This is a genomic window from Paenibacillus sp. 11B (genome assembly GCF_030487755.1).
GTDB classification, from domain to species: domain Bacteria; phylum Bacillota; class Bacilli; order Paenibacillales; family Paenibacillaceae; genus Paenibacillus; species Paenibacillus vandeheii.
Window position 1 is genome coordinate 691,234 of sequence record NZ_JAUKNS010000004.1, and the last position, 115,343, is coordinate 806,576.

Consider the following 115,343-nt stretch of genomic DNA (forward strand, 5'->3'; position numbering starts at 1 on the left):
CCCTTACCTCTCTCATCGCACATTCTTCCACCGACTCGCCCAGCTCCATCATTCCACCTGGTACTCCCCACGTATCATCTGCATTTCGAACCAACAAAATTTCACCTGATTGATTCAATATTAAAATACTCGGTCTCACCAGAATAACAGGTGCATTGCCAACCATTTCTCGAAGCGATTCAATGTAACCCATGGATAACCCCTCCTATATAAAGTCATGGTCCTTATTATAGAAGTGCAATTAATTTCCATATAGAGAAAGAATATTTAGCTTCATTTCCTATTTTAGAGCCTGTGCTTTGATGAAAACACTTCAAAAAAATAACCCGCTCGCACATCAGTGTGCAAACGGGCATTTCATTGGTGGATTCTCCGCCTTAGGCTGGTGATCCCCCACGAGTTGTTGGCTTTCCCTGTTCTGAAGTTCAGCTTCTGCTTGTTCTGAATCCAGCTTATAGGAATGATCTCCATAGAAAAAGTTTGGCTTCACAATCTCATTGCGGTAGGAGCTGTGGAAAATATGCGTCGTCGCCGGAGACACGGGCGGAATCAGCCAAACCCAATCGCCTGTCAGCTCGCGCCCAGCCTTCTCCTCCCGCTGCTCAAACAAGGCAAATTGCGCTGCCGCCGTGTGGTGATCCACAATGCTCACGCCTGCTTTCTTGAACGAATGCAGTACAGCTACATTCAGCTCTACCAGAGCCCGATCTTTCCATAGCGTCGTTTCACTCGACGTATTCAGGCCAAGGGCTGCCGCTACCGCAGGCAGTTTGTTATACCGAAACGTATCCGCCAGATTACGCGCACCGATCTCAGTACCCATATACCAGCCGTTGAATGGAGCTGCCGGGTAGGATATGCCGCCAATCTCCAGCCGCATATCGGCAATCATCGGCACACCGTACCAGCGCATGCCCAATTCAACAATCTCGGGACGTTCCGGGTGTTCAATCCTCACTTCCACGATGTCTTCCTCGGGCACTGGATACCACTCTGGAGCTTGTCCCTGTGCCTGTATAATCATAGGCAGCACATCATATGGTGTTCCTTCCCCCTTCCAACCAAGCGAAATTGCTGTCTTCGTTAGCTCAACGGATGCAGGGTCGCCTACAATACCATCCGTCGTCTCATATCCTGCATAACGAATCAACTGGTGATTCCAAATCCGTACGGGTGCTCCATTCGGTCCATCAGGTGGAAGGATCGTAATCATTGGAATGATCTTACCTCCGTTGGAGGCCGCTCGGATGTGCGTCAGCACAGCATCCGCTGCTGTTCCAACGGTATCTGCATGCCGTGCATCGATAATGCGCAGTTTATCCCAGAACAGCCGTCCGATGCAGCGGTTGCTGTTCCGCCATGCCATTTTACAGCCATGCTCCAGTTCATCCGCAGTATGCACATATGTGCCTGTGTGCTCAATCTCATTCAGAACTGCAACAAGCCGGGCCTGCGCGTCTTCACGCGAATGGCCCAGCTCCTCATAACATCTATATATAAACCGTTCAGCTTCATCCCGCAATTCTTCCAGGTCTGTCCGCATTATTCATTCCACCAATCTATACATCTTGAATGCCATCATTATACGGCAAGAACACCGGATTTGTAAGCGAACGGGCACTTTGTTCACGGACTCTACATATCGTTGTCAGCGGATGCAGGGGAACTTAGCTTATTTGCCCAGAAATGCGTTTAACATCCAGATCTCTTTATCCAATGAAGCGGTGAATCCAATCAGCATATCTTCAGTTGCGTTATCCTCGGCTTCGCCCACTGCTTGAATACCCTGATTAATTACACCCACCATGGCTCTCAGATCGGAAACTACTGTTTCTACCATGTCTTCAGCCGAGAACTGTCCCTGTGCTTCCTCAACTGGTGACAACCGCAGTTGTTCAGCCATCGTTGCGACCGGGCGTCCACCAATGGCCAATAGGCGTTCTGCGGCTTCGTCCATATTCGCTGTAGCCATGTTATATAACTCTTCGAATTTGGCATGCAGTGTGAAGAAGTGAGGACCTTTGACATACCAGTGGAAGTGGTGCAGTTTGGTGTACAGTACAGACCAGCCTGCGATCTGGCGGTTCAGGACATTGTGAAGTTCAGTGGCTTGATTTGCAAAAGTGTTGTTTCTAGTCTGGATTGTGCTCATGGAATTTATCCCCTCTCGAATACGATATAGTTTTGAATTTAGTAGCATAAGTTAATTTGGTTTATTTAATTTAGACTTAATCTAAATCTTGTTTTAATTATAACATTGACCATATCCTTTGTGAAGGCTTTAGACTACTCTTTCAAATGAAGATTCCATGAAGCTGTGCTTCATCTTTGACTCATGCGGAAAGACTCTTCCAACACCTTTACATAAAGTATCTATACCGCGATTTTCGCCGATATACAATGACAATCCTCACTCCGTATCCAACAACAAAAAAAGCCCTGATCCTCAAGTGAGTAATCAGGACTGCACCAATGCACATAGCGCATGCTTTATTGTTGAACCAACTCGGATGTAAGGATACGGCTTACCTCTTCATAACTACGCGCAACATGATGAGGCTGATGCTCTGATTCTGGCAAAGCATTACGATGGTTGAACCAGATCACTTTCCATCCGGCATCCACTGCACCGACAACATCATTGCGCCAAGAATCGCCGATGTAATAACTGGAGCTGGAATCCGATCCCGTCCTCCTGCTTACATGCTCAAACAATCTGCGATCCGGCTTGGCGTAACCAAGTGTACCCGAAATAAAAATCCGTTCCTCAGGGATAAGGCTGGAAACATCAAGCGCTTCAAGCTTCTTTTGCTGATGCGCTCCTTCTCCATTGGTAATTAACCCTACTGTATGCCCTTCTGCAAGAAGTCTCCGTATAAGTTCATATGCCCCCTCAAAGGGTTGGATCTGAAACTGTCTATTTAAATACTGTGCTTGCAATTCTTCAGCCTGTCCCGATTGCAGGGGTAGTCCAAATTCCGCCATGGTCAGCTCAAATCTGCGATGACGCATCCGTTCCACCGCTTCCGGTTCGGGTACAGCAGACAAGTCTTCTTGGGCAGACAGCCAGTCGCTATAATAACGGAAACGATGGTATGCCTCGCCATACGGGAAATCGTATGGCAGACCAAGAACCTCCTGTAGTGCTCCTTTCAGCGGCTGCAAGTGGTCATACAAGGTGTCGTCTACATCGAAAAAGATAGCTCTCGTTTTATTTGTTTTTTCCATAATTGCTACTTATCCTCCTGGTGTTGGCTCCAAACATTCTCTTCTTACTATATATGCATTGAGTTGGCCAGTCCAAACAAGTATGCGTGCTTAAACATGATTACCCCGTACTTGGAGTAGCATAAAGATCCATTATATATGTTAAAATAAGGATGAATTATCTATTATCTCAGAGGTGATGCTTATGTTCAATCCGAAAGTCTTCTTCTATTAGTTGTGTCTAAGGCCATGGCTCCCGAAGCCAAAATCTAACCCGGCACAACGGGGATGAAGATGTTTGCACAGGAAGAGATTCAATCTTGGGAAAATGAACAATCGCATAATCAGAAAAACAACAAGAAGTTCATTGATCCAAGAAAAGAGAAGCTCAAAGATTTCCGCAAAGGAATCAAGAGCACTCATTTTAACAAAGAAAGTAAACCGGCTCGTAAACAAGATTATCGTCTGTATAGAACCAAAATGAAACGATTGATGTACACCGAGCAATACGATCTCCTTCACAATTATATACGAACGAGTGGTTGGCTTACTTGGTAAACCGAAGTTAGAAAGAGTAGTCCTTACATAACTTTGCCTACTCTATTTTAAGATCGTAGTCGGTGTAGTTATGGAGGACTGCTTTTACTGGAGTAAATGTCGTTTGCGTACATGTCCTAATATAATTAAATATTGCGAGGAGGACTTTATTCATGTGGAGAGAGCATCTTCAGGGAATTTCAAAAGAGTATACGTTCAGTTCTCCTGCATCGGGAGACGAACTTGCAAAGGTTGAGAGCTTGTTCCATGTCGCTCTGCCCCGTGAACTAAAGGAAATATTGTTGGAAACCAATGGGGTAAAAGCCATTTATGATTTAGGTCTAATATGGCCAATAGACCGAATCAAGAATGAAAACAAACACTATCGGGACGGACACTTCCAAGAATTTTATATGCCATTTGATAACTTGGTCTTTTTCGGTGAAAGTGGAATTGGCGATTTATTCGCGTTTCCAGTGACGGGGGATGGAATTTGTAAAGAAGACGTCTTTGTATGGAATCATGAAAATGATAGCCGAAAATGGGTCGCGCCTTCGGTATCCAAATATTTGGAATGGTCGCTAAAAGGAATGATCAAAATCTAGCTCAATGTTCCTCTTGCCAGGCTCAGTACATAGGAATTATGATTTTAAATCCTTGGTCATACAACAATACCCCGTAACGCGACTCATCGTGGCGATACGGGGTATTGGACTTTTCTTTTTATAATTAACACTACTCCACGATCAACAATCTAATTGGAGGTACATCACGAAATGTGTGTATTTAAATTAGATGATCAACGGTACAACCTTGCCTGCATTCACATCAATCAGGCCGTGATCCGTAATTTTCAGAGCTGGACTTACCGCTAGGGAATGGGTACTGATCGACATAATCGGGTTATAGTGCACATAACCAAGAGACAACATCGCTGCACGTAGTTTTTTCACTTGGTGGGATACTACCGCCAGCGGTTCCTCCGTCAGAATGCCACCCACAGGGAGTTCGAGATGAGACAACACTTTACCGTCTTCCACCACACAGAATCCACCCTGGCTCGAAATTACCGTGTTAGCTGCCAATATCATATCTTCACGATTGCGCCCTACGACCAAAAGGTTGTGGTTATCATGGGAATACGTTGTCGCAATGGCCCCACGCTTAATCGTGTCTCCACCAATCAAACCATGTGCCCGGTTACCGTTCACACCATAACGTTCAAAGGTCGCAATCTGTCCATATTCACTCTCTTCCCAGAGCAGTTCACCATTCACAGCCTGAACTTGGGCAATATGCTCTTCCACAAAGGTTGAACCGTCCTTCACAATCATAACCCGGCAATTGTTTATCCCATTTTCAGATAACTGCGCGTCTGAGGCTGATGCTTCACTTTTCCCACTCACCTTCGGATCAGACAAACGAATTGCGAAATCCTCGGCTCCCAGCAGATCCAACTGCACGCTCTTGTAAAAGTGAGGTGGAAACTGTCCACTGATCCGGTCTTGCTTGTACGGTTCGTAGTCGTCATAAGCTTTACGGCCATTTTTGTATACCTGCTCTACTGCAAGTGTATCTAAGTTGGACAGTAGCACATAATCCGCCACTTTGCCTGGGGCAATGCTACCGCGATCAGTCATTTTCATTCGGGATGCAGGGGTCGAGGTTGCTGCATAGATTGCATCTTCAGGGCGCATACCCATCCGAATGGCTTTACGCACGATATGATCCAAATGCCCCCGTTCCACCAGCGAATCAGGCATAACATCGTCCGTTACAAAGCAGAAATGCTGAGCAACATCATGTTGAATCAGGTACTCCATAACTTCTGGCGTCATCGATTTTTCCTGAATTTCTATAAACATGCCTGCCGCAATTCGCGCCTGCAAGCCTTCAATACTCTGATGCGTATGATCGGAATCCACGCCCGCATAGATCAGTCGGTGCAGATCCAGCCCAAGCAGTTTCGGTGTATGACCTTCGATCACAAGATCGGGATAGTTCTGGCGAATATGCTGGAGGATCTGGTTGGTCTTGCATTCCGGGTCCCGGATGACGTCCACATAGTTCATGATCTCACCCAGACAGATGATCTCTCCAGTAGCCAGCAGCACATCCATGTCTTCGATTTCGATTGAACCACCTGTTGTTTCCATGGGTGTCGCCGGAACGGAGCTTGGGATGGCGTAGAACATATCTACGTTTGTCTCGCGACTGGCCGACATCATCTCCTGCACACCTTCCAAACCAAACACATTCGCCATCTCATGCGGTTCCGCCACAATGGACGTTACCCCGCAACGGATTAGGCCATGGGAAAAGGTTGCCGGTGTCACCATCGTACTCTCGATGTGCAGATGAATATCAATGAGGCCTGGAATCATGTAACGTCCCCGTGCATCAATCACTTCATCGGCTTCAATCATTTCCGGTCCGCCTGACCCAACATACATGAATCTGCCGTCCAGTACAGCCACGTTGTTCATTTCGAATCGTTTATAATAACTGTTATACACATGTACATTCTTAATTAGTTGATCTGCACGCATGGGGCATAATCTCCTTCTTCATGAGCATTTTACAGCGATCCAGAGCGGTAGTTTACGATAGCCAGATTGAGTGGAGACAGCTATTTTCGATATGCCACATCTGGATTCAACTAATAAAACGCCTCTTTTACTGCTTCTGCTTCCTGCTGCTATTCCACAAGGACAAGCTTATCCTGCGGGAAAATCAGATTCACCCGCTGTCCGCTGAGATAAGGTGTCTCCATCTCCTGATTGGCTGTGAAGTCGCCAAGTTCTGTCTCAATGACGTATTGATAGCTGCGTCCAAGGTATGTGCTTACTTTGATAATCCCTGGCAAAGCATTAGCCATGTCCCCAGAGGTATCTCCACTAACCATCAGATCATCCGGGCGAATCGCGCCTTTGCGTGCACCGGGACGTGCCGTTCCGGGATGCGCAGTTGCCGTGAACAAGCGACCACCCGCTTTTAGCGTGATCACCTCTCCTGCATCACTGCGCTCTGCGAATTCAATGAAATTGTGAAATCCGATAAATTGGGCTACAAACTCCGTTGCCGGGTATTTAAAAATCGTCTCCGGGCGGTCGAGCTGCTCGACAACGCCTTTGTTCATAATCGCTACCTGATCGGAGATGGAGAAGCACTCCTCCTGATCATGAGAGACATAAAGCGTCGTAATGCCCAGTTCCTGCTGAATGCGGCGAATCTCCACCCGCATATTGAGTCTCAGGTTGGCATCCAGGTTACTGAGTGGTTCATCGAACAATAGCAAATCCGGTTCAATAACCAGTGCGCGGGCAATTGCCACACGCTGACGCTGACCACCAGACAGTTCTGTTGGAAAACGTTTCTCAAACCCGTTCAGGTTAACCACCTCAAGGATGCGCATCACACGTGATGAGATATCCTTGTCTTTCACCTTGCGCATCCGCAGGCCGAAGGCCACGTTGTCATAGACAGACAGATGCGGGAATAGCGCATAACTCTGAAATACAAATCCGAAATTCCGCTTATTTACCGGAACTTTTGTATAATCCTTGCCGCCGAACATAAACTTGCCCTGTGTTGCTTCCAGGAATCCGGCGATGAGGCGCAGCGTAGTTGTTTTGCCGCAACCGCTCGGTCCGAGCAGGGAGAGCAGCTTACCTTTTTCCAGCTCCAATTGAAAATCCTTCAGGATCGTCTGGTTATCGTAAGCCACCGATACGCGATCCAATGTCAGCAATGCCATAGCGTTCTGCGCCTCCAATTAACGTTTAGTAAAGTATGAGAATCCGCCCATGATCCGTTCGATCACGAACATTAAAAGTCTAGTCAATACCATCAACAGTACGGAAATCGCTGCAATGGTTGGGTCAAAATAATTTTCCACATAGGTCAGCATCTGAATGGGCAATGTGCTTACCCCCGGTCCGGTCATAAACACGGAAATGTCCACGTTGTTGAACGACTCCAGAAACGCAATCAGCACCGCCGCGAGAATACCGGAACGAATGTTGGGCAGCACGATCTGGAAGAACGTTCTAACCCGTCCCGCGCCGAGACTCAGGGCCGCTTCTTCCACTGCAAAGTCAAAGCTCGACAGACTCGATGCAATAACGCGAATGATAAATGGCAGCATGATAATGGTGTGACCAATCAGCAGACCCAGATACATCGGCAAATGATAGATCACGATCAGGTACTTCATCAACGTAAAACCAAGCACGATTCCCGGAATGAGTACCGGGGACAGGAACAATGCATTCAGCACCGACTTGCCTTTGAAATCGTAACGACTAAGTGCATACGCAGCCGGAACCCCGAGCAACAGCGCCAGCAAATTTCCCAGCAGGGAAATGATGATGGACGTCTGGAACGTGCGAAGGAAACCGCCTGTGTTAAAAATATTTTCGTACCAGCGGAGAGAGAAGCCCTCCGGCGGAAATTTGAGTACCGTCCCCGGTTCAAACGAAGTCACCGAGATGATCAGAAGCGGGCCCAGCAGAAAGATAAAGACCAGCAGACTGAACAGGCCCAGCCCGATATGTTTCTCCCGCATATGTCTACCCCTTCGGATTTAAAGTTTTGGCCATTTTGTTCATGACACCGACCACGACAAATGTAATGACAATCATAATCGCGGCAACGACCGAGGCCAGATACCAGTCGTTCAGGGTCATAGCGTTCTGATAGAGGAACGTCGCAATGACGCGCTGTTTGCCTCCCAAAAGTGCAGGCGTCGTATAAGCCGTCAGGCTTCCAACAAAAACAAGTACGGCTCCGATCACAAGCCCTGGCACGGCCAGCGGGAATACCACCCGGCGGAATGCCGTGAAGCGTGATGCACCCAGGCTCTGTGCCGCCTTGAGCAGATCACCATCAATGTTCTCAAGCACACCGACCAGGGAAATGATCATGAGTGGCAGGAACAGATGGGTCAAACCGATCATCATGGCAGCCGGCGTATACAGAATATCCAGCGGCTTGTCCACGATCCCCAGTCCAACGAGGGTGTTGTTGATCAGCCCTTTGCGTCCGAGAATAATCATCCAGCTAAACGAGCGCACAACCGGGCTCGTTAGCAGCGGAAAGATGGCCAGCGCAAGCAGAATGCCTTTGCGGCGCGGCGCTTTCCGTGAAATATAATAAGCTGTCGGGAATCCGAGCACCACGCAGACGATAGTGGTGACCACGCTGACTTGCAGCGTCGTAAGCAATATTTTCAAAAAGTAAGGGTCTCTGAAAAAATGCATGTATCCTTCAAACGTGAAGGAGCTTTCCTGAAAAAATGTCGATCCGATCGTCAGGACAATCGGAATGATCATAAATGCCGCCAAAAATATGAATCCTGGCAGCAATAGCCAGTATACTGATTTCTTCATCGCGGTACTCCTGACTTATAAAATGGTTTTATTCACATGTTAAAATCACAACTTTACACTATCTCACTCCGTGCCAGAAGAATCTTTCGATCGCTGTTATCCCCAGATTTTTTTGATCCTTTATTAAAGGGTAAAAATCCGGGGATAAAGGCGAGCGCTTCGCTTCTCCAGCTTTCTTCTGTCACTTCGTTCTTGTGTAAAAAATGAATTTAACGGTCATAGCTACGCATTTAACGCGTTGATAAACAGTTCAAGGAAAGCCTCGGCGTCTACCGTTTCGCAAACGAGGGTATTGGGCTGTTCGCCCAAACGGTTTTGGAAGTCACACACCATCTGACCATCGCACAAGCGGCTTGCTGTCTCGACATCGACGTAATATGATTTGCGTCCAACCAAATCCGGGGCAAGTGCGACACCCACTGCCAGTGGATCATGCAGAGCACAAGCTCGGATGCCGTTCATTTCTTCGTAACGATTGATGTAAATCTCGGTGCTCTGTGCCACATAATCGCGAAGCACGGGATCAGTCAATCGTCTGATGGCTTCTTCATTCAGCAGCGTTTGACGGGTAACATCCAAGCCAACCTGCGTGAGCTTCTCGAAACCTGCATGCAGTACAATGCGTGCGGCTTCGGGATCGGCGTACGTGTTGTACTCCGCAGTAGGTGTAACATTGCCATGTCCACGAACGACGCCACCCATGAAGATGACTTCCTTCAATAATGTAGGCAGTTCAGGACACTTCATCAGAGCCAGCGCGAGATTCGTTAACGGTGCGGTCATAATCAGTGTCAATTCGCCTGGGTATAACTTCGCCTGTTCAATGATAAAGTCCGGGGCAAAGCCTTCATCCGCCTGCTTGGATACGGCCGGATCAGGCAGCGCACCACCCAATCCGTCTTGTCCGTGAACCCGGTGCTCATAATGAGACTTGCGTGTGAGTGGGCCAGCCGCTCCGGCTATGACCGGAATGGAAGGTGCTCCCACCAATTCGAGTATTTTGCATGTGTTATCCGTTGCCTGCTGGAGCGATACGTTCCCACAGACCGTGGTAATTCCGAGAATGTCCAGCTTCCGACTCTTGACGGCCAGCAAGATCGCCAGCGCGTCATCAATACCGGTATCCACATCCAGAATGATGCGATTTCCTGTTTCACTCATGCATTCCCAACTCCTCTGCCGTTAAATGATTGCTTGCTGCAAATGTTATTTGTCGAGCTCAATCGATATCATTACTGCGGATCAACCTTATCGTTCAAACGTTGATTACGCTTATTGTGCAATCTCACGGTTCCAACGATCTGTCCATGCTTTGGCCTGTTGATTCACAAATTCCATATCCAGCTTGTTCAGCTTGCCAACCACGTCTGCGCCATACGTTACGCCCTCAGCTTCTTCGGCACTCAATTCAACCTTGGTATTTACCGGGGAATCCACTTTGGCTTTGGCGGATTTGGCTTGTACATCCTGGCTTAGCTGCCAGTTGATGAATTCTTCAGCGAGTTCTTTGTTCTTGCTGCCTTTCACGACGTTGATCGTATTCATAACTGCATATGCACCTTCGCTAGGTGTAACAAACTTTGCATTCGGCACTGCCGCTTTCAGATCCTTGAAGTACATTTCCATAATCGGTCCGCCAGCAATCTCTTCCTGGGAGAACATGTTCACGAATTCGGAAGTTTGCGTGTAGAATTTAACCACGTTGCCGCTTAATTTTTTCAGTTCTGCAAATGCAGCATCTTCATTAAACGTATCGTTTCCAGCTACACGGGAAGCAGCATCCAATACCATTGGTCCTGCTGTTGCCGTAATGTTTGGAATCGTCAGGTTATTGGCAAACGCCGGGTCCCACAGATCCGCCCATGAAGTGACTTCTTTGGAAACGAGGTCCGGGTTATAAGCGATTCCGAGCTGTCCCACCGTGTAGGCCGGGCCATAATCTTCGCCAAGCGGTGCTTTGGCAATATCATAAATATCGTTCACATTCGGAATTTTGGAGCGGTCAATTTTCTCAAACAAACCTTCGTCAATACCTTGCTGTGCATAGTAATCAGACAAGTAGATTACATCGACGTTGGACGTACCCTGGCGGATTTTATTCAAACGCTCAGCGTTGTTACCCACTTCAAGCACGATGTCTACATTATGTTCTTTTTCAAAAGGACCAAATACTTCTTCATTAAAGAAATCTTCCGAGAACCCCCAAGTGGAGATGACGAGCTTGGTTGACGCCGTGCCTCCGCTTCCTGATCCGCCTGTAGCGTCCTCTGTACTGCTGCCGCAACCTGCTAGTAATACCGATGTCATTGCCACTGCCGCCAAACCGCTAATCCACTTCTTCATCATGATCCTGATTCCCCCTGATATGTGTGATGTGTATTAAAAAAAAACAAAAAGAAAAGCATTCTTGTATAAACAAGAACACTTTTCTTCGTAAACAAAGGAAAGCGACACCCGCTGCCGGTACATCATCGGTTTCTGCTCCAGAATCAATCCGAAGACAGACGCCATCATATGAAATTGTTCGGAATCCGAATCATGGACTAGAACCGTGTGCAACGCATGAATCGAACCTGTCGATCCATCCTATGCTTGTTCCAAAATCACATTCGTAATGGCCCACTGCGTGGACGCATCATAATCCCGTAATACAGCTTCGATTGGCAAACCCATGTGCTGCTCCAACTTCTCCCTGAATTTCTTCTTATACAAGACAGACATACGGAAGTCCACTTCCAGCTTCAAGCCGGGGGCCTCCCCTTCCAGGGCGTCAGAGCGCGGTGAACGGCGGTGCTTCGCGTAGAAGGTCACGATGTTCTGATCAATGGTCACTCTCAGGAGAGTGGTCCCAAAGCCGAACAGTTCCTTCGAAATTTCGTTATAATACTGGCACATCTTCTTCTTACTCTCATTGCTGTCCAGCAGTTCCATGAACTCACCCACATCATTTACTACCGTACGTTCGACGTGTTAACACGATTGATTATACATATATCTACGATTTTAGGCAACCCAAAAGATATAGTTAACATGAAAATAACACATAAAAGCGAACATTGAACACAAAATCATTCATTAATAATAAAGGATTACATATGCATTTAAACAATAATATGTTTGAAATTATGCCTCTGAAGTTCAACTTCTATTCTAAACAATTATGTATCAGGTTTGCATTCAATACAAAAAAGGGAACTCAATAAGTCATAACATGACGAGGTTCCCCTTTTTTTGCGTAGTATGTGTTACTTGTGTTAGTTAGCGTCAGTCCTAACGATCCGATATAACATTATTACGACGAATGCCCACTGATCTGGGGTTTAAAGAATCATAACGATGCTATTTCCTTAGATTGTAGACCCTCTCGCACGTCTGCACCAGAATAACGTCACTGAACTCCTTTACATTTTGCATTCCATGATCATTCGCCGTTTAAAGCGCGGTCGGTTCATTAGCACCTTTACCTCAATGGGAGATTTTTGAAGTTACCACTCTAGCTGAACGTACCTCCGTACGAATCAGGTTGAAGATCATCAAAATCAGCACAACGAATTGTGGGATGAATGTCTCCCATGTCGGATACATGCCAAGCCAGCCAATCGTCGGCAGACTCGGAGCGACATGTGCACCGAGCGTTGCCGAGACTTGAAGAGAATGAATGCTCTCACCAAGGAATCGAAAGACCAGATAATAAATCAGCAGCGTAGCGGTCAGGAAGAACCAACGTACAGGCAGACGTACACTGAACTGAATGATCGCCACAGCCAATATAATCAGGATGAGCAACGCTGCCCCCATACCGATTAACATCTGCGAGGTCTCAATTGCAGGCGCCATACCGATATAAAAGATTGCTGTCTCCGCACCTTCACGCAATATGGCGAGACCCGCCACAGCGAAGAGTGACCACAGACTACCCCGGGCCAGTGCACCGCCTACCTGTCGCTGTACATAGCTATTCCAGGAGCGGGTATTCGATTTGCTATGCATCCATTGTCCAACCGACAACATCAGTACAACCGCTGCAAGCCCTGTATACCCCTCAATCATCTCCCGTGTGCTGCCCGAAGATGCCACAGCCAGGGTCAGCGACAGTACAATGGCCAGCGCCGCGCTGAGCAGCAGACCACTACCCGCTCCAGCCCAGATCCAGCGCCGGGCCGCAGACTCTCCACTCTTCTTGGCATAAGCTAACAATGCAGCCAGTACCAGAATGGCCTCCAATCCCTCGCGAAGCAGGATCAAAGCTGCGTCCCATGCCGTATATGAGGTGCTAGCCGTTAACGGCTCCAGACGATTGATCATTCGGGATACAACCTCGGCTGCCTTCGCCGTGTTTGGCGGGTTCGAGACGACGTATCCGGATGCTTCCGCCATTTCATTCTCAATGGCCGTATATGAGGCCGGAGATGATATCTGTACCTGACCTTCAACCAAAGGCCAGGCCACAATGAACTGCTCCAGCCCCGTTGCAGCAGAAGTGGTGTCCCCCGCCTGAATTTGCTGCTGGATTTGCTCCAACAATTTCAGCAGGTCGGACAATGAAGAAGCACCTGACGATGCCGCCGCATCCTCAACTTCCCCTTCCTTGAGCGTCCCTGCACTGTAGTCTGTAAGCAACGTAACCAGATCCTGCATACGCTCTGTTGCCTGCTCTTCCTTGCGTGGCTCCGCCTGCATGGATATACGAACCAGGCTGATGTCTTTCTCCAACTGGCTGTATACACCAAAATGATCCTGACGGATCGGAGCTTCGGTGCTTTTCCAGGCTGTAACGATCCGTTTATAGGCAAGCTCTGCCTGTGTCCAGTCACCCTGTTCCATTGTACTCAAGCTTTTACGTGCATTCGACAATAGCTTTTCGGCTGCTTTACGGCCTGCGCCACTGCTCTCTTCCGCACCCTGAAACGCCTCAATATACTGATTGGTCGCACGGGCCAGATCGGCCAGCGCTTTCTTGGCTGCATCAGAATCATTGCCAGACAGTGCCTGTTCCGCTTTGGACAAGGCATCGCCTACACTACTTACGGCCGTGTCAACCTGATCTGCGTTCTGCTCCGGCTCCAACGTGCTGGCACTATCCCATAGTTGCCGGAATTCGGCAACGTCCTCCGTGGCTTCTGCCAGCTTGCCTTGTCCCGCTTCAACCAAGGCGCTGCCCACAGGCGGTAATAGACCATCCAGTTGTTTTTGCACAGACAGCTCATGGTTTTGCAACCCCTCGGCAGAAGCGTGTGGGACATCCAGTAAACGAATCACCCCGGACCCCACCATCAGGAACACCAGCAGCATCAGCAAGGAACGCATAAGCCCTCCTTTGTACTGCCGCTTTTGCGCCTTCCGATCTGTGATCCTGCCCATCATTTCATCCTCCCCATTCCTCTGAAACCGTTCATTGCCATCTAACCTTCTATTAAATTAAGGTGTCCCCAATATATCCCCCATTGGAAGTCCCAGGGAAACAGGCAAATACAGCACTACCTGTGTGCACGGTATATTCGTTCAGCTTATCGTTCTTTGCCAGTCGTTCCTGAATCGGAATAAACTGCTTCTCCAGATCCCGTTGATAACTAATGAACAGCAAGCCTGCATCCAGCTGTCCGGTCTTGGCATCGAGTCCACTCGAATACGAGTAGGAGCGGCGTAAAATCTGCTGGCTGCCATCACCCTTCGCTAGACGCAGATGTGACGTTGCCGGAATGACAGGCTGTCCATCTGCGGATTTGGCCTTCAGATCTACCGGATCGAACTCGCCGTGGCTGCCGAGCGGCGCTCCGCTGTCCCGGTGGCGTCCAAAAGTCGCCTCCTGATCTTTCAGTGTGGAGCGGTCCCACACCTCCACACGCATGCGAACCCGGCGGACGGCCATATAGCTGCCGTCGGCCATCCACCCCGGACCGTCAGCCGGCTGCGCCCAGACGGTCTGGTCCATCAGCACCGCATCCGTGGTATCCGGATTGCCGGTGCCATCCTTGAAGCCGAGCAAGTTGCGCGGTGTTCCACCCGCAGGGTCAGCTCGGCCCGTGCGCTGGAAGCCTTCCTGCGTCCAGCGCAATACCGCATGCCCGCGAGCGATGCGCGCGAGATTGCGGATGGCATGGAAGGCGACCTGCATATCGTCTGCGCAGACTTGTACGCACAGGTCGCCACCACACCACTGCGGGTCCAGCGCATCTCCGGTGAATGCCGGGAGATCGCGCAGGCCCTTGGGCTTCCGGCCCTGCAGCCCGAAGCGCCCGTCAAACAAAGAGGGCCCCACACCAAACGTCAACGTAGTTCGTGACGGTGTCAGGCCTGCCGCTTCACCCGTATCGGTGGGCGGCGTATTCAGCGTTGTATTATGTTCGCCGATCATCTCTCCGGCGGCCATGGCAGCGGAAGCCGCCGTCCAGTTCTTGAACAGGCGGCGAAGATCATCCGCACTTCCCGCCGTTACATCAAAGGCGGCAAAGCAGATGAAATCCTGAGCCGGGGTAATAATGCCCGCCTGGTGCTTGCCATAGAAGGGCAGTCCTTTGTCCGGCGTGTTAATGTCCACATCCAATGTCGCCGGACTGCTTTTGCGGCCCAGCGCCATCAGACCGCTGGCACCGCCTCCACCCAAGAGCAGACCCAGCCCGGCCACGCCGGTCAGCTTCAGCATTTCACGCCGTGACAACGGCTTTTTCAGCGAATCCTTTTTCTGCTCAGTCATCGTTCTACACTCCCAGTACCTGTCCCATGTTCGACAGTGGCTCAGCCAATGCATCCAGGTTCTGGCTCAGTTTTTTCACATCCTCATCCTTCAGCTTCTCATAGGAAACATACCCGTCTCCATCCTTGAATGGAGCAAGCTCTTTCTCGAGCGCATCGAATCGGTCCGCAATCTGTTGATTCAGATCTTTGTCCTTGGCAGCCAGATCATCCTTGAGTAGGTTATAAATCTCGCGTGCTCCCTCTACATTCGCCGCAAAATCATACAGATCCGTATGGGAATAACGTTCCTCTTCACCTGTTACCTTGCTGGAGGAAACCTCATTCAGCAGTTCTACCGCACCCGTTACCATCAGGCTTGCATCAATGTCCATCGTCTCAACTTTGGCACGCAGCAGCTTCGCATCACTCAACAAGCTATCCGCAAAGTCAGTCATGCCTTCGGTCGTCTTGTCTTCCCAAAGTGCTTTCTCAATCCGGTGGAATCCGCGCCAATCGGCTGCCTCCACATCTCCGTCACGCGCATCGATATTCGGGTCCAGATCCCCAAGCGCCTCGGCTACCGGTTCAATTCGTTCATAATACATACGAGCTGGTGCATATAATGATTTGGCAGTCTCCAGATCACCGGCTTTCACTGCATCCGTGAACTTCTCCGTTTGCTTCACGAATTCATCAATCTGCTCGATTGCAAATGCGCGATAGCCATCCACTGCGGTTGTATAATCGTTCCCGGACGCTTCCTGATCTGCTGCATCTGCAGTTTCTGTGGACGTTTGATTTCCGCTTTGAGCAACAGGTGTTTCTTCCGAAGCTGTTTCATTGTTGCCGCAAGCGGCGAGTAAAACCGAAGTTGCCAGCACAACAGCTGGCAATGCCAATATTTTTTTCAACACGATACACTCCTTATTGGTTAAACTGATTTGCCTATACGTACACAGCACATATTATGTCGATGAGTACAAAGCTTGGATTAACGTTCATTTTATGATAATGATTATCAATTTCGGTAATGACATCATAATTCCAGCGTATACTTATGTCAATATGAAAATAAGGGACCGGTTTAGCCGCATACTCATGTGGAAAATACAAGATACTATTTCCTTTGGAAACATAGACAAACTTCGTCATCAACCGTTAAAATGAGACAAAATGTCTATATGATCTTAATTAATGAAATTGGAGGCTCATGTCATGAAATGCCCAGTATGTAATCATGAAAATGGAAATGCCAGTTTTTGCGAGAGGTGCGGCTCTAATCTAACCCCTTCCTCCCCTAATACAAATACCGCTCAGGATCAACATTCTGCTGCTGCCGAACCTGAATATACCCGTTGGTCCAGCACACAGGCGACACCGTCCCATACTCCCGTTTCATCCAGCACCCCTTCTCCTCCCAGACCTGTACAGCACGTATCTGACTCTTCCAGCACAGACGGCCATACGTCTTCGGAAGACAACAACACCAATCAGTGGAACAACATCGTACAAAATGAGAAAGTTCAGCAAGCCAAAGAAGTAAGCAAACAGTATCTATCCTATTTCCTTAGCGTTCTCACCCGTCCTTATCAAACCATGAAAACCGTTGGAGAACAGCATTCACTTAATGGTTGGATTACGATGGCTCTGATCGCAGTTCTATCCTCTACATACGTTTTGATCACATTTAGCCGGATGGAAATGGACGGATTGTTCATTGGCGGGTTTATCAGACCGTTGCTGTTCACCGCCATTTCTCTGGTCGTAGCTGTCGCATTGATCTATGCCATATTGAAGATTGAAAAAATAACGTTTCGTCCCAAAATACTGGTTGCCCAGTTCGGTACATTACTCGTACCTGCTATAGCGTCGCTTGTTCTGGCGAACCTGTTTATTGTTATCTCGTATTCCATCGCCATCTTCTTCCTTGTTGTTTCGTATGTAATTATCTTTGTATCTCTTAACGCGGTGCTGTTCCAGTATCCGCTGAATCGTACCAAGGCAGCCATCGACAGCATGTACAGCGTGCTGATTGCCAACGTTGTTTTGTTTTATATGCTTTCTCGCTTGCTCGGCAGTACGATCATTGGATTGATTAGCCTGATGTTTTCTCCATACGGTCGTATGTAGTATCTAGTTCAAAAAGCTTTTACAAAGACTCTCCCTGCTTTTCCAAGGAGGGTCTTTTTTTTGTGTTTACACCGTCGCAGATTGCACTCGTTGTGTTTTATACACTATAATGTGTAGTGTAAAAGGTATGTTCTTTTTTACGTAAGGATCGATGGCAAGAAACACTCCATACTCACACGGACTATTACCTTTACTATTGCCATCAACACTATACTATGTAGTGTTTTATTCATCCAATTTTACTAAGAAAGGCAGAGAAAATCGATATGGATATGAATATGAATATGAATATGAATCATATGCAAATGGAGCACGAAGCAGGCCCATCCTACCTGTGGCTTATCGTCGGTGCAGTCGTTCTATTGCTCTCCATTGCAGCTTATATCTGGTCTTCACGCACCCAGAAGTCTGCACTGGCACATATGAAGAAGAATGAACGAGCTGTGATTAAAAAGAAAACCCGCTCCATCCGCCTGGCTGCACATGCACTGCTTGGGGTGTCGATCATTGCATTTGTTCTTTTCTTCATGCAGGGCGCACTTACCAAGTATGATGTAGCAGATCTGAATGCTGGTGCTGCGATCGACGTGACCAACGATAAATACTACGGGGCAGATCATACGGAAGAACCGATCCAATATGAGATGACCATTCCGACGTCTGGACCTCATAACCCGCATGATATCAAGTTTGGATTTTATACCGATTTCCCCGGATATCCTTACCTAGTACATAATCTGGAGCATGGGGATATCATCATTTATTACCGTGAGAATGCAAGTGATGAGCTGAAAGAGCATCTGAAATACCTTGCCAAGTTCCGCAAAGCTGGATCAGGTATCCTCGCTGTACCGAACAAGGACATCCCCGAGGGCAGTGAGGTCGTTGTGACGGCATGGACCAAAACCATGAAGCTGGACCAATTCGATGATGCCAAAGTAGGTACTTTTATTAATAAATATATTAATCAGGGGCCTGAGAAGATTCCTGCTTCCATTCGTCAGGGCGGTGGAACGATGTAACGAGCACTTCCGCTGATTGCTTCAACATTTGAACACGAGAAATCAGCCATCTCGTTGTAGAGCGGGGCGAGCTAATAGGCACCAGGGTAACATCAACAAAGCCGCATGGCGGAAACCGGGTATCCCGGCTACACTGCCTGCGGCTTTTTAATGTTGTACCTTTAATGGAGGCTGGCCTCGCGGCTGCCTGAATTAGTAGCGCTGCGGAGCAGCTTTTTTGCCCAAATCCGTCATGTACGTAAAGAACGCTTCCGGATCAGTATCATACACGAGCTGTACTGGACGTCCGTCTGCTTGTTCCACTGTACGGCCTTGGCTTGGACCATCCGGGATAACGATACAGTTCACCGTTTTCTTCTTCACGATGTCCTCACGCCCAACCGAAGCTGTAGTCAGCACATCCCACAGGTAGTATGTGGAATTCGTTTCACTGTACACCAGTGGCGGACATCCTGCGTAACAGTTGCCCAGGAAGTCAACGCCTTCGAAGCGACGCTCTGCAGCCCAACGGTTACGCACAGCAGGTGTCAGAGGTACTTTATTCGTACTTTCCAGCGCAACCAGATCAATCTGGATGCCGCTCTGCCATACACGGTAAGCCGCTTCCGGGTCCCAGAATACGTTCCATTCTGCTGTACCATCATGCTCAGGCTCTTCGACGTTCCCTCTTTCGAACGTGCCACCCATCCACACAAGCTTGTCGATTTTCTCTTCAATATCCGGTGCTTCGTCCAGTGCACGCGCGAGGTCCGTCAGCGGTCCTGTGAACAGGAGCAGCGTTTTGCCTTCGGTGCTGCGCACTTTCTCAATCAGATGCTGGTGAGCCGGAACAGCAGACAGAGGAGCGTCCATTTTGCCGGATTCATTCAGTACTGGAAGTGCATCTACATAGAAGGAGTGCAATCTCCACGCCGCAGGAAATGGATTTTTCCCTCTGGAGTTGGATTTGGATACCTCTACGGAATATGTGCCGAAGCGATCGATAATTTTACGGCTGGCATCTGTAGCTGGCTCCAGATATCCGTCTGCCGGAATAACCGATACACCGGTTACATTTACATTGTCCATTTGCAGAAGCATGAACAGCGATACGAGGTCATCCACGCCGCCGTCATGGTTAAAATACACATTAAGTTGGTTCGTCATGCTTGTTTTCATCCTTCCCCCTGGTTGTCCCATTGATGTTCATCCCGTCCGTCTGCTTGTAGCTGACGTTACCACTATTATGTCCCATAACCCTTGGCTACGTAAACCTTCCACACACAAAGAAAGCAGGAAACACGCCTGATTCTACGGATATTTTACATTTTAACCATTCCATCTCAGACCTTGCCGCCCCATCTACACTATTGAAAATGGTAAAAAGACAAGGACAGTGGCTTGTGGCCTCACTGTCCTTGTCTGAATCCATCCATTGATTACATGGATTGATTTTGTTTGTCTTTGGCCTTCTCTGCTACAGGCGCATATTTGCCTGGCCAGAAAGCCCATTTGCCCAGTAAAGCTGTAATTGCAGGCACCATAAATGGTCGAACGAGGAACGTATCGAGCAAAACACCCGCAGCCGTGATGATACCGAATTGCACCAGCACCTGAATCGGCAGTGTTGCCAGTACGGCAAACGTACCTGCAAGAATCAGACCTGCGGAAGTAATAACAGACCCGGTTTCGCCCACACCTTCCTTGATCGCTTGGCGAAGGGGCATCGTTTTGCGTTTTTGCCAGATGCTTGAGATCATGAAGATGTTGTAGTCCTCACCCAGCGCCACGAGGAATACGAAGGAATACAGCGGAATCGCTCCCTGAATGGCGTCTGCTCCCAGTCCATAGTGAATAATGAGCCAACCCAGACCCAGTGCGGAGAAGTAGGACAGGACTACTGTGGCAATCAGATACGCCGTCGCTACAACCGAGCGCAAATATAACAGGAGCAGCAACGTGATCATCCCAATTACGACTGGAATAATGATGCTTGCATCGCGCTCTCCGGTGACTTCGATATCATACTGCTCAGCCGTCTGACCGTCGATCCAGACATGGCTGTCCACACCTGTAATCCCTGCATCTGTTAACGCCTGTTCAGCCGTTGCCCGCAGATCCGGGATATGCTGCATCGCTTCCATGGAGTATGGATTGAGATTGAACTCTACATCGTAAGCAGTGATGTTCGCATTCTCGGCACCCTGCTGCGCTTCACCTACCTTGCTTACATAATCCAGCGACTCCAGACGCTGTTTCAGATCCGTTTCTTTGCCCTCGGTGTCGATCATTACTTTGGCAGGAGCCAATTCACCTTCCGAGAACTGTTCCCCAATGACCTTAAAGCCTTCGCGAGAAGACACATTCTCGGGGAAGGATGATAGCAAGTCATACGTGAATTTGATTTGGCTAGAGAAAGCAGCCAGCCCACCCAACAACACCAGCGTAATCGCAAGAACTGTCCAAGGTTTGGTTACCACCGTACGTCCAATCCAGCTTTCCTTGATTTTGCGCGGTGCAGGAGCCGGTTTGCCTTTTTTCTTGGCACGCTCCACTTCCATGTCGTGTGTACGCGGTACAAACGGATAGAAGGAACCCCGACCGAAGATTGCCAGCAATGCCGGAACCAGGGTCAGGCTCGCAATAAACATGATGAAGATGGATAAACTGAATGGTACGGCAAAACGGTGATATGCACCGTATTCAGCGAACAGCAGCACCAGCAGCGCTGCTACAACTGTAAATCCACTCATGGCGATCGCACCGGACGATCCGGTAATCGCCTGGAAGAGTGCTTTCTTTTTATCCGGCTCATGATAGAGAATTTGACGGAATCTGGAGATCATGAATAGGCAGTAGTCCGTTCCTGCACCGAATAACAATACAGTCATAATAGAAATGGACTGCGCGTCCACTGTAATCCAGCCCTGATCCGCCATAAATCCGAGAATCGGACTGGTGACCATATAGGCGAACCCAACTGCAATAATCGGGATAATCGCCAGTACTGGCGAACGATAGATCAGCAGCAACAGCACAAGTACCAGCACAACGGTTGCAATCAGCAAGGATACATCCGCGGATGAGAACAGTCCGCTCGCATCAATCGATATCCCAACCGGACCCGTGACCCGTGCACTTAGTGCGCTGGCATCATCGATGGCAACGTCAAATGGGTTGGAACCGAAAATATCTTTCGTTTTCTGCTCCAGTGCTTCAATGCCTTCCTTCAACTGTGACGAATCAGCTTCCTTATTAAAAAAGAGCGGCATAACCAAGGTGCTTCCGTCCTCCGAAAGCTGACCTTTCAGAGCCTGTGGCGGCAGCTGATATAGAGGTACCACAGATTGCTGCTGCTCGACCGGATCCTGATCCAGTCGCTCGGTTAACGCTTGAATGTTCTCGATCTGTTCATCCGTCAGCCCGCCGGCTTGACGCCATACGATGAGAGCAGGAACGCCTTCGCCGCCGGGAAATTCTTTCTGGGCAACTGCTGCCGCCTGCACCGATGGCTTGGAATCACTCAGATCCTGCGCGTTATTCGTTTCACGTTCACCTACTGCAGGCCACACCACACCAAGAACAACCGCGATGATGATCCATACCAACAGTGTAATCCATTTGCTTCGTTTGCCGGCAACCCAGCGGCCGTAGCCCGAACCTTCTTGCATTGTCTCTTCATCTCCCTACTCTGGTTCTATGAAGCCGTTTTTATGTGATAAATATAGAAATGAACCACGGGTCATAGTATAATTGATTTAATTATATATACCGGAAGGTTAATATTGCAAATACTAATTTTGTGAACACTTTTAGTACAGCCAACATGAATAAGTGAAGAGGTATGCAGCCATGAGCAATAAAACGAACCCTCCCCGCTCGCCGGGCAGACCCAAAGCCGGTGCCGATCAGGCATCAGCTCAGTCAAAAATTTTGATGACCGCCTCGCGGTTATTTATGGAATACGGATATGAACCCGTCTCCCTTCAGCAAATTGCCTCGCTATGCGGTGTGACCAAGGCATCGATCTATTATCATTTTTCCAGCAAACCACAGTTATTCACCGTCGCCATCACCAGCATGATGGCCATGGGCATGCAGCAAACAGCTCTTCGTATGGATGCACCCGGTACATTGCAAGAGAGGCTGGAGAAAGTCGCGGAAGGACGGATGCAGCAATCCCATGTCGATACCGAGACCATGATGCGTGAAGCCAATATGTATCTGGATGCAGATCAGCTGGCCCAGATCCGGGAAGCCGAGGTCCGCATCTATGAAGTCCTCGCCACCCACTTCAAACGGGAGATGGATAGCGGATATTTACGTTCTGCCAATCCCATGCTGCTTGCTCACGCATTCACGTCCTTGCTGATGCTGGCAAATCGAGAAGGCGTGCGCGACATGCATGAAACGATTGCCGATCTGGCACGTGAGCTGGTCGCTTTATTTCTGGACGGAGCCGCTCACAAGGTGTAAACATCTTTCCAGGCTTTTGCCAATGCGGCGATCCGCTCGATCGTCTCGCGTCTCGGCAGCAATTTGTACTCACAGGAGGAATAACCTATGTCCCAACCCACACCATCCCCACGCATTCCACGTCTAATGGAAACGAAGCGCATCTATCTGCGTCCTTTTGAATCGACAGACGTTGATGGCTATTTCCCCGGATTGTTTGACGCCGAGATGCGCAGACTCACCGGGACACAAAACAGCTTCACCCGTCCTCAAGTAGAACGTTACATTGAAAACGCAGCACAAGATGACTCGCGACTAATGCTGCTAATTGCCTTGCAGGAAAATGACCAGGTCATCGGGGATATTGCCCTAATGGACATGCATACCAAAAATCGGAGTGCGCACATTCGGATCACTATCGATAACACAGAGCACCAAGGCAAAGGCTATGGAAGCGAGGCACTTCTGCTTATGCTGGATTATGGTTTCGGTATCTGCAATCTGCACCGAATCGAGCTTGAAGTGTATGCCTTCAATCCGCGTGCGATTCGTACATATGAGAAGCTCGGATTTCAACGCGAAGGTGTACGGCGAGATGCCTTGTTTTACAATCATCAATATCACGATGCCATTCAGATGAGCATACTGGAGGATGAATTCCGGGAACGGCACGTCAGTATTGCTAGCAATCAGGTAGCGGAGAGCTAACGATTAGTCCATTTACCTGTTCAAAAAGAAAAAACCGCGGATCAACAACCATCCCCGGTTAGAAAAGATGACCCGCCTGCATCAAAGCTCGGCGGGCGGGTGTCTTTATATTCAAGTCCCATTCATATTGTCTGCCCCCGTCCCATCCATCTTATCAAAGAACGATTTGGAAGGAATGCTTCGGGCTGCGCTTAATTCTCCTCAAGCGGGTCCGGGTTGTAAATAGATCCTGCAAATACCCATGCATCTGTAGCCTCATCTACTACAGCGACCATAAATGGACGATTCATATTCATCTTCACCGGATCTGTTGGCGGAGCACTTCCAGCCGCCATTCCCACCATTGTTGAAGCAGCGGCTACGGTACCTTGCTCGTTAACCTCCATCACGGCGCGATGTTGTATCTGACCAATGTATGCCTGCAAGTTCGGCCCGGGAGAAATCATTCCCGTGAAATTAGCAGCATAAGGGTCAAAGGCCATTTCCATACCCAGCTGTTGCAGCGTTTCTCTCAGGTTCACGCCATACTCCGCACGAAAACGCGGCAAGGACAGATCAACTAGGCTGTATTCGGAGCCACGATCAAGCCGTTTCGGGTCTTCCAGCAACTGCTGCTGAACCTGATCCAGCGTACGTCCCTCTCGCGGCAAGACAACGAGCAGATGCATCTGCCCTTCTCCGTAAGGCAGCCTAACCGCCTGCCAGTCCTTATTCTCCGAGTATTGGAACTGCTTCTTCTGATGCATCATCCGCACAGATAGTGCCTTTCCATTTACCAGCTTGAACTCGTCGTCCGTCGTTTACTCCGGGTCAAACTCATCCATCCACTTTCCATCAAATGCAATAGCATTCACCAGAAAGATTAGAGATTCTTTTTCAGGCGGCTCCTGCATCAGGTTTGAAATCATGCCTTCGGTGTGCTGCTTCACCCATTGATTGATCTCTTCTTTTGCTTGTGCTGGTTGTCCATTGAGTGTCCTGAGCTCAGCTTCATAAGTTTGCTGTATGGTAGTTTTGTACGTTTCCTCTACTGGAATTCCGTCCTTCATCCACATAGAGTTGGCGATGCCAATCTCAATTCCATTACCCGGATGGGTCAACAACTGCTGTAAAGCAGCCTGAGAAGCATTCACTCGCTCCATTTCTAGCCCCGACCAACCCATCACCTCCGCCATCTCTTGCCTAGTCTCACCTACGCTACCGTTATAGGCCATGCCAATCGCCGCCGAAATGCTGTAAGGGGAGATCAGCAGATTATTTCCGTCACCCTCCTCTTTTGCGCTCATCTGTTGAAGGATGTGCAGCCCCATGGTGTTCATCGCTTGGATTCTTTCGGGCTCGATCTCTTTCAGAGCAGCATTTCGTTCTGACTCGGATAGCTCCTGATCCGAATTGAATTGCATCTTATTCGGGTCCTCCTTTGCCGAACAGCTTGTAATGATTAGCCCACATATCCAACATACTAACAGTAGCGCTCCTAACCTTGTATGCATCGTAATCCCCCCTCATCCGTAATACTCAAGATACCTGTCATAGCGATATTTATTTCCTTTTTTTACTAGACGTACGGTTGAGAAAAAAGGTTACTTTACATTCATATGCCAAGGTCATCAATTTCTACTGTAGAAAACACCATTCAAAACGACTCAAAACGGTTATATCTATACCATATACGAATGGAGGGATTCCCTATGATTCCGGCAACGTTGGAACAATTGGAGCAAGTTCGCAAGGAATGCCGCACCATGGTCAAAAAGAGAGCCACCGCTTCCGCTGGTACAACACTCGTTCCTCTTCCCGGTACAGACGTACTGGCCGATGTGGGGATGCTCATGCAGCTATTGCCTGCCATAAATAATAAATTCGGATTATCTCAAAAGCAGCTCGATGGTATGGACCCTGAGACCAAATCCATGATTTACGGATTCGTCATGTCGATTGGAAGCAAAATCATCGGACGTATGGTCACCAAGGAATTGGTGGTACAGGTACTGAAAAGAGTCGGGATACGCGTAGCCACCAAATCGGTCGCCAAATTTGTTCCGTTTGCAGGGCAGGGATTGGCTGCCGCGCTCAGCTTCACAGCCATGCGTTATGTCGGCAACAAACATGTTGATGACTGTTATGAGGTCGTGAAACGCATGATCGAGCAGCGTGAACTGATACCGGGTGAGCCGGCACCTTCTGCGCTTGAGGAAGCAGACGAAGATGCGAAGCTGGAAGTAAAGACGTCATCCGGCGACAACGCAGATGCACCTGCGAAAGAGACTGACGATCAGTAAGAAATAAATAAATGATTTGTGATAGCAGTGGATAAGCATCTAACGAATCGAGCACGCTCTATTTCGTCCAATTCCACCATTCCAGTGTTGTAACGAACCTCAGACACTTTATTTCCTCATTCGGTGCGACTTTCGCTGCTTTTTTACTACTCTTCTGCGAATTAGCGTGTCTCCAGTTTGCTTTGACATTCCACGCTTTTCCCCGATATAAGGTGTCCTCGATTCGTTAGCGTCGGGAGACAAGACACCATACCTTGCACCGTGCATTGCATCGCATGATACACTGCCTGCTGCCCACAAATCACACCATTCACAAACAAATAGCCGGGATCACCCAGAGGGTGCCCGGCTTTTTTTTACTATTTCACCATCAACTGCGATCAGATCGCCTGTGGCTGCTGCTCACTAAACTGACTGTTGTACAGATCAGCATAGAAGCCCTGTTTCTCCATCAGTTCCTCATGATTGCCCTGCTCAATTACGTTACCATGATCCATGACAAGAATCAGGTCGGCTCCGCGAATGGTAGACAATCTGTGGGCGATGACAAAGCTGGTGCGATCCTTCATCAGATCATTCATCGCTTTCTGGATGAACACTTCGGTCCGAGTGTCTACACTGCTCGTCGCTTCATCCAGTATCAAAATGGCCGGATTCGCCAGAATCGCTCTCGCAATCGTCAACAATTGCTTCTGACCCTGGGAAATGTTCGATGCTTCTTCATTCAGCACCGTGTCATATCCATCAGGCAAGGTACGAATGAAGTGATCGGCATGGGCCGCATCGGCTGCCTTGATGACTTCCTCTTCCGTTGCGCCTTCTCGGCCGTAGGCAATGTTGTCACGGATCGTTCCGTTGAACAGCCAGGTGTCCTGAAGCACCATCCCAAACAGGCTGCGCAGCTTGCCGCGTTCCATGTCCACGATATTCACACCGTCAATCGTAATTTGACCATCCTGAATTTCGTAGAAACGCATCAGGAGATTGATCAGCGTTGTTTTACCCGCTCCAGTCGGCCCAACAATGGCTACCGTCTGCCCCGGTTTTACATCAATATTCATGTTTTGAATGAGTAACTCATCCGCTTTATATCCAAAATTCACACCATGGAATGCAACCGCACCCTGTGGCTGCTGCAATTGTACCGGTTTCGAAGACTCTGGAACCTCTTCCTCTTCGTCCAGCAATTCAAATACCCGCTCCGCCGAAGCGATCGTGGATTGAATGATATTTGAGATGTTGGCAATTTGGTTAATCGGCTGCGTGAACTGACGGGAGTACTGAGTGAATGCAAGAATATCCCCGATGGAGATGGCACCACGCGTAACAAAAATCCCGCCGACCACACAGATCAGCACGTAACCAATGTTACCTACAAACGTCATCAGTGGCATGATAATACCCGAGATAAACTGGGCTTTCCAACCGGACTCATACAGTTCTTCGTTCACTTTTTCAAACTGCTCTACCGAATGTTCTTCCCGGCCAAAGGCTTTAACCACCTTGTGTCCGGTGTACATTTCCTCAACATGACCATTCAATTCACCAAGTGATTTCTGCTGGCCGGCAAAGTGTTTTTGCGAACGGGATGCCACCAACATCACAACAACTACGCTTAACGGCAGTGTCAAAATGGTAATGAGGGTCATCCATGGACTAATCGTCAGCATCATGATGATAACCCCGACAATGGTGACGACAGATGTAATGAACTGCGCCAAACTTTGCTGGAGCGTATTACTGATATTGTCCACATCGTTTGTTGCCCGGCTCAATGTTTCCCCGTGGGTACGGGAGTCAAAATATTTCAGTGGCAGACGCCCAACCTTGGCACTGATCTGCTCACGCATGTCATACACAACTCGCTGTGCTACACCAGCCATCAGGTACTGCTGAATGTACATGAAAGCTGCACTAAACAGATAGAGCCCCACCAGCAGATACAAGACTTTCATCAACGCAGGAAAATCAATTCCGGCCCCCTGCACACCCCGAAGGATGGCAATAGCGCCTTGACTGAGAATATCCGTTCCTTCCGCCATCACCTTCGGACTGATGATGCTGAACACGGTGCTTAGAATGGCTGCGACCAGCACACCCAGCAAACGATAGCTGTGGGGCTGAAGATACCGCATCAAGCGCCGCAGTGTACCTTTGAAATCCTTCGCTTTTTCCACCGGAGGCCGCATGCCCATTCCGCCTCCCGGATGACCCGGTCCGCCAGGGGGACGAGGTGACTTGCGTTCTGTACGTTCACTCATGCGATCTCCTCCTCTGTCAGCTGGGAGGATACAATCTCGCGATACACTTCATTGTGCTCCAGCAGCTCTTTATGTGTTCCTGAACCGACAATCCGTCCTTCATCCATAACCAGAATGCGATCGGCATTCATAACCGTACTTACGCGCTGTGCCACAATAAGCACTGCTGCTTCCGTCGTTTCGGACTTCAGGGCAGCACGAAGCTTGGCATCCGTTTTGAAATCGAGAGCCGAGAAGCTGTCGTCAAAAATATATACTTCCGGACGGCGTACAAGTGCGCGTGCAATGGACAAACGCTGCTTCTGTCCACCAGATACGTTGTTGCCTCCCTGCGCAATGACGCTGTCGTAACCGTCTTTCATTTCCGTAATGAAGTTCTCTGCCTGGGCCGTTTGAGCGGCATGAACAATTTCCTCCATCGTGGCGTCATCCTTCCCGTGGCGGATATTCTCCGCAATTGTTCCGGTGAAAAGGACCGCCTTTTGCGGTACAAACCCGATTTTGGCCCGCAGATCTTCCTGCCGAAGCTCACGGACATCTGTTCCATTCAACCGTACACTGCCCTCTGTTACATCATAGAAACGTGGGATGAGACTGAGCAATGTAGATTTCCCTGAGCCCGTACCCCCAATAATGGCCGTGGTCTCACCTGGACGTGCTGTAAATGAAATGCCTGACAATGCAGCATTTTCTGCACCCGGGTAACGGAATGTCACGTTATCGAACTCGATCGTACCTTGCAGTGCACTCATGCTGCGAGGCTGCTCAGGGTTACTCAGATCCGGCTGCATATCCAAGACTTCGTTGATCCGCTCTGCCGAAGCTGATGCTCTTGGAATCATGACAAAGATAATGGAGACCATAATGAGAGAGAACATGATCTGCATCGCATACTGAATAAACGCAATCAGTGAACCGATATCCATATGCCCGCTGTCGATACGCTGTCCACCGAAATAAAGGATGGCTATCATCGAAAAGTTCATGACCAGCATCATGACAGGCATTAATGTCGCCATGAGCACATTCACTTTAATGGATACGTCTCGCAGATCCGTATTGGCTCCATTAAAGCGGGCACGTTCATGTTCCCCACGATTAAAGGAACGAACGACACGAATCCCTGTTAATTGCTCACGTAGGACCAGGTTGAGTCGGTCCAGCTTTTTCTGAATTTGTTTGAACAAAGGCAGACCCTTCGCACCAATCAGTGCAATGGCTCCCGCCAGCACAGGCAAAACAACCAGGAAGATGGTCGATAATTTGGCATCCTGGGATACCGCCATGAAGATACCACCGATACACATCATTGGAGCCATAACCATCATGCGCAGCATCATCGTTAATACGTTCTGAACCTGTGTAATATCATTTGTGGTACGGGTAATCAGCGAGGCTGTACCTAATTTATCAAATTCCTGCAGTGAAAAGTTCTCCACATGGCGGAACACTCTGCTGCGCAGTTTTTTGGCAAATCCGCCCGCTGTGCGGGAAGAAAGATAACTGGCTGTTATGGAACAGGCTGTACCTGCAATCGCGATCAACAGCATCCAGCCGCCAATCTGCCAAATATATGGCACATCCCCTTTTACTATACCGTGATTCACGATATCCGCCATCAGGGTCGGCAAGTACAGTTCAGCTAATGACTGTAACAGCACCAGACCCAATATGAAGAAAATGGGGATTCGGTATGGCTTAAGCATGCGAAACAGTTTCATCATGGCTTATCATCTCCTTCTGTAGACGTATCTGTCTGTTGAGAAACTCGTGTATCAAAAAAGGTGTACACCTTGGTTAACAACTCTGCTAATTGAAGACTGTCTTCCTCACCCAGATGCTCAACAAGCTTATTGAAAATCTCCATGCGCTCCTGATGAGCCGCCCGAATAATTTCACGGCCTGCTTCAGTAATCGTAATGCGAACTGCGCGGCGATCCTCCGGGTCCATGGTTCGCTTAACCAATCCCTCGTCCTCAAGCCCACGAATGACAGGAGTAATCGTCGGTGATTTCACGCGCAATAAAGCACTAATTTCCGATACTTTCAATCCTGGATGATTCGATTGGATTGTGTCATTGAAATCAGGCGGATTGTCCTTCCAGTTCAACCGTTCTCCCGGATGCATGCCGTGAAGCAAACTGCCCAGTACCATAATTTCATTATGATTGCGCCCATGAGGTTTATGCTGCCTCCATTTGCCTTTACTAAACTGCATGATGGAGTATAAAACCTTCTGGGCGACCGGATTTATACCAGTCATCGATGTCCCCCCCTTTTTTATTATCATTCCATAGAGACCCAACATCATAGGATATCTATTAAATAGTATTCCAATTAAATAGCCAATCAATTAATTAGGTGCACTAAGTATATTCCTGTGCAAATTGAAAGTCAAACAACAAATTCACACCAAAAAACCGTGACTTGAAAGCCACGGTTTCGAACCCAATATAGACAAATCAGGACTGCGAAGCAGAGACCGTTTTCAATGCAGATGCAAAAGGGAAATACTCCTTCGCATTGTTGTAGGCAATGCCCTGTACGATCTGTCCAAGTAGTTCCATATCATGGGGTACCTCGCCTTGTTCGGCCCATTCACCGATGAGGTTGCAGACCAGACGGCGGAAATACTCATGTCTTGTGTACGAGAGAAAACTGCGGGAATCGGTCAGCATGCCAACAAAGCGGCTGATTAGACCTACATTCGCCAGCGCCTTCATTTGAGCCAGCATGCCGTCCTTCGTATCGTTAAACCACCAGGCCGCACCAAGCTGGATTTTGCCTGGAATGCCGCCGCCCTGGAAGCTGCCCATAATCGCTGCGAGCACTTCATTGTCCCGAGGATTCAGGGAATACAGGATTGTTTTTGGTAACGCCTGCTCCTGATCAAGTGCATCCAACAGGCCGATGACTGCCGAGGAAAGTGGCGTATCATTCACCGCATCATATCCGGTATCCGGGCCAAGCTGGGCGAACATCCGACTGTTATTGTTGCGGGCAGCATTAATATGGAACTGCATCACCCAGCCACGATCTGCATACAGTTTGCCGAGGAAAGTCAACGTTACCGTCTTGTACTTGTCCTCTTCTTCCCGGCTAACCTTCTGCCCCGCGAGAGCCTTGGCAAATATAGCCCCTGCTTCCTCCTGTGTAGCCGCACCGAAAGGTACATAATCCAGTGCATGATCCGATACTCTGCCTCCTACAGAATGGAAGAACTCCACCCGTGATTCAAGGGCAGCAAGGAATGAATCATAATCGGAGATCGCTGTTCCAGCTGCCTGTGATAGCTTGCCCACCCATTCCGAGAAGGTATCCCGGTTCAATTCGAGCCCTTTATCTGGGCGGAATGAAGGCAGTACGGCCGTATCAAATCCTTCAATCTCCTGAATCTTCAGGTGATATTCCAGGGAATCACATGGATCATCGGTTGTGCATACCACGGTGACATTGGATTTGGTAATGAGATCACGTGCACCAAACCCGGCACTGTTCAATTTTGCATTTACTTTTTCCCAGATGGCGGGGGCGCTCGTCTCATTCAACACTTCATAGACACCGAAATAACGCTGTAATTCCAGATGAGACCACGCGTACAGCGGGTTACCAATCATCATGGGTACGGTTTTGGCATACGCCAGAAAACGATCGTAATCCGTTACGCCTTCTCCTCCCGTAATGTATTGCTCCTCAATTCCGTTTGCGCGCATCAGCCGCCACTTGTAGTGATCACCGTATAACCAAGCCTCTGTAATATTGCCAAAGGTCTTATTCTCGTAGATTTCCTGTGGACTGAGATGGCAATGATAGTCAATAATCGGCATGTCTTTCGCATAATCTTCATATAACTTGATCGCCGTTTCATTATGCAGTAAAAATTGTTCATCCAGAAAAGATTTCATTCGCCTCGCACGCTCCCTTTAGGTGAGTTTACGTTCATATGGGTTCACTTCCCGATCTTTACGCTACACTGTTTGCCCACAAAGTTCAATATAAAATGATAGCGTTATCACAAAAGGTTGATTTAGGCATATATCCTGGAACAAGGTATACTGTTTTTAATTGCAATTATGCTGATTTGAAGATTGTGAGAAGGAGATGAATTCAATGAAAATTACATTTCTCGGTACAGGAGACATGTTCAGCGTAGAGCAGCACCACAACAGTATGCTGGCTGAATTCGGCGATACCCATCTGGTGATTGATTTTCCAGAGTCGAATGCGAAAGCATTGAAAGAATACGGGTTTCCAATGACGAATATTCACAATGTGTTTATTACCCATCTGCATGAAGACCATATTAACGGAGTACAGATGCTTGGATATTATTCACAGATTGTGGGCGACCGCAAGCCACGTCTGTTTATCCACGAAGAACTGGTTGATCCGTTATGGAATATTTTATCCCCAGGCATGCGTTATACAACCGATGGAGAGCGTACGATGAACGACTATTACGATATCGTACCTTTACCGGATGGAGGCATATTTGAGCTGGGGGGCTTGACGTTTGAGACTTTTCGAACACAACACGTGCCGGGCATGATCAGCAATGGCCTGCTTGCGAAGCCCTACTTCTACTATAGCGCGGATAGCACACTGGATCAGGAGCGGGTGCAGCAGGCCACCGCAGACGTACAGCTGATTTTCCATGAATGTCATATGCATGATCTGGTGATCAAATCACACACCTCACTAAAAGATCTGCAACAGCTGCCTGCCGAAATAAGACAGAAAACCGTGCTCATGCATTATCATGATGAATACGCCGATGCGGACAAACGGGCACAGTTCAATCAAGAGCATGATCTAAGAATGGCGGGCACGCTGGAGTCATTTGAATTGGGAGTGTAACACGCAACTTGAGCCATATGTAGCTCCAAAATGAAGAGGCAGCATCCATTCAATTTCCTTTGAAAGAGTTGATCGGGTGCTGCCTTTTTATTGATCTTCGCTCCATGACTTCATAAATTCAATAGTTTCAGGAGATGGGTCAGCTTTAACATGAATGTAATCTTCCGTTCGCTGATCATTTGGTCCGTAGGAAATTTTGATATACATATCCTGATAGGTTTTAATGATATTGCTGTGGATCTCCGCCTTTGGCTTCAAAATATAATCTCTGAGTAAACTCAATCCCAACGGTTCTTTTCCAGGCCCCAGTGTAATCTCGTGCGTATTTGCAGTATTGGAGTTAAGGAGCTCTGTGGCATTGATGCTATTCATCAAGGATGGATCAAGTGTAAAAGACTGTATCACATTGACCATTGGTACCCGGGCCTCTTTAACAGAAATCTCATATATAATGCGGTCCAGATCAGATTCATGATTAACTCTAACAGTAGCAGTCAAGCTATAGTCATCTGGCAAACGCTTCTGAAAGGAATCCGGGTTTTTCAGCAAACGCTGGGTCAGATCTCTTCGCTCAGTATTCAGCGTATAATTATCCGTTCGCTTCGGTTCGCCCCTTGGCCCTTTGTTTGTTCCGAAACTGCAAGCCCCCAGACAAATCGATATCAACAGCAGCCACAACCCCAAATGTAGTAATCTATTCACCCGATTTCCCCCTCGGTATTATCTATCTAAGATGGTCAATATTCGATGTTATTAGCATTCGATATATTGGTTTATTATTCCATATAAGGATAACACGAAAAAGATCAGTCCACCTAACATAAAAAACCACCTGTCTGGCAGATGATTGCCAGTTCAGGTGGTATACTAGTCAATATGAAAACTTAATGACCCTTAGCGTTCTATTGAGCGGCAGATTTCTCACCCTGATCCGGGAGAGCCCATACGGAAACACCCCCGCCACATACATGAAAGGTTGCCCAGCCATCTTTCTCAATGGTAATGCTATCTTCACAGCTGTGCGTCAGATCGGTCCAGACTTCGCCAGCGCGGTGTTCGCCAACAAACATCCTTTTCTCACCATCATCACCATTCGAGATAACTACTGCACAACCGGAGCCTTCGATTTCTTCCACCCCACGACGTACCCATCCAATCGTGTTAGCGTGGTCGAAGTAATCCTCCTGCTCTCCATACGCTTTGTCGTAACGGGCGGACATCAGAATGTCCAGAATGTCCTTCTTGCCTTCAACAGGTTCGGGACCCCCAATGCCGTAGTAATCACCGTAAAAGACTACAGGGTAGCCGTCGCGACGCAGCAGCGTCAGCGCATATGCACTCGGCTTGAACCAATCGCCCACCCAGGATTCCAGCGCTTCATGCGGCTGGGAATCATGGTTATCAACAAACGTTACGGCATGTGTTGGATGCGTCTGCACCAAGGTATCATCAAAAATCTTGGAAAGATCGAAGTCCCGGCCAGCCAGAGAGGCTTCATGAAGTTTATAATGCAGGGACACATCGAACAGATCAATCTGATAGTCCACCGTATCCAGAAATTCACGGCATGCATCGAGATTGGAGTTCCAGAACTCACCTACAATGTAGAAATCCTGCCCCCGTTTGCGGAGCATCTCAGCAGCGAATTCCTTAATGAATTCGTGGTTGATATGCTTGATCGCATCCAGACGAAAACCGCTGCATTGCAGCGTATCGATGAGCCATTTTCCCCATTGGAGCATTTCCTGCCGGACATCCGGGTGATTGTAATCAATATTGGCGAACATCAGGTAATCATAGTTGCCGAACTCATCGTCGACATTTTGATTCCAGTTCTTGTTCTCCCCTGCAATGCGGAACACACCACTCCGTTCTTCCTTGGCATCATAGTCAGTGCCGTTGAAGTGTTCAGCGTTCCATTTGAAAGAGGAATATTGATCCCCACGGCCCGGAAAAGTGAATTTCGTCCAGCCCTCAATCTCGAACGGTTTGGAGATTTCCTTCAATCGATCATTGGGATCGACCTCAATCACCTTGAAGACTTCCGTCTCATCCGCACCCGCCTTATGGTTCATTACCAGATCCACATAAACGGCAACACCATTCTTCTGGCACTCGGCAATCGCCTCGACCAGTTCCTGCTTGGTGCCATATTTGGTGCGTACGCTGCCTTTCTGGTCAAATTCACCTAGATCGTACAGGTCATAGACGCCATAACCAGTATCCTCGGCAGATACGGCTTTGGTCACCGGAGGCACCCACACGGAGTCGAAGCCTTTGGCTTTCAGCTCTGGCGCCATTTCAGCTAATCGCTTCCAGTGGTTTCCGTCTGCGGCCAGGTGCCATTCAAAAAATTGCATCATCGTATGATTTCTCTTCATTCCCAACCGACCTCCTTGATTGCTTTCGAAGCGGACCATGGCACGGATCTCTATCGTCCTTGTTCGTTCTTCGTATGCTATCCAAGTAATACCCTTTTCGGCCTATGCTTCAATCATGCACAGAAAAGAAAGCTGAAAAAGTCTGCGATCGTTCTTTAGCTATAAATCGAACTAAAGAATATTTACACTTGCCACTCCGATGACAGAACAACCCTCTGATCGCTGTTATCCCCAGATTTTTTGGATTCCTTTTTCAAGGGGGAAAATCCGGGGATAAAGGCGAAGCCTTTGCTTCCGAAGTAGCTTTCTTACAGAAAGCTTGTAGCTTCGCTTCTTCAGGTTATTTCTGCCCTCTCCGTTCTCGTGTAAATGTTTAGTTCAATTCATATAAATATCATGAATTATTGGGGTGAAATCCGTGTGTAGTCCTGCCATTCCTCAGGCAGCAATGAGCGATACGGCTCCTCGGTGAAACGATCATCCACCAGCACCAACACGCCCTTGTCCTCTTCCGTACGAATCAGCCTGCCGCCTGCCTGCAATACCTTATTCATGCCGGGGAAAACATAGGCATAATTGAATCCGTTTCTCCCTGTCCGACTATAATAATCGCGGAGTACGTTGTTCTCCAGACCAATCTGGGGAAGTCCGGCCCCGACGACCACAACTCCATTCAGACGATCACCCGGCAGATCCACACCTTCAGAAAACACACCGCCCATAACGGCAAACACCAATCGTGTTCGTTCAGGATGGGGCTGGAACGCGTTCAGAAACGCCTCCCGTTCCTCTTCACTCATACCCTGCTCCTGCATCACGACTTCTGCCTCCCCCGGCTGTTCCATATACGTCCCATGTACTTCTCGCATATACGGATAGGAAGGGAAGAAGACGAGCAGATTGCTATGAGGCCACTCCGCAACCAACTGGCGCAGCATATTGGCAATTGGCTGTCTGGAACGTTCACGGTCCCGATAGCGAATCGATAATGGCAGCAATCTCACATCCAGCTGCTCCCGCTGGAAAGGCGAAGGAATACGCAGAGTATAATCTTCTTCCTCCGCACCTAGCATATCCCGGTAATAACCAAGGGGTGACAATGTCGCAGAGAAATGAATCGTGGAACGGAACCCTTTGGCAGTCTGTCGCAGCAGCACGGATGGATCAAGGCAGAACAGCTTCACTCGTACTTCACTTCGCACACATTCAGCATAGGTAATGAAGCGTTCATCGTACAGCTTGGCAATGCGCAGGAAATTCTGTGCGGTGAAATAGGCTTCCAGGAGCAATTCATCCGTCTCCGCATTTCCCGAACCGCCTTCGACAAGGCATTGCTCCGCAACCATGACAAAAGGCTCCAGCAGTTCAATCAGCTCCTCTGGCGCCTCCTGCTGCAGCAATTTGCCCTCTTCCCCGCCATTCTTGCGAAGCGTGATCAAATATTTGTCGATGGCACCCGTACGATCAGCAATAGCTTTAGCAGCGGTCACACTGCTGCCCAGCGTCTGGAATTCCCTTTTGACATCCAGAAAGACCGCCTTCTCCAGCTCTGCCGAAAACATCATTCGGCCCCGATCCACCAGATTATGCGCCTCATCGACCAGTAGAACCGTCTTACGCTTCTGCTCCTCCAACATGCGTTTGAGAGAGATGCGCGGATCAAAAATATAGTTATAGTCGCAGATCACCGCATCCGCTGCATACGCAGCATCCAGTGAAAATTCAAACGGACACACCCGATGCTTGCGCGCGTACTGTTCAATAACCGGGCGTGTCATCAACGTTTCATGCTCCAGCATATCCAGCACAGCTCCATTAATACGGTCATAGTATCCTTCACACATGCCGCATTGTCCCGTATCACAAGCTTCCTCTTCCTTGAAACAGATCTTGTCCTTCGCGGTCAGACTGATCACATGCATCTTCAACCCTTCCGCCTGCATCCGGGCAAAAGCCTCTTCTGCCGCAACACGCGTCGTTGTTCTTGCGGTCAGATAGAACAATCGTTTGGCTTCCCCTTCACCAATCGCCTTGACGGTGGGAAAGAGTACCGACATCGTTTTGCCAATACCCGTTGGCGCCTTCGCCATCAGTCCCTGCCCCTCGCGAATCGTCTTATATACCGCTCCTGCCAGCTTGCGCTGTCCCTCCCTGTATTTGCGAAAAGGAAAAGGCAGTTCTCGCACGCTTATATCGCGCTTCTCTTCATAAGCCACAATCATCTCAGCATATGGCGCATAACCAGCAACCAGCTCTGCTGCAAACTGTTCAAGCTCCTGCCGTTCCAGCATCCGCCGAAAACGTCTTTCTTCATTGTTCACTGTGTGCACGTACGTAAGCTGTACCTGCATACGGGGTTCATCATGCTGAACCGCGTACATATAGGCATACATCATGGCTTGAGCCCAGTGTACCGGGGCTCCATCGCCCAGATCGTCCAGATTTCCCGCAGTGGATTTGATCTCATCCACCGTCAGCTGACCATCCAGACGAATCAGCCCGTCACAACGTCCCTCTACCACGTAGGTCAAGTCTCCATGCTGCAGCTCCACTTCGAGAACCACTTCTTTCAGATCCTCTTCTGTGTAATCCTTCTGCACCCGCTGGTGTATCCGGGTTCCCTCCTGCATTGATGCATTGGTGCGAAACCCTGGACGTATGCTGCCACTGCGGTACACATATTCCACCAAAGGCCTGACTGATATTCGAATTGCGGTTGTCATGCGATCACCCGTTCTGTTTGTAGTCTCTATACTTTATCACGAAAAGCCGTGCTCAAACCAGCCAATCAGCGGATTGGACTCGCCCCCTCCCATATGCTATCTTGAGGAAGAATGTACGTAAATAAGGAGGCAGCTTCTATGTATATCTATTTGGTCCCTTCACCGATTCCGGATGCACTTGCTGCATATCCGCATCTGACTTTGCGCAGCGAGGAACAGGTTCGTTTGGCCATTGAATCAACAGAACGTTTGATGAACATCGAGTCCGATGACAACGTAGCGGCATATGAGGCCTTCGATACGGCAGGCTCCTGGACAGGCGGCGGTTACGCTGTTCTGAACAACATACCCGTAACCGAAGATGGACGGAACGACTTCGAGGAACGCTTCAAAAAACGTGCACGCAAAGTGGAAGACGAACCCGGTTTTGTCGGTATTCGTGTGCTTCGTCCGCTGAAGGATGATACGTATGTCGTACTTACTCTTTGGCAGTCCGAAGATCATTTCAAAAACTGGCAGCAGTCCCAAGCCTATAACCATGCTCACCGCAACCGCAGCAGTAGTGAAGGGCTGACAGCACAGAAGCCCACCATGTTTCCAAGACCATCATTCGTCACGACATTCACCATAGAGTAAATGAACGGGGAGCAAACCTGAAACGATGCTCCACGATGTACAAGTTTCAAATGTATTGTGATCATGCTTTGGGCAAGGTTCATTTGCACTTCAAAATGACAGCCCTTCCCGCCTCTTTCTTAATAGGAAGGGGCTTTTTTGGATATGCTATGTCCTGAATGACCCAAGCCCACCTCTTTTTATTCCAATAATTGCAAGCTACAAGCAATTAAGAAGTTCGTTACTTTTGACACGACATGCCATGAGATAGCATAATACTTGTTAAATGAAACTTCGGAAAGGAAGGAAGGCGGTATCTTGTCACGCAATTCACTCACCCGGTTTCTAAGCGGACCGTTTATAGTGTTCACCGTTATTATGATGATCAAAAGCTCTCTGGCCTGGATTGTGATCTTCGATGACATCCCCGTCTGGAAACCGCTGCTGACAGAGTTGCCGCTGATCTGGATCTGCTTCTGTCTGATTGAGTGGTTCGCAGCCAAACGCCGGATGTGGCTATATCTCGGATTAAATCTGGTGCTATCGGGCATCTTCTTCGCAGCCATCATGTACTACAAATATTATGGTGTTATCGTCAATTATCACGCGCTTGCACAGGTTAATCAGGTAACTTCAGTCAAGAGCAGCATGTTCTCTTTGCTTGATCCGTATTATTTGTTTATTTTTGCAGATATTCTGGTTATCGCAGGGATATTGATTCGTCGCCGGATCAAGCTCGGCGGGACTGAACGTCCAGGAAGAGTGCCGCTTGAACGAAGCGCCAGAAGACGAATTGCCTCGGTCATTCTGATCCTGTCGATGGTACTGTGCATGCTCAATATATACCCCAATCGCGCAAGCATGAGCGAGATCACACAAGCGGAGCAAATGGGGATTCTCGGATATGAAGCATACACCATCCTGGCGGATCGGCCGGATAAACCCGTGCCCCTTGATCAAATTGATCAGAATCATATCAACGAAATTAAACAAACGACCGCATTACCTTCTGTTGTGGAGCAGGGCGCAGCCAAGGGGCGCAACGTCATTGTCCTCCAGCTCGAATCATTCCAGAACTTTCTGATCGGATTGCAGGTGGACGGCCAGGAAGTTACACCCCATCTGAATGAGCTGGCCGGACAAAGCCTGTATTTCCCCAACTTTTATCAGCAAGTGGGACAGGGAAATACGTCGGATGCCGAGTTTGTGGTGAATACGTCGTTTTATACACCACCCAACGGAGCCGCAACTACCGTCTATGCCAATAAGGAGCTTCCAAGTCTGCCCAGACTAATGTCCGCAAACGGTTACCAGACAGCCACATTCCATACGAATGATGTGCACTTCTGGAATCGCGATCAGTTATACAAGGCGCTTGGATTCGACCATTATTATGATATTAAATATTTCGGAACAGAGGATTCCATCGCTTTCTCAGCATCGGATGAGGTGTTGTACAGCAAGACACTCGATAAACTCGAGGCCATGCAGGACACAGGGTCACCCTTCTATGCACAAATTATTTCCATGTCGGCGCATCACCCTTACCATTTACCAGAAGATAAGGTCAGTCTGACGCTGCCAGAACGGTTCAATAATACGTTGCCTGGGGATTATCTTGTATCCCAGCACTATGCCGATCAGGCGGTGGGGCAATTTATTGAGGGACTGAAAGAACGCGGATTATGGGAAAATAGCTTGCTTGTTGTTTACGGTGACCATCTGGGTCTGCCCATCTACTCACTGGATCGGACCGATGAGACACTGATGCAGGAAATTTACGGTCGGGAGTACACGTCCGCAGACATGATCAATATTCCACTGATTGTAACGGCTCCTGGCATCACGCCGGCAGCTCAGCTGGAGCAGATCGGAGGACAGGTGGATATTCTGCCAACGATCGCCGGGTTAACCGGTGCCTCTCTCCAGAACCAACTGTATTTTGGGCAGGATCTGCTGCGTGAGGGAAATAATCTGCTGCCAGAGCGCTATTATCTGCCCTCCGGTTCCGTATTAAACGATGCTTCACTGTTCGTTCCAGAGACGGGATACGGTGATGGTACGCATTACTCTCTTGCCGATGCCGGGAGACAGGATTTCGTTTCGGCAGATCGTGATCAGGAGACACATTCGAACAATCTGAAGGATGAACCCGCAGTACCTGCATCCGTCATGCCAACAGAAGAGAACGAGAAATCGACCTCTTCCGAATATATTACGAAGGAACAGTACGAACGAGCTTTGGATCTTCTACACTTGTCCAACAGCTATCTGAGTCAGTTACCGAATCAAAATACAGTAAAATGATCCAACATGCATAATGAACTTATTTTTTACTATTCAATCAATGATAAAAAAAGACAAGAGCCCATGGAAAGGTCTGATACGGCCTGATTCATGGGCTCTTTCCATTCCATCTAACCTCAGAAATAATTCCAGTTGGTCAGCTATTTTTTTATAATCTAACACTTCCTCCCCCAATCCTCTAACAAAAAGACACCTATAATCACCCGAATTATCCATTGCCAACAAATTCCCCTCTTTAGTGAAGACACCTGGACGTTCCTGTTCCTTGAGCAGCGGTTTACAATGAAAGCGTATTATTCCTTGTTGAAGGAGGAGCATTATGAAATTTGACCTCAACTTTGTACCTTTCAGCCGCAGAGAATCGTTCCTTGCTGTCTCTCTTCTGCCTGAAAGCAAGAATAGACAGCAGGGCCTCTACCTACGAACTGTGCGGGGTGGAGATGATAAATTTGGTGAGGCGTTCCGTATTGAACTGTTGGATCAGCAGAATCAGACGATTCCATTCACGGCAGAAGCTTCTCCCGAAATCGTCCGGCTGAATTCACCAGTGACGCCGATCTTTGCCGAAATCTGTATTTCGGATAGTCATACCGTCCGATTCCGTTCAATAGGCTGCGGGATCCGGTTAACCTTTATCCCGGCAGCCTATGATTATGCATATGAAGTGAATAAGAATAGCTGGGAAGTGAACAGCTTTACCCATGAATGCCGTTTTATGCTGACTGGACTTGTGGGCGGAATGAAGATGGAAGTGCCGTGGGATAAGATCAAGAGCTCACGTGTGATTGCAGAGTTCACCGTAGATATGGACACAAATACGGCGGAGTTTGCCGTTGAGGAGTTCCGCACAGTATGGGAGCCTCGGCCAAAATGGAAATCCTTTGATGATGACGTAGAGGCGATCCGTACTGAATTTAGCCAGTGGCTTGACAGTAGTCTTGCGATCCCTGATCGCTGGCAGGATGCACGGGAGCTCGCGGCTTACATTACTTGGTCTTGCCTTGTTCCGGCGGAGGGATGTCTGACGCGTCCTGCCATGTATATGTCGAAGAACTGGATGACGAATATATGGAGCTGGGACCACTGCTTCAATGCGATGGCGCTTGTTCGCCATGATCCAAAGCTTGCATGGGACCAATTCATGATCTTTTTTGATCGACAAGATGAGAGCGGCTTGATTCCTGACTTTGTGAACGATAAATATGAACTTTGGAACTGCAACAAACCTCCTATTCATGGATGGACACTGGCCTGGATGATGAAACGTACGGATTATATCCGCGAGGCACAGCTTCGTGAAGTGTATGGTCCATTGTCCAAGTGGACGAAATGGTGGTTCCGGTATCGTGATGATGATGGTGATGGGATTCCCCAATATAACCACGGTAATGATTCCGGCTGGGATAACAGTACAGCATTTAATAATGGAATTCCCGTAGAAAGTCCGGATTTAGCTGCCTTTCTGATTATCCAGACAGAGCTTCTTGCTGAAATTGCTGGGTTGCTTGGGCTTACCGAGGAATCCTCTGAATGGAGAAAGCTGGCGGATGATACATTGGAGAAGATGATCAGCCACTTCTGGAAAGATGGAAGATTTATCTCCTTACGTTCAGGTACACATGAGCCTTCAGCTGGAGACAGTCTGCTGTTATTCGTTCCGATTCTACTTGGTAAACGCCTGCCGGAACCAATCAGAGATGTTCTTCTGAAAGGGCTCGGGGAGGAGAATCGCTTCCTGACGGAAAATGGTTGGGCGACCGAGAGCATAAGCAGCCCTTACTATATACCAGACGGGTACTGGCGCGGACCGATCTGGGCACCCTCGACCATGCTGCTCGTGGAAGGCGTAGCCGCAGCTGGCGACCTGGAGCTTGCTCAGGAAGTATCACGCCGCTTCTGCAATATGCTTAGCCGGAGTGGTATGGCGGAGAACTTCGACGCGCTGAGTGGTGAAGGCCTACGCGACAGGGCATTCACATGGACATCAAGTGTGTTCCTGATCCTTGGGCACGAGTACACAACCTAAAACGAATAATGCACGTCTTCGGCTGCTGTTTTAAACAGCTTTCCGGGGAGGTGCTTTTCCCTTTTCCCCGAAAAATTTTATTGCACACAGTAATTTGAAAGCGTTACCATGAAATGATTGGATTCTTCTATAGGCTCCCTGTCCATGCTAGAATGCAGGTAGATATAGTTATAGCGAGAGGGGAAGTCGTTTATGAACGTCCAGTGGTTCAGGCAGCTTAATAAACGTATTTTCTCTGGTTCCTACCGCAGTATACGGACCAAGCTGCTCTTCTGTTTTCTCATCGTCACTCTGATTCCTCTACTCTCTCTTGGTGCGTTGTCCTATTACCAATCTGCCAAAATTATTAATTCCCAGTTTGGCAAATATGGAGAAAATGCCGTAGCACAGTTGGAGCAACAAACAAGTTCATCTTTAAGCCGAATGAAACAAATGAGTGAAACGATCTACTCGTATTTACTTGATCCCGCCCATACAGATCTAAGGAATCAGGCCCCTGTGAGCTATAGTGAAATCATTGAGAAGAATGACTTTGAAGCCCTACTCAAATCGCTGCGGACGGATCTAACCGCAGGAATCTATATCATTACACCCTCCGGCTATTATTATGGAGAGAACAATTTGAATGTTGAGAAACTAAAAAATATTCCAGAATGGAAAACAAAACCCGCTTCTTATAAAGGAATATACTGGCTCGGCTTTTATATGCAAAATCATGAAATGAGCAGCTCAGGCGATTCGAATCTCCCCGTCCTTGGTCTCGCTGTTCCGATCCATAATTCCAACGGAACGCAAAACGGCAGTACCATACTCATAGAGGAGAATGCGCAGGAACTGATTCATATGTTCAAACTATTTGAGACAGATACGAAGTCACATCTGACCATTAAAGCTTCGGACGGAAGGCTTGTATATGAGAGCGCTTCAGCTTTTACGAAGCAGGATAGTGACATTACATGGAACCGGACCCTTGCCGTGAACCAGTGGACCATAGAAGCAAGATTGCCTGCCAAAGCCTTCTACCTGTCCTCGAGCATTATTCGGTCGAATACCATTGTCGTGGCAGTTATTTCATGTCTGCTTGCTTTTGGACTCGCCTATCTGTTCTCATCGAGGTTTACAGCGCGTATTCGTACGCTAAAGGATTCAATGCAGAAGGTCAGCTTCGGTAAACTGGATACACGAATGCCAATCGAAGGTAGAGATGAGCTGGGCAGCCTTGATATGAGCTTTAACCGGATGGTAAGCGGTGTCCAATCGCTCGTGCAAGAAGTGGAACAGAGCGAACGACTCAAGAAGGAAGCGGAGCTGAAGGCTTTCCATTATCAGATTAACCCCCATCTGCTGTTCAATACGTTGAACTCCATTCAGTGGAAGGCCCGTCTGGAAGGTGCTGATGATATTCGTCAGATGTTATATCACTTAACGATGGTGCTGGAAGGAAATCTGGATATATCGCAGGAACTGATCACGTTGGGCAGAGAGCTACGCATGATTGAGCATTTCCTGAAAATTCAGGAGATCAGGTACGGAAATGTTTTTAGCTATGAGCTAAGTTGTGAAGACTCGCTGAAGCAATATCTGATCCCGCGTATGACGCTGCAGCCGCTGTTTGAAAATATATTTTTCCACGGCTTCACGGATGGGATAGGTACAATCAAGCTGGATGTCATCGTAGAGAAGGATGAGCTTCTGCTGACTCTCAGGGATGATGGAGCGGGGATGACGGAAGAAAAACGGGAGCGGTTGCTTTTGCCAGATCCGAATCGTCGTGGACGCGGAGGGTTAGGCGTACAGAACGCAGACCAGAAATTCAAACTGCATTTCGGCCCACAGTACGGGCTTACGGTACATTCGACTAAGGGTGAGGGTACAACGATTGTCATTCATTGGCCCAAAGAGGAGGAGCGTCCGGATGGATACAGCAAAGAAAATTAAGGTGCTGATTGCAGATGATGAGAGCATTGTACGAAAAGGTCTACGCTCGACCGTACCTTGGGAGAGATTCGGGATGGAAGTTGTAGCTGACGCACCCAATGGACAAAAAGCCTGGGAAGCCTTTCTGGAGCATAGGCCTGAAATTGTCATTACAGATATTGTAATGCCAGAGATGGATGGCATTGAGCTGTCTCGCAAGATAAAGGAGATAGCGGCAAAGACCAAAATAATTCTGCTCAGCTGCCACCGGGATTTTGAATACGCGCAACAGGGAATTCAACTTGGGGCATCCGGATATCTCTTGAAGACCGCTTTTGAGGACGAAGAACTTGAAGAAATGTTAAATAAGTTCCAGCAGGAGCTGTCGGTCTCCCCTCCGCCCTCTCCAAAGGATCAAGAACGCATGGAAACGCTGCTCTTTGCATGGCTGAACGGGCATAGCTGTAAATTTCCAGAGGAGCTGGAGAAGCTGCATGGCGGTCCATGGCATTTTAATGGTGAGCCGCTGTTGATATATCTGATTCGAACAATAGAATGCGGAGCCTCTTGGACCGGTCTACTACAGGGTGCTGAGAAGAATGACCGTAGTATGTGCGAGGGTACGATCATTCCATATGGAGAAGAATACTGTTATTGGATCGTTCCTGATTCGCTGCGAGGGTCTGCAGACAGCCTTTTGGTAGAGAGCAAGAGCAAATTCAGTCAGCTGAAATGGACTCGCAAAGAATCGTTGCTCCACAGTGATGATCTGAAGCAGGCGTTCCAGAACCTTCATAAAGAAGCTGAGCTAGAGAGGCTGTATGGGATATCCGTAAATCATTGGCCAGATCCGATCTGGAAAGCCGTGAATCTACTATATGCTAATCCCGCAGCAGATTGGTCAGCCAGCGAACTGGCGGAAGAGGTTGGGCTCAGCCGCAGTCATTTCTCCATTCTGTTTAAGAAGGCTGTCGGTGATAGCTTCATTGCCTTCCAATATAAACGTAAATTGCGCCTTGCTTATGGTTTACTGCGGGATACACATCTAACCATGCAGGAAATTGCGGAGCGGACAGGACTTGGAGATAGCAAATATTTTAGCAAATGGTTCAAACGCTGTACGGGTCAGACCCCGAGCCATTACCGTGCCCAACAAAAAGACGACGAGTCCCGAACAGATTGACACCTGCTTCAATAAATCGAACAAAATCACAACAACATTCAAATAGATACACGTTTTGAACCGCTTTCATTCGAGTTACGATGAAAGCGGTTCAATTATTATAAACCTCATTGACAGGGGAGCTGACAATATGAAAAAGAGAACTTTACTCATTGTCCTTGCAACGACGCTGATGGTATCTATGCTGTCTGCATGCAGCGGTAACGCTGGAACAGCCAATCCGGAGAACGGCGGTTCGGATCAGACGAAGACGCTTCGTTTTGCAACCTGGGATACGGGGGACGCGCTCAAGATTGAGCAGGATATCGCCAAAAAGTTTGAAGCGGAACATCCCGGCACAAAGGTGCAGGTTGAGGCCTATGCGGACGGATTTGACCAGAAGCTTGCCGCAGGATTTGGAGCCGGTAACCCGCCAGACGTCATGTATATGTGGGACTTCCCTACCTACCATCAATCTCTTGAACCCCTGGATAGCTTCGCAGAAAAGGACAAAGACCTGAAGATAGATGATTTTTACAAAGGATTGTTCAACTACGGAAAAATTGACGATAAGCTGTACGGCATTCCGGCAGGCTTCACGACTCGTGTCGTCTACTATAACAAGAAGCTCTTTGATGCTGCTGGTGTCCCTTATCCCAAAGACGGATGGGAATGGAGTGAATTTCAGGATATCGCGAAGAAGTTGACGGACAATTCCAAGAAGCAGTACGGCTTTGGTGCCCGTGCCGAGAATGATACGTATGACTTGCAGGGCTTCGTCTGGAGCAACGGTGGCTCCTTTATTTCCCCGGATGGTAAAACCATTGAAGGCTACATGAACAGTAAGGAAACTGCTGAAGCTATCCAAATGTTTGGTGATATGGTGAAGAACGGCACCGCCGTGCTCACAGGTGGTAAAGGCCAGCAAAGCGGTGATGATATTTTTAAAGGCGGTAAGATTGCTATGTGGGAGAGCGGAATCTGGCCGCTCGAATCTTTCAAACAAGCGGGAATTGATGTAGGTACGGTCGAAATTCCAGCTTTCCCAGGCAAACCGGTTAAAGGTGTATTGGCCGAATCTGCGCTGTCTATTGCCAAAGACTCCAAGCACAAAGATCTAGCATGGGAATTCGTTAAATTTTATGTCTCTAATGAATCAATCAAAATGCGCGTTGCTGACCTGCCGGTACGACAAAGTGTTGTAAATGAGCTCAAGAAGGATCAGGACCCACTCTACAAACCTTATTACACGATGCTTGAGCGTTCGGACAACACACCTGCATTTCTACTCAATCCGAAGTGGAATGAAGTGAACCGACAGCTGTCGGCTGCGGTGGAAGCCGTCATGCACGGTAGCAATGCCCAAGAAGCGCTGAATCAGGCGGTTAAGGACAGCGAGCGATATTTGAAATAACACTTGTAGAAAGAAGGTTGGGAGATGGCTCAGACCTACCTGCAGAATACATCGGAACCGACAGCTACCCTTAAGGCCTTAAAAAAACGAAAATGGGGTGGGCTTGCCCCCTACCTCTTTATCTTCCCATGGATATTTGGATTTGTTTTCTTCACTTTAGGACCTCTGCTATTTTCACTGGTCATTTCATTTTTTGATTGGCCAATTGTCGGTAAAGTAACTTTTATCGGGATAGACAACTACGTAGAGATGTTTTCGAATGATCCACTTTTTTGGAAATCTTTATTTGTAACACTGAAATTTGCAGCCCTCTTCGTCCCGCTCAATATTGTAGTTGCACTAGGACTTGCCATGCTGCTAAATCAAAGGGTTAGAGGAAGCGCCATTTTTCGTACGGCATTTTATCTCCCCTCTGTAATCTCAGGTGTGGCGCTTGCTATGATCTGGTCCTGGGTATACAGCGGAGACTATGGAATCCTGAACTATTTCTTATCTGTCCTTGGCATTCAGGGGCCCGATTGGCTAAATGATACGAACTGGTCACTCGTTGCGATGGTCGTCGCCAGTCTCTGGGGACAAGGATCCATGATGCTTATTTTCCTAGCTGGACTTAAAGGCATTCCTAAGGACCTGTACGAATCGGCTTCAATCGACGGAGCAGGTAAAATCCGAAAGTTCTTGAGTGTAACCATTCCGATGATTACGCCAACCATTCTGTTCAATCTCATCACATCGATTATTGCAGCATTCCAGCAGCTAACCCTGGCTCTTCTACTCACGGGAGGCGGGCCAATGAAATCAACCTATTTCTATGCGATGTATATGTATGAGAACGCTTTCAAATATTTCAAGATGGGTTACTCTGCCGCCAACGCCTGGTTTATGTTCCTGATTGTGCTTACCTTGACGTTTCTGGTATTCAAATCTTCGGAAGCCTGGGTGTTCTATGAAGGTGAAATGAAAAAGAATCCGCAGAAGAAGCTTAAAGCCAGTAAAAGGGGGCGGTCCTGATGAAAAAAGTATTTGCTTACGCGTTGCTGATTTTGTTCTCACTGCTGTTCATCGCCCCACTCTTCTGGGCGGTGACCACGGCGCTGAAATCACCGCAGGAGCTTTATCTGTTTCCTCCCAAATGGATTCCGTCCGAATGGAAATTCAGTAACTTCGCAGAAGCATGGAACATCCAGCCCTTTAATCTATTTTTGAAAAATACACTGCTCGTTACGGTTTTATCCACCATAGGTCAGCTGATATCCTGCACACTCGTCGCTTACGGCTTCGCCAGATTCCAGTTCAAAGGGCGTGATTTCCTGTTTCTTGTCGTCCTGGCGACTATGATGATCCCGTGGGAAGTAACGATGATTCCGCAGTATATGGAGTTCAACTATTTGGGTTGGATCAACACACTCAAACCGCTGATTATTCCGTCGTGGTTCGGCTCTGCCTATTATATCTTTTTGTTACGGCAGTTCATTATGACCCTGCCCCGGGAGCTGGATGAAGCAGCGACGATTGACGGCGCCAGTAAAATGACGATTCTGCTTCGAATCATCGTGCCTCTAATGGGACCTTCACTGATTCTGGTCTCCGTATTCCAGTTCATGAGTTGTTGGAATGACTATCTGGGACCGCTCATTTTCCTGAATGATCAGACGAAATATACGTTAACGCTTGGCCTATCTCAATTCAAGGGCATGTACGGTGTTGATATGCAGTCCATTATGGCCATCACCTGCTTAATTTCGATTCCTCCGCTTGCCATTTTCTTCTTCGCCCAGCGTTACATTGTCGGCGGAATTGCCACGACAGGTATTAAAGGATAGGACACATAGATAGATGAAGGGGATGACGATCATGAATGTTATAAACATTGAGCGCGACTGGGATAACCTCAGCGTGCTGGAGAGAAACCGTGCGAAGAGTCGCTCCTATTTTATTCCTCATTCTAATGCAGAAAGTGCTCTGAGCTATGACAGAGGAAGCTCTCCGTGGTTCAAATCGTTGAATGGCATTTGGAAATTCCAATTTGCTGAGGGGCCAGAGCTGGCACCCCCGGATTTTCATCAAAATGAATACGACACCTCAGGTTGGGATGATATCCCTGTCCCTGGCCACTGGCAGTTGCAAGGCTACGGAAATCCGCATTACACGGACCTGTACTATCCATTCCCTGTCGATCCTCCTCATGTACCTAATGATAATCCAACGGGTAGCTACGTAAGGGAATTCACGCTGCCAGACCATTGGGACGGAAGAGTTATTTCACTTAAGTTCGACGGTGTAGATAGCGCATTTCATGTATGGCTGAATGGTTCGTTTGTCGGGTACAGCCAAGGCAGCCGTCTGACATCAGAATTTGATCTGACCCCTCACCTGCAGACAGGAGTTAACCGTCTGGCAGTCCGGGTTTACCAGTGGTCCGACGGTAGTTATTTGGAGGACCAGGATATGTGGTGGATGAGTGGCATTTTCCGCGATGTCTATCTGGTCTCCGAGCCTTCAGCGTTACGCATTACAGATTATCGAGTTATAACCGAGCTAGATACCGAGTTTACAAATGCGGTACTGTCCGTTCGCTTAGACCTTAATGGAGAAGAAGTTCAGGGCAAGGTACAGTTGCAACTGCTGAATAAAGTTGGAACGCAGATCCTGTCTGCTGAGAAGAATCTAAGCCATTCTTCAAGCGTTGAGTTCAATCTGCCGGTGGCGAAGCCTTCCTTATGGAATGCCGAATCTCCTTATTTATATCATCTGATCATTTCATTGGTCGATTCGAACAATCAGGTTATAGAGACTGTTGCCCAACGTGTCGGGTTCCGCCGTGTGGAGGTCAGGGATGGACAGTTCTTGGTGAATGGCGTAGCAATCCTTCTCAAAGGTGTAAACCGACATGACCATCATCCAGATACGGGGCGAACCGTTACGGTATCCACCATGCGCGAAGATATCCAAATGATGAAGCAGCACAATATCAATGCGGTGCGGACAGCACATTATCCGAATGACCCGCGGTTCTATGATCTATGTGATGAGTACGGGCTATACGTTATGGAAGAGACGGACCTGGAGACGCACGGCTTCGAGCCGCTGGGCAATATTTCACGTCTTAGCGACGACCCGGCTTGGAAGGATGCTTATGTTGACCGTATCCGCCGTATGGTGGAGCGCGACAAAAATCACCCTTCCGTGATTTTCTGGTCTCTCGGCAATGAATCGGGCTTCGGCTGCAATTTCCGCGCGATGTCTGAGTGGTGCAAAGCCAATGATTCCACACGACTTATCCATTATGAAGAAGACCGTGAAGCGGAAGTATGTGATGTGGTGAGCACGATGTATTCTTCTGTGGAGAAAATGGAAGGCTTCGGCCAGCTAACCGATCATCCGAAGCCGCATATCCTATGTGAGTTTGCCCATGCGATGGGCAATGGACCCGGAGGGTTACGAACGTATTTTGACACCTTTGATGCTTATCGGCGCCTTCAAGGCGGATTTGTCTGGGAATGGATCGACCATGGGCTTAGCAGAACAACAATCGATGGCAAGACTGATTATGCTTACGGCGGCGATTACGGTGATGTACCGAATAACAGTAATTTTGTTATTGATGGGCTGGTTCGTCCAGACCGCACCCCCTCTCCGGGGCTCATTGAATATAAGAAAATTATCGAGCCTGTGAAGGTAGAAATGATAGACGCAGGAAAGATTCGCGTAACGAATCGGTATGATTTCGTGACACTGGATCATCTGCAGGTCCACTACAGTGTCACGGCTGATGGACGAACGTTTAACAGCGATGTACTCGTACTTCCACAGGTGGGCCCAGGTGATAGCACAGACTTATTCATTCCAAATTTGATAGATGAGCGGTCGATCCTTCTCGCTCCGGCTACAGAGATGTGGCTGAATGTCGGCTTCACGCTGGCAGCTGACTGTGCTTGGGCGGCGCAAGGGCATGAAGTAGCCTGGGCACAGTTTGCACTGCCAAGTCATTCAAGTTCGACTGTCTCTTCCCCATCGCAACTGCCTGCAGAGCAGAAATTGTCAGTCACCGAAGAAGGACGCCAGCTAGTTCTTGCGAATGACTGTTTCCGCATTTCTTTTAATCGTCTACATGCAGGGTTTACGTCCCTTCGCCTGAACGGAAAGGAGCTCATTCAACTTGGACCACGACTGAATTTCTGGCGCGCTCCGATTGATAACGATATGTATGTGCTCCCAGATTGGCGCAAGGCACACCTCGATCGACTGACCGAGCGGATAGACGATTTCCGCTGGGATCGATTGGATGAAACGTCTGTGCGTATGACTTGGACTTCACGCATAGCACCCCCTGTCTACGATTGGGGCTTCCGCTGTGAAACGTCCTATACGGTTACTGCAAGTGGACTAATCATTATAGATGTGAAGGGAATGCCGGAAGGAACACCCCCTGCTATGCTCCCGAAGATCGGTCTTCAAATGGAAGTTCCAGGTGATATAGACCGGGTGAAATGGTATGGCCGTGGACCGGGTGAGAGCTATTCGGATAGCCGGGAGGCCGGACGCTTCGGCGTATATCAGAGCAGTGTAGATGGATTATTCACGTCATATATTTATCCTCAGGAGAACGGAAATCGGACAGATGTAAGATGGGTGTCGATCGCTGATGGAGCAGGAATGGGTCTGCTGGCAGCAGGAGCCCCAACGCTTGATTTCAGCGCCAGACGTTACACCGACAGTGATCTGGAGAAGGCGCAGCATATGAGTGATTTGGCACCTCGTGATTTCATCACACTGAACCTGGATTACAGACAGAACGGACTGGGAAGCAACAGCTGCGGCCCAGCACAGTCCCCAGAGAATACGATTACGCCGGAAGCGTTCCAGTTCCGCATCTTGCTTCAGGCATATATGGCAGAGGATAGCTCTCCTGAACGGCTTAGCCGCCGAATGAGTATAGAAGCGATGCAACATGAAATGGAGGAGAATAAACATGCTTAATACACAGGACGTTTTGAATTTATCTGGCAAGGTAGCCGTCGTTACTGGTGGGGCATCAGGCATTGGGCTGGCCACCGCTGAGCTTCTGGCGAGCTTCGGGGCACATGTTGCCTTGATTGATATCAATGAGGCTGCGGGTAAAGAGGCAGTCGCCAGTATCCGTCAACAGGGAGGTCAGGCCAGCTTTTACTGCTGCAACGTGACCTCTTCCGCAGACTGTGAACGCACAGCATCAGAGATTGAATCAGTGCTTGGAGGGATTCACATCCTGTTCAATAACGCAGGCGTCATCCGCCGCAAAACGGTTACCGAGTTGGATGAAAGAGACTGGGATCTTGTACTGGATGTCTCGCTCAAAGGTGTCTTTCTCCTCTCTAAATATGTAATTCCCATTATGGAGCATAGCGGCGGAGGCAGCATCATTAACACAGGCTCAGGTTGGGGACTGAAAGGTGGAGACCGCGCAGCAGCTTATTGCGCCGCAAAAGCAGGCGTTGTCAATCTCACGCGTGCGATGGCTATCGACCATGGCGCAGCGAACATTCGAGTCAACTGTGTTTCACCAGGGGATACGGATACACCGCTCCTGCGTGACGAAGCGAAGCAGCTGCAGCAAGATGAGTCCGCATTTCTGGTTGCCTCTGCAGGAGGCAGACCACTGGAGCGTCTAGGCACACCGCGTGATATCGCGAATGCCGTATTATTCCTGGCGAGTGACTTGTCCTCATGGGTAACAGGTAGTGTGCTCGTTGTTGACGGAGGCGGAATTGCTTAGGGCGGATAAGTAAGAATATTTTCTCAACATATGAACGGAGGCGTTAATTGTGGCTCACAACAAAACATATGCCCATCCCTATATTCCAAATACCGTTCCGGAGGTCCGGGACGCGATGCTGAAAGAAATAGGTCTCACGTCTATGGAGCAGCTCCATGACGCGATTCCTGACAGCCTGAAGCTGCAGCGGAAGATGGATCTTCCGCCAGCCATGAACGAGTATGAACTGCGCCGACATATTGATGGACTGCTAGCGAAGAACAAGCATGGTGGAGATTATCTTAATTTTCTGGGTGCAGGATGCTGGCAGCATTTCATCCCGGCTGTATGCGACGAGATCAATCAGCGTTCTGAATTCGTGACAGCCTATGCTGGAGAACCTTACGAGGACCATGGTCGGTTCCAGGCCCTGTTCGAATATCAGAGCCTGCTTGCCGAACTCGTGGATATGGATGTCGTAAACGTTCCAACCTTCGACTGGGCTCAGGCGGCTTCCACTGCAATCCGCATGGCGGGACGTATTACAGGGCGCAAAATCGTGCTGCTCCCTCGTTCTGTAGATCCTGATAAGGCAGCAATTATTCGGAATTACTGCACCCCGGTCATGGATATCCAGTATGTTGACATCGATCAGGTGACAGGACGAATGGATCTGAATGATCTGCGTAACAAATTAAGTGACGATACGGCAGCGATATATTTTGAAAATCCCGGTTACCTTGGAATCATTGAGGATCAGGGAGCTGAAATATCTGAGCTTGCTCATAAAATAAATGCGGTATCTATTGTAGGTGTTGATCCCATTTCACTTGGAGTTCTGGAGCCACCAAGCCGTTACGGAGCGGATATCATTTGCGGAGATTTGCAGCCGCTGGGTATGCATATGAACTTTGGCGGTGGGCAGGCTGGCTTTATCGCAACACGTGATGAGGAAAAATACGTAATGGAATACCCTTCGCGACTATTTGGCATCGTGCCAACCGAGGTGGAAGGCGAATATGGCTTCGGGGATGTTGCCTATGAACGTACCTCATTCGCTCTTCGGGAGAAAGGCAAGGAATCGGTAGGAACTCAGACCGCTTTATGGGGTATTACGGCAGGAGTATATCTAGCCCTCCTCGGTCCCAACGGTATGCAGGAGGTCGGCAGTACCATTATCCAGAAATCGCATTACGCTGCGAAACAGATATCACGAATTCCAGGTGTGTCTCTTCGCTTCGAAAACGGCACCTTTTTCAAAGAGTTTGTTGTTGATTTTAATGATACAGGTCTAACCGTTGACGAGATCAACCAGAGACTAATGAAGACAGGGATTTTTGGAGGCAAGGATTTATCTTCATCCTACCCTGCGTGGGGTCAATGTGCACTCTACTGCGTCACGGAAACGCATACCCAGGCGGATTTGGACCGACTTGTCGATGCTCTTCGTTCCATTGTCAGCACATCATAATGATTATATAGAGGAGGACTGAACGCCATGAAACGGATTCGCAGAGATCATAAAGTTCGTAAGTTTCACCAAGCGAAATGGGATGAGCCCGTTATCTTTGAACTTCATCGGCCAGGAGAGCGGGGCGTCATCCCGCCGGGAACGGAAGCAGCTGTAGCCGCTGATGTAGGTAGCGCGGAAGACAGCATACCGGCGTCCATGTGGCGGCGCAATACACCGGCTTTGCCAGAAATCGGGCAGGCCAAGGTACTGCGGCATTATCTGAGATTATCCCAGGAAACGCTGGGATCAGATATGAACGTGGAAATCGGGCAGGGAACCTGCACGATGAAATATATTCCCCGGATTAACGAAATGCTTATCCGCAATCCACGTATGACTGAGCTTCATCCACTACAGGATGTGGATTCTGTTCAGGGCATGCTCGAAATATTCCATAATCTTGATCTGGCAATGCGAGAGATTTCCGGTATGGATGCATTCTCCTTTCAGCCGAGTAGCGGAACCCAGGCACTTCTGGCTATGGCCTCTATCGTCCGCGCCTATCATGATTCGCGTGGTGAAGGTGAGCAGCGTGATGAGATCATTACAACGATCTTCTCTCATCCTTCTCAGGCCGCTACAGCTGCCGTTAAGGGATATAAGATCATTACGTTGCATCCCGACGAGGATGGATTCCCGGACCTTGAGAAGCTGAAGAGCGTTGTCTCCGAGCGGACAGCCGGATTCGTCGTGGCTAATCCAGAGGACACAGGCATCTATAACCATCGTATCCGCGAGTTTACGGATGTGGTGCACGCAGCGGGTGGCGTCTGCTATTATGATCAGGCTAACGCGAATGGTCTACTCGGGATAACACGAGCGAAGGAAGCGGGTTTTGATATGTGCTTCTTCAATCTCCACAAAACCTTTGCTGCGCCCCATATGTGCGGCGGTCCTGCGACAGGTGCTCTCGGGGTGACAGACGCCCTTAAGAGTTTCATGCCTGGGCCATTGGTGGATAAGGAAGCGGGCGGACGGTATCTCTTGAAAGATCAGACTGAAGTCAGCATTGGTAAGGTGCGTAGTTTTCACGGTGTAGCCCAAACCGTACTCCGCTCCTACGCCTGGATTATGAGTCTGGGACCCGATGGTCTGAAGGATGTCGCCCAGGTTGCGGTGCTGAATAACAACTATTTATATCATAAAATTGTTCAAATACGCGGAGCGAGTGCCCCGTATGTTCAAGGACGTCGTTTAGAGCAGGTCCGCTACAGCTGGAAGCAGCTAACCGATGAGACCGGAGTGACGACCGAGGATATTACGCGGAGAATGTGCGACTTCGGCCTGCATTACTGGACCTCACATCACCCATATATTGTTCCACAGCCTTTCACACTGGAGCCAACCGAATCCTATTCCAAGGAAGATCTCGACGAATATATCCATGCGCTGGAGCATATCTCGAATGAAGCTTATACACAGCCAGATATCGTCAAATCGGCTCCGCACAGCAGCACGGTGCATCGCAATGATGAATCATCTTTGGACGATCCGAAGCAGTGGTGTATTACTTGGCGTGCATATTTGAAGAAAACACAACCCGAACTTCAGGAACAGCATTAGCTTGTACACAGCACCCTACTTTAGTGTTCATATATAGGAGCATTAATATTACAAGTTCTATAAATAGACAGTAAAAAGACCCTCAACACGTGTTGAGGGTCTTTTTTCTATAGCTTCCATAGCTTTAAGTTGGAGTTAAGATCGGAATTCTTATTCACTCAGCATGGACTGTGTAAAACTGATCCACTCGCGGGTTGCGAAGGATAAGTATCGATCCCTCCGCCAGATCATGCCGAGCTGCCACGGAATTACGGGCTCCATCACGGGTATAATGCGTACACGCATATGATCCACCTCACGGCAGATTGTCTCTGGCAGCAACGCCACACCCAAATTGGCCGCTACCATCGCACTGAGCAGATCCCACTGGGAGCTCTCATACACTACCCGGGGTTGAAATCCCACATGCTGGCAGGCTGCAATAATCCGGTCATGTAGTGCAAAATCTTCTCGAAACAGCACAAACGCATCATGCTCCAGTTCACGCAGAGCGACCGACTCTTTACCCGCAAGCGGGTGCGAAGGGTGTACGAGCAGATTCAGCTTCTCTTTTACAAAAACAAAATGATCCACCAGTTCATCCACTGTTGGCAGTACAGCAACACCAATATCCAGTGCACCGCTGATGACATCAGCCTCCACTTTTTTGGCACCATCCTCAAATAGCTGAATGGTTACCTGAGGGTAAGCTTTATGGAATTCACCGATAATCATCGGAAAAAAGCTGGATCCCACCATCGGTGGCAGACCAATTCGAAGATGTCCCTTCTTCAGATTCATCAGATCGTCCAGCTCGGACGACAGACTGCGAAATGATTTTTCAATCTCCAGCGCCTGCCGGAAAAAGACATGCCCCGCATCCGTCAGCGCAACCTTCTTGCCATAACGATCCAACAGAGTTACGCCCAATTCATCTTCAAGACTTTTGACCGTTTTGCTAATCGTCGGTTGTGTAATGAACAACACTTCGGCTGCTTTGGTGAAGCTTTGCTGCCGGGCAACTTCGAGAAAATATTGCAAATGGCGGATATCCATCGTCTGATCCCCATCCTTCATAGATAAATGGAATGGTAAACATTCTTAATATGCATTTTACTCATGAAAGAATGCGATGTAAAATTTGTGATATCAAACAATGTTTCCATTCATTTTCATAAACATTTCAAAATCATCACGTTAATTATACAAGGAGGGATTAAAGTGAAGAAATGGGGCCTTGGCATTTTGCAAGTTGCACTCTTAATGGCCTTTTCACTGCTCATGGACCAGTTGGCCCGTGCTCTCCATCTACCTATACCCGGTTCCATACTTGGCATGGTCGTGCTGTTCATTTTGCTTCAGACCGGGGTCGTGAAGCTGCGTTGGATTGAAATTGGAGCTGCCTGGCTGCTCGGTGAGCTATTGCTGTTTTTTATCCCCTCAGCCGTCGGTATTATGAACTACATGCCCATGTTGGAGCAAGACGGATTGCAAATTCTGTTTATTGTTCTGCTCAGCACATTTTTGGTCATGGCCTGCACGGGACTTGTTGCCACCCGAATCGCCAAACGAAAGGAGCGTCACACCGGATGATTGGATTTCTCTGTCTCTTGTTAACCGTCGGTATATATTGGGTCGCCAAACGCATGTATCGTAACCTGCCCAAAGTTTATCTCTCTCCGCTGCTGATTACGCCGCTGCTTGTCGTTGGCGTGCTGCTCGCAACAGGTACGGATTACGCAGCCTACAGCAGTGGCGGCAAATGGCTAAGTCTTCTGCTTCAACCGGCTACGGTAGCCTTTGCCATACCGCTTTATACGTTTTTCCATGTACTCAAAAAACATATTTCCGAGATCGTCTTTAGTGTAATGACAGGCTCTGTGGTGGCGGTCCTCTCTTCTGCCCTGCTCGCCAAATGGCTGCGCCTGGATTCAGGACTCATTCATAGTCTGATCCCGAGATCGATTACGACTCCAATTGCGATGAACGTATCGGCTACGATTGGCGGCATTCCGGCTATTACAGCGGTTTTTGTCATCATGACTGGTCTGCTGGGGGCAATTATGGGGCCGTCCATTGTGAAAATGCTGCGTATTGATGGCGAGATCGCACGTGGAACGCTGTTTGGAACCGGTGCCCACGGAACAGGCACATCCAAGGCATTTGAGCTCAGTTCGCTGACGGGAACGATCTCCAGCATCTCCATGGTGCTAGCTGCGTTGTTCACTTTAGCAGTTGCACCTATACTTTCTAAACTTATTTTCCCATAATAGCTGGAAAGATCCCTTTTATTTGAAATATTATTGTTGTATTAAAGCCCTTTCTTCCTTACAATAAGGACAGGTTTTAATTGAGAATACTGCGGGGGAGATGCGATGAAAAGAACCGGAATGAAGAGATCTCTGGACCGCCTTGGACGAATTGTCCTTCCCAAAGAAATGCGGGATACGATGGAAATCCATATCGGCGATCCGCTTGAGTTTTTCATTGAAGGGAAAGAGTTGATTTTGAGAAAGTACAAATCAACGTTGTGTGTGTTTTGCGGTGATGTGGATACGGAAATGTATTTCAAAGAGCAATTCATCTGCCGGACTTGTGCAAATCAATTAAAACACCCGGATGACACTCCCGAATGGTTCGTTCCTCAGAACAAACAGGCTCCTGCACCCGTGGAGCGTCCTGCTACTGAATCCGCCACAGTCTCGTCTCCCGTATTGGAAGAAGGGGCTACAGCTGCCAACCAAGAGTACCCGGACCTGCGGCCGAAAACGGCACGAATGTTGCAACAGATGAAGGAAATTGTTGAACAGAATCCCGGTTTGGCTCAACAGCAAATTGCGGAAAAGCTTGGTATTAGCCAAGGACGCGTCTCCCAATTAAAAAAATTGCTATAAGAAAAACGTCTTTCGAGTGACTTTTTTGATTATTTATAATCAGGAGACCTTCCGAACGAAGGAAGTCCTACTGCAAGAGAACCCTTTGATCACTGTGGGTTCTTCTTTTTTTTATATTCATACGTTAATAATGGAAAGGAGTTCTATGGATAAAATCCGGTATTTGTCACAATTTAACCTCATGTCCTGCCTGTCAGAAGCAGACCTAGCGGAAATGGACAGCATGACGTCCATTACAACCATGCCGAAGAATACAATCATCCAGACACCCGATACATTTGCAGAAGGCTTCTATTTTGTCAAAAAGGGAAGAGTCCGTCTGTATACGTTAAATGAAGAGGGAAAACAGTTTACATTTGATATTTTGGGAGAAGGGAATGTGTTTGGCGAAATGAACGGCATTTCACTCGGCACACGTACCGTTTATATCGATACCATGGAAGAATGCGACATTTGTCTGATGGACAGGCAGCGTTTTGAACAGTTTCTGATTGAACATCCCCAGTTTATGATGAATCTGATGAGAGTGCTGAGTGAGCGAATCATGGGAATGAGTGAGTTGACACAGAAGCTGGCACTCGGCAACCTGCATGACAAAATTATGCATAATCTCGTTCGACTGGCCAATCAGATTGGATGGTTGGAAGAGGAAGAGTATTGTCGAATCAATCTTGCGCTCACCCATCAGGAGATTGCCTGGATGGCTGGAGCAACACGAGAATCCGTTAGTGCTGCTTTGCAAGTGCTTACGAGAACCGGACGCATTCGCACTGGATTCAAGTCAGTATCCCTGCATCACGATGAAATGTTCGTATCAAACAGGTTAAACGGTCAGTTGTAAGGTGCATTACATCTTGTTTCTGCTGCTAATTGTATCGTGTAGATGAATGAATCTACATAATATCAGCATTTTTCACAATCCCAAAGAATTATGCAAAATGCTGATAAACAAGGAGGAGTACGGTAATGGATGCAAAGACAGACCTAGATATATCCGAGGACGTTCTTCTACGCAAAGGCGCCCGCAAAGCAGCTGACATTCCGGATCAGATACGCAGCCTTCTTCAAGCCGGACATATCGAATCGGTGAATCTGACGGAATGGCTCGCTGTGGACCACATTCTCCTTTTTCAGCAGGTCGCCCAGGAACTTCGAATGGATGCCGAAACCCGCGAGATTACGGAGCAGTTAACACAGATGAATGAACAGCGAATTATGAAAATCATCCCCGCTATCGCCAATCAGTGGCTCGCACTTCTGGAGCGCCTGGGAGACAATGAGCGAATGCATCATTTCCGATTCCTTGCAGATCATAGATCAGATAGTGTACGCTGCTGGGCAGCCTATATGATCGGATTGGATTCCCGCTTGAATCTGAGTGAAAAGTTGAATTGGATCAGACCTTTCGCAGCAGATCATCACTTTGGTGTAAGAGAGATCGCCTGGATGGCTGTTCGTGAGCCAATTACGGCTGAGCTATCAGACGCTGTAGCGCTTCTGGTGGAATGGACGATAGATCCTGACCCGCTGATCCGTCGGTTTGCTATAGAATCAACAAGACCGCACGGTGTGTGGGCCAAGCATATTCAGGAGTTAAAAGAAAATCCAGCCATCGCTCCTCCCCTGCTCGATCATGTGAAATCCGATGCTCATAAATATGTGCAGGACTCTGTCAGCAACTGGCTGAACGACGCAGGCAAAACCAACCCGGAGTGGGTTCGTCAGGTGTGTGACACCTGGATTCAGCAATCGGATACCAAGCATACACTGCGGATCGTCGAACGTGGTCAACGAAGCCTTTAATCTTTAAGTAATCCTTATACAGGACACTCCCCCGGCAATTTGAAAGACGAAAAAAAGATGACTATCGCTACATCACAATGGTCATCTTTTTCAATATCTGTACTCCACAGAGTTCTGCCCTTAGACCTGCACGAGATCCATATCCAATTCTTCTGCTTCCAGTTTACGCATGCCCATAATCAGAACGACAATGTTAGCAACCAATAGCATCGCCGGGAAAGGAACAGCCGTATATTGTCCATAAATCAGATGACTTCCCACAGCCCCAATCAGAATGAACGTCAGTACTCCTGAAGCCAGAAGACGAGTACGCGGAATCAACAATCCCACCGCACTGAGCAGCTCCACTGCACCAATGAGATACATCGTCCATGTAGGATAGGAGAACCCTTCGAAAGTCTGTATCATCATCTCTGCTCCACTAACCTTGTTAAACCCTGCCATTACGAACACACCTGCAAGCACAACCAACGCAATATACCCCAAAATTCTTAAACCTTTGTTCATATGTATAATCCTCCTGAAAATGAATGTCCATATCCATCTGTTGTATTTAAAAAGCAATCTATGTAAAAGTTACAACGTAACTCTATTTTTAAAAAATAGCCGTTTTGCACTGCGAAATTAGTATGTGCTGATATTATTCATATTAATAATCATTAACTTACTTTTATGAAGTGAGTATATAATAATAACATTATTTATTCAAGTAATTTTTTGACGAATAGTGTATAATACATTACAAAAGGTATGTTACAGTACAATTTGTAGTAACAGGTTGACTTCATTGTCCCTTACTTTGGTCAGAGCGGCAGAAAGCCACGCACTTTTATATATACGAAAAAAACCTTAATACTTGAATCGAGGTGAACACGTTGAAACTGAGAAAAGTAAAATCGCCAAGTCCCTGTATGATTACTCAAGCCATGGATATCATTGGTAAGAAGTGGGTGCTGCTTATTATGTACCAACTGTTATCCGGACCCAAACGATTCACAGAGCTGGAAGCAGAAATGGCGATTAGCGGTCGTTTGTTGTCTGAGCGCCTGAAGGAAATGGAAATGGAAGGTATCGTAACCCGGCATATGTATCCTGAAATTCCACCCCGCGTAGAGTATGAATTGACGCCCAAAGGCAGAGCCATTGAACCTGTCATTAATCAGATATACAACTGGTCCTCCGACTGGTTGAAACAGCAGCAGTCTACTAAGTAGCTATATGCTGATTCATGCTCAACACAAGGACGCCTGAATTGAACTGATCTTCGGATCAGTCCAGATTCAGGCGTCTTTGTCATGGATTTATAGTTCTTGTTACGTTATACAAGGATTAATGAGAGAGATGTTTGGAGTGCTGAAGCTGTACCGGCAAACCCGAATCTGCCGAAACCAATGCCGCCGTTGTAATCTCTTGTGTGCGACAGGCATCTGCATAATCGGACAAAATCCGTGAGCGATCGCCGGTACGAAGGGCGTGAATAAACGCTTCATTTTCCCGCTCATACGGGTTATGTCCTGCTGGAATCTCCAGACCTGCCATCGCATGAGGGGCAGCACTTGGCAGAAGAAGACGTTCAGGCGTCCAATCCCAGACTCCGGCATCCGTGTAGAACTGGAGCCCTGCGCCGCCCTCACCGTCTGGCAGCAGGCAAGTGTTGGCAATGCTTGCGATGGCCCCACTCTCCAGCTTAAGCGTTACATTCGCTACATCAGCTACCGTGACATGTTCATGCTTCTCATGCATGCTGCGCTGGGCCGCTACTGCGTATACCTCTGTTACTTCGCCAGCACAGTACCGCAGCAGATCCACGATATGAGTCGTCTGTTCCACAAACTGTCCCCCGGAGCCTTCCTGACGACGCCACCAGGCGACTCCTGGCATCCCGCCCATCCAGCGACCAAGCGCCATACCGATGGTCTGCTCCTTCATCGCTTGTTGCAGCACCTGTGCGGCCTCCTGATAACGGAAATGATAACCTACAGACGTCAACAATCCGGACTTCTGTACCTGGTCCAGCACCTGACGGGGAATATCCATGCCTGTACTCAGCGGTTTCTCTACCAGGAACGGGATACCCCGACGAATTAATTCGGTTTCAATCGTTCCGTGAGACATCGGAGGAACACAGATATAGACTGCATCCAGCTTCTCACCATCTAACATATGTTCAAGTTCACCGTAGCCAGCAGCATCATAGACGGAAGCCATGGCCTCCGCCTTCTCCAGCGCTGTTCCACAGACAGCTGCTACACGAACGCCTTCCATTCGTGCCAGAATATCCGCATGTACCTTGCTGAACCAACCTGTTCCAATGATTCCGATCTGTAAAGTCATAGATGTAATCCCCTCTCCTGTTACACGCTTACATGTTCCATTCGACCCCCGGATGCGAATTCCTGCATTAATTTTGGCCCGATGCCTCCAAGAGCAACTGATCCAGCTCCTGCGTATACCATGTTACTTGCTCCTCAAGCCAATCCATGCGTTCAGCTATATACTGAATTACCGCTGCTTTATACTGACGTACTTCGTCAATGCGGAAAAACAGGTCCCCGGTACGTCTCACAAAAAAGTCCGCCGGTGTTACAGACATCTCCTCGTCGATCGCATAACTCAGCATCAGCAGCAGCTCCTGAGGCAGACCATGCAGCTCGGCCTTAGCCCGCGGTTCAGGCATCCGCTCGTACAGTGCATCCACATTGGAACCATATACTCGGGCTAATCGCTCCGCAGCAGATCGATCAAGTCCAAGTGCAACGCCGTCCTTAATCTTGCGTTCAGCATACGCACCAAAGTTAGCAGAACCTCCGACATCTCCCCCTGAGATTGGCATTTCTTTCGTTATACATGGCCCAACGGATCTTCCTGTCTCCTGTTCTAACTGGCGGGCAGCCAGATCAACAACCATCTCGGCCATTTTGCGATACCCTGTTAATTTGCCCCCGGCAATCGTAATTAACCCCGACGGGGCTACCCAGACTTCGTCCTTGCGTGAAATTTCAGAAGGCCCCTTGCCTTCTTCATGAATCAGCGGACGCACACCCGCCCAACCGGACTCCACATCCTCAACACGAATCCGTACGTCCGGGAACATCCCGTTGACGGCATCGATGACATAATCCCGATCTGCCTGGGAGATTAACGGGTGTGCGGGATCATCTTCAAAGACGGTATCTGTGGTTCCTACATAGGTTTTACCCTCCCGCGGGACAGCAAAGACCATTCGTCCATCCGGTGTATCAAAATATACAGCCTGCCTTAACGGGAAACGTGTGCCGTCGAATACCAGATGAATACCTTTCGTCATCTGCAATGTTTTTCCTTGACGGGACCCATCGATCTTGCGCAGCTCATCCACCCATGGACCGGAGGAATTAATCACTTTGGTTGCCCGCAGATCATACGATTGACCGCTAATCTGATCCACCGCCTGAATGCCTGTAACCACCCCATTCTCCTTCAGGAATGCGGCTGCCTTTACATAGTTGACGGCCTGAACGCCGCGCCGTACCGCTTCCTTCATTACTTCAATGGTAAGCCGGGCATCGTCCGTCCGGTACTCCACATAGCGTCCACCACCGAGCAGCCCATCTTTGCGCAGCAAAGGCTCATTGTCCAAGACAGCTCCGGCATTTAACATTTTACGTCGTTCACTACGCTTTACTCCGGCAAGCCAGTCGTACACCATCAGGCCAATGGATGTGCTGAAGCGGCCAAATGTACCTGCAGTATAGATGGGAAGCAGCATCGGTTCGGGTGTCGTCACATGCGGCCCATTTTCGTACACCACTGCTCGCTCCCGTCCCACCTCAGCAACCATCTTCACTTCAAGCTGCTTCAGATACCGCAGACCGCCATGCACCAGCTTGGTGGATCGACTTGAGGTTCCTGCTGCAAAATCCTGCATTTCCACCAGCGCTGTCTTTAATCCACGGGATGCTGCATCCAGTGCAATACCAGCACCCGTGATTCCTCCGCCAATAATCAATATGTCAAAATGTGCATTCGCCATACAATCCAAATATTCGGTACGTTTTTCTGCCGAGAACGATGCTGTCATCCCGATTCCTCCCTTTCCTTACCTTTGTTTTACTCACAAAAGCACAAAAAAAAGACCACGTCATTCGCTGCAGCAATTGCTGAGCGGTACGTGGTCTCTCCCGATCTCCAGACATCATTTTTTAACTTGTGAGTTAATCCTATCACACATTTCCGGCGGCGTGAAGGCCTGAAATGACACATTATTCAAAAAAATTTCAAAAAGTTGTTCTGCCTGCGGAGGGAATTTCAAGCTGATCCATTAATCATTTATTTTCCCTTAAAGTGGATAGTTGTTTTCTCTTCTCCAGGAAAATAACCCCTGTAAGTTATGCATCATTTTCCACCAATAAATATCATTTATTGTATAAGTTTAACGAAAAAGTACAAATGCCCATTTCACGTATTCTCTACTCATTTGAAAACCATCGCTGCCTTCACGGCACGTTGCCACCCTGCATACAGTTCTGATCGCTCTTCTTCAGCCATAACCGGATGGAAGACACGTTCCGTATTCTCGTGATCCATCAATTCATCCGCACTATTCCAATATCCGACTGCAAGTCCTGCCAAATAAGCCGCACCTAATGCCGTCGTTTCGTTCACAGTGGGACGCTCAACAGGGATATTCAGAATGTCACTCTGGAATTGCATCAGAAAATCATTGGCCGCCGCTCCCCCATCCACGCGCAAGGCATTGACCGAAATACCTGAATCGGATTCCATAGCCGCCAATACATCCTTGGTTTGGTACGCCAGTGCTTCCAGTGTTGCACGGATAAAATGTTCTTTGGTCGTTCCTCGCGTCAAGCCAAATACCGCTCCCTTAACCTCACTGTCCCAATAAGGGCTTCCCAGACCGACAAATGCTGGCACCATATAAACGCCGTCTGTAGAGGGTACGCGTGCCGCATAGTCCTCACTATCTTTGGAGGAACGAAGCATCCTTAAACCGTCACGCAGCCACTGTACCGCCGAACCCGCGACAAAAATGCTACCTTCCAATGCATACTCGATTTTACCATTCATTCCCCAGGCAATGGTTGTAATCAGCCCGTGATCGGACTGCACTGGCTGATCTCCGGTATTCATGAGCATGAAACATCCGGTTCCGTACGTATTTTTCATGCTTCCCTTTGTGTAACAGCCTTGACCGAATAAGGCCGACTGCTGATCTCCTGCTGCTCCGGCAATCGGAATCCGATGACCGAAGAAGTGATAGTCAACTGTATGTGCATACACCTCGGATGAACCGCGTACTTCCGGCAGCATCGCTTTGGGAATGTCCAGAATCTGCAGCAATTCGTCATCCCATTGCAGATCATAGATGTTGTACATTAAGGTTCGGGAAGCATTGGATACATCGGTGACATGTGTACCGCCGCTCAGCTTCCAGATTAGCCAGCTATCGATCGTACCAAATAGAAGCTCACCCTTCTCTGCACGCTCCTGGGCACCAGGCACATGATCCAGAATCCACTTTACCTTGGTTCCCGAGAAGTAAGGGTCAATGAGCAGTCCCGTTTTGCGATGAAAAAGATCACCCAGTCCCTTCGCCTTCAACTCATCACAAATTCCAGCCGTTTGTCTGGACTGCCAAACTACAGCATTATAGATGGGTCGGCCTGTTTCTTTGTCCCATACCACAACCGTTTCCCGCTGGTTCGTAATACCGATGCCGGCAATCTGAACCGGCTTGATTCCACTTTCGGCCAGACATGAAGCCATCACTGCCAGAATGGAACTCCAGATTTCATTGGCGTTCTGCTCCACCCATCCCGGCTTGGGAAAGTATTGCGGAAATTCCTGCTGTGCAATATGCACAATCTCCCCGCTTTGGTTAAACAGAATAGCCCGGGAACTCGTCGTTCCCTGATCAAGGGCCAATATATATTTTTCCATACAGACAACCTCCTGTTGTGGGATTACTGCTTTTACGCTGTATGCGATTTCTTGTAGTGCCGAATCAGGTCCACGTTGGAAGTGGTTACGGCGGTAGCTCCGGCTTCCAAAGCCAGTTCAACCTCTTCCGGTGAGCGGATCAACCCGCCTGCAATGATGGGGATACCTGTCCGTATGGATACTTCTGCAATAATATGCGAGATAACACCAGGCAGTACTTCAATATAATCCGGCTGGGTCTTGGACAGCAAAAGATAACTTTTCTCCAGCGCATTGGTATCCAGCAAAAAAATGCGCTGAATGGCTGTAATCCCTTTCTGTTTTGCCTTCTGAATTACACTGGCTCGCGTTGAGATCAGTCCTGCCGGGCGAATATGCTGGCATAAATACTCTGCGGCATATTCATCGTTCTTCAGCCCCTGCACCAGATCGGCATGCAGTAATATTTTCTTGTCACGCCGCCGCGCTTCCTCCATCACACTGTGAAGCTGCGCGATGTGTGTATCCAGTACAACCCCATAGGTGTAAGGGCCTTCAATCATTGCTTCGAACTGCTTCATGCTCTTGGCAGCCGGTAACACATACTGTCCCTCAAATGGCACCCTCGTTCCTCCCGCATAAATCAGATGCCTATATTGTATAGTTCACATGGTGGAACGGCAAGGGAAGTCAGGGTCGAAAGAACATTTCTTGACGTAAGAATGGACTATTTCGTTGTCTAAACTCAAAAAAGCTGTTCATGTAACCCCGGAAGGAGCATACACGAACAGCTTAAATTATCCTGTCTATTGAACAGTAGAACAAATCGACTTCATGGCAAATTATGCTGAATGTTCCATCAGGATCATCCTTTTAAGCCTGGGCATGCGGAAGCAAGGTTTCTTCTCCAGCCCAGCCATCCTTCTCTGCCAAGTGGCCGGAACGGCTCACTTTGGTCTGCAAATATTTTTCGTTGAAGGCCGACCGATCTCCCCACAGTGGAACACGTCCACCCACATTCAATCCCGCTTCCTGCAAAGCAGCGAGCTTACGTGGATTGTTGGTGATCAATGTAACGGGTGCTGAACGCAATGCACGCAATACAGCAATGGCATCATCATAATTACGCGCATCATCTGTGAATCCAAGTTGCAGGTTCGCATCAACGGTATCCAAACCTTCCTCTTGCAGCAGGTATGCCATCGCTTTGCTGAACAGACCTATACCGCGGCCTTCATGATTCGCCAAGTAGAACAGCGCGCCTGCTCCGTGGGCAGCAATCATCTTCATCGATTGCTCCAGCTGGAAGCCGCAGTCACAACGTTTGCTGCCAAAAATGTCGCCTGTATGACAGATGCTGTGCATCCGAATCAGCGCTTCCTGTGCTTCGGCAAAGTCACCGTATACCAATACACTGGATTGCTGGCGTTCAGCCAGTTCGGCAGTAGCGAGCGATTCAATCAGCTCACCGCTTTCCATGGCCTTCTCCGATTTCATCCAGCTGTACCACTGGAAGGTATGTGTCTCTCCATCAAGATTCACCGGGAGCTTAATCGGACCCACGAGGTATATGAATTCTTTTCCACTAGGAAAAGTCTGAATTTTGGGGGCAAGCAGTTGAATAATATGTGAATTAATCATTAGTAAGTTCCTCCTGTTAAGCCATCTTTGGTTAGGAATGGATTCGCATTTTGACGGAAAATGGATCACTGAACGGCATATCGTACGCATCTATATTATTGTCATCATCATTAGTTACTTTATGTAAGCAAGTTTAAAATAAAAATTATGTTGTGTCAAGTAACTTTTGTTTCTAAAGTAACTACTAAATTCATGATACGTAACCGACACAAATTTGTGTTTCATTTCAGGAATATTGGGTATGAGTTTATAAACTGCTCATACACTTATGTTGTAGTCCATCGCACTTCATGCCTCGAACTTAACGATGAGGGGGTTATCACATGATCCGCCGGAAAAGAACATGCTGGACAGCCATTCTGCTAGTCTGTGTCATGCTGGTGAGCGGATGCTCCATCTGGCCGGGACAGAACGATTCAACGAGCAACAAAAAGGTAGCGCTTACATTATGGTACTGGAACCGTTCCATCGATGATAAGCTAATTGCCAAGGCCAAGGAAAAGTTCCCCAATATTGAACTGACCGCCCAGAAAATCGGCGGTGATTTCAAGGCAAAACTCAAAACGACACTCGCTGCGCGCTCAGGTGAGCCCGACATTGTCGCATTGAACGATTGGATCATGGAGCTTTTTCCCAGCGAGGACCGTTTCTATAATCTGTATGATCTCGGCGCAGGTGACGTCGAAGACCAATATCTGGATTGGAAATGGAAGCAAGGTGTTACGCCAGACGGGCAGATGATCGGCTTCCCCATGGATACGGGACCGACAGCTCTCTTCTACCGTGCAGATCTGTTTAAGGAGGCCGGATTGCCTTCCGAGCCTGAAGAAGTGGCTCGTCAGATCAACAACTGGGATGCCTATTCTGCTGCCGGAGAAAAGATCAAAGAGAAGTTCGGAGGCAAGGTATTTCTAACCGATAATATTGGAACCGTTTACAATCAAGTATTGTCGCAAGGAACCGAACGGTATTTCCGTCCGGACGGCTCGTTTATCGGCATGGATTCGCCACTCGTCAAGCAGAGCTGGGATATCGCCGTATCCTTCAAACAAAAAGGGCTGCTCGCCAATGCAGACGGCTGGACCCCGGGCTGGAACGCAGCGATGAATAATGGTGAGATTGCCTCCTTTGTGGGAGCGGTCTGGATGAAGCAGGTATTGCAGGAAGCCGCGCCGGATACATCAGGCCAGTGGCGAGTCACTCGCGCTCCTGGGGGAGACGGCAATAACGGCGGGTCATTCCTGTCCATTTTGAAATCGAGCAAACATCCAAAAGAAGCGTTCGAAGTCATCCAGTGGCTGCAAAGCCCGGAAAACCAGCTTGAACAGTATACAACGTTGAACCTGTTTCCATCGGCACCGGGTGTGTTTGATACACCGGCGATGAAAGAAGAAGAACCCTTCTTCGGCGGACAGGCGACAGGGCCTGTATTTGCCGAATCGGCACAGCATGTGCCAGAAGCATTCTTTGGCGAACGATACCCTTCGGTACACAACATCATAACTCGGCGGCTGAATGATATTGCGAAGCAAAATGCCAACCCGGAGCAGGTCTGGCCCGATACGGTCCACCGTGTTGAGCGGGAGTTACAGCGTTAATTCAGACACTCTTACGAGATGGCAATCCGCAAAGGAGGAATTCATATGGCTGTAACGGAACCTCGCCTCACCCCGGATCCCGGAAAGGTACGTCCGGATTTGGATCGGCAGAAATCACTCTTGTCCCGGATGTGGGAACATCGCGCACTCTATGTGGCGATCTCCCCGTTTTACATTCTGTTTGCCGTATTTGGACTGTTTCCGATCGGGTTTTCCTTATATCTGGCCTTCCACAAATGGGATGGCATTGGCGTAATGACCTATAACGGACTAAACAACTTTAAATATATGCTGACTGATGCAGAATTCTGGCAAGCGGTGGGCAACACGTTCATGATCTGGATTTACTCCACCATTCCGATGCTGTTCTTTGCCCTAATTGTGGCATTTTTGCTGCATGCACCTTTTGTAAAATTCCGTACCCTGTTTCGCGTGGGCTATTTCCTGCCGAACGTGACGTCCATCGTGGCCGTCGCCATTATCTTCGGTGCCCTGTTTGCCAACAACTATGGGTTTCTTAACTACCTGTTACAGTCCGTCGGACTTCCGGTAGTGGAATGGCTTAATGCGCCATGGGGCATTAAGGTAGCGATCTCCTCCATGGTCGTCTGGCGCTGGACGGGATACAACGCGGTCATCTATCTGGCCGGACTTCAGAGCATCCCCCAGACATTGTACGAGGCTGCCAAGATTGACGGCGCATCCGGAATACAGTCCTTTTTCCGCATTACAATTCCGATGCTGCGACCCGTCATTCTGTTCACTGTAATCACATCGACGATCGGCGGCATGCAGCTGTTCACCGAACCACAAATTCTCGTGGGCAACGATGGCGGCGCAGGTGCAGCCGGGATGACCATTGTATTGTACCTTTACCGCGAATCGTTCATTAACAACTACTTCGGCTATGGTGCTGCGGTTGGCTGGGGCATGTTCCTCATCATCGCCCTGTTCTCGATCGTGAACTGGAAGCTCGTTCAAGGCAAGTCATCCTGATGTGACAAGGGGGGAGCGCTCATGACGTCCAAATCTCTCAAATCGCTGGTGTTGTATACCGGTCTTATCGGGGGCATGCTCATTTCCATGTTCCCGTTCTATTGGCTGATTGTAATGTCCACCCGGACGACGTCCGATATCTATAAGTTCCCACCTCAGCTCTGGTTTGGGGGCGAACTGTGGAACAATGTTAGTCGGGTGCTTCAGCAGATTGACTTCTGGGGCGCATTCATGAATACGTTGTTTGTGGCGGGTTTGGTGACGATACTGGTGCTGTTTTTTGATTCACTGGCAGGGTTTGCGTTTGCGAAGTTTGAATTTCCGGGCAAAAAATGGCTCTTCGTCCTGCTGCTCGCCACCATGATGGTGCCTTCCCAGCTGTCGCTGGTGCCTTCCTTCGTGCTCATGGCGACGTTCGGATGGGTCGGTTCCTTCAAAGCCCTCATTATTCCGGGCATGGTGAACGCCTTCGGCATCTTCTGGATTCGCCAGTATGCCACGGAGTCTATTCCGAATGACCTGCTGGATGCCGGACGCATCGATGGCTGTAATTTCTTCCGGCTCTATTGGAACGTGGCATTGCCCATTCTGCGGCCTGCCTTCGCCTTCCTCGGGGCGTTCACATTTATTGGCGTATGGAATGATTATCTCTGGCCCCTGATTGTCTTGACGGATGTGCGAAAGTATACACTGCAGATTGCGCTGTCTCAATTAAACGGATTGTACAATACGGATTATGCAATGGTTATCGCAGGTACACTGCTGGCCGTTATTCCGCTGATCGTGATGTTCCTGTTCATCAGCCGCCAGTTTATCTCCGATATTGCCGCAGGGGCGGTAAAGGATTAGGGACAGCTGCATTTTGATCCATCCCTCAAGTCTGATATTCTTATCTATAGATAAATAACAGATGCCATATAAGTTGGGTGAATAGCGCCACGTGGACGGAGGGGACAGAAAGGGCCTGGAGAAATGAAATGTTCGCATTTATAACTAAATTTCTCCCTTTGAAGAGGGATCAAAGAAATTTGGGGATAACGGCGATCGGAAGGCTTTCTGTACCCGGAGTGTAAACGTGTAACAGTATTCATTTAACTTATATATTCAAGAAAGAGGGATGACAAAATGGCTTCTTCACCCTATATGATCGGCGTAGATATCGGCACCACCTCCACGAAGGCCGTCCTGTTTGAAGAGAACGGAACCATCGTGGCTCAAGGCGGTGCCGATTACCCGCTGTATACCCCTACTCCTGCGATTGCAGAGCAGGATGCGGAAGATATTTTTAAAGCCGTCGTAGAATCGGTTAAACAGGCGACCTCCAAGGCGGGCATCAAACCGGATGAAATTCTGTTTGTCTCGTTCAGTTCAGCCATGCACAGCATTCTGCCCGTCGATGAACATGGCAAACCGCTGATGCGGGCGATGACATGGGCAGACAATCGCAGTGCCGAGTGGACGGAAGCACTCAAAACCGAAATGAACGGTCACGAAATTTATTTAAGAACAGGCACACCGATTCATCCCATGTCACCCCTGACCAAAATCATGTGGTTGACCCGAGATCAACCGGAACTGTCCAAACAGACGCACAAGTTCATTTCAATGAAAGAATATGTTTTTTATAAATTGTTCTCCGAGTATGTGATTGACCATTCCATGGCCTCCGCCACCGGACTGATGAATCTCGAAAAGCTTGACTGGGACGAGGAAGCACTACATGTCGCAGGCATCACTCCGAATCACCTGTCCCGCCTTGTGCCGACGACTCATCTGCTCAAGAAAGGCTTAAATCCTGAGTATGCCAAAGAGATGGGTGTTGCGGACACGACGCCATTTGTCATCGGAGCAAGTGACGGCGTGCTCTCCAATCTGGGCGTAAACGCCATTGATCCAGGCGTCGTGGCCGTTACCATCGGGACCAGCGGAGCGATTCGTACCGTTGTGGACAAGCCGGTCACCGATCCGAAAGGACGCTTCTTCTGTTATGCGCTCACCGAGGATGCGTGGGTGATTGGAGGTCCAGTGAATAATGGCGGGGTTATATTCCGCTGGATTCGGGATGAGTTTGCAGCATCCGAGGTAGAGACCGCGAAACGCCTTGGGATTGATCCATATGAAGTATTGACACGTGTTGCCGAAAATGTACCGCCAGGCTCAGAAGGCCTGTTGTTCCATCCATACATGACGGGTGAGCGGGCTCCACTGTGGAACCCTAATGCTCGCGGCTCGTTCTTTGGCCTGACGCTGCATCACAAGAAGGAGCACATGATCCGCGCTGCTCTGGAAGGTGTCTTGTTTAATCTGTACACCGTCATGTTGGCAATTGAAGAGAAAATCGGTCGTCCGAAAAAGATCCAGGCCACAGGCGGCTTCGCCCGCTCTGAACTATGGCGCCAGATGATGGCTGATATTTTCGATCAGGATGTCATCATTCCCGAAAGCATCGAGAGTTCCTGCCTCGGGGCAGCCGTACTGGGGCTGTATGCCCTTGGCCGCATCGATTCCCTCAGTGCCGTCTCCGGCATGATTGGATCGACCCATCGGCATCAGCCAGACCTGGATAGCGTGCGCGTCTATCGCGAACTGCTGCCGATCTTCATCCGCATCTCCCGTAAGTTTGAAGAGGAGTATGCCGATATCGCTGCTTTTCAGAACAAAACGATGCAGAAGTGAGTGGATTGGGTGAATGGTGAGTGAGTAAGCAGGCAAGTCGGCGAGTTCATTACAGGACCGCCTTCCTTCTGCCAAACGCCATACGCTAACGAACCGTACGCACCTTATTAGAGGTTTAAAGCTTGGTTTAGTATTCTAACGAACTTCAGCCACCTTATACCGGGTAATTGCAGCATATATCTGCCTATAAGTTGAAAATACAGGGCAATAGCGTGCCTGAGATTCGTTAAAAATTTGATTATGCCGAATACCCTCCAATAGCGTGTGTGAGATTCGTTGGAAGTAGCCGTTCACCCTATCCATGCTATGGATGGTCGCTGGGGGCTGCGCCCGGTTCGTAATAACATATGACACCCCGATGACCAGTCAGATGCAATTTCATGAGGGCCGTCCCCTAGTGCAATGGGGGACGGCCTTTTTCATGCAGGCTTTTTTTCCACAAAATATAATAAGAATGTTCCTCGTTACTCCTCCGCTCACCTCACACTTAATAACGTGCTGATGAGTATGTTAAGCAAAATAGTGGCAATCAGCATGCTGAATATAAAATGATTGACATATGGGCATAACAAAACTCCACAGCATGAAGCTGCTGTGAAGTTTTAGGTTGTCTACAGGTACATGAAAATTACTGGTTATATTTGCTGAATGCATCCTTATCGGACTGCACGTTTTCCAAATATGCAATCTGCCCCGCCTCATTCACACGAGCAATATCGATGCCTGTTTTGGCATATACGGTACCATCTGTCGCTAGCCCACATAAGGCCCAGTTCGTCTGATAGCTGCCGTCCGGTTGAAGCTCCCAACGATCCCACATGTGTTTCACATCGCTATTGTATTCGTAAAATGCATTCATAAAACCATCGAAACCTGTTCTGCTGGTGCCGTTCAGAACAATCTCTGCATCCGGTGTAAACAGGGATAACAGATCCTGCATTGCACGTTCGTCCGTACGGGAAGCGTCAAATAAACGGAAATAGTTGTTTAACATTGTCGTATTGCTTGTTGTGCTCATTCATATTCCTCCTAAAATTATACAATCCGCTTTTGCATTATATAGTTCGAAAAATTTCAAACTAACAACTGAGATGAAATGTATCACACTTTCCATTCCCAGGACAACCCTCAGTTCGAAAAAAATCAAACATTGAAAGAGATTGTCGAATATGCTACCGTCATAGATATGAAAACTCCAACGATACCTATGGCTTCGGAATTGAATCTGACTACGGTCTGCAACGCACTCGGTGATCCGGTACGGATGAAAATTGCACACTGTCTGGCCAGCTCTGGTGAGAAAAACTGTTCCGCCTTCGAAGTAGACCATATTTCCAAATCAACGTTGTCTCATCACATTAAAATCCTGCGTGAAGCAGGCCTTATCCAGCCTCGCATTGAAGGCAAACAACATTTTTACTCTTTGCGTAAGGACGATTTGAACACCCGTTTTCCCGGTCTTGTTGAACTGATTCTGAATACCACCGAGGAATGATACCACAATTGCTATCTTCGGCTCCTATCTGCCACAGAGACTCTAAGCTAAATTTGGCTCTCGTACAAGTTTGAATCAAGCTTAGGTTACAATAATGACATCGACAGATTTCCTGTTTAGCTCGTATAATAGGGGGAAATTGCTAGATAGGAGTGAATCAAGCGAATTTATGGTATACATACTGGCTTTTATGCTGTCTTTTGCTGTCGTGGTTCTGCTTATTCCGCCGCTTGGTCGACTGGCACATCGGCTCGATTTTGTGGACAAGCCCCGGCAAGACGTGGAGCGCAAGCTGCACAGGCAGCCCATTCCACTGACGGCGAGTTACGCGATATTTACTGGATTCTTCCTGACATACATTGTTCTGACGAAAGAAATCTCATGGGAAACGGCGGCCCTGGTCGCTGGCGGTATGCTGCTGTTAACGATTGGCACAGTCGATGACTGGTACAAAACCAAAGGCAAAGACTTCCCTGCCCTGCCCAAGATGATTATTCAGGTCTCGGCGGCCGTGCTCGTATTTGCTTCCGGCATTGCTTTCACGGGATTCGTGAATCCCTTCAACTCCGAATACATCATGCTCCCGATCTGGCTGCAATTCATTCTGACGATCCTGTGGATCTTCGGTGTGACGACAGTCATTAACTTCACGGATGGCATGGATGGGCTGGCAGGCGGTTTGTCCGCTATCTCGGCCATTACATTGTTCATCGTTGCAATGACCAAAGGACAAACGGATTCTGCCCTCATGGCCATTACGCTGGTTGGTGTAACCCTTGGTTATCTGAAATATAACAAAGCTCCCGCTAAGGTGTTCATGGGCGATGCAGGAGCTACGTTTCTCGGCTTTATTCTGGCGGTAATCGCCTTGGACGGTGCATTCAAACAAGCGACCATGCTGTCCATTTTTATCCCTATTTTGGCGCTCGGTGTGCCGATCTTCGACAACATTTTTGTGGTCATCAAACGTTTTATCCAAGGCAAAGCCATCTATCAGGCAGATGCGAGTCAAGCACATTATCGCTTGCTGCGTGCTGGTCTGAATCACAAACAGGTAGTTGGGGTCCTGTACCTCATCAGTACCTGCCTTTGCCTCTCGTCCATTATTTTGATGCTGGTGGAGATGTAAATGTTAGAAACAAACGTTACAACATAAGGTTGTAAAAAAAGAGACGAGCCCAATAATTTTGTGGCTCGTCTCTTGCTATGTCACTAACGAAGCGAATTAACCTTCTAACGGAGTAGCTATCTTGTCGTGCACAAACCTCTGTCTACGCACTCTACCCTATCCGATACCCGCCCCTGCCTGCATCTGGACCTTATATTCGCTCTTATCTTGGAGCTACAGATGACAGTGGAACCGCAGGTTTCTGCCCATCTACCCATCCCGGTCGATCGAGTTCGATCAGACGGCGATAACGCTCTTCCCGAGCCAGCAATTGTTCGTGAGAACCCTGCATGGTGATCTGTCCATTTTCCATAAAAATAACTTCATCCATCCGTTCCGCTCCCATCAGGTGATGGGTGACCCAGATCATCGTTTTGCCCTGCATGCTGTCCAGAATCGTTCGCATGAGCGCTCGTTCCGTCACAGGATCAAGTCCTACCGTCGGCTCATCGAAAATAACGACAGGCGTTTCGCGAAGCAGCACCCGGGCCAGCGCAATCCGCTGTCTTTCTCCACCAGAGAAACGAAGACCGGTCTCCAGCATCGGAGTATCGTACCCCTGTGGTAAAGATTCAATGAGATCGGATAGACCTACTTGCGCGGCCACTCGCTGGATCTCCTCGTCTGTTGCATGCGGACGGCCAATTCGCAAGTTGTTGGCTACCGTCGTATCAAATAAATGCGGGCTTTGATTCAGCACGGCAATAACATCCGGTACATTCTCGCCTAGCGTTTGTACTGGAAGATCATTGATTAACACGTTCCCGGCGGATGGAAGCAACGCGCCCTGAATCAGCTTCAGAAGGGTCGACTTTCCTCCGCCACTGCGACCGAGAATAGCCAAACGTTTGCCCTGAGGAAGATGAAGGGATACATCCTGCACTGCAAATGGAGCATCTGGCGTATAACGATAACTCACCTGATCGATCTGAATATCAGCTCGCAGCCTGGGCGGAATGCGCAAGCGAATACGTCGATCCGATGCACTCTCTGTGCGCTCCAGGGAACCCGGCTGCTGTCCAGCTACCGAATTGCTGCCTGATACACCTGAGGTCATATCCTCTTTCACTCTGGCTGCTGCATTCAATTCTTCAATTCCAGACTGTTCTGACGTATGCTCTTCACCTTCCAAGTGCTGCAATCGTTCCAGCGATTCACGATACTGCGGGATATGCTCTACGGCATCGCCTACGGGCAGCAATGCTTCCGTGAGTGGAAACAGCACCAACACAAATGCAGCAATCATGACCGCAGGCAGCTGCCCGGCAGAAGCCGAACTTCCCGCCCATAACGTCACGGATACGACCATTAATCCAATCACGCACTGAGCTAACAGATCACGCCAGCGCGTCCATTGCCGTAATCGGAGCTGAATAATATCTGCCTGTCCTTCTGCCTCTCCCTGCCGACGTACAAATTCAGCGGCTCGTCCACTCGCTACCCAATCCCCAAGGCCAAGCACACCATCTGTCAGCCGAGTGTACAATTTAGCATTCTCCCGCTTCAGTCGCACCCGCAATTTCCACGTCACACGGAGTGAGATGTCAGGCAGCACGGCCACCAGAAAAAGCATATATAAACCCATCCACAGTGCAAACCCCAGATCAACGCTGCCAAAAGCTACAACAGCTCCACCGTACATCACGAGCGCCGTAACCGCCGGAAACACCGTACGCAGGTAAATATCCTGCAGTCGTTCCACGTCCTCTGCGAGAGCACCAAGTACGTCTCCTGTCTGCATGCGGGAGCGCAGAAACAGTGCTTGCGGCTCCAAAATCCGATACAGCTTCACGCGCTGATCCGCAAGCACACGCAAAACGGCATCATGTCCGGCCAGACGTTCGACATACCGGAATACGGCACGGAAAATCCCAAATGCACGAACACCCACAATCGGTACATATACCATCAAAATATTTTCAGGACGGAGCGCTGACTTGGAGATCAGAAACCCGGAGGTGAAGAGCAGCATGACAGCACATAGCGTAGCGCATAACCCCAGCGCAATGACTGCCACCAATCTCCAGCGGTACTGTGCCACGTACGGAGTGATCCAACTATTCTTTTCGCTCCCGCTATGGGCTGTTTCTGTCTGCTCGTATCCGGCTTTCATCTCATACCGCCTCCATCTGGGCCTGAATCATCTGGTAATATACGCCTTGTCGTGCCAACAATTCCTCATGTGTTCCTGTCTCTGCAACCGTGCCGCCATCCATTACGATTATCCTGTCCATATGGGGCATCCAGTGCAGTCGATGTGTTGCCAGAAACACCAGCTTGCCCTCAAACAGCGGCAGCATCGTCTGTTTCAGTTCATACTCGGTCTCCACATCCAGATGAGCGGTCGGCTCATCCAGTAGGAGAATCGGGCGCGCACTAAGCAGGGCTCTCGCCAAAGCCACCCGCTGTTCCTGCCCGCCGCTGAGCTGCCTTCCCCCGGCCCCAATCAGCTCCTGCAACCCATTCGGCAATGAGGAAGCAAGCTTGTGCAAACCAGCTGCGCGAATGGCTTCTGCCACCTCCGCATCCGAAGCTTCCGGCTTATAAAATCGAATGTTATCCGCCAGACTGCCACTGAAAATGTATGGATGCTGCGGGATAGCAGCCGTTTGTTTGCGCCAATCCTCCATCATCTCTGGAGATAAGGGCTGGCCGTTGTATAAGAATTGGCCTGAAGTAAGTGGCTGGAAGCCTGCCAATACATCAATCAAGGTTGATTTCCCTGCTCCGCTGGCTCCAATAATGCCTACTTTGCCAAGACCGGAAACCTGAAACGTCACATCATTCAGCGAGCATGGCCCATCTTCCTCATGCCGCACCTGTACGTTGGTGAGCGCTACTCTACAGGTCGCCTCCCAGAACGGTTTCGATGAGGAAGCAGCGACGCCACTCCGATCACTTACCTTACCCAAAACCACCCTTATAGTGGATGGAGGCACATCGCATGGGCCAGAAAAAGGCTCAGGCGAAGAGGATTCCCCGTTCTTTTCTGACACATCATGCAGAACAGCACTCGTGTATTCTTCCTTTTGCTTACGTTCGGCCAATTTCCCTCGTTCAATCATCTGACTGATCGTTTCCCCGGCCTCCTTGCCATCCAATGTGGCGTGGTAATCTGCGCCTACCATTCGTACAGGCAGGAAGTATTCGGGTGCGAGAATGAGTACAGTCAGCGCCGGCCCAATCAGCATATGCCCTTCCGTCAGCCGCAGCCCCAAACCAACCGCCACCGAAGCCACCGACAGCATGGTGAAGAAATCGAGTGCGAATGAGGACAGAAAAGCCATGCGCAGGGTAGACATCGTAGCCTTACGATAACGCTGGCTGACCCGAATAATTGTCTCGCCATGTCTGCTGCTCTGTCCCAGTGTTTTCAATGTCTCCAATCCTCGCAGCGTATCCACGAAATGGTTCGCCAACGCTTTGTAGGACTTGAACTGTCCGTCGATCTTTCGCTGTGCAGCCAAACCCACCAGAATCATAAACACGATCAGGATAGGCAGCGTCAGCGTCAAAATCACCCCGGACATCATATCCAGCTTGAAGACGTACAACAGAATAACGATTGGCGTGAATCCCATCCCCAGCATTCGAGGAATAAACAGTTCCAGATACGTCTTATACTGGGCTGTTCCTTCGCGCGCCAACGTTACCAGGTGCCCTGTTCCCTCCGTTTTGGCATAACGCGGCCCCAGCCGAAACCACTGAAGCACCATCTGCTGGCGCAGATCGTTTCCTGTCTTCTCCGCAAATCTTGAAGCAATGAGCTGCAACCAGAAGGAGATGGCATAGCGGGCGGCAAAAGCAGCCAGGAACCACAGCAGCACCGGGTACTGCTCCGTTACGGTTGAACCTTCAAACAATGCCGTAATGGACTGTGCCAGCCATTTGGCCTGCATGATAATCGTCATCGCCTGCAACAGCACCAGCGCTGAGGCCAGCGCGAGTACCGGACGGATGCCCGGCAGCTTCAGCAGCCCCCGTCCCATCTCAGTACTCCAGGTGATGCTGATCGTTCAGACGTTTGCGGAAAATGTAATAACTCCAGATCTGATAGCCGAGTACAAACGGAAGCAGCGTACAAGCCACAATTGTCATCACTTTCAGCGAATATGCACCGGATGAAGCATTATAGACCGTCAGGTCAAACGCCGAACCCATTGAACTCACCATGACCCTTGGGAACAGACCGATGAATACGGAGGCAAACGCGATCGCAATCACGGCTCCTGTCATGCCGAAGGCCCATGCTTCACGCTTCTGACGCACGAAGTAAGCCGCCAAACCCAATGCAGCAGCACCCAGGACAACCATAATCCAGAGTGCCCAGCCGCGTACGGCGAACACATCGGTCATGAAGTATGTCATCACAGCGTAGATCGCGAGGATCGCGGCCAGCGGTAGCATCAGCTTTTTGGCCATATTCAGGGCACGTTCTCTAAGATCTCCGACGGTCCGCAAGGAAGCAAACAGCAGACCATGGACCAGACATAACAACGTCACGCTCAACCCACCTACCACCGTATACGGATTGACGATGTCCAGGAAGCCGGGGCGAAGCTGCATCTGCGCATCAATAGGTAGGCCTTTCATCAAGGTAGCGAAAACAACCCCGAACAAGAACGGCAGTAACGCACTGGAGACTACGATGATGATGTCCCAAGTTTTGCGCCAGCGTTCATGTCTCATCTTGCTGCGGAACTCAAAGGCAACTCCGCGGCCGATCAAGGCCAGCAGCACCACCACCAGCGGCAGATAAAAACCGCTGAACAGCGTGGCGTACCAGTGCGGGAAGGCAGCAAACATTGCACCCCCCGCCGTAATCAGCCAAACCTCATTGCCATCCCAGAACGGACCGATCGAGTTGATCAGCGTACGACGTTCACGATCCGTTTTGCCGATGATTGCAGTGGACATGCCCACACCAAAATCAAAACCTTCCAGAAAGAAAAAACCAACAAACAAGACGGCAATCAGCAAAAACCACAACTCACTTAGTGACAACAGAATAACCCCCATCCACGCCGAACGGATCGGCCGATTCATCATGCTCCTCCGGCTTTTCGACTGCATATGGCCCGGCCTTGATTTCACGAACGAACAGATAAACCATCACAATGCCGAGAACCGTATAAGCTGCTGTAAACGCAATGGTGGAGAACAATATCTGTCCTGCGCTTACGTTCGGGGATACCCCGGCTGCAGTCGTCATGTAGCCGAATACCGTCCAAGGCTGCCTTCCTACCTCAGTCATAATCCAGCCTGACGTATTGGCGATAAACGGCAGGGAGATGGCGAACACCATCAGACGCATAAACCACTTGCCTGCTCCCTCTAACCTCCGGCGCATCGTCAGGAATGTACCGTATATAGCCAGCAAAATCATCAATCCACCCGCAGCAATCATGATGCGGAAGCTCCAGAATGTCGTCCGGACTGGTGGAATATAGTCGCCTGGTCCATACGTTTGCTCGTACTCCGCTTGCAGTTCTTTCATGCCTTTGACACTGCCGGAGAACTTGCTATAGGACAGATAACTGAGTAATCCAGGGATCTTGATCTCGCCGGAATTCTCCTGTTTGTTCGGATCGATAAAAGCCACCACCGTCCATGGTGCAGGGTCTTCCGTCGTCGTCCATGTTCCTTCACTGGCGGCCATTTTCATCGGCTGCGTCTCCACCAGATATTGCGCCTGGAAGTGACCCGAGAAAGCAACCCCCAACGAGGAAACCAGGCCAATAATGATGGCAATGTTAAATGATTTGCGGAAAATCTCCACATCCTGCTTCTTCATCAGCTTGTAAGCACTAATGCCGGTTACGACAAATGCCCCTGTCATCAAGGCACCAAAAATCGTGTGCGGGAACTCCACCAGCAGTTGACCATTGGTAATCAGTGCAAAGAAATCATTCATCTCGGCACGGCCATTATTAATCTCGAAGCCTACCGGGTGCTGCATGAATGAATTGGCTGCCAGAATCCAGAGCGCAGACAGAAATGTGCCGACAAATACCAGCCAGATACAGGCCAAGTGCACTTTCTTGGACAAGCGATCCCATCCGAAAATCCAGAGGCCAATAAAGGTAGACTCCATAAAAAACGCCAGCAGGGCTTCCACAGCCAGTGGCGCACCAAATACGTCCCCAACAAAGCGGGAGTACTCCGACCAGTTCATGCCGAACTGGAATTCTTGCAGAATGCCTGTGACCACACCGACAGCAAAGTTAATCAGAAACAATTTGCCCCAGAATTTGGCCATCGTTTTGTAAACTTCCTTACCCTTCACTACGTACAACGTCTCCATAATCGCTACCAGCAGCACAAGACCGATGGACAGCGGCACAAAAAAGAAATGGAAAATCGTTGTGAGCGCATATTGGATACGCGATAACATGATCGGATCCATACCGTTACCCCTTCTTTCTGTTCCTTCGCAGTTTTCGTATTTGGCATTGAAGCCCCTTCTTCAGTTTCTGTCAGCCAAACACGTATTGATGAACGTATTGTGCCAGATAGACTATTTTATACATGTGACAATTATCACAAACCCTGCCATGACAACAAAAAAAAGTGACGATGGTCACACAATAGAAAAAATTAAGCCTATTCTTTGGGCTTGCCAGCTTCCTCTATTCGCGGAAGATGCTCATGTTTGGGACGGAACGCCCATATGTTAGTGTCAGGCATAAAATACACTGTGCAAAAAAGGCATTACATATTGAACCATTGGTTTCATTGATATCATTCAAAGCAACGACGATCCAAAAATCTGCGATGACGTTGCTTCAATTCTTGAACGGACAAAAATGCAAATCAAGTGAGGTGATTTATTGATGGAAGAGTTGTCCCCAATCCCGGACGCGGAGCCGTATTACGGGGTAGTTGCAGAATCAGGTACGGCTCTGCCTGCCTTTCGTTATGTTCTTTTCCCCCGAAAGGGAGGGTGGTCTGCTTTTCCCTATCCAGACATCGCTGCTCTGATGGTCGCGGAAGGGCCTGTCTACTATGTCAGCTGCCTGGAGCGCTCCGAGGAAATGCCTGCGAATATCACTGTCATCACACTTCCCGAAGCTGAACAATTGTTGCAGGAGCCCCGAACGGTTGCAGTGGTTGCTCATCCCTACTGGCTGACCGCCTCAGCCTCACTCAATCCGGAGCTTTGTATTGTACTTCTTCCCGAGCCGGTTGGTGAAGAAGCGGAGTCCCCCTTGTGGGAAAGCTGCATTTCAAGACTGGTCGGAATCGCCGATCTGGTGGGCACCACTTCAGAAACACGCTATATGAAGCTGGTATTCCAGGGTGTACGTGCCATCTGGCTAAATGGAGAAGATACCTCTCCTGCTGGTGTCATGCAAAAGGATGATCTCGAAGTGCCTCTCCGGGACTATGAACTGCTATTCCTGCATGCGCTGCGACAGACCCTCTCGGGTGTTCAGGATACGGTTACCCAGCTGCAATGCAGTGTGCGCGCCGACTTCTATCGTCAGCTTCGCTCCAAAGCAGGAGCGCATGAGACGATTTCCTTTTTGCTGGCCGCCTATGAATATATGCTCGAAGATTCCAGAGCGGTCGCTTCGCTCAAGGAGGCCTTCTCCCACGCAGTATTAAACGGCCGCAATGATTGTGTGAGCTCCCACTATCGATTCCTATCCGCTATTCATGCGAGGACCGGGGAAATCGAGAATGCGTTGCAGGTGTATGGAATCAGCGCTGGCAACGAGCAGGAACGACACCATTATGAACAGCTCTGCCGCTGGCTGGAGGCCGGGGAGAACCAGCTCGTCCAGGCTGAACTGCTGCGTCTGAATGATGATTACGGAAACGCATTGCACATTTTGGATGAACTCGGCGGCGAAACGGCACGACATTGGAAATTTCGTATCTATCAGGAGACTGGGCGTGTGGAAGATGCATTGGATTTGGTGCACACAGTGGATATTCAGGATAATGCCAGCCGACAGGACTATCGGCAGTTATCGGGTCTAACCCTGGCTCTGCGAGGAGAACGGCACGGAGCGGTGAGACAATTTTTGGAGATGGCGCTGGAGGATGAAGATGCTCTTGCCCAGATCGTCGAGATGGAGCTGCTGGATCATGCCGTCCAGCAATTGCTGGGGGAGGTGCCATAATGATGCTGGACCCGAAGAAACGCAGACAACATGTGAATGGACCAATTGTGCATAGGGATATACGATCCGAGACAACTCGTACTCTAACGGAAGCGCCGCAATCACCGCACGCTGAGCCACTGGAAACTGGCGATAGCCATCTGGAAAATGCGCTGAGTCCGTTGGATATCCGAAGTGAAACCCATCAAAGATATAGCACAGAGCACCCAGGAAATCAGGATGCTGTAAAGCACAAGGATACAGGCGTATTCAGAGAGCCGTTCTCGATTCGTCGGGTTCGTAAAAGTCAGGACAATAAACTGACCGCCATGCTACAGGTGCGTAACGAGCGCGGACGATATCTGGAGGAAGTGCTGGACGATCTGAGTGAATTCGTGGATGAAATTGTCATTGTGGATGATGCCAGCACAGATGGAACACCAGATATATGCAGGGCCTATCCAAAGGTCGTTCGCCTGGAAGTGTTGGAAAAGCCGTTATTTGCGGAGGAATGGCGCTTACGTAACGCTCTGTGGCAGGCAGCGGCAGGAACCTCGCCGGACTGGTTGCTCTCGGTCGATGCCGATGAGCTGTACAGTGCGGAAGCCAAGAAAGCGATACGCGCTCTGATTAACCAGGATCATTCGGACTGGATTGCTTTCCGTTTCTACGATATGTGGGGCGGCCGAACCCACTATCGGGAAGATGATCTTTGGGGGCTTCACCGACGGCATACCGCTTCCTTGGTCCGTTATATGCCGGGTTATCCCTACTTTTATCCGCAGCAAAATCATCATGTGCCTCGCCTTCCCTTGCCCTGCACCGTATTGCCCGGAATCAGCACGGAGTTGAAGGTTCAGCATCTTGGCTGGGCAGGAAGTCTGGAGGATCGGGTTCGGAAATACTTGCGTTACAAACGAATTGATCCACACGGCGAGTGGGGCAGCCTGGAGCACTATGAATCGATTCTTGATCCGGAGCCCCGACTGATTCCGTGGAAGGAGGAGCAGTGAGATGGGCGTGGTCAGCATATTGACACACAGCTTCACCGATGGATATAACCGCGAATTCAGCCGGGTGTTCGGGGGCGGGCTGGAGCGATACGTCCTTGATTTGTGCAGCGTAATCCGCGGATTGGGACACATTCCCGAGGTGCACCAGTTGTCCTATTTTGAAGCATTTCAGACTCGTACGGAACAGATTGATGTATATGGATATGCCTACGATATGAATGATGTGCCTGAAGCTTTTGCCCGAATGGCCGCAGCAGCACGGGGACCTGTAATCTATGCAAGCTGCCTGTGGCAGCCCATTGCTTACAAGCCGGGCAGTCTCGGCATCTGCCACGGGATTAACTGGGATCGTCCTGCGTTGCCGCTCGAAACCAAGCAGCAAGTTGCTGAACATATCCAGCTGGCACTGGATGGACTTGTACGCATTGTGTCGGTAGATTCGCATTTTCAGACCTTTTGCCGTGCTGCTTGTACGTTTACCGATCCTGGTCAGGTTGTACTCATTCCCAATGCAGTGGATACCTCCTACTTCACGCCTGCTCCGCCAAGGCGTACGTTCGAGCATGAACAGGAAGAGGAATGGCTGGCTGCATGGAAGAAAGATCTTGCGAGCTATGAAGATCATGCTGGAGCCATCATCTCCGGGTTGAATGCTGCATCACTCGTCAGGAAAAGAAACGATGGAGACGGCGTGTTACGGACGGATCGATCCGAGGTGACCGTAATCGCTGAGGAACTGGACTCGGGGGATATCAGACAGAATGTGGCTGGCTGGCAGCCAAATGAGCTGACGGATGAATATTTGAAGAAGCAGGCCGAAGTTACAACCGCTGCAATTCATGGGAACCCTCCGCGTCCCCTGCGCATCCTGTATCCGCGCCGCATCAGCATGGAACGGGGCATTATTCCAATGATGCTGGCAGCTGACCGACTACTCGGTGCTTTTCCCGACCTGGAGGTCGAATTTGCCGGAGAACTGGTCGAAGGCAGCACGGTAGGTAGTTCCTTCCGTTATTGGCATCGCACGCACCCTCATGCAGACCGAATCAAACATCGCACGTATGATTTTCGGGATATCCGCGAGGCCTACCATCAGGCAGACATCGCTGTGATTCCTACCGTTTTCTCGGAAGGAACGTCCTACGCTTGTCTGGAGGCGATGAGCTGCGGGCTTCCGGTCGTTGCTTCCAATGTTGGCGGGCTGAATGATCTGATTCAGGATGGCTTCAACGGCCTGCTGATACCTCCAGGTGAAGAAGCGCTGACCGCCGCGCTGGTGCGTCTCGTTCAGGACAGGGCAGAGCGGGAGCGATTGGGTATCTATGCTCGTGAGACGGCACTGTCCTACGACATATCCCATTGGCGGAGCAGGTGGAGTACGGTATTGGAATCTTTTCTGGCAGAAGCAGGATTAAAGGAGGGAATTCGGGGATGATGGATACGCCAAATGCAACGGATTTCATGGAATCAAGATACATTCGGGAGGGTGACCCCAAAACGGATACATTGGTCTTTCCACTGCATCCAGCGTGGTGGAGCCGTCCGTATGAATACGAATGGGCGCGCCAGTTTGCACGTCAGGAGGACGTCGTACTCGACGCCGCCTGTGGTATATCCCATCCCTTCAAATTTTGGCTGGCAGAGTACTGCCGGGAAGTTCATGCCTGTGATTGGGATGAGCGTATTATGTCCAGAGAAGCAATCAGGCTGGATATCGCTTCTGATTTTGGCGAGCAGGCAGCACGTGACCTGCCAGAATCGAGCCTGGACAGATTACATCTTGCACAGGCCAATCTGGCCCAGCTTCCGTATGAATCCGAGAAATTTGACAGCGTATTCTGCATCTCCGTGTTGGAGCATCTGGATACAGGCACGATGCTGCGGGCCTTTCGCGAATTCGCCAGGGTGCTGAAGCCAGACGGACGGTTGATTGCCACGTTTGATGTGCCCGAGATGCGCCCGGATCTGCTGGAGACGATTATGGCTGTCACCGGGCTGACAATCGAGGGCAAGCTAAGTGTGAATGAACCCGAGGATGCCATCTGGTCTGACATGTATGGCCCGGCGATTCGTTGTTTTCGTGCTGTTATTCGTAAGGAATGATTCGAATGGGCCCAAATCACGGCACAGCAACTAGCCGCATGTAGGTCCATTTCTATCTAATGAGTTAGGACGTTACGTGGTTCCTCCAGGCCAGTCCATTAATTTATCCGTCAGCGGCTCTCTTACTGTGGGGGGACTCATGGCCTCCACTTCTTATTTCTCTTGGTGGGAAGCATGATATACTGACCTATTCCATGGAAACAGCCGCTTTCGGTTAAGTAACCGAAGCGGCTGCTCCTCGTTCCTCTTCTTTTTACCGCAACAATGATATCACGGCTGTCTGATGGATTTTTGTCCAAGCTCTCCTCCAGTCGACTCTGCTGGATGCGGCTGTTCCCCCTCCCATAAGATCCGTTGCAGCAGCATGCCTGCCACACCAATGGCCAGTGTCGCCATGCCGATATATTGAAATGTGGGACTGGGTCCCACACTCCGAATCAAGGCACCGCCAGCAAGTGGAGCAGCGACCAGCACGACACTGGAAAGCGAGTTTTGAATACCGAATACACGGCCTACATAGGCAGGAGGGGTTTCTTTTTGCAGCAGGTAATTCAACGTCACCATAAACAGGCCATTGCCCAGCCCGATGCAGAGCCCCCATATGATAACCCAGATCTCAGACGTCTGTGGACCGATCCAGCCCAGCGCACCAATTCCGGCACCAATCAGCACATATCCTCCACCGAGCCCCCAGCCATACCCGATTCGAGGAAGCCGATTCAATAGCAAAATAACCAGAACCGCGCCGGCTCCCGCAGATGATCCCAGCCAGCCGATCAGAGCTTCATTGCCCGGCTTGATCTCCCGAAATAGTGTTGTAAACTGATAATCGATCATGAGGATCGCCATTAATCCAAAACAACCAAACAGAATTGTACTCAGAAGGGTACGACTCTTATGGATAAAATGCCAGCCTTTCTGCCATTGGGTGAATAGGGATTCCGTGGTCTCGGCCGCCCCCAAAGGAATTCCGTCCGATGCAGATGGTTCCGATTCCTCGGTTAAACGCCGTAAAGGCCATAACACGGCTCCGGACAACAGGCGCGTACAAGCATTGATTAAAATACAGACTTGTGGTGAAAATACGGCCAGAATGACTGCGCCCAGCAGCGGTCCCGCCACTTTGGAGCATTGGTTCACAAAACCATTCAGCGACGATGCCTGAAACAGATGTTCCTCTGCCACTACCTGACGTGTCAACGCCTGCTGGGCTGGCACATGGAATACGCCCATCATGGCCCGAAGAGCAAGCAGCGGGAGCAGCCAGCCCGCACTTGGCGCAAAGAGAATAGCAATCGTAAGCAGAACGGTGATCACATCACATATCATCATGATTTTCACCTTATGCAGCCGATCGGCGAGTGCCCCTGCAACAGAACCCAACAATATACCCGGAACAGCCATACATACCGGAATAAGGGCAATGATCAGCGGATCAGCACCCCAACGATAAGCGACCATTACTTGGATCGCCAGTGCATCAAACCAATCGCCAAAGGTCGCGAGCGCATACGCAATAAACATCCGCATGAAGCGGAAGTTGGCCCATAGGCTTTTGGATGAACCATTGGACGGAATGGATGATGAATTGGGGTCATTTGAAATGACGGTCATACGTTATGCTTCCTCCCTTGATTACAGCCTTGTTAGCTGGCTTGTATGTTCCTTGGCTGTAATCATAAGGGCGTTATATCAGAGGAAGATCAGAGGCTGGAGGAAAGGGGGATAAAAAAGTGGAGATTTCGGTCAAAATTTGCTGCCCATAAGCAGGCACACCGTAACTTTTGGAGATTTCCGCATGGACTTGACGGTATTTGCTTTGAAGGCGCCCCTCTATCCGGTGATGTGCCATGAACAACAATATCTGGTAAGCGGAATTAAGATATAGCGGTGCGTTCAGTGTCATTTTCAATACGTCGAGACCATCGTCCATTCTTGGCTCTGCCTCACGGATTCGACCCTGTCTGAGCAGCCATAGGCCTTCCATAATCTGAAAACGTCCGATTTCCCGCAAGTATGGCGCATCTTTCAACCCGGAATGCAGGACAGCCATCTGATCCTCTACCGCTTCGCCGCTGCCACCCCACAGTTCCACATACAACGCTGAGAGCTTGACCGGAAGTCTGAAATGGATCAATTCATCTTTCTCCATTACATGATATGTTTCCATGAGTCGGGCTTTGGCTCGTTCATACTGACCCACCTCTGCGTAGACTTCAACAATGTTCAGAATACGAAGTTCACGATGCTGATCCGCAGACAATGCGGATGAATTCAGAGCCTTTTCGTACAATAGCAAACTCTCCGAGGGTTCAATCAGGGCATGTGTAAAAATCAGCAGCCAATACAAACGTTCTTCCAAAGGAATTTCCGTCGTTGTAATCAGCCATTCCAGATCTCCCACAATAAAATGGATGTACAGCTGATAGAATGAATCAACCTCAATGCCCAGCGCTTCTTGCTGATCCAGCAGCGTGAGCATCGATTTACCCTGCCCGTACAGATGATATTTGCGGAACAATCCATGAATCGCTTCTCGCATCTCCTGATCTTGTGCGGAAGGGTTAGAGGGCAGTATTGCCATATTAGCTCGAATATTAAGCCTGTAACCATAGCCCCGCACGGTCTCCACTGCAATTTCTTCCCAACGCTTCAGTTTCTTGCGCAGACGGTACACGTGATCATCCACAGTGCGTTCGACCGGATATTCCAAGGGCCATACCCGGTCCAGGAGTTGACTGCGAGTAAAGGCTTTTTCCTTGTTCTCATACAGAAAATGCAGCAGCGCAAATTCCTTCGCGAGCAGGCGAATGGAATCGGTACGCCGGGTTACGGTGTATGTTCCTTCATCGAATTGTAACGACATGCTTGGCCCTCCTATGTATGCTAACTAATTGTAGTCCTTATTCTGTTTCAACATACCACAAAAACCCTTTGCGAGAACGCAAAAGGTTTTGTATTGAGATGGACGGGCTCTCTTCGCTGATCGCAAGCAAGGTGACCCCAGAATTTAACCCAGCACTACGCGATCATCCGCCATTTTTTTGCCGCTGATACGTTCAAATTCACCCAACAGCTCCGGTACAGTCAGCGTGCGCTTTCGCTCCTCGCTAACGTCCAGAATAATCCGGCCTTTATCCATCATAATTAGACGATTGCCCAGACGAATGGCCTGTTCCATATTGTGAGTGACCATCAGGGTGGTGAGTCTCATCTCACGTACAAGCGTTTCGGTCAATTCAGTAATCAGCTCCGCACGGGAGGGGTCAAGCGCAGCCGTGTGCTCATCCAACAGCAGAATCTGCGGCTGAGTGAATGTCGCCATCAGCAGGCTGAGCGCCTGGCGTTCACCACCGGATAGCAGACCAACCTTGGCATTGGGGCGTTTGTCTAGCCCAATACCGAGCTTCTCCAACTGGGCGTTGAAAATCTCCCGTCTGGCGCGGGTAACTCCGAAGCCCAGTCCGCGGCCTTTGCCTCGTTTGTACGCCATCGCCATGTTCTCCTCAATAGACATATGCGGTGCCGTACCCGCCATCGGGTCCTGAAAGACGCGGCCAATCCAGCTGCTGCGCTTATGCTCCGGCAGGCTTTTGATGGAACGGTCATTAATCAGCACATCACCCATGTCGGGTTTCATAACGCCTGAGATAATGTTCATTAACGTTGATTTGCCCGCGCCGTTACTGCCAATCACCGTCACAAAGTCTCCCGGATTCATCGTCAGGTTCACGCCGACCAGCGCCGTTTTCTCGTCCGTAGTTCCCGGATTAAAGAGCTTGGTCACTTGTGTAATCTCAAGCATGATCACATGCCTCCCTTCGCCTGTTGGCCCGACGAGCCCATAAGCTCTTCAGTTCGTTTGCGAGCCAAACTTTTCTGCTTCATGGAGCGCTGCATAGTTGGGAAAACAAGTGCGATAATAACGATCACCGCGGTAATCAGCTTCAGATCGGATGTGTCGAACCATTCGACCTGGAGTGCAATCGCGACCACAATCCGGTAAATAATTGAACCGACGACGGCCGCCAGTGTGGCCCAAAATACGGTTCTTGCACCCAGAATGGCTTCCCCGATAATAACGGAGGCCAGTCCGATGACAATCATCCCAATCCCCATCGTAATGTCTGCAAAACCGGATTGCTGCGCAATAAATGCTCCAGACAGGGCAACAAGTCCGTTGGACAGACTAACACCAACAATGGTGGTGACATCCGTATTTGCACCAAAGCTGCGGATCATGCGTTTGTTGTCACCTGTTGCGCGCAGGGCCAGACCAATATCTGTTTTCATGAACAGATCCAGCATGATTTTGAACACCAGCACAACCACAATAATGATGATCATGACATGCTCACCCGAGAAGGGGTTGTCCATACCCATAATGGATTTGTTCGGTGCGCCAAGAATACGCATATTAATCGAATATAAGGCAATCATCATCAAAATACCGGATAACAGCCCGTTAATTTTGCCTTTGGTGTGCAGCAGACCTGTACAAGCTCCAGCCAACATACCTCCAGCCATTGCTGCCAAGCAAGCGAGCCAAGGAGAGAAGTCGTTGGATATCATGACCGCCGCGATTGCGCCTCCTGTTGTAAAACTTCCGTCTACGGTGAGATCGGGGAAGTCCAGTATACGGAATGTAATATATACACCCAGTGCCATCAGTGCATACAACAATCCAAGCTCGATTGCCCCTTCAATTGAACCCCAAGTCAAATTCACATTGCTTCCTCCCTGTCTATCGAAAAGAATGAGGCGAACCCGTTTCACGTCCGCCTCGCATCCGTACTGCCGGAGGATCGTCCGGTCAGGTTATTGAATAATGTTGTTGTCCTGATCCTTCACTTCTGCCTTCATCTCATCAGTAACGGTGATGCCTTGAGCTTCAGCAGCCTTCAGGTTCAGGATCAGATCCAGCTTGTCCGGTACAGTGACTTTCATGTCACCTGGTTTTGTACCATTTTTCAAAATGTCCGCAGCCATTTCACCAACCTGATATCCGTGATCGTAGTATTTGAAGCCTACGGTTGCGAAAGCCCCTTTTTCCACGGTATCGCGGTCACTGGAGAAGAACGGAATTTTATTTTTGTTCGCTGTCTGGATGATTGTATCCACTGCACTAACCACCGAGTTATCCAACGTGATATAGAAGGCATCTACTTTTCCAACCAGAGAATCGGTTGCCTGTTTAACTTCGGATGTGTTCGTTACGGGTGCCTTGACTAGCTTGATATTGTGTGTCGCCAGCGCTTTCTCCGCATTGTTCGCCATTACAACCGCATTCGGTTCGCCCTCGTTGATAACCAGACCTACCGTCTTCACATCCGGCAAATATTTGGCGATAAAATCAGCCAACTGCACGATGGCCTCTGGATTCGTATCCGATGCACCCGTTACGTTACCACCTGGCTTGTCCATGTCACTCACCAGCTTGGCACCCAGCGGGTCCGTCACCGCTGCGAACAGCAATGGCTTGTCCTTTACTTGTTGAGCCAAAGCCAATGCGGATGGTGTTGCAATCCCAAGGACCAGGTCATTTTTGGAATCTCCCGCAATCTTCTGGGCAATGGACAGGTTGTTCGTTGAATCCCCTTGCGCGTTATTGTAATCAATCGTCAGGTTTTTGTTCTCTTCAAGGCCTGCATCCTTCAGCGCTGCAATAAATCCTTCACGTGTGGCATCCAGCGATGGATGCTCAACGATCTGCGAGATCGCGATGCGATACGATTTCTCCGCAGTGCCTTCACTTGTTGTGCTGCCTGATCCCTCGGTCGTTGTGCTACCGCCGCTGTTATTTCCGCAACCAGCCGCTACGATCATTGATGCAACCATCATTAAGGACATCCAGAATTTCTTTTTCATGTGTGAAACCCCTCTCCATCTTCTAAAATATTGATACTCTCATCGTTATCCAAGTGACACGATAGGGCGGGACAAAACGAACGCTTCAACGCATTGTTGCTTTGACCGACAAAAGCAGACAAATATAGACTTTCCTCATGCGACTGAAGTCCATGACCCGTGTTGATATTTCATTGTTTCCCTAATATTAAGGTGCGACCTGTTTCCCGTCAATGGTTGAACCGCTTCCAATTTGGTTTCATTGCAGATGCGTGAGAGAAAACATTACATAAAACAAAAAAAGACCTCCGCAAATCAAGCGGAAAGTCTTAGGGGAACGGCCACTGTCCATCTCTCCCGATGAATACTGGCCTCAGCTTATTTTTGTTCTGTCTGTAATTCTTCAATTTCAACAGGTGTTAACCCGGTAGCTTTGATGATGAGATCCAACTCAATGCCCAGAGACAGCATATTGAGTGCAATTTTTCGTTTACTCTCTGCTTCTCCTTCTTTGATGCCTTCTTTGATGCCTTCTTTGATGCCTTTTTCGATTCCTTTTTGAATTCCTTTTTGGATGCCTTCCTCCAGGCCTTTCTTGAGACCTTCTTCTCGTGCGCCCTCAATCATGGAAGCTTCATCCCATAGAAATTTCTGACGGTCGATGTATCGTTGACGTGCTTGCTCATCCTGGCTCAGAAACTCCAATACACTCATGGCTTTTTTCAAAGCCGGTTCCGGTTCGTGCATCATTAACGCCTCCCAGCTTGATTTAGTCATTCCTTTCAGAAATAACAGCCAACGCACCAGTCCATCCTTCATTTGAATATTTTCATCATTCAGCTTTGGTATTTCCATAAAATGAATCTCTATAACATCCGTCAGTGGAATATCGGTATGATCTTCTCTTAAATGAAATACGTTGTGGTACTGGTCATTATCGAGCATTTTGAAATTAACAATATTAATCGCAACACATTTTTTGAGTTGGCTATATCTCTGTCCCTCAAGTAATTGTCCGGAGTATTGTTTACCCCAATAGAACAAAGTCCTCTTCTCTAAATCATACTGATTAAACAACTGCATTTCAACATTAATTAGCTCACCTTGATCTGTTTTGGCCCGTATGTCAAGAATGGACTGTTTATCTCTCGGGGTATCCTTGTCCAGGTAAGGGTTGATCAACACAATCTCGGTCAGTAAGGATTCACCTGCATTTTTGAAGGTGTGATTCAGAAAAGCCAGAAGCACATCCTTGTTCTCTTCACTTCCAAAAATTCGTTTGAACACATAATCGTTCTTGGGATCAAGCAGTTCATTCATCATTGTTCACTCCTATGCGCAAAATTAACAATATATATTTGTTGAATTTCCAAACAAATATAAGGATGTAGATGCACCGGATGTTAAATTCAATTATAACACGTGTCTAATACTATTGATAACGTTATTACGTCATTTTTAAACAAAAAAAGACTGCTTCGACGAATCGAAACAATCCCTTTTTCTCTCAAACCTATCAATTCCCAGCCGCCTCGCGAATCTGATACGTACATTTCTTACCACCGTCCGCATAGCATTCAGTGCGCTCCACATCCGCCTGCAGCAATGAACGGAACAGCTCCAGCTCACAGCGGCAAGCCTGTTTATAAACACTCGCTACCTGCACAATGGGGCAGTTCAGCTCGGTCAGTACATAGGTGCCATCCTCTTCCGTGGAAGCATCGGCCATATATCCGTTTGCATTCTGAATGCGCGCGAGTTCCTCGACACGTCCGGCCAGATCCTGACCTTCCATCTGTGGCTGTCCACTACGAAGCAGCTTGTCCCGGCGGCTCTCGAACAACGCATCCACGACACCGCTACCCGCTGAATCGGACAGTTCCTCCAGAAGTTCCAGGGTCAGTGATGAATATGATTTTGGAAAAAAATTATCCCCGCGTACCGTCAAATGGTATACGGAAGATGGGCGTCCGGCTGTGGCTCTTGCTTCCCGAACCTCAATCCATCCATCCTGCTCCAGTGCCGTCAGATGACGGCGAATCGCCATGCCGGTCAGACCAAGCTCGGCTGTCATTTCCCTTGCGGTCATTGTGCCTTGCTGCTTCAGCATGAACAAAATCCGTTCACGCGTCGTTCGTTCCTCTTCGCGCTTCACGATCAGCACCTGCTCTCCCTGCTTATGCGGTTACCGGTGCTGCCTCCCGGCAGGCATCCGAGCAAAAGCGGTTATGCGTCTCTTCGCAATCCTCACAGCATACATGCTGCAGGTTGCAGGTTGGACAGTTAATGTAACGGTCATGCGTCGTGCCACAGTGATAACAGCTGGCAATCACGATATCTTCATCCGTCCGGTTAATCGGCACGGAAATACGCTCGTCAAATACATAACATTTGCCATCAAACAGACGACCTTGTACCTCATCATCCTTGCCGTAGGTCACGATTCCGCCCTCAAGTTGTGCCACGTCTTGGAAACCTTCGTTAATCATGAACCCGGTCAGCTTCTCACAACGGATACCGCCAGTACAGTAGGTGATGATCTTTTTGTCCTTCATGTCACCCAGGTTCTCCCGAATCCACTCTGGGAATTCACGGAACGATTCCACGTCAGGACGGATCGCTCCCCTGAAATGACCAATCTCGTACTCGTAGTCATTACGCCCGTCAATTACAATGACATCCTCCTGTTGAAGATGCTCGTAAAATTCTTTTGGCGACAACCGTTTACCGCTAATGACGTTAGGGTCCAAATCGTCCTCCACGCGGAACGTAACCAGCTCAGCTTTGTGACGAACAAATATTTTTTTGAACGCATGCTCTTCGACATCATCAATCTTGAACACCATATCGCTGAACAGCGGATTGGCGTGCATATCCTTCATGTATTGCTCCGTTTGCTCCGGCGTACCGGATACAGTGCCGTTAATGCCTTCCGATGCAATCAGAATACGGCCTTTCACACCCAAGTCTTTGCAATATTGCAGATGTTCTTGCGTAAACGTCTCAGGGTCTTCAATCTTCACGAACTTATAATATAAAAGCACGCGGTACGCGCTGTTACACATGTGTATCACCTGTTCCTATTCCATGTTGTTATTGGCCGGATCATCCGACAAGACTACAACGTTGCAACCTTGCTTATGAAAAAGAAAAGAAACAGCCGTCCGAAACAATGTCTCGAACTGCTGCTTTGAACATTCGACTTTTATTCCTGCATTCTAGTTTATCGGAAGCGGAATAGCTTAGTCAATATAAATGTATAGAAAGGGATGAAAGTTATGGAACAATTGAACCATAAATGATGTGAAGCTGGAAAATATCTTAATTTATTTTAAATTCAAACGAAAATCGTATTCATTTTTGCTTTCGTATCCATTACACTATGCTCATCATTATATGGCTTACCCACACCGACTAGCAAAAGATGTGGATTTGAAAAAGCATACTGTGAATATATTAGGAGGAAAATGGGGATGAGAACGTGAGTTTAACACTATTTAGGAAAGTAAGCATCATATGGTTAATAGTTCTTATTGGGCTGAGTGGGTTGGGAACCAATTCTCACTTTGTCCAAAAAGCCAATGCCGCAGGAGCAAAACCCTATATGGGTGAAATTCAATTATTCCCCTACACGAAAGCTCCCTCCGGTTGGGTGTATGCTGCCGGACAGACCATGCCGATCGCTCAGAATTCCGCTCTTTTCTCCCTGCTGGGCACCAACTTTGGAGGTGACGGCAAAAACACATTTGCGGTGCCCGATCTTTCAGATGCCGCACCAGAGGGAATGGGCTACTACATATCCATAAATGGAGACTTCCCCTCTCGTGAAGAGGGTACGTACGGCGCCGATAATGCTGTGCTTGGTGAGGTTCGCCTGTTCCCGTATTACTTTACCCCCAAGGGCTGGCTAGAGGCAAATGGTCAAAATCTCCTTATCTCTCAATACAACGATTTGTATCAAATGATTGGTACAACCTTTGGTGGAGACGGTCTGGAGACATTCCAATTGCCCAAGTTACCCAAAATCAAGGGTGATATCATCCATTATGCCATATCTATTGATCCGTCTTACCGTGCCGGGAGTGGGGGGACGGATTCCGAATACGTAGGAGAACTCATTCCCCTTCTAGTACAACTTCCTTTGAGTAACTGGATATTGGCTGATGGCTCCTTACTTTCCACCACCAATAATCAATCCTTGTTTAGCCTAATAGGCAACAGATTTGGCGGCAATGGGTCAACTGATTTTAGATTGCCTAATCTGAACAGCAATCAACCGCTTCTGGTGTATTACGTTTCGAACTCTGGACAAATCCCTCACATTGTAGATATGCCACTGCCAAATGCAGTGACAGACAACTATATCACCAAGCAGAACACCCCGCTGACCATCAACTCTCCGGGTGTGCTAATCAATGATAGTGATGCTTCTGCTGCCATACAGAGAAGTGCGCCCATGAACGGTCAACTGACCCTTAATGCTAACGGTTCGTTTGTATACACGCCGAATAACAATTATGTGGGTAATGACAGCTTTACTTATGCTGCAATCAATGCAACGGGCTCGAGTGAACCAGCGTTTGTTACCATAACAGTTGAGCAGGACTTGGCGCCGATTGTCAGCGGGGTAATCGACGAGAGTGTGTATAATCAAACGGTCACGCCGACATTTAATAGCGGTACGGCACTCCTGAATGATGCTGCATTCACGAGCGGCACTGCAGTTACGGAAGATGGAGATTATATATTGGTGGTAACCAACCACATTGGCAGTACAACAGTTCACTTTTCCATTGATAAGGTCCCCCCTGTTGTAACGGGGGTCATCAATAATGGAATATACAGTGCGAGCCGGATAATCACCTTTAATGAGGGAACAGCCACCCTTGATGGCTCTCCGTTCCTCAGTGGAGAGACATTCAGTGTGGAAGGTGAACATGTACTCGTCGTTACCGATGCGGCAGGCAATACGACAACCATTCAATTCAGCTTTTATGCGCCACGGACTCTGACATTTAACAGTAACGGCGGTTCTGAAGTAACGCAACAAACGGTGAATTACGGTGAAAAAGCTATTGCTCCAACTGATCCAACCAAAGCAGGCCATACTTTCGTCGGCTGGTATACGGATTCAGCTTTGAGTCAGGCTTTTGATTTCAATAACACAATCATAACCAGCAATCTCACTCTGTTTGCAAAATGGGCAATCGATTCCTTTAACGTTAATTTCGAATCTAGTGGTGGCACAGAGGTCGCTGATCAGGCGGTTGATTATGGTGAGCTGGTAACAGCACCTTCTGATCCTACCAAAACAGGTCACACTTTCGCTGGCTGGTATACGGATTCAGCTTTGAGCCAAGCTTTTGATTTCAATAACACAACCATAACCAACAATCTCACTCTGTTTGCAAAATGGACACCATACACATATACGGTAGCTTTCAATACACTTGGAGGATCGGCAGTTACCGATGTAGCTGTTGAGTATGGGAAGAAACTTTCAGCACCTGCTTCACCAAGCCGTTCCGGCTATACGTTTGCAGGTTGGTATACGGACCCCGAGTTGAAGACTCCATTCAACTTTGATCAAACGGAGATTACAGCCGATCTGACCTTATATGCCAAATGGACTGTTCATTCCACGCCACCGTCAGGTAATAATGGCAATAGTGGCTCGGACAACCAGAACAACAACAGCTCCAACGTTAACCCTACGCCACCTAATACATCAAATTCGTCCAACAATGGACGCTTAACACTTGCAGCGGGTCAGGCAGGCCAAGTGAGCTTGGGTAATGCCATTGCTGTAAACATCCCTACCGGAGCGATGAATCAGAAACTGACGGTCACCATTGATCAGCTTACAGATTCTTCTGCCCTGCTGACCAATCAGACCCAACTACTCAGCCCGGTATATGAATTGCTCAAAAATGTTCCGCAAAACTTCAATGTCCCCGTAACCTTATCACTGACATTTGATTCATCAGGGTTACAGAGTAATCAGCAGGCTGAGCTATTTTATTTTGATGAACAAGAACAGGTTTGGCTCTCCGCGGGTGAATCTTCTGTGGATGGGAAGCAAATTCGGGTGGACGTGGACCATTTCACCAAATATGCCGTATTTGCAGTAGATCAACCCCTTTCCCCAGCCGAGATTATGTTTAGCGATATTGAGGATCACTGGGCGAAAGAAGTTATTCAGCAAGCTGTCCGTGAAGGTATTGTGAAAGGGTATGTCGATGGATCATTTAAGCCGGACGCATCCATTACACGTGCAGAATTTACGGTAATGCTGATGAATACATTGCAAACCGATTACACGGAAGCGACGTTATCTTTTACCGACTATTCACAAATAGGAGCATGGGCACAGTCTGCTATAGCGCGTGCTGTACAAGCGGGATTCATTCAAGGAGACACGGGTGGGGCTTTTCGTCCCAATGAAGCGGTAACCCGTGCAGAAATGGCTGTTATGGTCGCCCACGCTTTGCAGTTAGAAGCAGAATCCGGCACCGAATCCATCTTTGCAGATAATCAAGAGATTCCGGTGTGGGCCAGAGCAGCAGTCGCTGGCTTGCAAAAGTCCGGGCTACTAAACGGCAAAGAACTGAATACCTTTGCTCCTAGAGATAACACTACGCGTGCAGAAGCGGTAAAGTTATTGCTGAGTATGCCAAAATAACCAATTATAAAATAAAAGAGCCTGTGTTCTAACAGCAGCCTCTCGAAACTGTACATAGCAGTTTGAGGGAGCTGCGCAAGAACACAGGCTTTTTGCTTTTTTAAGAATACTGAATGGCATTGGCGATAAGCATAAATACGATTCCCATAGCAATCCACATCACCATCAACGGCCAGAAAAATCTAACCCATTTCTGATACGGAATGCCAGATACCGCGAGACTTCCCATCAAGGCAGAAGACGTTGGCAGAATCATGTTGGTGAATCCGTCTCCGAACTGGAAAGCCAGTACGGCAGTCTGACGGGTAACCCCGAGCAGATCCGATAATGGAACCATAATTGGCATCGTAGTCACGGCCATGCCTGTACCCGATGTGATGAACACGTTCATCACATTTTGGAAGAAGTACATGCCCAGCACCTGAACGGATGATGGCAGCTCGCCAACCAGCGTAGACATTCCGTATACAACGGAATCAATCACGTTCCCCTGGTCAAGTACAACCATAATGCCTCTTGCCAGACCGATGATAAAGGCTCCATAGGCAATGCCGCTTGCCCCCTTGACGAATTCACTTGCAATCCGACTAGGACCGAACCCGGAGACAAGACCAGCGATCACACCCATGCTCAGGAATAGAGCCGCCAGCTCCTCCATCCACCAGCCTTCTTTCGATACACCCCAGATCAACAGGGCAAATCCGGCTACAATGGTAATGATGGTCAGAATATGTGTGATGCGAATCGTTGGCAGCTTGTTCAGATCTACCGCAGGCGCATCTGCTGCCTGCTCCTGCTCCAGTTCGTGCACCAAACCGCGGGTGGGATCAGATTTCACTTTGGACGCATAACGCATAATATAGATACTGGTAACGGCGATAAGACACACCAGAATAATTGCGCGCAGCCACATGCCCGAGAAAATCGGAACTTCTGCAATAGCCTGAGCCAGTCCTACGTTGAACGGATTAAGCAGTCCGGCGGTAAAACCACATGAGGCTCCCAATGAGATCATCGCCGTACCGGTCAGAGCGTCATACCCCAGCGCACGCGCGATGGCGATACCTATCGGTACAAAGACCATCACCTCTGTGGACATGCCCATCGTGAACCCGCCCACAGAGAACAAGGTAATAAACACCGGGATGACCCATAACCCCTTATTCGAGAACGAACGGGCTACCCGGCCTGTTAGAGCTTCAATCGTGCCGGTGCTCGTAATGATCTGAAACGCTCCGCCGATGATAAAAATAAAGAATACAACGTCAGCGGAATCCACCAGTCCGCGAACAATGGACTTGGGAATATCCCATAATCCCGTTGGATTGGCTTCTACATGATGGTACGAACCCGGGACAAGCAATGATTTGCCTGTGGTTTCATCCTTCACACGATCGAATTCTCCGGCGGGAATGATGTAGGTAAGAACCGTAGCGACCAGTACCAAAATGAACAAAATGACGAAGGTGTGAGGCATCTTGAACCATTTGCGCCGTTGTTGTGGTTGTTTTGTTATGTTTTCCAATTCATCATCCCTCGCCCTTCTGTTGTTTCCACGCTTCAAACTCATCCCGTACCTGCTGCAATGCTGCCTTGTCTGCGTACAGATCGAACGCCGTAAGTGCAAGTGCCTTCGCAGCACGGTTCAGCTCGATCATGCCTTCCTCTGCTCCGGCAAGCCGGGCAAATTCAGGCGTGTGTGTTGTCGCGTCACCTAAACGAATATACGGATGGATCGCGGCAGTGATTTGGCTTACGTTACCAATATCCGATGAACCGACACCGCCCGTTTGCGGTGGATCATGCACTTCAATGCCCATGTCCTCCAAATTTTGCTGGAACAGACCTGCCAGAGCCTTGTTATTATTTCGCTCAGCATAGATGAGGCCTTCCGTAATATCTACCGCAGCTCCAACACCTTCCGCAGCATGGCGTACGACACGATATACTTTGTCCATGACGACTTTCAGCTCTTCGACGGTCTTCGCCCGGATGATATATACAGCTTCAGCCAGCTCAGGCACCACATTTGGCGCATCCCCACCCTTGGTGATAATCCCGTTCACCCGAACATCATCCTTTAAATACGGACGCAGCGAGTTAATTCCCGCATACGCATTGACCAAGGCATCCAGTGCACTAATGCCTTTCTCAGGAGACGAGGCTGCATGAGCCTGTTTACCGTGGAACGTAAAGGTTGCATCCACACAAGCCAGCGCACCTCTCAGTACCATCGTTTTTTGCTGCGGGTGACACATCATGACGGCATCGATCTCATCGAATACGCCATCGTTCACCATAATGATTTTGCCGCCGCCTTCTTCCTCTGCCGGTGTGCCAAGAACGATGATACGTCCCGGAAGATCAGGGCATGCTTCCTTGAGCGCCAGTGCTGCACCTACAGCAGAGGCTCCGATCAGATTGTGTCCGCAGGCATGTCCGATGCGAGGCAGCGCATCATACTCGGCGAGCAGTGCAATCGTGGGTCCGCCAGGTTGGCCTTCCCATACAGCGCGGAACGAGGTATCAAGGCCGGATATACCTTTTTCCACCTGAAATCCGGCTGCTTCCAGCGGCTCGGTTAACCATTGTTGGGCTTGGACTTCCTGAAAGCTAAGCTCAGGGTTAGCGTGAATACGCAGGGATAATTCCCGCAAGTCGGGGTCCAGCCGATCTACGGTTTCTTTGATCTTTTGCTTCATATGAGCAGGGTCAGGATACATATTATTTTGCCGCCTTTCTTCAAATACAGCATTTCTATATTCAACTTAATCGAATAAATATACAATCAGATTGGATATATTGTATGTGTGACCGAGCCATAAGTAAATTCAAAAAAATTAAGGAATAGCCCATAAAAAATTTTATGGGCTTGCTTGAAATTAACATATGGATATCATCAGATGTCAGTAAATCACTGGTTTATTTGCACATAAAATAAGACTACGTATTTAAACATTTTGAATATATGTACATCGTCCAAATGGGTATTCGTCACGAGATTGATACTGTCCAAGAACAGTAAGGTGCCTTTTGCGAGGAGAAAATAACGGATAATTATGCATAAATCAATGCATCTACTAACTATGCCTGTATCTAACCACCCTCCACAACATGCTGTGTCCCTGCCGTTCTCATCAAGTCTACAAAGCGGCCCACCGTTGCCTGCTGCAGCACACCTTCCTTATACACAAGCCACGTATTCCGCCTCACTGCCTGTCCGTTTCGACGGATCAGTTCCTGCTGATGGAGGCCATCCGAAGCTGACACGAAGATGCCCGGGATAATCGCATAGCCAAGGCCATACCGCACCATCTCCTTGCAGGTCTCATAGCTGTCTACACGCATCGCTACGGTTGGTGCACATTCATAGCGCTCATACCACCAGGCCGCTACGCCTTCTCGGAATGGGCTCACGGGAGAACCGCCTGTTTTCGTCAAGGGTTCCTGAAATGCAATTTGCGGAAGCTCTGGAAGCTGGTCCAAGTCAATGGGTTCACGGGATACAATGCAGACTGGTTCATCGTGCAGCAGATGTTTCCCTTCATACCATGGATGCTCCCCCCGAATGACACCCACCTGAATTTCATCCCGCATCAACAATTCCATAACCTCTACACTCAGAGCACAGGTTACCGCAAACTGAACCTCAGGGTACAGCTCCTTGAACTGCTTTAACAACGGAGGAAGCTTGTACAATGAATAATGATTGGCAATCCCGAGGCGCAGCGTTCCCTTAACCTCATTACGAATGTTCGACAGCTGTTCCTTGACTTGATTAAGCTCATGGAGCATTTTACGAGCATAGCTTGCAAGATGCTCTCCTTCGGGAGTAAATCTGGCACCTTTTAACGTTTTATCGATGAGTGGTACGCCAAATGCCTTCTCCAATTGCTGCAAACGGTATGTCAAAGCCGGCTGGGTCATAAACATGCGCTCCGCAGCCTTGGTCAGACTACTCTCTTCCGAAATGCTCAACAGCAAACGGCAGTCTTTTTCATCCATGATCATGTCCCCCTTCACTTCTCGTCTCCTCAGTATAACCCAGAACACCTGCGTTAAAGGTACAGAAAAAGCCCAACTCCTTATGAGTCAGGCTCGCTCTGCTGATCTGCTTCTGTTCAATGATGTTTACTGCGAAATCGTAATGACCGAGGTAACAAAGTGGTAGGATTCATTTTCCTGCACGGACTGTGACAGCAAAATCCGGTTGCCTTCCGGACTCCAGCTCAGCGGATCAGATGCGTTATCCATATCAGCCGAGATCTGGAACTGCTCCGCCGATTCCGTATTGGAGACGAACAGCCCCTTCTCATCATCACTCTCCGAATTGATTGTATAGGCGATTTTGGAATCGTCACCAGACCAACTCGTACCGAAAATTTGCGTGCCTCTGGCGAGTGTGGCTTTCTCATTTCCATCGAGATCGGTCAGCACCAGCGCCCGTTTGGTATCGGCTGTTTTTTTCACAATTGCCAGTCTTGAACCATCATTGGATGGAATCACCCATTCCACACTTTTTAGCACCTGCTTCTCTTCACCGGTCTTCGTATCGTAGGCGTTCAGCTGCCCGTCCGTGCCTGTGATGTAGTAAATCACATTCCCCGAAACGCGGACGCTCCTTACATTGAAGTTCCCCGTCTTGACCAGCACTTTCGTCGTTCCATCCACACTCGCTGATACGATATCCCCATTCATGTTTGGGAAAACGACATGCTCCTTATCCAGCCATGCACCTTCGAATACAAAACCGTCGTCCTGACCAGCCGGTATCACTTCCCCGTTGTTCAGATTCAGAATGAAACCTTTGCCTGTCGATTCCTCTGGTTCTCTGTAGAAAATATACTGACTATCCGGGGACACGAGTGGTGAGCCCAGACTTACTTCACTTTCTTTTACAGGTGAATCGGTGCCCTTCGTCAAATCATACATGTATAAGTTATGCGGATAACGTTTCTCACCCTCTACAGTGACAGGCTTCATGGACTCGTTTACTTTATCCGACAAAATCCAGTCATTGCTTAGCCACGCTACCCCGCGCATATTCGGCAGTTTATCGATTTTCTCCAGCTTAAAGCTCTGGTACACCGACGTATTTGTATTATCCTTCACCGTAATATCCGTGCCTGATTTCCCGTTCTGTATATTGCCCCCTGGCTCCGTTGTTCCCCCGCATGCTGTTGCCGACAATAGGACGATTGCCCCGAGTGTGCCCATAGCCGCCTGTTTCCAATTCATCATGGTCCCTCCTGATTGCTTTCTATAGACCAAGCATACACAACGCATACTTCCAAAGTTATTCAGACTTGTTTCCAACTTGTAAACTCGAATCCGCCAGAGGAAAAATCAACTGGAACGTCGTTCCTTCCTTATGCTTCGGATCGTTAGACAGCAATGTAATCGTACCGCCCTGCTTCTCTACAAATTGCTTGACGAGTGATAGTCCCAGCCCGGTTCCCCCGGTTTTTCTGGCCCTGTCTTTGTTGACGGTGTAAAAGGGTTCAAAGATTTTCTCCTGCGCCTCTTCCGGGATCGGCGTACCCGAGTTAAAGATGCGAATAACCGCTTGCCGCTCCTGCATTCGCAGTTCATTTCGTACACGGATGACACCTCCCGGCACGTTATATTTAATGGCATTATCCAGCAGGTTAATGAAAATATGCATCAGGCTCTCCCGATCACTGCGAATGATCGCAGGCTGCAGGTCCAGCTCCATCGTGAGCGCAAACTTCTCGGCTTTGCCCCGCATTCGGCCACAGGCGTCCTCCAGCAAAGCGCGTACCTCCACATCCTCCGCCTGATTCTCAAAATCATATTTTTCCAGAGCAGACAGATGAAGAACCTTTTCAACCATTTCGTATAACCGCTCGGTTTCTTTGCCGATGTTGTTCGTGGCATCATCCAGCAATTGCGGATCATCCTTATACATGTCCAGCAGTTCCACATACGCCTTGATCGCTGTAAGCGGCGTTTTGAACTCATGGCTAATATTCCCGATATATTGTTTCTGCTGCTGCTCCAGTACCTGGAGCTTCTCAATCGCGAGCTGGAGCTTCTGCTGCTCATCATGCATGGCTTCAATATTCTGCTGAATGGATGTGCTCATATAATAAATGCCCTGTCCCAGCTCACCTAATTCATCCTTGCGTCTCACAGGCGATTCGGCAATATAATGTCCCTCACGGATGGAATCAGCGGACTTCTTCAAGCGAGTTATGGCGACGGCAAAACGATTGTAGAAGAGGTATCCCAGAATGAAGCTAAGCCCAACCACGGCAATACCCGCCCACATGAACAGCTGAAGGATACGAGCATAGAACTCATGATAGCTCTGAACCGGATATTGCATACGCACAGCACCCATCTGCCCATCCGGTCCATCCAGGGGCGCAGCATACAGCAGCGTATCCCCCTGTTCGTGATAAGCAATTTTATTTTGCAGCGCATAGCTTAGCGTCTCTTTGATATCAGCACTTTCCTCAGACGCAATGGATGAACCGACCTGCTGCCCCTTCATATCATAAAGCGCGATGGGCAAACCTGTGGAGCTCGCTAGCTCCTGAGCCAGCCTGCGGCCATTTTGCTGTAAAAAAACCTCCTGCTCCAGACGAACAGACTCGGTATAATAAGACTGCCGCACATTCAGATTGACCAAACGGGTCTGCTGGGACAGAATGGTCTCAATCTGTGTCTGCTGGTTGCGCTCAATTCCGCGTAATACAAGGGAACTGAGTACAACCACGGTCAGGATCAGCAGCGCCGCCAGAAAGACGCTGAACTTCAGTTTTATACTGACTCTCATACCGAAATGCCTGGATCAGGGGCTGATGCTTTATAGCCAATTCCATATACCGTCTGCAATTTTTGCTGGTCGGTATCGCCGATTTTTTTGCGCAGGCGCTGAATATGAATATCCACCGTGCGTGTGCCCCCGGCATATTCCATGCCCCACACCCGGTCCAGCAGATCATCCCGCGTATATACACGCTCAGGATTGGACATCAGAATGGTGAGTAAGTCGAACTCTTTTGGTGTCAGATCAAGCTTCTCCTCATTCACCATGACCGTGCGGTGAGCGATATGGATGCGTAGTGTTCCATTGACAATGGCCTGATTCTTAGGATCGTCAGGAGATGGGCTGCTTTTTTCCACGCGCCGCATCAGCGCCTTTACTCGGGCGAGTAGTTCGCGGATCTCAAACGGTTTGGTCATATAATCATCCGCGCCCATTTCCAGGCCGACGATCTTATCCACGATATCATTTTTGACGGTCAGCAAAATAATCCCGATATCTTCCCGGTCCTCCAGCCTGCGGCATACGCCGTATCCGTCCAGCTTGGGCATCATCACATCCAGAATCATGACCTGGGGATGGAATGACCCCACCTTGACCAGCGCTTCCTCACCATCATTGGCTGTCTCTACTTCATATCCTTCGCGCCGCAGCGCGTAAGCAATGGCACTGACGATACTTGATTCGTCATCCACGACCAGCACTTTTTTATTCATCGGAATCATCCTCTATATATGTCATGAATTTATAGTATTCTTTGGATCTATGTTAACAAGGTATGACCTGATTAGCTATCGAGAACAACGGGATTTATAGGGAAAAAGCCTGTATCCTCTTCTCAGCGTGGACTTCGCTCTACTTTTTGTATACCCTAAACGCAACAAAAAGAGCCAATCCGTATTTGGATCAGCTCTGGATCGTGTTGATTTAGTTTCAGTTACTGCTTGGGCAGCAGTTTTTTGATTTCCTCTGCGGAGAGCCCGGAGGCTTTCACCACAGCAGACATGTCTACGCCAAGTGCAAGAAGCTCACGAGCCATTTCTCTTTTCCCTTTGGCTTCTCCTTCAGCACGTGCACCTTCTATCATCGACTTTTCATCGCTTAGCGCTTTCATCCGTGCATCATATGCCATTCTCGTAGCCGCGTCCTGACTCAGAAATTCCAGCGTGTCCATTGCCTTCTTTAGCATCGGTTCATTCATCGCCAGCACCTCCCAGTTTGATGGATCAATTCCTTTTAAGAATAAAAGCCAGTTCACCAGTCCGCCCTTGTCCATAGGGACAGGGTGTTGATCCAGTTTGGTCAATTCCATTACATGAATTTCTATATCATCTGTCAAACCAATACCTGTATGATCTTCACGTAAATGAAAAACATTGTGATATCGTTCATTGTCCAGACATGAGTAATTTAAAATATTGATCGTCACGCATTTTTTCAAAAGATTATAATTTTCACCCTTCTTGATCTGGTGAGAGTACATTTCGCTCCAGTAGAATAGCGTTCTTTTTTCCATATTATACGGATTAAACAGCTGCATCTCAATGTTGATTAACTTGCCTTCCACCGTACGCGCTTTGATATCCAAAATGGATTGTTTATCTTCCGGACTATCTTTGTCCGTAAACGTGTTAATAAGTGTAATTTCCGTAAGAGGCGACTCACCGGTTTCAATAAACGTGCTGTTAAGGAAGGCTAACAAAACATCTTTACTTTGCTCACTTCCAAAAATACGTTTGAATACAAAATCCACTCGTGGATCGAGCAAATCCGTCATCCAGCATCAGCTCCATTCTTCACCAGCATTATATCATAATTCCCATACTTCCTTCAGCTTAACATTGAACCTGCGTCCATATCTAATCACTCCTCGAAAGACAAATTCATTGGCTCGTCCGACATCTCATACTCCGTCTCCATATGAGTCAACGGTGTATTCGGATCAACCTCTTCGAACCGGAAACTATCCACCCACACTTTTCCTTTGCCGTTCAAAATAACCCCGAATGAGATAACCGCACTGTCCTTCGGCACATCCAATACAATATTGTACTGATTCCACGGTTGCGTGCCCGTAATCGGCCGATCGTGCATATTATCGAATTGAAGCACGTCATGGGCATTGTTATCCACTCGCATCCATAATCCACAGAATGCTTCAACACGTTCGGTCTTCACAAAACCGGATAACTTCATCCGCTTGCCTACATAATTATCTGCCCTGAACTGCTGCATCATTGTGGCAAACTCATTGCTATCCATCGGCGTAACAGCTTTCAGATAACCTGAAGCTTTCCCCTGATGCACTTCGGCAGGATCAATACCTATCTCATAGTTTTGCGGATGACTTCCGGTTAACATCCAGCCTGTAATCGTTGACGTCTGATTCATCTGTAATTCTCCTCCTCTGGTTCTTCCTTCGAATAATTTCAGATCGAACAATTTGCGAAAACGTCCTGGTGGCATGCCATATAATTTGCGGAATGCGCGGGTGAAGGCTTCCTGACTCTCAAATCCACAAGCCAGGGAGATGTCCAGAATACCTGCATCCGTCGATCGCAGGGCCGTGGACGCCAGACTCATCCGACGGTTTCGAATATAATCCACCACGGTCATGCCAACCTCATTACGGAAAACCCGGTGGTAGTGATACGGCGACAACAACGCCTTGGACGCCACTTCTTCCAGCCCGATCTCCTCATGCAGATGGGTTTCAATATAGAACAAACTTTGCTGAATCATTGCACGGTAACGGCTCAACTGAGGTAAAGCCCCCTTCCATATCCTTACTATACGTGAATGATGTCATCGCCGTTTTGATCATTTTTGCTATACTCTCACTTCTGCTGACCTCTGCCGGAAATGCAAAGAGAGCCAATCACGGATTAAATCCTTTCCGTAATTGACTCTCCTGGGAAACTGTTGCTCCGTGGCTCCTGTAGAGGCACTCCATTGATCTACAACAGGTTCATTTATCTATTCGCACAACATTCTTCGTCAGACAGCCGGTACCGGCTGTGCACCAACCTCTTCGTCATCATGCTCCACCAGTTCATGTTTCTCCCAAGCTCTACTCTTCCAGCGGAAGTACATAATGACCGCACGGGTCCACTCATCAGCCGCAATGGCAAGCCACACACCAGCGAGCCCCAGATGAAGTTTGAATATGAGCAGGTACCCCAGAGGCAGACTCATGCAGACCATGGAGATCAGACCCATGTATACCGGGAACTTTGCATCCCCTGCCGCACGCAGGGAACCAATTATCACAATATTGCAGGTACGTCCGGTTTCGAGCAAAAGACTGAGCAGAATCACTTGAGCCCCCAGCTTGATAATTTCCGGATTATCCGTAAATATGCTCATCAGCGGTACGCGGAACAGAATGATGATCACATCAATGATAACCGTAGCCAGAAGGGCCCATTTCACACTGTTAAAAACACGTTTGTACGCATCGTCTTTGCGCCGCGCACCCACAAGCCGGCCCACAATGATCGATGTCCCCATACCAATCGCCATGCTGAACAAGTAGATATAGCTGGAGATATTACCCGCATACTGCTTGGTTGCCATGGCTTCTGCGCCCAGATAGGTCACATACAGCGTGAACACGAGCTGGCAGGAATGATATACCATGGATTCCATCGCAGACGGAATCCCAATTCGCAATATTTTTCCAATAAACTTCTTCGACAGGTTGATGTAATAACCAAACTCCACTCTGACTTCCATGACGCGATAGAGCAGCCAGAAGAAAATGATCAAACAGATCAAACGGCTGCCGACTGTGGAGATCGCTGCCCCTTCCACACCAAGCTTCGGCAGGCCAAAATGGCCAAAAATAAGGGCGTAGTTACCAATGACGTGAATCACGTTCATCAGAACGGAAACATACATCGTTTCTTTGGTGTAACCATGTGTACGAATCGTCGCGGCCAGCGCATTAATGAGAGCCTGAAGGAAGATCCCGCCTCCCACGATACTTATATAAGAACGGGCAAAATCGTATATTTCACCTTGAATATGCAGCAGTGTCAACAGATGTCCTCCGAACAGAAGAAAGCCTCCGCTCAGGATCAGTCCGACAATCAGATTCAGTGTAATCGCATTACCCGTGACCTGTGCCGCCTCACTCAACTTCTTCGAACCAATATATTGTGCCACAACAATCGCAGCGCCATGTCCAATGACTTCCAGCACAAGAATCGCAATGGAAATAATCTGGTTGGCTGCTCCGACCCCGGATACTGCATTATCGGACACCGAACTGAGCATGAACGTATCCACGCTCCCCATCAACATAAACAAGAAGAGTTCCAGGAAGATAGGCCATGTTAGCCGAATCAGATTCAGATCCTTGGCATCCGAACGCAGGGACTCTTGGGTTGAGGATATTGCTGTCATTTTCTCACCTTTCCCGTGTGGGCTTTAATTCTTAGGGTATGTTAGCACAGGTAGTTTGAAAATGCAGTAGTTTTGCGAAAAAACTTGAAAGTTTTTTGAAATTCCAATAATAGGTATTTTCAAATCTTTCATTTATATGAATTGAACTAAAGATTATTTACACTTGCTACTCCGATGCCAGAACAACCTTCCGATCGCTGTTACCCCCAGATTTTTTTGATTTCCTTTTTCAAAGGAGAAAATCTGGGGATAAAGGCGAACGCTCCGCTTCTTCTGGTTATTTCTGTCCTCTCCGTTATCGTGTAAAAGTTTGGTTCAATTTATCTAGCCCCAGGGTGATGAGCAAAAACCCTTACACCTCCCTCTTTGATTGGGAAATATAAGGGTTCACGGGTTAAGGTAGCCATTGACTCATATCACATACATAGGTTCAACCTTTTACCGATCCGGCAGCGATGCCTTCCACGATTCGATTGCTCAGGACGAGGAAAGCGATCAGGATAGGCAGAATGCTGATCATCAGCGTTGCACCAATCGCGCCCCAATCCGTGGTGTACTGCCCAATAAAGTTCTGTACCCCAACGGTCAGAGTCTTATACGAGTCTGTGCTGATGAACGTATTCACGAAAATAAACTCGTTCCAGTCATAAATCATGTTGATAATCGCCGTCGTAGCGATCACCGAAGCGGTCATCGGCAAGACGATACGGAAGAAAATCCGATGGACCGAGCATCCGTCCATCACGGCGGCTTCCTCGACTTCCCGTGGAAGGGCGTAATAGAAGCCGAGCAAAATCATGATGGTGATCGGCATGTTAAACGCGATGTAGGACAGAATGACTGACAATGGATGATCCGTAAGATGAAGCTTCAGGAACAGACTAAACAGCGGGATCAGCGTTGAATGCACAGGGATCATCAGACCTACCATGAACAACCCCAACACCAGTGAACGTCCTTTCCAGCGCATACGAGTGATAGCAAAGGTAACCAGACTCGCGAACAACACGGTAAACACGACAGACACAACCGTAATCCAGACGCTATTGAAGAAATATAAACTGATGTTGCCTTCCGTCCACACTTTCAAATAATTCTCCCATCGCGGCGTTGCGGGGAGGGCGAACGGAGCCATATCAAATACTTCCTGATTATTTTTCAGCGAGAACAGCATCAGCCAAATCAAGGGCAGAATCTGCAGCAATGCGACCAGAATCAACAGGCTGTAGAGCAGAAAATATCCGATCCTTCTCAGCAATGTCGAGCCCGGGCCTGTTCCCGGATAGGCTGGCAACCGAACCACGGTTTCCGTCTTCACAGGGATGGACCTCCTTTCATTTCACTTGTATCAAGAGTACTGAATGGTGTCCTTGGATGCCGTAGCTTTCCGTAACAGCCAGGTGACGACCAGACAGATGACCAACAGGAAGAAACCGACAGCACTTCCATAACCAAAGTCGAATCCCCGGAAAGCCTGATGATACATGTAAGAGGCCATTACTTCACTGGAGCCATTCGGCCCACCATCCGTCATCACATAGATCAGATCAAAGTATTTCAGCGAGCCGACAACTGCCAGCACAATCGTCACTTTGATCACTTCCGTGATCAGGGGCAGCTTGATGCGAAAAGCAATTTGCCAAGGGTTCGCTCCATCAATCCGGGCGGCTTCCACCAGCGATTCCGGGATATTTTTAAGCGCAGCATAATAAATCAAAATATAAAATCCGGCATACTGCCACAAGATCGGCACGAACAGCGCATACAACACCAGCGATGGCTCCGCCAGCCAGGCTGGCGGATTGGCAATCCCGATTCCTTCCAGAAAGGAGTTAAGCACGCCATTGCTTGGATGATAAATCTTCAGCCATAGCTGGGCTATAGCCACCGATGACAGCAGCATCGGAATAAGATATATTTTGCGAAACAGGTTGGCTCCCTTGATTTTGCCTGACAGCACAAGTGCAATCGCAAGATAGCCGATTAGACTCAGTGCGGAGAACAGCGCCAGCAAAAAAGTATGATAGGCACTCTGCCAGAACGTTGCGTCGTGAAGCAATCGTGTGTAATTTTCTAAACCGATAAAGGTCATTGCGCCAATCCCGTCCCACTGCATCAATCCGTAATATCCGGTCAGAACGATCGGTACATAGATCAGGACCAATAACAGCAGCAGCGCGGGAAGCACGTACAACGCAGCGACTAAACGGTTGGACATGACTTTGTCCATCAGAATATCCTCCCTTTGTGCGTTGTACCGTTAATTGCCTTTATCAATGGCTGCCTGATGATTCTTCACAAACTCCTCTGGAGTCACTGCTTTTCCAAACAGGGCCTGAATCATGTCCAGATGGACCTGAGCTGCCGCTGGTTTCATCTGTACATCCGCGAACAGTGTCAGGCTGCTGGCCTGATTCAATTCGTTCAGCAGGTCAGTATAGAGCTGCGGCAGTTGGACTTCCGCAGTATCCACTTTTGTTGCCGGAATAACGCCCGCCTCAGTTACGGAGCTCTCACCCCATTTTTCCACGAAATATTGCACGAATTTCTGCGCTTCATCCTTCACCTTGGAGTTCTGTGCAACGAACAGACCTACACCTGGACCGCCGACCCAGCTGTTAATATCGCTTTTGCCGTCCTCCATCGTCGGGAATTTAAAGAATCCAATCTTATCCTTGAACTCCTGTGGTACATCCGGGTTGGTTGTATAGTTCGGCAGTTCCCAGGTGCCCATCAGATACATGGCTGCCTTCTCATTCATGAATTCCGATTTGCCTTCATCGTTGGACAAACCGTTGAAGCCCTTGTTGAACGCGTTCATGTCCACCAGCTTCTGTACTTCAGTAGCGGCATTGATCAGTGCGGGATCATCAAACTTGCCCGTGCCCTGGATAGCCTTTTCCAGTGCATCCCCGCCCAGACGATTCGCCAGATACATATACCAGAGCGAGCCGGTCCAGCGGTCCTTGTTGCCAAGAGCAATGGGGACCTCCCCATTATCTGTCAGCGTTTTCACCACATTCAGGAACTCATCATATGTTGTTGGCGGTTGCAAATTATACTTGGCGAAGATGGCCTTATTATAGTAGATCGGAGATATATTCAACTCAATGGGGAGCGCGTAGGTTTTGCCCTCTACGGCATACGCTTCGGTCGTTCCGGCAATGAACTTGCCTTCAAGTGGACCACTCAGAAGGTCATCCACCGGCGCGAACAGGTTCCCCTTTACGTAAGGCTCGAGAAATCCCGCGGCCCAGGTTACCCCTACATCGGGAAGTTCATTGGAAGCGGATAAAATTTTAAGCTTGTTTTTATATTGCTCATTCTCCAGTACTTCCTGCTTGATCGTTACGTTCGGGTTAT

The 115,343-nt window shown here is 48.8% G+C and carries 92 protein-coding genes and 1 pseudogene (2 of these 93 only partly in view); 37 read left to right on the forward strand and 56 right to left on the reverse strand.

Annotated features, from left to right (window positions below; all coding sequences use genetic code 11):
• From Q0V21_RS20080 to Q0V21_RS20095, 4 genes are all read right to left on the reverse strand, one after another.
• Positions 1-193, reverse strand: partial view of an NUDIX hydrolase gene (locus Q0V21_RS20080; protein WP_024632844.1) — the start only. It extends 278 nt beyond the left edge of the window; 193 of the gene's 471 nt are visible here — the first part of the coding sequence; the start codon lies at positions 191-193; its stop codon lies beyond the left edge, outside the window.
• Between the two features lie 144 nt (positions 194-337).
• Entirely contained in the window at positions 338-1,543 is a 1,206-nt protein-coding gene (locus tag Q0V21_RS20085; protein ID WP_301880308.1) for a nitric oxide synthase oxygenase, read from the reverse strand.
• A gap of 129 nt (positions 1,544-1,672) precedes the next feature.
• Positions 1,673-2,152 (reverse strand): Dps family protein, encoded by a 480-nt coding sequence (locus tag Q0V21_RS20090; RefSeq protein ID WP_301880310.1) that lies wholly within the window; start codon positions 2,150-2,152, stop codon positions 1,673-1,675.
• A gap of 338 nt (positions 2,153-2,490) precedes the next feature.
• Positions 2,491-3,228 (reverse strand): HAD family hydrolase, encoded by a 738-nt coding sequence (locus Q0V21_RS20095; RefSeq protein ID WP_301880311.1) that lies wholly within the window; start codon positions 3,226-3,228, stop codon positions 2,491-2,493.
• Positions 3,229-3,501: 273 nt separating this feature from the next.
• On the opposite strand from Q0V21_RS20095, the gene Q0V21_RS20100 reads away from it, so the two are divergent.
• Both Q0V21_RS20100 and Q0V21_RS20105 read left to right on the forward strand, forming a co-directional pair.
• Positions 3,502-3,765: a hypothetical protein gene (locus Q0V21_RS20100; RefSeq protein WP_285075900.1), complete on the forward strand. Its 264-nt coding sequence runs from the start codon at positions 3,502-3,504 to the stop codon at positions 3,763-3,765.
• A 152-nt stretch (positions 3,766-3,917) separates the two neighbouring features.
• Positions 3,918-4,349: an SMI1/KNR4 family protein gene (locus Q0V21_RS20105; RefSeq protein WP_301880314.1), complete on the forward strand. Its 432-nt coding sequence runs from the start codon at positions 3,918-3,920 to the stop codon at positions 4,347-4,349.
• A gap of 186 nt (positions 4,350-4,535) precedes the next feature.
• Here Q0V21_RS20105 and Q0V21_RS20110 read toward each other — a convergent pair whose 3' ends face one another.
• The 10 genes from Q0V21_RS20110 to efeO all read right to left on the reverse strand — a co-directional run bounded on the left by Q0V21_RS20110 (position 4,536) and on the right by efeO (position 16,720).
• Entirely contained in the window at positions 4,536-6,293 is a 1,758-nt protein-coding gene (locus Q0V21_RS20110; protein WP_301880316.1) for an adenine deaminase, read from the reverse strand.
• A gap of 149 nt (positions 6,294-6,442) precedes the next feature.
• Positions 6,443-7,501, reverse strand: coding sequence for an ABC transporter ATP-binding protein (locus tag Q0V21_RS20115; protein WP_079347846.1), 1,059 nt, complete (start codon positions 7,499-7,501; stop codon positions 6,443-6,445).
• An 18-nt stretch (positions 7,502-7,519) separates the two neighbouring features.
• Positions 7,520-8,311, reverse strand: coding sequence for an ABC transporter permease (locus Q0V21_RS20120; RefSeq protein ID WP_301880317.1), 792 nt, complete (start codon positions 8,309-8,311; stop codon positions 7,520-7,522).
• 4 nt (positions 8,312-8,315) lie between these two features.
• On the reverse strand, positions 8,316-9,134 hold the full coding sequence (locus Q0V21_RS20125) for an ABC transporter permease (RefSeq protein WP_301880319.1): 819 nt from the start codon (positions 9,132-9,134) through the stop codon (positions 8,316-8,318).
• Between the two features lie 222 nt (positions 9,135-9,356).
• A complete protein-coding gene (locus tag Q0V21_RS20130) occupies positions 9,357-10,295 on the reverse strand; it encodes a nucleoside hydrolase (protein WP_079347850.1) in 939 nt (312 codons plus the stop codon).
• A gap of 111 nt (positions 10,296-10,406) precedes the next feature.
• Positions 10,407-11,477: an ABC transporter substrate-binding protein gene (locus Q0V21_RS20135; RefSeq protein ID WP_094939935.1), complete on the reverse strand. Its 1,071-nt coding sequence runs from the start codon at positions 11,475-11,477 to the stop codon at positions 10,407-10,409.
• Positions 11,478-11,720: 243 nt separating this feature from the next.
• Complete coding sequence (locus Q0V21_RS20140) at positions 11,721-12,065, reverse strand: Na-translocating system protein MpsC family protein (RefSeq protein ID WP_024632855.1); 345 nt, start codon at positions 12,063-12,065, stop codon at positions 11,721-11,723.
• A 534-nt stretch (positions 12,066-12,599) separates the two neighbouring features.
• Positions 12,600-14,498, reverse strand: a complete 1,899-nt coding sequence (locus tag Q0V21_RS20145) for an FTR1 family iron permease (RefSeq protein WP_301880320.1) — start codon at positions 14,496-14,498, stop codon at positions 12,600-12,602.
• A gap of 49 nt (positions 14,499-14,547) precedes the next feature.
• The gene (gene efeB / locus Q0V21_RS20150; RefSeq protein ID WP_301880321.1) at positions 14,548-15,828 is read right to left on the reverse strand and encodes an iron uptake transporter deferrochelatase/peroxidase subunit; all 1,281 of its coding nucleotides are present in this window, start codon (positions 15,826-15,828) and stop codon (positions 14,548-14,550) included.
• Between the two features lie 4 nt (positions 15,829-15,832).
• A complete protein-coding gene (gene efeO, locus Q0V21_RS20155) occupies positions 15,833-16,720 on the reverse strand; it encodes an iron uptake system protein EfeO (RefSeq protein ID WP_301880322.1) in 888 nt (295 codons plus the stop codon).
• Between the two features lie 304 nt (positions 16,721-17,024).
• Here efeO and Q0V21_RS20160 point away from each other — a divergent pair, with 304 nt between their 5' ends.
• Both Q0V21_RS20160 and Q0V21_RS20165 read left to right on the forward strand, forming a co-directional pair.
• On the forward strand, positions 17,025-17,939 hold the full coding sequence (locus tag Q0V21_RS20160) for a hypothetical protein (protein WP_301880323.1): 915 nt from the start codon (positions 17,025-17,027) through the stop codon (positions 17,937-17,939).
• 266 nt (positions 17,940-18,205) lie between these two features.
• Entirely contained in the window at positions 18,206-18,961 is a 756-nt protein-coding gene (locus Q0V21_RS20165; RefSeq protein ID WP_301880324.1) for a DUF3105 domain-containing protein, read from the forward strand.
• 192 nt (positions 18,962-19,153) lie between these two features.
• On the opposite strand, the gene Q0V21_RS20170 is transcribed toward Q0V21_RS20165, so the two are convergent.
• Positions 19,154-20,107, reverse strand: a complete 954-nt coding sequence (locus Q0V21_RS20170) for a nucleoside hydrolase (protein WP_024629901.1) — start codon at positions 20,105-20,107, stop codon at positions 19,154-19,156.
• A gap of 272 nt (positions 20,108-20,379) precedes the next feature.
• A complete protein-coding gene (locus Q0V21_RS20175) occupies positions 20,380-22,611 on the reverse strand; it encodes an MMPL family transporter (RefSeq protein ID WP_079347860.1) in 2,232 nt (743 codons plus the stop codon).
• Positions 22,612-22,792: 181 nt separating this feature from the next.
• Here Q0V21_RS20175 and Q0V21_RS20180 point away from each other — a divergent pair, with 181 nt between their 5' ends.
• Positions 22,793-23,416, forward strand: a complete 624-nt coding sequence (locus Q0V21_RS20180; protein ID WP_079347862.1) for a TetR/AcrR family transcriptional regulator — start codon at positions 22,793-22,795, stop codon at positions 23,414-23,416.
• 87 nt (positions 23,417-23,503) lie between these two features.
• Positions 23,504-24,103, forward strand: coding sequence for a GNAT family N-acetyltransferase (locus Q0V21_RS20185; protein ID WP_079347864.1), 600 nt, complete (start codon positions 23,504-23,506; stop codon positions 24,101-24,103).
• A 191-nt stretch (positions 24,104-24,294) separates the two neighbouring features.
• Here the strand turns inward: Q0V21_RS20185 and Q0V21_RS20190 are convergent.
• Positions 24,295-25,596 (reverse strand): annotated as a pseudogene (locus Q0V21_RS20190) (serpin family protein).
• A gap of 198 nt (positions 25,597-25,794) precedes the next feature.
• Here Q0V21_RS20190 and Q0V21_RS20195 point away from each other — a divergent pair.
• On the forward strand, positions 25,795-26,385 hold the full coding sequence (locus tag Q0V21_RS20195) for a hypothetical protein (RefSeq protein WP_094939189.1): 591 nt from the start codon (positions 25,795-25,797) through the stop codon (positions 26,383-26,385).
• Between the two features lie 380 nt (positions 26,386-26,765).
• Here Q0V21_RS20195 and Q0V21_RS20200 read toward each other — a convergent pair whose 3' ends face one another.
• The 4 genes from Q0V21_RS20200 to uxaC form a co-directional block, all read right to left on the reverse strand.
• Positions 26,766-28,646 carry an ABC transporter ATP-binding protein gene (locus Q0V21_RS20200; RefSeq protein WP_285075921.1) on the reverse strand — a complete coding sequence of 627 codons (1,881 nt, stop codon included), beginning with the start codon at positions 28,644-28,646 and terminating at the stop codon, positions 26,766-26,768.
• A complete protein-coding gene (locus Q0V21_RS20205; protein WP_024629894.1) occupies positions 28,643-30,370 on the reverse strand; it encodes an ABC transporter ATP-binding protein in 1,728 nt (575 codons plus the stop codon). The genes Q0V21_RS20200 and Q0V21_RS20205 overlap by 4 nt, the downstream gene beginning before the upstream one ends.
• Complete coding sequence (locus tag Q0V21_RS20210) at positions 30,367-30,909, reverse strand: MarR family winged helix-turn-helix transcriptional regulator (RefSeq protein WP_053782716.1); 543 nt, start codon at positions 30,907-30,909, stop codon at positions 30,367-30,369. The genes Q0V21_RS20205 and Q0V21_RS20210 overlap by 4 nt, the downstream gene beginning before the upstream one ends.
• A 199-nt stretch (positions 30,910-31,108) precedes the next feature.
• Complete coding sequence (uxaC, locus tag Q0V21_RS20215; RefSeq protein ID WP_301880329.1) at positions 31,109-32,551, reverse strand: glucuronate isomerase; 1,443 nt, start codon at positions 32,549-32,551, stop codon at positions 31,109-31,111.
• Between the two features lie 205 nt (positions 32,552-32,756).
• Here uxaC and Q0V21_RS20220 point away from each other — a divergent pair, with 205 nt between their 5' ends.
• Positions 32,757-33,503 (forward strand): MBL fold metallo-hydrolase, encoded by a 747-nt coding sequence (locus tag Q0V21_RS20220; RefSeq protein ID WP_079347874.1) that lies wholly within the window; start codon positions 32,757-32,759, stop codon positions 33,501-33,503.
• 87 nt (positions 33,504-33,590) lie between these two features.
• On the opposite strand, the gene Q0V21_RS20225 is transcribed toward Q0V21_RS20220, so the two are convergent.
• The 3 genes from Q0V21_RS20225 to Q0V21_RS20235 all read right to left on the reverse strand — a co-directional run bounded on the left by Q0V21_RS20225 (position 33,591) and on the right by Q0V21_RS20235 (position 38,607).
• The gene (locus Q0V21_RS20225) at positions 33,591-34,205 is read right to left on the reverse strand and encodes a hypothetical protein (RefSeq protein ID WP_143805439.1); all 615 of its coding nucleotides are present in this window, start codon (positions 34,203-34,205) and stop codon (positions 33,591-33,593) included.
• A gap of 200 nt (positions 34,206-34,405) precedes the next feature.
• Positions 34,406-35,884, reverse strand: coding sequence for an alpha-amylase (locus Q0V21_RS20230; RefSeq protein WP_079347878.1), 1,479 nt, complete (start codon positions 35,882-35,884; stop codon positions 34,406-34,408).
• A 401-nt stretch (positions 35,885-36,285) separates the two neighbouring features.
• A complete protein-coding gene (locus tag Q0V21_RS20235; protein WP_301880330.1) occupies positions 36,286-38,607 on the reverse strand; it encodes a helicase C-terminal domain-containing protein in 2,322 nt (773 codons plus the stop codon).
• A gap of 138 nt (positions 38,608-38,745) precedes the next feature.
• Here Q0V21_RS20235 and Q0V21_RS20240 point away from each other — a divergent pair, with 138 nt between their 5' ends.
• The 12 genes from Q0V21_RS20240 to gcvPB all read left to right on the forward strand — a co-directional run bounded on the left by Q0V21_RS20240 (position 38,746) and on the right by gcvPB (position 56,858).
• Positions 38,746-39,243 carry an antibiotic biosynthesis monooxygenase family protein gene (locus tag Q0V21_RS20240; protein WP_301880331.1) on the forward strand — a complete coding sequence of 166 codons (498 nt, stop codon included), beginning with the start codon at positions 38,746-38,748 and terminating at the stop codon, positions 39,241-39,243.
• Between the two features lie 357 nt (positions 39,244-39,600).
• A complete protein-coding gene (locus Q0V21_RS20245; protein ID WP_443146340.1) occupies positions 39,601-41,529 on the forward strand; it encodes an LTA synthase family protein in 1,929 nt (642 codons plus the stop codon).
• 319 nt (positions 41,530-41,848) lie between these two features.
• Positions 41,849-43,555, forward strand: coding sequence for an amylo-alpha-1,6-glucosidase (locus Q0V21_RS20250; protein WP_301880333.1), 1,707 nt, complete (start codon positions 41,849-41,851; stop codon positions 43,553-43,555).
• 192 nt (positions 43,556-43,747) lie between these two features.
• A complete protein-coding gene (locus Q0V21_RS20255) occupies positions 43,748-45,493 on the forward strand; it encodes a sensor histidine kinase (protein WP_301880335.1) in 1,746 nt (581 codons plus the stop codon).
• A complete protein-coding gene (locus Q0V21_RS20260) occupies positions 45,471-46,655 on the forward strand; it encodes a response regulator transcription factor (protein WP_301880336.1) in 1,185 nt (394 codons plus the stop codon). Before Q0V21_RS20255 ends, Q0V21_RS20260 begins: the two co-directional genes overlap by 23 nt.
• A gap of 130 nt (positions 46,656-46,785) precedes the next feature.
• Complete coding sequence (locus tag Q0V21_RS20265) at positions 46,786-48,048, forward strand: ABC transporter substrate-binding protein (protein ID WP_094939622.1); 1,263 nt, start codon at positions 46,786-46,788, stop codon at positions 48,046-48,048.
• Positions 48,049-48,072: 24 nt separating this feature from the next.
• Positions 48,073-49,059: a carbohydrate ABC transporter permease gene (locus Q0V21_RS20270; RefSeq protein ID WP_301246032.1), complete on the forward strand. Its 987-nt coding sequence runs from the start codon at positions 48,073-48,075 to the stop codon at positions 49,057-49,059.
• The gene (locus Q0V21_RS20275; protein WP_024629878.1) at positions 49,059-49,871 is read left to right on the forward strand and encodes a carbohydrate ABC transporter permease; all 813 of its coding nucleotides are present in this window, start codon (positions 49,059-49,061) and stop codon (positions 49,869-49,871) included. Before Q0V21_RS20270 ends, Q0V21_RS20275 begins: the two co-directional genes overlap by 1 nt.
• Before the next feature lie 31 nt (positions 49,872-49,902).
• Entirely contained in the window at positions 49,903-53,028 is a 3,126-nt protein-coding gene (ebgA, locus tag Q0V21_RS20280) for a beta-galactosidase subunit alpha (protein ID WP_301880341.1), read from the forward strand.
• On the forward strand, positions 53,021-53,803 hold the full coding sequence (locus Q0V21_RS20285; protein ID WP_301880342.1) for an SDR family NAD(P)-dependent oxidoreductase: 783 nt from the start codon (positions 53,021-53,023) through the stop codon (positions 53,801-53,803). The genes ebgA and Q0V21_RS20285 overlap by 8 nt, the downstream gene beginning before the upstream one ends.
• A gap of 49 nt (positions 53,804-53,852) precedes the next feature.
• Positions 53,853-55,253, forward strand: coding sequence for an aminomethyl-transferring glycine dehydrogenase subunit GcvPA (gene gcvPA, locus Q0V21_RS20290; protein WP_301880343.1), 1,401 nt, complete (start codon positions 53,853-53,855; stop codon positions 55,251-55,253).
• Positions 55,254-55,280: 27 nt separating this feature from the next.
• On the forward strand, positions 55,281-56,858 hold the full coding sequence (gene gcvPB, locus Q0V21_RS20295) for an aminomethyl-transferring glycine dehydrogenase subunit GcvPB (RefSeq protein ID WP_301880346.1): 1,578 nt from the start codon (positions 55,281-55,283) through the stop codon (positions 56,856-56,858).
• 150 nt (positions 56,859-57,008) lie between these two features.
• Here gcvPB and cidR read toward each other — a convergent pair whose 3' ends face one another.
• Complete coding sequence (gene cidR / locus Q0V21_RS20300) at positions 57,009-57,893, reverse strand: cidABC operon transcriptional activator CidR (RefSeq protein ID WP_024629873.1); 885 nt, start codon at positions 57,891-57,893, stop codon at positions 57,009-57,011.
• Positions 57,894-58,058: 165 nt separating this feature from the next.
• Between cidR and Q0V21_RS20305 the strand changes: the two genes are divergently transcribed.
• From Q0V21_RS20305 to Q0V21_RS20325, 5 genes are all read left to right on the forward strand, one after another.
• Positions 58,059-58,430, forward strand: a complete 372-nt coding sequence (locus tag Q0V21_RS20305) for a CidA/LrgA family protein (RefSeq protein ID WP_024629872.1) — start codon at positions 58,059-58,061, stop codon at positions 58,428-58,430.
• Complete coding sequence (locus Q0V21_RS20310; RefSeq protein ID WP_024629871.1) at positions 58,427-59,107, forward strand: CidB/LrgB family autolysis modulator; 681 nt, start codon at positions 58,427-58,429, stop codon at positions 59,105-59,107. The genes Q0V21_RS20305 and Q0V21_RS20310 overlap by 4 nt, the downstream gene beginning before the upstream one ends.
• Before the next feature lie 105 nt (positions 59,108-59,212).
• Positions 59,213-59,731: an AbrB/MazE/SpoVT family DNA-binding domain-containing protein gene (locus tag Q0V21_RS20315; RefSeq protein ID WP_301880348.1), complete on the forward strand. Its 519-nt coding sequence runs from the start codon at positions 59,213-59,215 to the stop codon at positions 59,729-59,731.
• Positions 59,732-59,876: 145 nt separating this feature from the next.
• On the forward strand, positions 59,877-60,572 hold the full coding sequence (locus Q0V21_RS20320) for a Crp/Fnr family transcriptional regulator (protein ID WP_301880349.1): 696 nt from the start codon (positions 59,877-59,879) through the stop codon (positions 60,570-60,572).
• 125 nt (positions 60,573-60,697) lie between these two features.
• Complete coding sequence (locus tag Q0V21_RS20325; protein WP_301880350.1) at positions 60,698-61,534, forward strand: DNA alkylation repair protein; 837 nt, start codon at positions 60,698-60,700, stop codon at positions 61,532-61,534.
• A gap of 120 nt (positions 61,535-61,654) precedes the next feature.
• Here the strand turns inward: Q0V21_RS20325 and Q0V21_RS20330 are convergent, their stop codons facing one another.
• Positions 61,655-62,041: a DoxX family protein gene (locus Q0V21_RS20330; protein ID WP_301880351.1), complete on the reverse strand. Its 387-nt coding sequence runs from the start codon at positions 62,039-62,041 to the stop codon at positions 61,655-61,657.
• 404 nt (positions 62,042-62,445) lie between these two features.
• On the opposite strand from Q0V21_RS20330, the gene Q0V21_RS20335 reads away from it, so the two are divergent.
• Complete coding sequence (locus Q0V21_RS20335) at positions 62,446-62,748, forward strand: winged helix-turn-helix transcriptional regulator (protein WP_029880866.1); 303 nt, start codon at positions 62,446-62,448, stop codon at positions 62,746-62,748.
• A 115-nt stretch (positions 62,749-62,863) separates the two neighbouring features.
• Here the strand turns inward: Q0V21_RS20335 and Q0V21_RS20340 are convergent, their stop codons facing one another.
• The 5 genes from Q0V21_RS20340 to Q0V21_RS20360 all read right to left on the reverse strand — a co-directional run bounded on the left by Q0V21_RS20340 (position 62,864) and on the right by Q0V21_RS20360 (position 69,094).
• Positions 62,864-63,868, reverse strand: a complete 1,005-nt coding sequence (locus Q0V21_RS20340; RefSeq protein WP_301880352.1) for a Gfo/Idh/MocA family protein — start codon at positions 63,866-63,868, stop codon at positions 62,864-62,866.
• A gap of 67 nt (positions 63,869-63,935) precedes the next feature.
• A complete protein-coding gene (locus Q0V21_RS20345; protein WP_301880353.1) occupies positions 63,936-65,594 on the reverse strand; it encodes a glycerol-3-phosphate dehydrogenase/oxidase in 1,659 nt (552 codons plus the stop codon).
• Positions 65,595-65,986: 392 nt separating this feature from the next.
• A complete protein-coding gene (gene glpK / locus Q0V21_RS20350) occupies positions 65,987-67,474 on the reverse strand; it encodes a glycerol kinase GlpK (RefSeq protein WP_301880354.1) in 1,488 nt (495 codons plus the stop codon).
• 32 nt (positions 67,475-67,506) lie between these two features.
• A complete protein-coding gene (locus Q0V21_RS20355) occupies positions 67,507-68,076 on the reverse strand; it encodes a glycerol-3-phosphate responsive antiterminator (RefSeq protein WP_094938060.1) in 570 nt (189 codons plus the stop codon).
• A gap of 250 nt (positions 68,077-68,326) precedes the next feature.
• Positions 68,327-69,094, reverse strand: a complete 768-nt coding sequence (locus Q0V21_RS20360; RefSeq protein WP_301880355.1) for a GTP cyclohydrolase II — start codon at positions 69,092-69,094, stop codon at positions 68,327-68,329.
• A 323-nt stretch (positions 69,095-69,417) separates the two neighbouring features.
• Between Q0V21_RS20360 and Q0V21_RS20365 the strand changes: the two genes are divergently transcribed.
• From Q0V21_RS20365 to gntK, 4 genes are all read left to right on the forward strand, one after another.
• Positions 69,418-70,692: an ABC transporter substrate-binding protein gene (locus tag Q0V21_RS20365; protein ID WP_301880356.1), complete on the forward strand. Its 1,275-nt coding sequence runs from the start codon at positions 69,418-69,420 to the stop codon at positions 70,690-70,692.
• A 129-nt stretch (positions 70,693-70,821) separates the two neighbouring features.
• Complete coding sequence (locus Q0V21_RS20370) at positions 70,822-71,688, forward strand: carbohydrate ABC transporter permease (protein ID WP_053782902.1); 867 nt, start codon at positions 70,822-70,824, stop codon at positions 71,686-71,688.
• 21 nt (positions 71,689-71,709) lie between these two features.
• Entirely contained in the window at positions 71,710-72,537 is an 828-nt protein-coding gene (locus Q0V21_RS20375; RefSeq protein ID WP_301880357.1) for a carbohydrate ABC transporter permease, read from the forward strand.
• Between the two features lie 276 nt (positions 72,538-72,813).
• Positions 72,814-74,364, forward strand: coding sequence for a gluconokinase (gntK, locus tag Q0V21_RS20380; protein ID WP_301880359.1), 1,551 nt, complete (start codon positions 72,814-72,816; stop codon positions 74,362-74,364).
• A gap of 628 nt (positions 74,365-74,992) precedes the next feature.
• On the opposite strand, the gene Q0V21_RS20385 is transcribed toward gntK, so the two are convergent.
• Positions 74,993-75,382, reverse strand: coding sequence for a nuclear transport factor 2 family protein (locus Q0V21_RS20385; protein ID WP_301880361.1), 390 nt, complete (start codon positions 75,380-75,382; stop codon positions 74,993-74,995).
• Between the two features lie 168 nt (positions 75,383-75,550).
• Between Q0V21_RS20385 and Q0V21_RS20390 the strand changes: the two genes are divergently transcribed.
• Both Q0V21_RS20390 and Q0V21_RS20395 read left to right on the forward strand, forming a co-directional pair.
• The gene (locus tag Q0V21_RS20390) at positions 75,551-75,859 is read left to right on the forward strand and encodes an ArsR/SmtB family transcription factor (protein ID WP_301880637.1); all 309 of its coding nucleotides are present in this window, start codon (positions 75,551-75,553) and stop codon (positions 75,857-75,859) included.
• A gap of 169 nt (positions 75,860-76,028) precedes the next feature.
• A complete protein-coding gene (locus Q0V21_RS20395; protein WP_053782675.1) occupies positions 76,029-76,988 on the forward strand; it encodes an MraY family glycosyltransferase in 960 nt (319 codons plus the stop codon).
• Positions 76,989-77,190: 202 nt separating this feature from the next.
• Here Q0V21_RS20395 and cydC read toward each other — a convergent pair whose 3' ends face one another.
• From cydC to Q0V21_RS20415, 4 genes are read right to left on the reverse strand one after another with little or no spacing between them, the layout of a single operon-like run.
• Entirely contained in the window at positions 77,191-79,140 is a 1,950-nt protein-coding gene (gene cydC, locus Q0V21_RS20400) for a thiol reductant ABC exporter subunit CydC (protein WP_301880364.1), read from the reverse strand.
• Between the two features lies 1 nt (position 79,141).
• Entirely contained in the window at positions 79,142-81,016 is a 1,875-nt protein-coding gene (gene cydD, locus Q0V21_RS20405) for a thiol reductant ABC exporter subunit CydD (protein WP_301880365.1), read from the reverse strand.
• Position 81,017: 1 nt separating this feature from the next.
• Positions 81,018-82,034, reverse strand: a complete 1,017-nt coding sequence (gene cydB, locus Q0V21_RS20410) for a cytochrome d ubiquinol oxidase subunit II (RefSeq protein WP_301880638.1) — start codon at positions 82,032-82,034, stop codon at positions 81,018-81,020.
• Positions 82,018-83,433 (reverse strand): cytochrome ubiquinol oxidase subunit I, encoded by a 1,416-nt coding sequence (locus tag Q0V21_RS20415; RefSeq protein ID WP_285075953.1) that lies wholly within the window; start codon positions 83,431-83,433, stop codon positions 82,018-82,020. The genes cydB and Q0V21_RS20415 overlap by 17 nt, the downstream gene beginning before the upstream one ends.
• Before the next feature lie 427 nt (positions 83,434-83,860).
• Here Q0V21_RS20415 and Q0V21_RS20420 point away from each other — a divergent pair, with 427 nt between their 5' ends.
• Genes Q0V21_RS20420 through Q0V21_RS20435 form a run of 4 tightly spaced genes read left to right on the forward strand, consistent with a single transcriptional unit; the run spans position 83,861 to position 88,251 of the window.
• On the forward strand, positions 83,861-85,156 hold the full coding sequence (locus Q0V21_RS20420; protein WP_301880367.1) for a hypothetical protein: 1,296 nt from the start codon (positions 83,861-83,863) through the stop codon (positions 85,154-85,156).
• Positions 85,156-86,148 carry a glycosyltransferase gene (locus tag Q0V21_RS20425; RefSeq protein WP_301880368.1) on the forward strand — a complete coding sequence of 331 codons (993 nt, stop codon included), beginning with the start codon at positions 85,156-85,158 and terminating at the stop codon, positions 86,146-86,148. Before Q0V21_RS20420 ends, Q0V21_RS20425 begins: the two co-directional genes overlap by 1 nt.
• A gap of 1 nt (position 86,149) precedes the next feature.
• Positions 86,150-87,583: a glycosyltransferase family 4 protein gene (locus tag Q0V21_RS20430; RefSeq protein WP_301880371.1), complete on the forward strand. Its 1,434-nt coding sequence runs from the start codon at positions 86,150-86,152 to the stop codon at positions 87,581-87,583.
• Complete coding sequence (locus Q0V21_RS20435) at positions 87,580-88,251, forward strand: class I SAM-dependent methyltransferase (RefSeq protein WP_301246056.1); 672 nt, start codon at positions 87,580-87,582, stop codon at positions 88,249-88,251. Before Q0V21_RS20430 ends, Q0V21_RS20435 begins: the two co-directional genes overlap by 4 nt.
• Positions 88,252-88,521: 270 nt before the next feature.
• On the opposite strand, the gene Q0V21_RS20440 is transcribed toward Q0V21_RS20435, so the two are convergent.
• From Q0V21_RS20440 to trhO, 8 genes are all read right to left on the reverse strand, one after another.
• Positions 88,522-89,865 (reverse strand): MFS transporter, encoded by a 1,344-nt coding sequence (locus Q0V21_RS20440; RefSeq protein WP_301880374.1) that lies wholly within the window; start codon positions 89,863-89,865, stop codon positions 88,522-88,524.
• A 73-nt stretch (positions 89,866-89,938) separates the two neighbouring features.
• Complete coding sequence (locus Q0V21_RS20445) at positions 89,939-91,117, reverse strand: winged helix-turn-helix domain-containing protein (protein WP_301880375.1); 1,179 nt, start codon at positions 91,115-91,117, stop codon at positions 89,939-89,941.
• A 144-nt stretch (positions 91,118-91,261) separates the two neighbouring features.
• Entirely contained in the window at positions 91,262-92,056 is a 795-nt protein-coding gene (locus Q0V21_RS20450) for an ABC transporter ATP-binding protein (RefSeq protein ID WP_063567603.1), read from the reverse strand.
• A 2-nt stretch (positions 92,057-92,058) separates the two neighbouring features.
• Complete coding sequence (locus tag Q0V21_RS20455) at positions 92,059-92,919, reverse strand: ABC transporter permease (RefSeq protein WP_052016574.1); 861 nt, start codon at positions 92,917-92,919, stop codon at positions 92,059-92,061.
• A gap of 150 nt (positions 92,920-93,069) precedes the next feature.
• Complete coding sequence (locus Q0V21_RS20460) at positions 93,070-94,119, reverse strand: ABC transporter substrate-binding protein (protein WP_079347944.1); 1,050 nt, start codon at positions 94,117-94,119, stop codon at positions 93,070-93,072.
• Positions 94,120-94,476: 357 nt separating this feature from the next.
• Entirely contained in the window at positions 94,477-95,418 is a 942-nt protein-coding gene (locus Q0V21_RS20465) for an Rpn family recombination-promoting nuclease/putative transposase (RefSeq protein ID WP_079347946.1), read from the reverse strand.
• A gap of 196 nt (positions 95,419-95,614) precedes the next feature.
• Complete coding sequence (locus tag Q0V21_RS20470) at positions 95,615-96,253, reverse strand: helix-turn-helix transcriptional regulator (RefSeq protein WP_079348479.1); 639 nt, start codon at positions 96,251-96,253, stop codon at positions 95,615-95,617.
• A 22-nt stretch (positions 96,254-96,275) separates the two neighbouring features.
• Positions 96,276-97,163 carry an oxygen-dependent tRNA uridine(34) hydroxylase TrhO gene (gene trhO / locus Q0V21_RS20475; protein ID WP_024629833.1) on the reverse strand — a complete coding sequence of 296 codons (888 nt, stop codon included), beginning with the start codon at positions 97,161-97,163 and terminating at the stop codon, positions 96,276-96,278.
• Positions 97,164-97,702: 539 nt separating this feature from the next.
• On the opposite strand from trhO, the gene Q0V21_RS20480 reads away from it, so the two are divergent.
• Entirely contained in the window at positions 97,703-100,780 is a 3,078-nt protein-coding gene (locus tag Q0V21_RS20480) for an InlB B-repeat-containing protein (RefSeq protein WP_301880379.1), read from the forward strand.
• Between the two features lie 100 nt (positions 100,781-100,880).
• Here the strand turns inward: Q0V21_RS20480 and Q0V21_RS20485 are convergent, their stop codons facing one another.
• From Q0V21_RS20485 to Q0V21_RS20540, 12 genes are all read right to left on the reverse strand, one after another.
• Positions 100,881-102,305, reverse strand: coding sequence for a YfcC family protein (locus Q0V21_RS20485; RefSeq protein WP_301880381.1), 1,425 nt, complete (start codon positions 102,303-102,305; stop codon positions 100,881-100,883).
• Between the two features lie 4 nt (positions 102,306-102,309).
• Entirely contained in the window at positions 102,310-103,503 is a 1,194-nt protein-coding gene (locus tag Q0V21_RS20490) for a M20 family metallopeptidase (RefSeq protein WP_079347950.1), read from the reverse strand.
• A 373-nt stretch (positions 103,504-103,876) separates the two neighbouring features.
• Entirely contained in the window at positions 103,877-104,785 is a 909-nt protein-coding gene (locus tag Q0V21_RS20495; RefSeq protein ID WP_079347952.1) for a LysR family transcriptional regulator, read from the reverse strand.
• Between the two features lie 126 nt (positions 104,786-104,911).
• Entirely contained in the window at positions 104,912-106,021 is a 1,110-nt protein-coding gene (locus tag Q0V21_RS20500; protein ID WP_301880382.1) for a hypothetical protein, read from the reverse strand.
• Positions 106,022-106,076: 55 nt separating this feature from the next.
• Positions 106,077-107,582: a sensor histidine kinase gene (locus Q0V21_RS20505; RefSeq protein WP_301880383.1), complete on the reverse strand. Its 1,506-nt coding sequence runs from the start codon at positions 107,580-107,582 to the stop codon at positions 106,077-106,079.
• The gene (locus Q0V21_RS20510) at positions 107,579-108,289 is read right to left on the reverse strand and encodes a response regulator transcription factor (protein WP_301880385.1); all 711 of its coding nucleotides are present in this window, start codon (positions 108,287-108,289) and stop codon (positions 107,579-107,581) included. Before Q0V21_RS20510 ends, Q0V21_RS20505 begins: the two co-directional genes overlap by 4 nt.
• Before the next feature lie 221 nt (positions 108,290-108,510).
• A complete protein-coding gene (locus Q0V21_RS20515; protein WP_301880387.1) occupies positions 108,511-109,350 on the reverse strand; it encodes an Rpn family recombination-promoting nuclease/putative transposase in 840 nt (279 codons plus the stop codon).
• 86 nt (positions 109,351-109,436) lie between these two features.
• The gene (locus tag Q0V21_RS20520; RefSeq protein WP_079347962.1) at positions 109,437-110,333 is read right to left on the reverse strand and encodes a helix-turn-helix transcriptional regulator; all 897 of its coding nucleotides are present in this window, start codon (positions 110,331-110,333) and stop codon (positions 109,437-109,439) included.
• Positions 110,334-110,570: 237 nt separating this feature from the next.
• A complete protein-coding gene (locus Q0V21_RS20525; RefSeq protein ID WP_079347964.1) occupies positions 110,571-111,980 on the reverse strand; it encodes an MATE family efflux transporter in 1,410 nt (469 codons plus the stop codon).
• 430 nt (positions 111,981-112,410) lie between these two features.
• Positions 112,411-113,283 (reverse strand): carbohydrate ABC transporter permease, encoded by an 873-nt coding sequence (locus Q0V21_RS20530; protein ID WP_443146337.1) that lies wholly within the window; start codon positions 113,281-113,283, stop codon positions 112,411-112,413.
• A gap of 45 nt (positions 113,284-113,328) precedes the next feature.
• Complete coding sequence (locus Q0V21_RS20535; protein WP_024629821.1) at positions 113,329-114,210, reverse strand: carbohydrate ABC transporter permease; 882 nt, start codon at positions 114,208-114,210, stop codon at positions 113,329-113,331.
• A 30-nt stretch (positions 114,211-114,240) separates the two neighbouring features.
• Positions 114,241-115,343, reverse strand: the 3' portion of a protein-coding gene (locus Q0V21_RS20540; RefSeq protein ID WP_301880389.1) for an extracellular solute-binding protein. It continues 217 nt past the right edge of the window; only the last 1,103 of its 1,320 coding nucleotides appear in the window; its start codon lies off the right edge, out of view — the gene reads right to left on this strand; it ends in the stop codon at positions 114,241-114,243.

Excerpts from the sequence above, each read along its gene's own strand:
- Q0V21_RS20085 (WP_301880308.1), bottom strand. The coding sequence starts at position 1,543 with ATGCGGACAGACCTGGAAGAATTGCGGGATGAAGCTGAACGGTTTATA.
- Q0V21_RS20090 (WP_301880310.1), bottom strand. The coding sequence starts at position 2,152 with ATGAGCACAATCCAGACTAGAAACAACACTTTTGCAAATCAAGCCACT.
- Q0V21_RS20095 (WP_301880311.1), bottom strand. The coding sequence starts at position 3,228 with ATGGAAAAAACAAATAAAACGAGAGCTATCTTTTTCGATGTAGACGAC.
- Q0V21_RS20100 (WP_285075900.1), top strand. The coding sequence starts at position 3,502 with ATGTTTGCACAGGAAGAGATTCAATCTTGGGAAAATGAACAATCGCAT.
- Q0V21_RS20105 (WP_301880314.1), top strand. The coding sequence starts at position 3,918 with ATGTGGAGAGAGCATCTTCAGGGAATTTCAAAAGAGTATACGTTCAGT.
- Q0V21_RS20110 (WP_301880316.1), bottom strand. The coding sequence starts at position 6,293 with ATGCGTGCAGATCAACTAATTAAGAATGTACATGTGTATAACAGTTAT.
- Q0V21_RS20115 (WP_079347846.1), bottom strand. The coding sequence starts at position 7,501 with ATGGCATTGCTGACATTGGATCGCGTATCGGTGGCTTACGATAACCAG.
- Q0V21_RS20120 (WP_301880317.1), bottom strand. The coding sequence starts at position 8,311 with ATGCGGGAGAAACATATCGGGCTGGGCCTGTTCAGTCTGCTGGTCTTT.
- Q0V21_RS20125 (WP_301880319.1), bottom strand. The coding sequence starts at position 9,134 with ATGAAGAAATCAGTATACTGGCTATTGCTGCCAGGATTCATATTTTTG.
- Q0V21_RS20130 (WP_079347850.1), bottom strand. The coding sequence starts at position 10,295 with ATGAGTGAAACAGGAAATCGCATCATTCTGGATGTGGATACCGGTATT.
- Q0V21_RS20135 (WP_094939935.1), bottom strand. The coding sequence starts at position 11,477 with ATGAAGAAGTGGATTAGCGGTTTGGCGGCAGTGGCAATGACATCGGTA.
- Q0V21_RS20140 (WP_024632855.1), bottom strand. The coding sequence starts at position 12,065 with ATGGAACTGCTGGACAGCAATGAGAGTAAGAAGAAGATGTGCCAGTAT.
- Q0V21_RS20145 (WP_301880320.1), bottom strand. The coding sequence starts at position 14,498 with ATGATGGGCAGGATCACAGATCGGAAGGCGCAAAAGCGGCAGTACAAA.
- efeB (WP_301880321.1), bottom strand. The coding sequence starts at position 15,828 with ATGACTGAGCAGAAAAAGGATTCGCTGAAAAAGCCGTTGTCACGGCGT.
- Q0V21_RS20160 (WP_301880323.1), top strand. The coding sequence starts at position 17,025 with ATGAAATGCCCAGTATGTAATCATGAAAATGGAAATGCCAGTTTTTGC.
- Q0V21_RS20165 (WP_301880324.1), top strand. The coding sequence starts at position 18,206 with ATGGATATGAATATGAATATGAATATGAATCATATGCAAATGGAGCAC.
- Q0V21_RS20170 (WP_024629901.1), bottom strand. The coding sequence starts at position 20,107 with ATGACGAACCAACTTAATGTGTATTTTAACCATGACGGCGGCGTGGAT.
- Q0V21_RS20175 (WP_079347860.1), bottom strand. The coding sequence starts at position 22,611 with ATGCAAGAAGGTTCGGGCTACGGCCGCTGGGTTGCCGGCAAACGAAGC.
- Q0V21_RS20180 (WP_079347862.1), top strand. The coding sequence starts at position 22,793 with ATGAGCAATAAAACGAACCCTCCCCGCTCGCCGGGCAGACCCAAAGCC.
- Q0V21_RS20185 (WP_079347864.1), top strand. The coding sequence starts at position 23,504 with ATGTCCCAACCCACACCATCCCCACGCATTCCACGTCTAATGGAAACG.
- Q0V21_RS20195 (WP_094939189.1), top strand. The coding sequence starts at position 25,795 with ATGATTCCGGCAACGTTGGAACAATTGGAGCAAGTTCGCAAGGAATGC.
- Q0V21_RS20200 (WP_285075921.1), bottom strand. The coding sequence starts at position 28,646 with ATGAGTGAACGTACAGAACGCAAGTCACCTCGTCCCCCTGGCGGACCG.
- Q0V21_RS20205 (WP_024629894.1), bottom strand. The coding sequence starts at position 30,370 with ATGATGAAACTGTTTCGCATGCTTAAGCCATACCGAATCCCCATTTTC.
- Q0V21_RS20210 (WP_053782716.1), bottom strand. The coding sequence starts at position 30,909 with ATGACTGGTATAAATCCGGTCGCCCAGAAGGTTTTATACTCCATCATG.
- uxaC (WP_301880329.1), bottom strand. The coding sequence starts at position 32,551 with ATGAAATCTTTTCTGGATGAACAATTTTTACTGCATAATGAAACGGCG.
- Q0V21_RS20220 (WP_079347874.1), top strand. The coding sequence starts at position 32,757 with ATGAAAATTACATTTCTCGGTACAGGAGACATGTTCAGCGTAGAGCAG.
- Q0V21_RS20230 (WP_079347878.1), bottom strand. The coding sequence starts at position 35,884 with ATGAAGAGAAATCATACGATGATGCAATTTTTTGAATGGCACCTGGCC.
- Q0V21_RS20235 (WP_301880330.1), bottom strand. The coding sequence starts at position 38,607 with ATGACAACCGCAATTCGAATATCAGTCAGGCCTTTGGTGGAATATGTG.
- Q0V21_RS20240 (WP_301880331.1), top strand. The coding sequence starts at position 38,746 with ATGTATATCTATTTGGTCCCTTCACCGATTCCGGATGCACTTGCTGCA.
- Q0V21_RS20245 (WP_443146340.1), top strand. The coding sequence starts at position 39,601 with ATGATGATCAAAAGCTCTCTGGCCTGGATTGTGATCTTCGATGACATC.
- Q0V21_RS20250 (WP_301880333.1), top strand. The coding sequence starts at position 41,849 with ATGAAATTTGACCTCAACTTTGTACCTTTCAGCCGCAGAGAATCGTTC.
- Q0V21_RS20255 (WP_301880335.1), top strand. The coding sequence starts at position 43,748 with ATGAACGTCCAGTGGTTCAGGCAGCTTAATAAACGTATTTTCTCTGGT.
- Q0V21_RS20260 (WP_301880336.1), top strand. The coding sequence starts at position 45,471 with ATGGATACAGCAAAGAAAATTAAGGTGCTGATTGCAGATGATGAGAGC.
- Q0V21_RS20265 (WP_094939622.1), top strand. The coding sequence starts at position 46,786 with ATGAAAAAGAGAACTTTACTCATTGTCCTTGCAACGACGCTGATGGTA.
- Q0V21_RS20270 (WP_301246032.1), top strand. The coding sequence starts at position 48,073 with ATGGCTCAGACCTACCTGCAGAATACATCGGAACCGACAGCTACCCTT.
- Q0V21_RS20275 (WP_024629878.1), top strand. The coding sequence starts at position 49,059 with ATGAAAAAAGTATTTGCTTACGCGTTGCTGATTTTGTTCTCACTGCTG.
- ebgA (WP_301880341.1), top strand. The coding sequence starts at position 49,903 with ATGAATGTTATAAACATTGAGCGCGACTGGGATAACCTCAGCGTGCTG.
- Q0V21_RS20285 (WP_301880342.1), top strand. The coding sequence starts at position 53,021 with ATGCTTAATACACAGGACGTTTTGAATTTATCTGGCAAGGTAGCCGTC.
- gcvPB (WP_301880346.1), top strand. The coding sequence starts at position 55,281 with ATGAAACGGATTCGCAGAGATCATAAAGTTCGTAAGTTTCACCAAGCG.
- cidR (WP_024629873.1), bottom strand. The coding sequence starts at position 57,893 with ATGGATATCCGCCATTTGCAATATTTTCTCGAAGTTGCCCGGCAGCAA.
- Q0V21_RS20310 (WP_024629871.1), top strand. The coding sequence starts at position 58,427 with ATGATTGGATTTCTCTGTCTCTTGTTAACCGTCGGTATATATTGGGTC.
- Q0V21_RS20315 (WP_301880348.1), top strand. The coding sequence starts at position 59,213 with ATGAAAAGAACCGGAATGAAGAGATCTCTGGACCGCCTTGGACGAATT.
- Q0V21_RS20320 (WP_301880349.1), top strand. The coding sequence starts at position 59,877 with ATGGATAAAATCCGGTATTTGTCACAATTTAACCTCATGTCCTGCCTG.
- Q0V21_RS20325 (WP_301880350.1), top strand. The coding sequence starts at position 60,698 with ATGGATGCAAAGACAGACCTAGATATATCCGAGGACGTTCTTCTACGC.
- Q0V21_RS20330 (WP_301880351.1), bottom strand. The coding sequence starts at position 62,041 with ATGAACAAAGGTTTAAGAATTTTGGGGTATATTGCGTTGGTTGTGCTT.
- Q0V21_RS20335 (WP_029880866.1), top strand. The coding sequence starts at position 62,446 with ATGATTACTCAAGCCATGGATATCATTGGTAAGAAGTGGGTGCTGCTT.
- Q0V21_RS20340 (WP_301880352.1), bottom strand. The coding sequence starts at position 63,868 with ATGACTTTACAGATCGGAATCATTGGAACAGGTTGGTTCAGCAAGGTA.
- Q0V21_RS20345 (WP_301880353.1), bottom strand. The coding sequence starts at position 65,594 with ATGACAGCATCGTTCTCGGCAGAAAAACGTACCGAATATTTGGATTGT.
- glpK (WP_301880354.1), bottom strand. The coding sequence starts at position 67,474 with ATGGAAAAATATATATTGGCCCTTGATCAGGGAACGACGAGTTCCCGG.
- Q0V21_RS20360 (WP_301880355.1), bottom strand. The coding sequence starts at position 69,094 with ATGATTAATTCACATATTATTCAACTGCTTGCCCCCAAAATTCAGACT.
- Q0V21_RS20365 (WP_301880356.1), top strand. The coding sequence starts at position 69,418 with ATGATCCGCCGGAAAAGAACATGCTGGACAGCCATTCTGCTAGTCTGT.
- Q0V21_RS20370 (WP_053782902.1), top strand. The coding sequence starts at position 70,822 with ATGTGGGAACATCGCGCACTCTATGTGGCGATCTCCCCGTTTTACATT.
- Q0V21_RS20375 (WP_301880357.1), top strand. The coding sequence starts at position 71,710 with ATGACGTCCAAATCTCTCAAATCGCTGGTGTTGTATACCGGTCTTATC.
- gntK (WP_301880359.1), top strand. The coding sequence starts at position 72,814 with ATGGCTTCTTCACCCTATATGATCGGCGTAGATATCGGCACCACCTCC.
- Q0V21_RS20385 (WP_301880361.1), bottom strand. The coding sequence starts at position 75,382 with ATGAGCACAACAAGCAATACGACAATGTTAAACAACTATTTCCGTTTA.
- Q0V21_RS20390 (WP_301880637.1), top strand. The coding sequence starts at position 75,551 with ATGAAAACTCCAACGATACCTATGGCTTCGGAATTGAATCTGACTACG.
- Q0V21_RS20395 (WP_053782675.1), top strand. The coding sequence starts at position 76,029 with ATGGTATACATACTGGCTTTTATGCTGTCTTTTGCTGTCGTGGTTCTG.
- cydC (WP_301880364.1), bottom strand. The coding sequence starts at position 79,140 with ATGAAAGCCGGATACGAGCAGACAGAAACAGCCCATAGCGGGAGCGAA.
- cydD (WP_301880365.1), bottom strand. The coding sequence starts at position 81,016 with ATGGGACGGGGGCTGCTGAAGCTGCCGGGCATCCGTCCGGTACTCGCG.
- Q0V21_RS20415 (WP_285075953.1), bottom strand. The coding sequence starts at position 83,433 with ATGGATCCGATCATGTTATCGCGTATCCAATATGCGCTCACAACGATT.
- Q0V21_RS20420 (WP_301880367.1), top strand. The coding sequence starts at position 83,861 with ATGGAAGAGTTGTCCCCAATCCCGGACGCGGAGCCGTATTACGGGGTA.
- Q0V21_RS20425 (WP_301880368.1), top strand. The coding sequence starts at position 85,156 with ATGATGCTGGACCCGAAGAAACGCAGACAACATGTGAATGGACCAATT.
- Q0V21_RS20430 (WP_301880371.1), top strand. The coding sequence starts at position 86,150 with ATGGGCGTGGTCAGCATATTGACACACAGCTTCACCGATGGATATAAC.
- Q0V21_RS20435 (WP_301246056.1), top strand. The coding sequence starts at position 87,580 with ATGATGGATACGCCAAATGCAACGGATTTCATGGAATCAAGATACATT.
- Q0V21_RS20440 (WP_301880374.1), bottom strand. The coding sequence starts at position 89,865 with ATGACCGTCATTTCAAATGACCCCAATTCATCATCCATTCCGTCCAAT.
- Q0V21_RS20445 (WP_301880375.1), bottom strand. The coding sequence starts at position 91,117 with ATGTCGTTACAATTCGATGAAGGAACATACACCGTAACCCGGCGTACC.
- Q0V21_RS20450 (WP_063567603.1), bottom strand. The coding sequence starts at position 92,056 with ATGCTTGAGATTACACAAGTGACCAAGCTCTTTAATCCGGGAACTACG.
- Q0V21_RS20455 (WP_052016574.1), bottom strand. The coding sequence starts at position 92,919 with ATGGCACTGGGTGTATATATTACATTCCGTATACTGGACTTCCCCGAT.
- Q0V21_RS20460 (WP_079347944.1), bottom strand. The coding sequence starts at position 94,119 with ATGAAAAAGAAATTCTGGATGTCCTTAATGATGGTTGCATCAATGATC.
- Q0V21_RS20465 (WP_079347946.1), bottom strand. The coding sequence starts at position 95,418 with ATGAATGAACTGCTTGATCCCAAGAACGATTATGTGTTCAAACGAATT.
- trhO (WP_024629833.1), bottom strand. The coding sequence starts at position 97,163 with ATGTGTAACAGCGCGTACCGCGTGCTTTTATATTATAAGTTCGTGAAG.
- Q0V21_RS20480 (WP_301880379.1), top strand. The coding sequence starts at position 97,703 with ATGGGTGAAATTCAATTATTCCCCTACACGAAAGCTCCCTCCGGTTGG.
- Q0V21_RS20490 (WP_079347950.1), bottom strand. The coding sequence starts at position 103,503 with ATGTATCCTGACCCTGCTCATATGAAGCAAAAGATCAAAGAAACCGTA.
- Q0V21_RS20495 (WP_079347952.1), bottom strand. The coding sequence starts at position 104,785 with ATGGATGAAAAAGACTGCCGTTTGCTGTTGAGCATTTCGGAAGAGAGT.
- Q0V21_RS20500 (WP_301880382.1), bottom strand. The coding sequence starts at position 106,021 with ATGATGAATTGGAAACAGGCGGCTATGGGCACACTCGGGGCAATCGTC.
- Q0V21_RS20505 (WP_301880383.1), bottom strand. The coding sequence starts at position 107,582 with ATGAGAGTCAGTATAAAACTGAAGTTCAGCGTCTTTCTGGCGGCGCTG.
- Q0V21_RS20510 (WP_301880385.1), bottom strand. The coding sequence starts at position 108,289 with ATGAATAAAAAAGTGCTGGTCGTGGATGACGAATCAAGTATCGTCAGT.
- Q0V21_RS20515 (WP_301880387.1), bottom strand. The coding sequence starts at position 109,350 with ATGACGGATTTGCTCGATCCACGAGTGGATTTTGTATTCAAACGTATT.
- Q0V21_RS20525 (WP_079347964.1), bottom strand. The coding sequence starts at position 111,980 with ATGACAGCAATATCCTCAACCCAAGAGTCCCTGCGTTCGGATGCCAAG.
- Q0V21_RS20535 (WP_024629821.1), bottom strand. The coding sequence starts at position 114,210 with ATGGACAAAGTCATGTCCAACCGTTTAGTCGCTGCGTTGTACGTGCTT.